The sequence below is a fragment of the Ideonella sp. genome, assembly GCF_041914305.1.
GTDB lineage: Bacteria > Pseudomonadota > Gammaproteobacteria > Burkholderiales > Burkholderiaceae_C > Ideonella.
Genome location: NZ_JAYSDQ010000010.1, coordinates 111,738 through 209,982, shown reverse-complemented (window position 1 = coordinate 209,982; position 98,245 = coordinate 111,738). Strand labels below are relative to the sequence as shown.

The 98,245-nt window shown below is 70.7% G+C and carries 89 protein-coding genes and 1 tRNA gene; 47 read left to right on the top strand and 43 right to left on the bottom strand.

What is annotated here, in order from left to right; genetic code table 11:
- Positions 1-1,258 (bottom strand): ATP-dependent helicase (locus ACE3SG_RS15360; protein WP_374566343.1); only part of this gene is annotated, 1,258 nt, incomplete at its 3' end.
- A gap of 214 nt (positions 1,259-1,472) precedes the next feature.
- Positions 1,473-1,895: an Lrp/AsnC family transcriptional regulator gene (locus ACE3SG_RS15355; RefSeq protein ID WP_329723934.1), complete on the bottom strand. Its 423-nt coding sequence runs from the start codon at positions 1,893-1,895 to the stop codon at positions 1,473-1,475.
- 214 nt (positions 1,896-2,109) lie between these two features.
- Here ACE3SG_RS15355 and ACE3SG_RS15350 point away from each other — a divergent pair, with 214 nt between their 5' ends.
- The 5 genes from ACE3SG_RS15350 (at position 2,110) to ACE3SG_RS15330 (ending at position 7,308) form a co-directional block, all read left to right on the top strand.
- Positions 2,110-3,180 (top strand): ornithine cyclodeaminase, encoded by a 1,071-nt coding sequence (locus tag ACE3SG_RS15350; protein ID WP_374566341.1) that lies wholly within the window; start codon positions 2,110-2,112, stop codon positions 3,178-3,180.
- 234 nt (positions 3,181-3,414) lie between these two features.
- On the top strand, positions 3,415-3,999 hold the full coding sequence (locus tag ACE3SG_RS15345; protein ID WP_374566340.1) for a hypothetical protein: 585 nt from the start codon (positions 3,415-3,417) through the stop codon (positions 3,997-3,999).
- A 64-nt stretch (positions 4,000-4,063) separates the two neighbouring features.
- Complete coding sequence (locus ACE3SG_RS15340; protein WP_374566338.1) at positions 4,064-4,675, top strand: hypothetical protein; 612 nt, start codon at positions 4,064-4,066, stop codon at positions 4,673-4,675.
- The gene (locus ACE3SG_RS15335) at positions 4,656-6,188 is read left to right on the top strand and encodes an alkaline phosphatase (protein ID WP_374566337.1); all 1,533 of its coding nucleotides are present in this window, start codon (positions 4,656-4,658) and stop codon (positions 6,186-6,188) included. The genes ACE3SG_RS15340 and ACE3SG_RS15335 overlap by 20 nt, the downstream gene beginning before the upstream one ends.
- A 121-nt stretch (positions 6,189-6,309) precedes the next feature.
- The gene (locus ACE3SG_RS15330; RefSeq protein WP_374566335.1) at positions 6,310-7,308 is read left to right on the top strand and encodes an AEC family transporter; all 999 of its coding nucleotides are present in this window, start codon (positions 6,310-6,312) and stop codon (positions 7,306-7,308) included.
- On the opposite strand, the gene ACE3SG_RS15325 is transcribed toward ACE3SG_RS15330, so the two are convergent.
- Both ACE3SG_RS15325 and ACE3SG_RS15320 read right to left on the bottom strand, forming a co-directional pair.
- Positions 7,292-7,885, bottom strand: a complete 594-nt coding sequence (locus ACE3SG_RS15325; RefSeq protein WP_374566334.1) for a GNAT family N-acetyltransferase — start codon at positions 7,883-7,885, stop codon at positions 7,292-7,294. The genes ACE3SG_RS15330 and ACE3SG_RS15325 overlap by 17 nt on opposite strands.
- Positions 7,886-7,897: 12 nt before the next feature.
- Positions 7,898-8,938, bottom strand: coding sequence for a S66 peptidase family protein (locus ACE3SG_RS15320; RefSeq protein WP_374566332.1), 1,041 nt, complete (start codon positions 8,936-8,938; stop codon positions 7,898-7,900).
- An 89-nt stretch (positions 8,939-9,027) separates the two neighbouring features.
- Between ACE3SG_RS15320 and ACE3SG_RS15315 the strand changes: the two genes are divergently transcribed.
- From ACE3SG_RS15315 to ACE3SG_RS15305, 3 genes are read left to right on the top strand one after another with little or no spacing between them, the layout of a single operon-like run.
- Complete coding sequence (locus ACE3SG_RS15315; protein WP_374566330.1) at positions 9,028-9,372, top strand: antibiotic biosynthesis monooxygenase; 345 nt, start codon at positions 9,028-9,030, stop codon at positions 9,370-9,372.
- A 40-nt stretch (positions 9,373-9,412) separates the two neighbouring features.
- Positions 9,413-10,351, top strand: coding sequence for a peptidylprolyl isomerase (locus ACE3SG_RS15310; RefSeq protein WP_374566329.1), 939 nt, complete (start codon positions 9,413-9,415; stop codon positions 10,349-10,351).
- A gap of 12 nt (positions 10,352-10,363) precedes the next feature.
- Positions 10,364-11,806 carry a diguanylate cyclase domain-containing protein gene (locus ACE3SG_RS15305; protein WP_374566327.1) on the top strand — a complete coding sequence of 481 codons (1,443 nt, stop codon included), beginning with the start codon at positions 10,364-10,366 and terminating at the stop codon, positions 11,804-11,806.
- A gap of 27 nt (positions 11,807-11,833) precedes the next feature.
- Here ACE3SG_RS15305 and ACE3SG_RS15300 read toward each other — a convergent pair whose 3' ends face one another.
- The 3 genes from ACE3SG_RS15300 to ACE3SG_RS15290 all read right to left on the bottom strand — a co-directional run bounded on the left by ACE3SG_RS15300 (position 11,834) and on the right by ACE3SG_RS15290 (position 13,446).
- The gene (locus ACE3SG_RS15300) at positions 11,834-12,514 is read right to left on the bottom strand and encodes a helix-turn-helix transcriptional regulator (protein ID WP_374566326.1); all 681 of its coding nucleotides are present in this window, start codon (positions 12,512-12,514) and stop codon (positions 11,834-11,836) included.
- Positions 12,515-12,526: 12 nt separating this feature from the next.
- Positions 12,527-12,916: a VOC family protein gene (locus ACE3SG_RS15295; protein ID WP_374566325.1), complete on the bottom strand. Its 390-nt coding sequence runs from the start codon at positions 12,914-12,916 to the stop codon at positions 12,527-12,529.
- Positions 12,917-13,050: 134 nt separating this feature from the next.
- Complete coding sequence (locus tag ACE3SG_RS15290; RefSeq protein ID WP_374566323.1) at positions 13,051-13,446, bottom strand: VOC family protein; 396 nt, start codon at positions 13,444-13,446, stop codon at positions 13,051-13,053.
- A gap of 147 nt (positions 13,447-13,593) precedes the next feature.
- On the opposite strand from ACE3SG_RS15290, the gene ACE3SG_RS15285 reads away from it, so the two are divergent.
- The 4 genes from ACE3SG_RS15285 (at position 13,594) to ACE3SG_RS15270 (ending at position 18,821) form a co-directional block, all read left to right on the top strand.
- Positions 13,594-14,157, top strand: coding sequence for an ECF-type sigma factor (locus tag ACE3SG_RS15285; protein ID WP_374566321.1), 564 nt, complete (start codon positions 13,594-13,596; stop codon positions 14,155-14,157).
- Between the two features lie 36 nt (positions 14,158-14,193).
- Positions 14,194-17,205, top strand: coding sequence for a protein kinase (locus tag ACE3SG_RS15280; protein ID WP_374566319.1), 3,012 nt, complete (start codon positions 14,194-14,196; stop codon positions 17,203-17,205).
- Positions 17,206-17,291: 86 nt separating this feature from the next.
- A complete protein-coding gene (locus ACE3SG_RS15275) occupies positions 17,292-17,969 on the top strand; it encodes a hypothetical protein (RefSeq protein WP_374566318.1) in 678 nt (225 codons plus the stop codon).
- Between the two features lie 237 nt (positions 17,970-18,206).
- Positions 18,207-18,821, top strand: a complete 615-nt coding sequence (locus ACE3SG_RS15270; RefSeq protein WP_374566315.1) for a DUF2087 domain-containing protein — start codon at positions 18,207-18,209, stop codon at positions 18,819-18,821.
- Here ACE3SG_RS15270 and ACE3SG_RS15265 read toward each other — a convergent pair whose 3' ends face one another.
- Positions 18,822-19,115 (bottom strand): hypothetical protein, encoded by a 294-nt coding sequence (locus tag ACE3SG_RS15265; protein ID WP_374566313.1) that lies wholly within the window; start codon positions 19,113-19,115, stop codon positions 18,822-18,824.
- A gap of 77 nt (positions 19,116-19,192) precedes the next feature.
- Positions 19,193-19,654, bottom strand: coding sequence for an Lrp/AsnC family transcriptional regulator (locus ACE3SG_RS15260; protein WP_374566311.1), 462 nt, complete (start codon positions 19,652-19,654; stop codon positions 19,193-19,195).
- A 122-nt stretch (positions 19,655-19,776) separates the two neighbouring features.
- On the opposite strand from ACE3SG_RS15260, the gene ctlX reads away from it, so the two are divergent.
- From ctlX to ACE3SG_RS15220, 8 genes are all read left to right on the top strand, one after another.
- Entirely contained in the window at positions 19,777-20,706 is a 930-nt protein-coding gene (gene ctlX / locus ACE3SG_RS15255; RefSeq protein WP_374566309.1) for a citrulline utilization hydrolase CtlX, read from the top strand.
- A 122-nt stretch (positions 20,707-20,828) separates the two neighbouring features.
- Entirely contained in the window at positions 20,829-22,472 is a 1,644-nt protein-coding gene (locus ACE3SG_RS15250) for an FAD-binding oxidoreductase (protein WP_374566307.1), read from the top strand.
- Positions 22,447-24,087 carry a glycerol-3-phosphate dehydrogenase/oxidase gene (locus tag ACE3SG_RS15245; RefSeq protein WP_374566305.1) on the top strand — a complete coding sequence of 547 codons (1,641 nt, stop codon included), beginning with the start codon at positions 22,447-22,449 and terminating at the stop codon, positions 24,085-24,087. Before ACE3SG_RS15250 ends, ACE3SG_RS15245 begins: the two co-directional genes overlap by 26 nt.
- Positions 24,084-25,646 carry an FGGY-family carbohydrate kinase gene (locus ACE3SG_RS15240; RefSeq protein WP_374566303.1) on the top strand — a complete coding sequence of 521 codons (1,563 nt, stop codon included), beginning with the start codon at positions 24,084-24,086 and terminating at the stop codon, positions 25,644-25,646. The genes ACE3SG_RS15245 and ACE3SG_RS15240 overlap by 4 nt, the downstream gene beginning before the upstream one ends.
- Before the next feature lie 50 nt (positions 25,647-25,696).
- Positions 25,697-26,776, top strand: coding sequence for an AraC family transcriptional regulator (locus tag ACE3SG_RS15235; RefSeq protein WP_374566301.1), 1,080 nt, complete (start codon positions 25,697-25,699; stop codon positions 26,774-26,776).
- A gap of 95 nt (positions 26,777-26,871) precedes the next feature.
- A complete protein-coding gene (locus ACE3SG_RS15230; protein WP_374566299.1) occupies positions 26,872-28,179 on the top strand; it encodes a tryptophan--tRNA ligase in 1,308 nt (435 codons plus the stop codon).
- 288 nt (positions 28,180-28,467) lie between these two features.
- Entirely contained in the window at positions 28,468-29,220 is a 753-nt protein-coding gene (locus ACE3SG_RS15225) for a hypothetical protein (protein ID WP_374566297.1), read from the top strand.
- Between the two features lie 37 nt (positions 29,221-29,257).
- Positions 29,258-30,055, top strand: coding sequence for a lysostaphin resistance A-like protein (locus ACE3SG_RS15220; RefSeq protein WP_374566294.1), 798 nt, complete (start codon positions 29,258-29,260; stop codon positions 30,053-30,055).
- 18 nt (positions 30,056-30,073) lie between these two features.
- Here ACE3SG_RS15220 and ACE3SG_RS15215 read toward each other — a convergent pair whose 3' ends face one another.
- Positions 30,074-30,826 (bottom strand): hypothetical protein, encoded by a 753-nt coding sequence (locus ACE3SG_RS15215; protein WP_374566292.1) that lies wholly within the window; start codon positions 30,824-30,826, stop codon positions 30,074-30,076.
- Between the two features lie 219 nt (positions 30,827-31,045).
- Positions 31,046-32,098, bottom strand: a complete 1,053-nt coding sequence (locus ACE3SG_RS15210) for a Gfo/Idh/MocA family protein (protein ID WP_374566291.1) — start codon at positions 32,096-32,098, stop codon at positions 31,046-31,048.
- Between the two features lie 206 nt (positions 32,099-32,304).
- Between ACE3SG_RS15210 and ACE3SG_RS15205 the strand changes: the two genes are divergently transcribed.
- A complete protein-coding gene (locus tag ACE3SG_RS15205) occupies positions 32,305-32,823 on the top strand; it encodes a hypothetical protein (RefSeq protein WP_374566289.1) in 519 nt (172 codons plus the stop codon).
- A 7-nt stretch (positions 32,824-32,830) separates the two neighbouring features.
- Here the strand turns inward: ACE3SG_RS15205 and ACE3SG_RS15200 are convergent, their stop codons facing one another.
- The 4 genes from ACE3SG_RS15200 to ACE3SG_RS15185 all read right to left on the bottom strand — a co-directional run bounded on the left by ACE3SG_RS15200 (position 32,831) and on the right by ACE3SG_RS15185 (position 36,761).
- Positions 32,831-33,286: a carboxymuconolactone decarboxylase family protein gene (locus ACE3SG_RS15200; protein WP_374566287.1), complete on the bottom strand. Its 456-nt coding sequence runs from the start codon at positions 33,284-33,286 to the stop codon at positions 32,831-32,833.
- Positions 33,287-33,387: 101 nt separating this feature from the next.
- Positions 33,388-34,278, bottom strand: a complete 891-nt coding sequence (locus tag ACE3SG_RS15195) for an RNA polymerase sigma-70 factor (protein WP_374566286.1) — start codon at positions 34,276-34,278, stop codon at positions 33,388-33,390.
- A 115-nt stretch (positions 34,279-34,393) separates the two neighbouring features.
- A complete protein-coding gene (gene glpK, locus ACE3SG_RS15190; RefSeq protein ID WP_374566284.1) occupies positions 34,394-35,887 on the bottom strand; it encodes a glycerol kinase GlpK in 1,494 nt (497 codons plus the stop codon).
- Between the two features lie 106 nt (positions 35,888-35,993).
- The gene (locus tag ACE3SG_RS15185) at positions 35,994-36,761 is read right to left on the bottom strand and encodes a DeoR/GlpR family DNA-binding transcription regulator (RefSeq protein WP_374566282.1); all 768 of its coding nucleotides are present in this window, start codon (positions 36,759-36,761) and stop codon (positions 35,994-35,996) included.
- A gap of 196 nt (positions 36,762-36,957) precedes the next feature.
- Between ACE3SG_RS15185 and glpD the strand changes: the two genes are divergently transcribed.
- From glpD to ACE3SG_RS15120, 13 genes are all read left to right on the top strand, one after another.
- A complete protein-coding gene (gene glpD / locus ACE3SG_RS15180) occupies positions 36,958-38,595 on the top strand; it encodes a glycerol-3-phosphate dehydrogenase (RefSeq protein ID WP_374566280.1) in 1,638 nt (545 codons plus the stop codon).
- The gene (locus ACE3SG_RS15175) at positions 38,586-39,662 is read left to right on the top strand and encodes an ABC transporter ATP-binding protein (protein ID WP_374566278.1); all 1,077 of its coding nucleotides are present in this window, start codon (positions 38,586-38,588) and stop codon (positions 39,660-39,662) included. Before glpD ends, ACE3SG_RS15175 begins: the two co-directional genes overlap by 10 nt.
- Positions 39,662-40,735 (top strand): ABC transporter ATP-binding protein, encoded by a 1,074-nt coding sequence (locus tag ACE3SG_RS15170; protein ID WP_374566277.1) that lies wholly within the window; start codon positions 39,662-39,664, stop codon positions 40,733-40,735. Before ACE3SG_RS15175 ends, ACE3SG_RS15170 begins: the two co-directional genes overlap by 1 nt.
- Positions 40,732-41,628, top strand: coding sequence for a carbohydrate ABC transporter permease (locus tag ACE3SG_RS15165; RefSeq protein ID WP_374566275.1), 897 nt, complete (start codon positions 40,732-40,734; stop codon positions 41,626-41,628). Before ACE3SG_RS15170 ends, ACE3SG_RS15165 begins: the two co-directional genes overlap by 4 nt.
- Positions 41,621-42,433: a carbohydrate ABC transporter permease gene (locus tag ACE3SG_RS15160; protein WP_374566273.1), complete on the top strand. Its 813-nt coding sequence runs from the start codon at positions 41,621-41,623 to the stop codon at positions 42,431-42,433. The genes ACE3SG_RS15165 and ACE3SG_RS15160 overlap by 8 nt, the downstream gene beginning before the upstream one ends.
- Positions 42,434-43,024: 591 nt before the next feature.
- A complete protein-coding gene (locus ACE3SG_RS15155; protein ID WP_374566271.1) occupies positions 43,025-43,333 on the top strand; it encodes a DUF2160 domain-containing protein in 309 nt (102 codons plus the stop codon).
- 95 nt (positions 43,334-43,428) lie between these two features.
- On the top strand, positions 43,429-45,159 hold the full coding sequence (locus ACE3SG_RS15150; RefSeq protein WP_374566269.1) for an ABC transporter substrate-binding protein: 1,731 nt from the start codon (positions 43,429-43,431) through the stop codon (positions 45,157-45,159).
- A gap of 287 nt (positions 45,160-45,446) precedes the next feature.
- Complete coding sequence (locus ACE3SG_RS15145) at positions 45,447-47,330, top strand: TonB-dependent receptor plug domain-containing protein (protein WP_374566267.1); 1,884 nt, start codon at positions 45,447-45,449, stop codon at positions 47,328-47,330.
- Positions 47,331-47,341: 11 nt separating this feature from the next.
- The gene (locus ACE3SG_RS15140; protein ID WP_374566265.1) at positions 47,342-47,923 is read left to right on the top strand and encodes a YfiR family protein; all 582 of its coding nucleotides are present in this window, start codon (positions 47,342-47,344) and stop codon (positions 47,921-47,923) included.
- A 24-nt stretch (positions 47,924-47,947) separates the two neighbouring features.
- Entirely contained in the window at positions 47,948-50,137 is a 2,190-nt protein-coding gene (locus ACE3SG_RS15135; protein WP_374566263.1) for a putative bifunctional diguanylate cyclase/phosphodiesterase, read from the top strand.
- 198 nt (positions 50,138-50,335) lie between these two features.
- Positions 50,336-52,177: a TIR domain-containing protein gene (locus ACE3SG_RS15130; RefSeq protein WP_374566262.1), complete on the top strand. Its 1,842-nt coding sequence runs from the start codon at positions 50,336-50,338 to the stop codon at positions 52,175-52,177.
- A 97-nt stretch (positions 52,178-52,274) separates the two neighbouring features.
- Positions 52,275-53,444, top strand: a complete 1,170-nt coding sequence (locus ACE3SG_RS15125) for a patatin-like phospholipase family protein (RefSeq protein ID WP_374566260.1) — start codon at positions 52,275-52,277, stop codon at positions 53,442-53,444.
- Between the two features lie 25 nt (positions 53,445-53,469).
- Entirely contained in the window at positions 53,470-55,464 is a 1,995-nt protein-coding gene (locus tag ACE3SG_RS15120; protein ID WP_374566259.1) for a tetratricopeptide repeat-containing protein, read from the top strand.
- A 410-nt stretch (positions 55,465-55,874) separates the two neighbouring features.
- Here ACE3SG_RS15120 and ACE3SG_RS15115 read toward each other — a convergent pair whose 3' ends face one another.
- Positions 55,875-56,513, bottom strand: coding sequence for a hypothetical protein (locus ACE3SG_RS15115; RefSeq protein WP_374566257.1), 639 nt, complete (start codon positions 56,511-56,513; stop codon positions 55,875-55,877).
- A 218-nt stretch (positions 56,514-56,731) separates the two neighbouring features.
- Here ACE3SG_RS15115 and ACE3SG_RS15110 point away from each other — a divergent pair, with 218 nt between their 5' ends.
- Entirely contained in the window at positions 56,732-57,295 is a 564-nt protein-coding gene (locus ACE3SG_RS15110; protein WP_374566256.1) for a DUF3617 domain-containing protein, read from the top strand.
- Between the two features lie 21 nt (positions 57,296-57,316).
- On the opposite strand, the gene ACE3SG_RS15105 is transcribed toward ACE3SG_RS15110, so the two are convergent.
- The 5 genes from ACE3SG_RS15105 to moaC form a co-directional block, all read right to left on the bottom strand.
- Positions 57,317-57,988 carry a hemolysin III family protein gene (locus ACE3SG_RS15105; protein ID WP_374566255.1) on the bottom strand — a complete coding sequence of 224 codons (672 nt, stop codon included), beginning with the start codon at positions 57,986-57,988 and terminating at the stop codon, positions 57,317-57,319.
- Between the two features lie 70 nt (positions 57,989-58,058).
- Complete coding sequence (locus tag ACE3SG_RS15100) at positions 58,059-58,808, bottom strand: SDR family oxidoreductase (protein ID WP_374566253.1); 750 nt, start codon at positions 58,806-58,808, stop codon at positions 58,059-58,061.
- Positions 58,809-58,893: 85 nt separating this feature from the next.
- Positions 58,894-59,265 (bottom strand): energy transducer TonB, encoded by a 372-nt coding sequence (locus ACE3SG_RS15095; RefSeq protein WP_374566251.1) that lies wholly within the window; start codon positions 59,263-59,265, stop codon positions 58,894-58,896.
- A 17-nt stretch (positions 59,266-59,282) separates the two neighbouring features.
- Complete coding sequence (locus ACE3SG_RS15090) at positions 59,283-60,839, bottom strand: methyl-accepting chemotaxis protein (RefSeq protein ID WP_374566250.1); 1,557 nt, start codon at positions 60,837-60,839, stop codon at positions 59,283-59,285.
- A 208-nt stretch (positions 60,840-61,047) separates the two neighbouring features.
- Complete coding sequence (moaC, locus tag ACE3SG_RS15085) at positions 61,048-61,530, bottom strand: cyclic pyranopterin monophosphate synthase MoaC (RefSeq protein WP_374566248.1); 483 nt, start codon at positions 61,528-61,530, stop codon at positions 61,048-61,050.
- 131 nt (positions 61,531-61,661) lie between these two features.
- Here moaC and ACE3SG_RS15080 point away from each other — a divergent pair, with 131 nt between their 5' ends.
- The 3 genes from ACE3SG_RS15080 to ACE3SG_RS15070 all read left to right on the top strand — a co-directional run bounded on the left by ACE3SG_RS15080 (position 61,662) and on the right by ACE3SG_RS15070 (position 66,186).
- Positions 61,662-63,302 (top strand): M48 family metalloprotease, encoded by a 1,641-nt coding sequence (locus ACE3SG_RS15080; protein ID WP_374566246.1) that lies wholly within the window; start codon positions 61,662-61,664, stop codon positions 63,300-63,302.
- A 127-nt stretch (positions 63,303-63,429) separates the two neighbouring features.
- Positions 63,430-64,125 (top strand): lysoplasmalogenase, encoded by a 696-nt coding sequence (locus ACE3SG_RS15075; RefSeq protein ID WP_374566244.1) that lies wholly within the window; start codon positions 63,430-63,432, stop codon positions 64,123-64,125.
- Positions 64,126-64,320: 195 nt separating this feature from the next.
- Positions 64,321-66,186: a S8 family peptidase gene (locus ACE3SG_RS15070; protein ID WP_374566243.1), complete on the top strand. Its 1,866-nt coding sequence runs from the start codon at positions 64,321-64,323 to the stop codon at positions 66,184-66,186.
- 99 nt (positions 66,187-66,285) lie between these two features.
- Here the strand turns inward: ACE3SG_RS15070 and ACE3SG_RS15065 are convergent, their stop codons facing one another.
- The 5 genes from ACE3SG_RS15065 to ACE3SG_RS15045 form a co-directional block, all read right to left on the bottom strand.
- Entirely contained in the window at positions 66,286-67,131 is an 846-nt protein-coding gene (locus ACE3SG_RS15065; RefSeq protein WP_374566241.1) for a LytR/AlgR family response regulator transcription factor, read from the bottom strand.
- 52 nt (positions 67,132-67,183) lie between these two features.
- Positions 67,184-67,660, bottom strand: coding sequence for a hypothetical protein (locus tag ACE3SG_RS15060; protein ID WP_374566239.1), 477 nt, complete (start codon positions 67,658-67,660; stop codon positions 67,184-67,186).
- A 20-nt stretch (positions 67,661-67,680) separates the two neighbouring features.
- Entirely contained in the window at positions 67,681-69,210 is a 1,530-nt protein-coding gene (locus tag ACE3SG_RS15055) for a histidine kinase (protein ID WP_374566237.1), read from the bottom strand.
- 166 nt (positions 69,211-69,376) lie between these two features.
- Positions 69,377-70,450: a septal ring lytic transglycosylase RlpA family protein gene (locus ACE3SG_RS15050; RefSeq protein WP_374566236.1), complete on the bottom strand. Its 1,074-nt coding sequence runs from the start codon at positions 70,448-70,450 to the stop codon at positions 69,377-69,379.
- Between the two features lie 46 nt (positions 70,451-70,496).
- Positions 70,497-70,572: transfer RNA gene (locus ACE3SG_RS15045), tRNA-Arg, on the bottom strand.
- Between the two features lie 173 nt (positions 70,573-70,745).
- On the opposite strand from ACE3SG_RS15045, the gene ACE3SG_RS15040 reads away from it, so the two are divergent.
- Positions 70,746-71,297, top strand: a complete 552-nt coding sequence (locus tag ACE3SG_RS15040; protein ID WP_374566234.1) for a cytochrome c5 family protein — start codon at positions 70,746-70,748, stop codon at positions 71,295-71,297.
- Between the two features lie 71 nt (positions 71,298-71,368).
- Here ACE3SG_RS15040 and ACE3SG_RS15035 read toward each other — a convergent pair whose 3' ends face one another.
- Genes ACE3SG_RS15035 through purU form a run of 4 tightly spaced genes read right to left on the bottom strand, consistent with a single transcriptional unit; the run spans position 71,369 to position 74,265 of the window.
- A complete protein-coding gene (locus ACE3SG_RS15035; RefSeq protein ID WP_374566232.1) occupies positions 71,369-71,911 on the bottom strand; it encodes a DUF2946 family protein in 543 nt (180 codons plus the stop codon).
- A 9-nt stretch (positions 71,912-71,920) separates the two neighbouring features.
- A complete protein-coding gene (locus ACE3SG_RS15030; RefSeq protein WP_374566230.1) occupies positions 71,921-72,889 on the bottom strand; it encodes a YheT family hydrolase in 969 nt (322 codons plus the stop codon).
- 20 nt (positions 72,890-72,909) lie between these two features.
- Positions 72,910-73,356 carry a nuclear transport factor 2 family protein gene (locus ACE3SG_RS15025; protein WP_374566228.1) on the bottom strand — a complete coding sequence of 149 codons (447 nt, stop codon included), beginning with the start codon at positions 73,354-73,356 and terminating at the stop codon, positions 72,910-72,912.
- 24 nt (positions 73,357-73,380) lie between these two features.
- Positions 73,381-74,265 (bottom strand): formyltetrahydrofolate deformylase, encoded by an 885-nt coding sequence (gene purU, locus ACE3SG_RS15020; protein ID WP_374566226.1) that lies wholly within the window; start codon positions 74,263-74,265, stop codon positions 73,381-73,383.
- A gap of 134 nt (positions 74,266-74,399) precedes the next feature.
- Here purU and ACE3SG_RS15015 point away from each other — a divergent pair, with 134 nt between their 5' ends.
- The 6 genes from ACE3SG_RS15015 to ACE3SG_RS14990 all read left to right on the top strand — a co-directional run bounded on the left by ACE3SG_RS15015 (position 74,400) and on the right by ACE3SG_RS14990 (position 79,817).
- Complete coding sequence (locus ACE3SG_RS15015) at positions 74,400-75,026, top strand: sigma-70 family RNA polymerase sigma factor (protein ID WP_374566225.1); 627 nt, start codon at positions 74,400-74,402, stop codon at positions 75,024-75,026.
- On the top strand, positions 75,026-75,739 hold the full coding sequence (locus ACE3SG_RS15010; protein ID WP_374566223.1) for an anti-sigma factor domain-containing protein: 714 nt from the start codon (positions 75,026-75,028) through the stop codon (positions 75,737-75,739). Before ACE3SG_RS15015 ends, ACE3SG_RS15010 begins: the two co-directional genes overlap by 1 nt.
- Positions 75,740-75,885: 146 nt before the next feature.
- Positions 75,886-76,515 (top strand): ANTAR domain-containing response regulator, encoded by a 630-nt coding sequence (locus ACE3SG_RS15005; protein WP_374566221.1) that lies wholly within the window; start codon positions 75,886-75,888, stop codon positions 76,513-76,515.
- A gap of 276 nt (positions 76,516-76,791) precedes the next feature.
- A complete protein-coding gene (locus ACE3SG_RS15000; protein WP_374566220.1) occupies positions 76,792-78,057 on the top strand; it encodes a CmpA/NrtA family ABC transporter substrate-binding protein in 1,266 nt (421 codons plus the stop codon).
- 28 nt (positions 78,058-78,085) lie between these two features.
- Complete coding sequence (ntrB, locus tag ACE3SG_RS14995) at positions 78,086-79,000, top strand: nitrate ABC transporter permease (protein WP_374566218.1); 915 nt, start codon at positions 78,086-78,088, stop codon at positions 78,998-79,000.
- 16 nt (positions 79,001-79,016) lie between these two features.
- On the top strand, positions 79,017-79,817 hold the full coding sequence (locus tag ACE3SG_RS14990; protein ID WP_374566216.1) for an ABC transporter ATP-binding protein: 801 nt from the start codon (positions 79,017-79,019) through the stop codon (positions 79,815-79,817).
- On the opposite strand, the gene ACE3SG_RS14985 is transcribed toward ACE3SG_RS14990, so the two are convergent.
- The 3 genes from ACE3SG_RS14985 to ACE3SG_RS14975 all read right to left on the bottom strand — a co-directional run bounded on the left by ACE3SG_RS14985 (position 79,818) and on the right by ACE3SG_RS14975 (position 84,261).
- Positions 79,818-82,247 carry a Lon protease family protein gene (locus ACE3SG_RS14985; RefSeq protein ID WP_374566214.1) on the bottom strand — a complete coding sequence of 810 codons (2,430 nt, stop codon included), beginning with the start codon at positions 82,245-82,247 and terminating at the stop codon, positions 79,818-79,820. It abuts the gene before it with no gap.
- 130 nt (positions 82,248-82,377) lie between these two features.
- Complete coding sequence (locus ACE3SG_RS14980) at positions 82,378-83,460, bottom strand: hypothetical protein (protein WP_374566212.1); 1,083 nt, start codon at positions 83,458-83,460, stop codon at positions 82,378-82,380.
- Between the two features lie 192 nt (positions 83,461-83,652).
- Entirely contained in the window at positions 83,653-84,261 is a 609-nt protein-coding gene (locus tag ACE3SG_RS14975; RefSeq protein ID WP_374566210.1) for a nitroreductase family protein, read from the bottom strand.
- 86 nt (positions 84,262-84,347) lie between these two features.
- On the opposite strand from ACE3SG_RS14975, the gene ACE3SG_RS14970 reads away from it, so the two are divergent.
- Positions 84,348-85,085 carry a hypothetical protein gene (locus ACE3SG_RS14970; protein ID WP_374566208.1) on the top strand — a complete coding sequence of 246 codons (738 nt, stop codon included), beginning with the start codon at positions 84,348-84,350 and terminating at the stop codon, positions 85,083-85,085.
- 47 nt (positions 85,086-85,132) lie between these two features.
- Here the strand turns inward: ACE3SG_RS14970 and ACE3SG_RS14965 are convergent, their stop codons facing one another.
- From ACE3SG_RS14965 to ACE3SG_RS14930, 8 genes are all read right to left on the bottom strand, one after another.
- Positions 85,133-86,419: a dihydrolipoamide acetyltransferase family protein gene (locus tag ACE3SG_RS14965; protein WP_374566349.1), complete on the bottom strand. Its 1,287-nt coding sequence runs from the start codon at positions 86,417-86,419 to the stop codon at positions 85,133-85,135.
- A gap of 62 nt (positions 86,420-86,481) precedes the next feature.
- The gene (locus tag ACE3SG_RS14960) at positions 86,482-87,495 is read right to left on the bottom strand and encodes an alpha-ketoacid dehydrogenase subunit beta (RefSeq protein ID WP_374566206.1); all 1,014 of its coding nucleotides are present in this window, start codon (positions 87,493-87,495) and stop codon (positions 86,482-86,484) included.
- Positions 87,496-87,497: 2 nt separating this feature from the next.
- Positions 87,498-88,721 (bottom strand): 3-methyl-2-oxobutanoate dehydrogenase (2-methylpropanoyl-transferring) subunit alpha, encoded by a 1,224-nt coding sequence (locus tag ACE3SG_RS14955; RefSeq protein ID WP_374566347.1) that lies wholly within the window; start codon positions 88,719-88,721, stop codon positions 87,498-87,500.
- Positions 88,722-89,054: 333 nt separating this feature from the next.
- Positions 89,055-89,660 carry a YceI family protein gene (locus ACE3SG_RS14950; protein WP_374566204.1) on the bottom strand — a complete coding sequence of 202 codons (606 nt, stop codon included), beginning with the start codon at positions 89,658-89,660 and terminating at the stop codon, positions 89,055-89,057.
- 33 nt (positions 89,661-89,693) lie between these two features.
- A complete protein-coding gene (locus ACE3SG_RS14945; RefSeq protein ID WP_374566202.1) occupies positions 89,694-90,389 on the bottom strand; it encodes a DNA alkylation repair protein in 696 nt (231 codons plus the stop codon).
- A gap of 43 nt (positions 90,390-90,432) precedes the next feature.
- Positions 90,433-91,398: an ornithine cyclodeaminase family protein gene (locus tag ACE3SG_RS14940; protein ID WP_374566200.1), complete on the bottom strand. Its 966-nt coding sequence runs from the start codon at positions 91,396-91,398 to the stop codon at positions 90,433-90,435.
- A gap of 7 nt (positions 91,399-91,405) precedes the next feature.
- Complete coding sequence (locus ACE3SG_RS14935) at positions 91,406-94,543, bottom strand: ATP-binding protein (RefSeq protein WP_374566345.1); 3,138 nt, start codon at positions 94,541-94,543, stop codon at positions 91,406-91,408.
- 185 nt (positions 94,544-94,728) lie between these two features.
- A complete protein-coding gene (locus ACE3SG_RS14930) occupies positions 94,729-95,388 on the bottom strand; it encodes a glutathione S-transferase family protein (RefSeq protein ID WP_374566198.1) in 660 nt (219 codons plus the stop codon).
- Between the two features lie 313 nt (positions 95,389-95,701).
- On the opposite strand from ACE3SG_RS14930, the gene ACE3SG_RS14925 reads away from it, so the two are divergent.
- A complete protein-coding gene (locus ACE3SG_RS14925) occupies positions 95,702-96,859 on the top strand; it encodes an ABC transporter substrate-binding protein (protein ID WP_374566196.1) in 1,158 nt (385 codons plus the stop codon).
- Positions 96,860-96,957: 98 nt separating this feature from the next.
- On the opposite strand, the gene ACE3SG_RS14920 is transcribed toward ACE3SG_RS14925, so the two are convergent.
- Both ACE3SG_RS14920 and ACE3SG_RS14915 read right to left on the bottom strand, forming a co-directional pair.
- Positions 96,958-97,665, bottom strand: a complete 708-nt coding sequence (locus tag ACE3SG_RS14920; RefSeq protein WP_374566195.1) for a PEP-CTERM sorting domain-containing protein — start codon at positions 97,663-97,665, stop codon at positions 96,958-96,960.
- Between the two features lie 126 nt (positions 97,666-97,791).
- Entirely contained in the window at positions 97,792-98,181 is a 390-nt protein-coding gene (locus tag ACE3SG_RS14915; protein ID WP_374566193.1) for a T6SS amidase immunity protein Tai4 family protein, read from the bottom strand.
- Positions 98,182-98,245: the final 64 nt, after the last annotated feature.

The window sequence follows — 98,245 nt, the reverse complement described above, 5'->3', positions numbered from 1 at the left end:
TGCCGATCGTGGTGTGGCCGATGCCGCGCTTGGGCGTGGTCACCGCGCGCAGGAACGCCGGGTCGTCGTCCTGGTTGACCAGCAGCCGCAGCCAGGCGCACAGGTCCTTGATCTCGGCCTTGTCGAAGAAGCTCTGGCCACCCGACACCTTGTACGGGATCTGCGCCGCGCGCAGCTTCTGCTCGAACGCGCGGGCCAGGTGGTTGGCGCGGTACAGGATCGCGAAGTCGGCGAACTTGATCCGGGCATCGTTGCCGCGCAGCGCCTGGATGCGCGCCACGGCGCGCTCGGCTTCGTGCTCCTCGCCGTCGCACTCGGCCACCCGCACCGGCTCGCCCTCGCCGTGCTCGCTCCACAGCTTCTTCGGAAAGATCTTCGGGTTGCCGGCGATCACCTCGTTGGCCGCGCGCAGGATCGCGCTGGTCGAGCGGTAGTTCTGCTCCAGCGGGATCACCTTCAGTGTCGGAAACTCCTCGGGCAGCTTCTTCAGGTTCTCGATCGTTGCGCCGCGCCAGCCATAGATGCTCTGGTCATCGTCGCCGACCGCGGTGAACATGCCGCGCTTGAACTCGTCGGGGTGGTTGACCAGGCCCTTGAGCAGGTCGTACTGCACCGCGTTGGTGTCCTGGTACTCGTCGACCAGCACATGGCCGAACTGGTTCAGCCACTTGGTCTTCGCCTCGGGGCAGGTGGTGACCAGCTTCAGCGGCAGGCTGATCAGGTCGTCGAAATCGACCGCCTGGTAGGCCGCCAGCCGCTCTTCGTACAGCGCCATCACCTTGGCCGCGACACGCTCGTCGTCGTCCTGTGCCGCGGCGGCCGCACCGGCGCTGTTCAGGCCCTGGTTCTTCCACAGGCTGATCGTCCACTGCCAGCGCCGCGCCATCGCGTTGTCGGTGCAGGCCCCGGCGTCGCGGATCACGCCCAGCACATCGTCGGCATCGAGGATGGAGAAGTTCGGCTTCAGCCCGAGTTGCTCGCCGTCCTCGCGCAGCATGCGCACGCCCAGGCTGTGGAAGGTGCTGATCGCCAGGTCCTTGGCCGCCTTGGCCCCGACCAGCGCCTTGGCCCGCTCGCGCATCTCAAGCGCGGCCTTGTTCGTGAAGGTGATCGCGGCGATCTGCTTCGGCGCCATGCCGGTCTGCAGCAGGCGGGCGATCTTGTGCGTGATGACCCGCGTCTTGCCGGAGCCGGCACCGGCCAGCACCAGGCAAGGCCCTCGCAGGTAGTGGACGGCCTCCATCTGGGCCGGGTTCATGGAAGCGGGAGCGGTCATGGAGCCCCCACGCTCCCTTCCGGTCGCTGCCCTGCAGGCCGCCCCGGGCAAGAGGCCCGGCCCCTTGCCAGGCACAAACGGTCCCCAGGACCGTTTGTGTCCGGGCAAGGCCCCCCGAGGGGACTTTTGCAGCGGACCGGCAGAGCCGGATCCGCGCAAATCCCTTGGAGGAAGTGCGGCAGCGTCGAGGCGTGGGTCATAGCTTGTGGGTTGATAGGAGGAGACTGGTTTCGGTATGGGCGATGCCCTCGATCAAGCGGATGCGGCTGAGCACGCGGTCGAAGGCTTCGAGGCTGTCGGCGCGCAGTTCGGCCACGATGTCCCAGCGGCCGTTGGTGGTGTGCAGCGTCTGCACCGCCGGGTCGCCGCGCAGCGCGCGGATCACCGCGTCGGCCGCGTTGCCCTCGACCGCGATCGTCATCAGCGCGGCGATGCGGTTGGCTTCGGTCTGCGGTTTCAGCCGCACCGTGTAGCCCACGATGGTGCCATTGGCCTCAAGCCGGGCGATGCGGTTTTGCACCGTGCCGCGCGCCACCCGCAGGGTCTTGGCCAGCGAGGCGACCGAAGCGCGGGCGTCGGCACGCAAAAGGCTGAGCAACTGTTGGTCGACGTCGTCCATGGAGATTTGATCAAAACGCCAGCCAATTCTAGCGTTTTGCGCAATTGGCCTTACAGATTGCGCAGTTTGCTGTCTTCTTGTTGGCTGCACTCCTGCCGAAAATTCAGGCAAGGCATTGCACGGGGGCCGCGTGCAGCGCTGTTGGTACTCACTGACATCGGTGAATTGCCCATTCGAGACACCCCGGCCCACCTAACCGCAAGACGAGAGTCCCATGGTCGACTACATCGGCATCGCCGACATCCAACGCCTGGTCCAGCATATCGGGGCCGGCGCCTTCATCGAACGCCTGGCCGGCGAAATCGAGGCCGATTACCGGCGCTGGGCGACCTTCGAGAAATCCGCCCGCCTGGCCAGCCACTCCGACGTCGGCGTGATCGAGCTGATGCCCACCAGCGACGGCGCGCTGTACTCCTTCAAATACGTCAACGGCCACCCGAAGAACACCTCGGAAGGCCTGCTCACCGTCACCGCCTTCGGCGTGCTGGCCGATGTGCAGACCGGCTACCCGGTGCTGCTGTCCGAACTGACGGTCACCACCGCGCTGCGCACCGCCGCGATGTCGGCGCTGGCCGCCAAGTGGATGGCCCGCCCCGACAGTCGCGTGATGGCGCTGATCGGCAACGGCGCGCAAAGCGACTTCCAGGCGATCGCCTTCCACCGCATGCTCGGCATCCGCGAGCTGCGCCTGTTCGACGTCGACGGCCAGGCCAGCGCCAAGCTGGAGCGCAACCTGCGTGCGCAGCCCGAGCTGTCCGACCTGACGATCGTGCGTTGCGAGTCGACCGCCGAAGCCACCGAAGGCGCCGACATCATCACCACCGTCACCGCCGACAAGCGTAACGCGGTGATCCTCGAGCCGTCGATGATCCGCCCGGGCGTGCACATCAACGGCGTCGGCGGCGACTGCCCCGGCAAGACCGAGCTGCACCGCGACATCCTGCTGCGTGCCGACGCTCGCGTGATCGTCGAGTACGAGCCGCAGTCGCGGGTCGAAGGCGAGATCCAGCAGCTGCCGGCCGATTTCCCGGTGACCGAGTTCGCCGACATCGTCGCCTCGGGCCACAGCGCCCGCCAGAGCGGCGACCAGGTCACGATCTTCGACTCGGTCGGCTTCGCGCTCGAAGACTTTTCGGCCCTGCGTTTCCTGCACCTGCTGCTGGGCGAGCAGAAAGAGGCGTCGCGCCAGATCGACCTGGTGCCGCGCCTGGACGACCCGAAAGACCTGTTCGGCGGCGTGCTGGGTGGCACACCCGCTCGCGCCAAGCTGCGCCGCGTGGCCTGAGCCTGCGCGCTTCGGCGCTGCCTCGATCGAAAGCCCGGGTCCGCCCGGGCTTTGTCGTTTCTGCGGGGGTCATGCTTATGCGTCCCTGATGCCCGGTCGACGAAGCTGGCGGCATCAGGGCGACGGCCAGGCTGACCCCGCCGCCTTCCCGCTTGCCGCAGCCGCTGCGGCATCCGGGCTTGTTAGGCCAGCCATGTCTGTGGCGGGGTTCGCCCGCCGACGAAAGGCGCCGCCATGCCCTCGCTTGCCGAGTTCCAACTTCTCCCGCTGGTCCAGGTGTCCGGCCAGCCCCATCTGCCGCAGGCCAGCCAGACGGCCACCCTGACCGACTCGGCGATCAGCCAAATGACCGACCTGCGCCTGGCGCCGTGCGTCAAGGTCGACCACCGCGACGGCATCGCGCCGACGCTGCACGTGATGCACCGCGCCGGCGTGCGCATGGCCTTCGTCACCGGCATCACCGGCGAGCTGATCGGCCTGGTGACCGCCGACGACCTGCAGGGCGAGCGGCCGATGCTGCGCGCGATGGCCGACCATGTCTGCGTCGAAGAACTGTCGCTCGACCAGCTGATGGCCCCGCGCGCCGAATGGCAAGTGGTCGACGCCTGGCAGGTCGAGCACTGCCGGCTCGGCAACGTGGCCGCGACGATGCGCGAGCACGGCCTGCGCTACCTGCTGGTGGTCGAGCGCAGCGCCGCCGGCACCCAGATCCGCGGCTTGTTCTCGGCCCGCCGGCTTGAGCTGGTGCTGGGCGTCGAGCTCGCCTCGGGGCCGCTGTCGCGCAGCTTCGCCGAGCTCGAGGCGGCGCTGGTGCGCTGACGCCGGCGGGCACGGCGGGGTAAGCTCGCGCGCCGGTCTTTCGCTGCGCGCAGCGCCCGCCCCCTTGTCGACGACGCCCCCGCCACCACCACCCCAGCGCATCCAGATCATCGGCGCGTCCTGCGCCGGCAAGACGACGCTCGGCCGCACGCTGGGCGCGCGCCTGGGCCTGCCGTTCACCGACCTGGACGACCTGTGGTGGTCGCCCGGCTGGATCGAGGCCGGCCACAGCAGCCTGCGCCGCCGGCTCGAGCCACTGGCCGCCTCGCCCGCCTGGGTCGTCAGCGGCAACTACTTCGCCAGCAGCGAACCGGTGCTGTGGCCGCGGCTGCAGTGGCTGATCGTGCTGGACTTCCCGCTCGGCCTGCTGACACGCCGGGCACTGTGGCGCACCGCGCGCCGCGCGGCCACCGGCGAGAACTGCTGCAACGGCAACCGCGAGCAGTGGCTGCGGCTGCTGCACCGCGACGGCGTCGTTCGCTACACCTGGCGCACCTGGGCTGCCCGCCATGCGCGCTACCAGGCCCTGGCCGACGAGCCGGCGCTGGCCACGGTACGGGTCACGCGCCTGGGCCGCCCGGCCGACGTCCAGGCCCTGCTCGGCAGCCTGCCGCCCTCGTCGTCAACAGCCCCCGCGCCGCAGCTGGGCCCCGCCGATGCACCCGACCCTGCTTGACAGGCAACGGCGCGCACTGCTCGCGGCCACGCTGGCTGCCGGCGCGGCGCCGGCCTTCGTTCGCCGGGCGCTGGCGGCCGATGTGCCGCGCTTCGAGCTCGGTGTGGCCAGCGGCTTTCCGCAGCCCGGCGGCATGGTGCTGTGGACGATGCTGACCGGCGCCAACCTGCCCGAGCGCGCCGAGGTGCGCTGGGAACTGGCGCGCGACGAAGGCTTTCGCGACATCGTCGCGCGCGGCACCGAGACCGCCGACGCGGCCTGGGGCCACAGCGTGCACGCCGAGCCGGGCGGGCTGGCGCCCGGGCGCTGGTACTGGTACCGCTTCGAGGCCTTGGGCGCCCGCAGCCCGGCCGGCCGCACCCGCACCGCGCCGGCGCCCGACGAGGCCGCGCCGCTGGCCTTCGCGATCGCCAGCTGCCAGCGCTACGACGCGGGCCGCTACGCCGCCTGGCGCCAGCTGGCGAGCGAGCCGCTGGACCTGGTGCTGTTTCTTGGCGACTACATCTACGAGTACCCGTCACTGCCGACCGCCGTGCGCCAGCACGAGGCCGGCTACACCCGCACGCTTGACCAGTACCGCGCCCGCTACGCCACCTACCAACGCGACCCGCTGCTGCAGGCCGCCCACGCCGCTTGCCCGTGGCTGCTGGTGTGGGACGACCACGAGGTCGAGAACGACTACGCCGGCCTGCAGGGCAACCAGCTGCAGGCGGACTTCCCGGCCCAGCGCGCCGCCGCCTACCAGGCCTACTGGGAGCACCTGCCGTTCCCGAAGGTGCTGCGGCCCGCCGGCGGTGCCGAGATGCGCATCTACGGCGCCCACGACTGGGGCCGATTGGCGCGCATCCTGGCGCTCGACGACCGCCAGTACCGCGACCCGCAGGCCTGCCAGAAGCCCGGCCGCGGCGGCTCGGGCACGGTGTCGCTGAAAGACTGCCCGGCCTTGCGCGACCCGCGCCGCACGCTGCTGGGCCCGGCCCAGGAGCAGTGGCTGGCCCAGGCCTGGGCCACCGACCGGCCATGGAACCTGCTGGCCCAGCAGACGCTGATGGCGCGCTTTGCGTGGAGCGACCCGGCCGGCGCCGACGGCGGCCTGTACTGGACCGACGGCTGGGACGGCTACGCGCCGGCGCGCCAGCGCCTGCTCGACGGCATCGCACAGCGCAAGCTCGGCGGCGCCGTGGTGCTGGGCGGCGACGTGCATGCGCACTACGTGGCCGACCTGAAGGCCGATTTCGCCGACCCGCGCTCGGCCACGCTGGCGACCGAGTTCTGCGGCAGCTCGATCACCAGCCTCGGCCTGGACCAGGCCAGGATCGACGCCGCGCGCGCGCTGAACCCGCATGTCCGATGGGGCCGGGCCGACCAGCGCGGCTACATCAGCTTCAGCCTCGACGCGAAGCAGGTCGAGGCGCGATTGATGGTGGTCACCGATGCAAAGGATGCGAGCAGCCCGGTCAACCTCGCCGCCCGCTTCGTCGTCGAAGCCGGCCGCCCCGGCGCACAGACATGAGCCCCCACGCCCCCTTCCGGGGGCTGCCCCCCGAGGGGGCTCGCGCAGCGGACCAGCAAAGCCGGATCCGCGCACGCCACTTGATGACGAGCGGCGCTTCGCGCGCTCGGCAATCCATGCGATGAGCGCCATCTTCGCCGTCACGCTGCCGTTCTTCGCGCTGGTGCTGTGCGGCTACCTCGCCGCGCAGCGCCACGTGTTGCCGGCCAGTGCGATCCCGGGCTTGAACGCGTTCGTGTTGTTCTTCGCGCTGCCCTGCCTGCTGTTCCGCTTTGGCCAGAGCACGCCGCTGCTGCAGTTGCTGAACCCGGCGGTGCTCGGGGTCTATGTGCTGGCCGCGCTGGTCATCGTGTTCTTCACGATCGCGATCACGCTGAGCACGCAGCTCGGCATGAAAGACGCCGCGTTCGGCGCGCTGGTGGCGGCCTTCCCCAACTCGGGCTTCATGGGTGTGCCGCTGCTGGTGGCGCTGCTCGGTCAGGCCGCCGCCGGGCCGGTGATCTGCACCGTGCTGGCCGACATGCTGGTCACCAGCTCGTTGTGCCTGGGGCTGGCGCAAGCTGGTGGCGCCGGCGGCGGCCGCGCGGCCGGCGTGCGCGCGCTGCGGGGCGCCTTGTCCAACCCGCTGCCGTGGGCCATCGTGCTGGGCGCGGCGGCCGGGGTCACGCAGCTGCAGTTTCCGGCGCCTGTGCAGACCATCGTCAAGATGCTGGCCGATGCGGCGAGCCCGGTCGCGCTGTTCACGATCGGCGCGGTGCTGTGGCGCTCGCGCGACCCGGCGCACCGCAGCACCGATGTGGACGACGGCTCCCCGCCGCCGGTGGCCACGCCGCTGCGCCAGGTGGCCCCGGTGGCCGCGATCAAGCTGCTGCTGCACCCGCTGCTGGTGCTGCTGCTGGGCGCCGGGGCGCGCAAGGTCGGCGTGCCGCTGGGCAGCTTCGAGCTGATGGCGCTGACGCTGACCGCCGCCCTGCCCAGCGCCAGCAACGTGTCACTGCTGGCCGAGCGTTATGGCGCCGACAACGGCCGCGTGGCGCGCATCATCATGGCGTCGACCGCGCTGGCCTTCGTCAGCTTCAGCGCCGCGGCCTGGCTGTTCGGCGTCAAGCCGCAGGGCTGACGCGGCGCAGCCAGTCCGGCCGCAGCAGGCCGTACAGGCCCGAGTCGGACACCTCGCCCGCCACCCACCAGCGCTCGCGCAGCGTGCCTTCGAGCCGGAAGCCCAGCCGCTCCAGGCTGGCGGCCGAGGCGGCGTTGCGCGGGTCGATGTCGGCCTCGATGCGGTGCAACAGCAGGTCGTCGAACGCAGCGCCCGGCCGGTGGTCGAAGGCCGAGCCGACCAGCGCCGACAGCGCCTCGTGCATCAGGCCGCTGCCTTGCTGGTCGTGGGCCAATGCGTAGCCGATCTCGGCGCGGCGGTTGTTGGCGTCGATCTTGAACAAGCTGGCGGTGCCGACCACCCGGCCGAGATCGCGCCGCACCAGGCCGAGCCGCAGGTCGCGCCGGCCGGCCGCGGCCTCGCGGTCCGACGCGACCATCTGCAGGGCCTGCGACGGGTCGGTCCAGGCGGTGGACGACCAGTAGCGCATCACGCGCGGGTCGCCGAAGATTGTGAACAGGTCGGCGGCATCGGCCTCGGTCAAGAGGCGCAGCGTCAGGCGCGGTGTGGTGATCGACAGGTCGGCAAATGGGGTCATGGGGTGTCGGGGTCAGTGGTTCCAGGTCTGGCTCAGCCAGCCGCTGCCATCTTCAAAACGGCAGGTGGCAAGCGCGCCGTTGACCAGCGTCAGCTGTGGCTGGCGGTGGCCGATGTCCAGGTCGACCAGCACCGGGCACGGCAGGTCGCCGAGCGCGTCCGCGGTGGCCTGGGCATGGCCGAGGCGGTGCGGGTCGGTGACCTCGGGCGCCGCCGAGCGGCCGAGCAGCACGCCGGCCAGGTGGTCGAACCAGCCATGCAGGCGCAGGCTGTTGAACGTGCGCAGCATCTCGCACGGGCTCTGCTCGCAGTTCTCGAGGTAGAGCAACACGCCCTCGCTGCCGCAGCGGCGCACGAAGCCGGGCACGTCGCCAAAGCGTGTGCCGGCCAGGCGGCTCACCGTGTCGAGGCAGCCGCCGATCAGCCGGCCTTGCACGGTGAGCGGTTCGTCGCGGCCATCGAGCCGGCGCCAGCGTGTCGGCTCGGTCTGGTTCAGCGCTGCATGGGCGTCGGTCTCGAACGGGATCCACTGCACCTGGTGGCGGCTGGACGCGCGCTGCCCGATCGGCGCGCGGCCGTCGTGTGCCAGCACGTCGAACACGCCGTTGACCAGCGGGTCGGTCTGGCTCGGCGCCAGGTCCATCAGGTGGCTGCCATGCGCGCTGGCCCAGCCGGCGCACAGCGCCAGCGGCAGCTGCAAGGTGCTGATGTCGGAAAAGCCGAGCAGCCATTTGGGCGGCAGGGCACGCAAGGCATCGAAGTCCAGCAAGGGCAGCAGCTCGATCGCCCGCTCGCCACCCCACGGCGGCAGCACCGCGGCGATGCCAGGGTCGGTCAGAAAGCGCATCAACTCGGCCGCGCGCTGCGCCGCAGGTGCGCTGGCGTCGTGGTGCTGATGGCGCAGGCAATCGCCTTCGACCACGTGGAAGCCCCGCGCGCGCCAATGCGCCAGCACCAGGTCCAGCCGCGGCAGCGCGCCCGGCGCCACGCCCGACGATGGCGCGGTGATGGCGACCGTGTCGCCAGGTCGCAAAGGGTGGGGAAAGCGGAGCATCGCGCAAGCCATGGTTTACCAGGGCCGCACAGGCTACCTCAGCGCGAGAGACTGGGGGCACGCCACACCCCCGCATGGAGGATCAGCCGATGACACCGACGACGACCGCCCGCCTGGTGATCGTGGCCTACCGCCCCCGCCCCGGGCAGGCCGCGGCCTTGGCCGACGTGGTGCGCCGCCACGGCCCGGTGCTGCGCGCCGAGGGCCTGGTGACCGCGCGGCCGTTCACCACCTGCGAGGCCGCCGACGGCACGCTGGTCGAGATCTTCGAGTGGCGCTCGGCCGAGGCGATGGCCGCCGCGCACAACAATCCGCAGGTCCAGGCCTTGTGGGCCGAGTTCTTCGCCGCCTGCGAGTACCTGCCGGTGGGGCTGGTGGCCGAGGCGGCCCAGCTGTTCAGCGAGTTCACGCCGCGCGACGACCTGGTTGGTTAAGCTGCGCGGCTTCCCAGAACACCAACCCGGAGCTTTGTCGATGAGTTGTCTGTTTCGCGCCGCGGCCGTCATGGCTGCGTTGGTTGCGCCGGCCACGATGGCCGCCCCCGCAGCCGCAACGCCCGGCTTGACCGTGGCCCAGGTGCTGGAGCGCTCCCCCGCCAAGGACTGGCGCCCGCTCGACCCGCAGAACACGCTGCTGATGGACCTGGCCGCGGACAACTCGCGCCAGGTGATCATCGAGCTGGCACCGCGTTTCGCGCCGCGCCATGCGGCCAACATCCGCACCCTGGCGCACGAGGGCTACTGGGACGGCCTGGCCATCATGCGGGTGCAGGACAACTACGTGACCCAGTGGGGCGACCCGAACGGCGAAGTGCCCGAGAAGACCAAGCCGCTCGGCAGCGCGTCGCCCCACCTGCCGGCCGAGTTCTCGGTGCCATTGAAGGGCCTGCCGCTGGTGCGCCTGCCCGACGCCGACGGCTGGGCGCCGGTCACTGGCTTCGTCGACGGCATGCCGGTGGCGGCCGACCCGAAGACCGGCCAGGCTTGGCTCGCCCACTGCTACGGCGTGGTCGGCGCCGGCCGCGACATGGCCAAGGACAGCAGCAACGGCACCGAGCTGTACACCGTGATCGGCCAGTCGCCGCGTGGGCTGGACCTGAACATCACCGTCGTCGGCCGCGTGCTGCAGGGCATGCAGCACCTGGCCGCGTTGCCGCGCGGCACGGCCGAGATGGGCTTCTACGGCCCGGGCGAGCAGCGCACGCCGATCCAGCGGGTGCGGCTGCTGGCCGACGTGCCCGAGGCCGAGCGGCCGGCGCTCGAGGTGCTGCGCACCGACAGCGCCACCTGGCCGGCGCTGCTGCAGGCGCGGCGGGTGCGCCGGGAAGAGTGGTTCGTCCACAGCCCGCACCACATCGGGCTGTGCAACGCAACCGTGCCGCTGCGGCCGCGGGTGGCCCCCAAACAAGGCTGAGCCTCACGCGCCATGGTCGACCTGTATGCCGACATGTTCGAGCTGGCGCCGGTGTCCTTGTGGATCGAGGACTACAGCGCGCTGAAGCAGCTGTTCGAGCGCTGGCGCGCGCAGGGCGTGGTCGACCTGCGCGCCCACCTGCGCGCGCGGCCCGACCTGCTGGCCGAATGCGCGCGCCGGCTGCGGCTGCTGCGCGTCAACCGGCGCACGCTCGACCTGTTCGGCGCACGCGACCTGCAGCACCTGATCGACAACCTGCACCTCGTGCTGCGCGACGACATGTTCGGCGCCTTCGTCGAAGAGCTGGGCCAGCTCTGGGATGGCCGCCTGCGCCTGTCGACACAGACCGTCAACTACACGCTGAGCGGCGAGCGGCTGAACCTGCTGCTGAAGGCCAGCGTGATGCCCGGCCACGAAACCGATTGGGAGCGGGTGCTGATCGCGCTGGAGGACGTGACCGAACGCCACCGCGCCGAGGAATACGCCCGCAGCCTGTTCGAGCATTCGCCGGTCTCGCTGTGGTGCATGGACTTCAGCGCGGTGCGCGCGCTGCTGGACGGCGCCCGCCAGGCGCATGGCGACGACGGCCCCGCGCTGCGCGACACGTGGACCTCGCCGGCCTTCGTGGCGCGCTGCCTGCAGGCTGTGCAGGTGCTGGACGCGAACCAGCACACGCTGTCGATGTTCTGCGCCGCCGACAAGGCCACCCTGCGGGCCAACCTGGCCCACCTGCTGCGCGACGACATGGGCACCGCCTTCGGCGAGCTGCTGCTCGGGCTGGGCGAAGGCCGGCTGCAACACCAGCAAGAGGCGATGGCGCAGCGGCTGGACGGGCGGCCGGTGTTCGTCTACCTGCAGTTCTCGGTGCTGCCCGGCCACGAGGCCCGCTGGGACCGGGCGCTGATGTCGCTGACCGACATCACCGCCCGCAAACGCGCCGAGGCCGACCTGGCCTACGTCAGCAGCCACGACGCGCTGACCGGCCTGCGCAACCGCGGCTTCTTCAACACCGAGCTGGCGCGGCTGGACCGGCTGACCACCACCCCGGCCACCCTGCTGGTGATCGACCTGGACGGGTTGAAGGCCACCAACGACCAACTCGGCCATGCCGCCGGAGACGAGCTGCTGCGCCGCGCCGGCCGCGTGATCGGCGCGCTCACCCCGGCCGCAGGCACCGCGGCGCGCATCGGTGGCGACGAGTTCGCGCTGCTGCTGGCCGGCGGCAGCGAAGACGATGCCCTGCGCATCGCACAGGCCTTGCGCGACGCACTGGTCCAGGAAAACCTGGTGGACCCGGCGGCGCCAGCGGCGCCGAGCCTGTCGTTCTCGATCGGCATGGCCACCCGGCTGGCGGGCGAGCCCCTGGGCGCCACCTTGCACCGCGCCGACGCACAGATGTACGAAAACAAGCGCCGGCACTACGCAGCGCGCGGCGCCGATCGGCGCACCAGCTGACGGCCACGCCTCCGCGCCGCGCGGCGTTCAATCGCGCTCGACCGAGCGCAGCAGGTCGGACAGCGTCTTGCTCGCCTCGTCGCGAAACGGCACGTCGAGCATCGTGACTTCGGTGATGCGGTCGACCCGGAAATTGCGAAAGTCGTTGCGCTGCTCGCACCAGGCGCCCAGCGTCCACACCGCGCCCCAGTAGAAACAGCCGAGCGGGCGGATCGTGCGCGTGCTGTCTCGGCCGGCTTCGTCGCGGTAGACCAGCGCCAGCTTGCGGCGCAGCTCGATCGCGCCACGCAGGCGCTCGAGCCGGGTGCGCACCGGGTCGGTGTCGCCGTAGCTGGGGGCGTAGATCGCCAGGCTCTCGGCCGCCGCGCGGGCCGCCGTCGGCAGCACCGCCAGGATCTTCGACAGCGCCGCCTCGGCCGCGCGCGCCAGCTCGCCGTCGAGCCGCGGCTGGGCCAGCCGCACCGACGCGACCAGGGCCTTGGCTTCGTCGGTCGAGAACATCAGCGGCGGCAGGTCGTAGCCGGCCCCGAGCCGGTAGCCGACCCCCGCCTCGCCCTCGATCGGCACGCCCTGCGCCTGCAGGTCGGCCACGTCGCGGTAGACGGTGCGCAGCGACACCTCCAGCCGCTCGGCGAGGAACGCAGCGGTCGACAGGCGCCGGCCACGGATCAGCTGGACCAGCTCGAACAGTCGGTCGGCTCGGCGCATCGTGTGTCGTGCTCAGCTCATCGCGGTGCAGATCTCGACCAGCACGCCGTCGGGGCAACGCACGTAGGCCACCGTCTGGCCCCAGGGCTTGACGGTCGGCGGGGTCAGCAGCGTCGCGCCATGGGACACCGCCCGCTCGCAGGCCCCGGCCACATCGGTGGCCACCAGGCCGATCTCGACCCCCAGCGGCTTGTCCGACCGGTCGGCGGCCACGTAGTCGTGCCCCAGGCTGCCACGCGCCGTGTCGTGCTGCGCAAACGCCAGCGCCGTGGTGCCCGTCTCCAGCTCACCGTACCCGCCACCCGGCGCCACGAAGCGCCGCTTCAGGCCGAAGGCCCGCTCGAAAAACGCCAACGAAGCTTCGACGTCGGCGACGTACGCAATCGTGTAGGCAAAGTGCATATCGGTCTCCTGAATGTTCGCCCCCACGCCCCCTTCCGGGGGCTGCCCCCCAAGGGGGCTCGCGCAGCGGACCGGCCAAGCCGGATCCGCGCACGCCACTTGAATGGGCGACGCTACGCGCGCCAAAGTTTCGCTCAATGTGCGGCGTGAAGGCCGACGCGGTTGCCTTCGCTGTCCTCGATGTGCACGAAGGCACCCATGTCGCCCGGCAGGTCCACGCGCGGCAGCAACAGCTTGCCACCGGCTTCGCCCAGGCGGGCGACGACCACGTTCAGCGAGGGCTCGGCGTTCAGGTAGACCACCGTGCCGTTGGTGCTCGGCGCCGGCGCGTTGGTGCCGGCATACAGGCAGCCGCCCACGCCACTGCCTTCGGCATAGGGGAATACCGCCAGTGTCGTGTCAGGGCCCATCGCCTCGCGCCGCAGCGGGCGGGCGAAGAGGGTTTCGTAGAAACGCTGGGCACGGTCCAGGTCGCGCACCGGGATCTCGAACCAGTTCAGGGCCTGGGCGGGGGTCTTTTGTTCGCTCATCGTCTTCTCCTGTAGGGGGTGTGGTTGGTGTCCTGTCCCGGCAGCGGCATCGGCGCTCGGCACAGGTGTCATGCTGCGTCACCCCTGCTGACAACGTCGTGGCAGCAGGGGATTGCGCGGCGCAAGCTGGGGGGCTCCAATCGCCGCATGTCGTTCCCCGAGCCCACCGACCCCGGGCTGCCCGCAGGCCTGCCGGCCCACGGCCAGCTCGACGCGCTGTACGCCGACGCCTACCGCGAGCTGCGCCGGCTCGCGCGCGCGCGGCTGCACGGCGGTGGCCGCAACACGGTGCTCGACACGACCGCGCTGGTGCACGAGAGCTACCTGCGCCTGGCCCGGCACAGCGAGATCGCCTTCGAAGACAAGCTGCGCTTCATGGTCTACGCCGGCCGCGTGATGCGCTCGGTCATCATCGACCTGGTGCGCGAGCGCCAGGCCGAGCGCCGTGGCGGCGACGTGGCCCACGTGACGCTGACCACCCAGCTGGGCGAGCACCTGCCCGGCGATGCCGGCGAGGCCGAGATCCTGCGTGTGCACGACGCGCTCGAAGAGCTGGCCAAGCTCGACCCGCGCATGGCCCAGGTGGTCGAGCTGCGTTACTTCGCCGGCATGACCGAGCCCGAGATCGCGCAGGCCCTGGGCATCACCGATCGCACCGTCCGGCGCGATTGGCAGCAAGCCCGCCTGTTCCTGGCCGAAGCCTTGCGCTGACCGGCGCGACGCTTGGATTCACGGACCGCTCCTGCCGTGAGCTCTGCACCCTTGTTCGACATCGCCCCGGCCGAGTGGGCGCTGCTGCGCCGGCTGCTCGATGAGGCGATGGAGCTGCCTGCGGCAGATCGGCCGGGCTGGCTGGCCGCGCTGCCGCCCGAGCACGCCGCGCTGCGGCCGCGGCTGGAGAACCTGCTGTCGCACGCCGACGACGAGACCGACGGCACCGCGAGCGGTGGCAACACCACCCGCACCAGCCAGCGTTTCGGCAGCATGCCGCGGCTGGCGCCGATCGACAACCAGCCGCCCCCGCTGCCGCCCGACGCCGGCCCGTACCGCGCGATCCGCCTGCTCGGCGAAGGTGGCATGGGCCGGGTCTGGCTGGCCGAGCGCACCGACGGGCTGCTGCAGGGCCGCCCGGTTGCGCTGAAGCTGCCGATCGCGTCGTGGCACCACCCGCAGCTGGCCGAGCGCATGGCGCAGGAGCGCGAGATCCTCGCGGTGCTCGACCACCCGCACATCGCGCGCATCCACGACGCCGGCGTCACCACCGAGGGCCAACCCTTTCTCGCGCTCGAATACGTCGAGGGCGAACGCATCGATGCCTATGTGCACCGGCTCGGGCTGGACACGCGCCAGCGCATCGCGCTGTTCCTGCAGGTCACCAGCGCGGTGGCCCATGCCCATGCGCGGCTGGTGGTGCACCGCGACCTGAAGCCCGGCAACATCCTGGTCACCGCGCAGGGCCAGGTGCGGCTGCTCGACTTCGGCATCGCCAAGCTGCTGGCCGCCGACCCCGCCCAGGCCGAGCTGACCGCGCCGGCCCAGCGCGCGATGACGCCGCAGTACGCCGCGCCCGAGCAGATCCTGGGCCGGCCGATCGGCACCGCGGCCGACATCTACTCGCTCGGCGTCGTGCTGTACGAGCTGTTGACGGGTGTGTTGCCCTACCAGCCCAAGCGCGCATCGGCCGCGTCGCTCGAAGACACCATCCTCAGCACCGTGCCTGCCCGCCCGAGCCAGAAGGCCGCCGACGCCTCGACGCGCCGCCTGCTGCAAGGCGACCTCGACACCGTGCTGCTGAAGGCGCTGAAGAAAGACCCGGCCGAACGCTACGCCACGGTGCAGGCCCTGGCCGACGACCTGCAGCGCTGGCTCGACAACCGCCCCGTGGCCGCCCAGGCCGACAGTGCCTGGTACCACGCGCGCAAGTTCGTGCAGCGCAACCGGCTCGCGGTCGGGCTGGCGGGCGGCTTCGTGCTCTCGCTCGGCGCGGCACTCGGCGTGGCGCTGTGGCAGGCCAACGAGGCGCGCCAGCAAGCCGCCAAGGCCACCGCGATCACCGGCTTCCTGGTCGGGCTGTTCAAGGCCAACGACATCGAGCAGGCCGGCGGGCTGGCCAAGCGTGAGCAGAGCGTGCAGCAGTTGTTGGAGCACAGCGCCGACTCACTCGCCACCACCGGCCTGTCCGACCAACCCGAGGTGCGCGGCGAACTACAACGGGTCGTCGGCGGCCTGCTGCACGACCTCGAGATTCTCGAGACCGCCATTCGCGTCCGGCAAGCCCGCGTGACCAGCCTGAAGGAGCGACAGGCCCCACGTGCCCAGCAAGTGCTGGCCCTGCGCGAGCTGGGCGACAGCCTGCGCGAGAACAGCGACTGGGTCGCCGCGCGAGCGGCGTTGGATGAAGCGCATGCCCTGTGCGACGACTCAGCCTTGCGCGACAGTGCCGCCTGCCTCGGCGTGACGTTGGGCCTCGGCCGCGTCGACTACGCTGAGCGCAAAGTCGACGCGGCGCTGGCTCGCGTCGAGCCGCTGGTCGGCGCTTTGCAACGCCATCCGCAGGCCGGCGACGACCTGGCCGAGAGCTATGAGCTGCTGGCGCTGTTGCGCATGCTGCGCAACCAGCCCGACGCCTCACACGAGGCGTTCAAGCGTGCGTTGCAGCTGCGCCAGGCCGAATGGGGCGACGGTTCCGTGCGGCTGGCCGACATGCGCTATCGCTTTGGTCGCCACCTGTGGACCATGCGCCGCCTGGCGCAGGCCGAGGCAGCGCTGCGCGCCTCGTGGCAGACCACCAGCGCCGCACTGGGACCCGAGCACGTCGCCAGCGCACGCAGCGAGCTGTGGCTGGGCCGCCTGCAGACGACGGTCGGCTTGTCGGACGAAGGCATGGTGCATCTGCGCCATGCACGACAGGCGATGCAGGCACAAGCCGATCGGCTGGACCCTTCCGAGCTCTATCAAACCGAGGCCGCGTGGGCCGGTGCGCTGCTTTTCGATGGCCGACTGTCCGAGTCGAAAGTGGCGATCGATGAAGCCACCGCTCAACGGCAGCGCTTGGGCTCACGCGCCGGATCAGACCCGACGCTCGACCTGACCCAGGCCCGCTGGCTGCTCGACACCGGCCACTTTGCCGATAGCCGCGCGCTGCTGCTGAAGCTGCGCGACACCACGGTGACCCAGCTCGGGGCGCAGCACCCTTATGTGGCGGACCGCTTGTTGCGTCTGGCCCAGGTCGATCTGGCTGCCGGCGACCTGGGGGCGGCCGGGGCCGGCCTGACGGCGGCACTGGCCACCGAGGACAGCTTCGAGACCGTGTTCGGCACGCCCAAGCACCGGGCCCAGCTGCTGCAGGTGCAGCTGTGGCTGGAACAAGGCCACACCACCGAGGCCGCAGCACTGGCCGACAAGCTGCGCCAGCTCGCGGCGGCCACGCCCCGCGCCGAGCAGTACCGCGAATCGTTCCTGCTGCTGAACGAGACGGTGGGTCGGGCGCTCGCCGCCGCCGGCCGCGCCGCTGAAGCCTCCCCGTACTTCGAACAGTTCATCACCACACTCGAACCGGCCAACGCCCAGCACCCATGGCTGGCCATGGTGCGGGCCCATCACGCCGCCAGCCTGCTGAGCCAAGGCCTGGTGGCCGAAGCCCGGCGCCAGGCCGAGTTGGCCCACCGCGCCTTGTTGGCCCAGCCCTTGGCGGGGCCTCAGTTCTGGCGGCCACTGAAGGCCGTCGAAGCGCAGCTGGCGAAGGCCGGTCTGTCGTGATGGGGCCGCCTGTCCGGATCGGGCGGCCAAATGCGTTATTTGCTTTGAAGGCCCACTGTTGGGGTCGATTGACTGTAGGAGGACATATGGACACGTCAACTTCGCTGCGCACCAAGGTCTGGGCCGTGGCTCTGCCGTGGGTGCTCGCCGCCGGCTCGGGCTGGGCGGACGAAAACGGGCCGTTGCAGACTCAAAAGTGCAACGACCCGCCGCCTGCTTTCGATGCCAGCGTGATGCCGAACGGCGACATCGATCCGCTGATCACCGGCAAGTGGCTCAAGCCCGGCACGACCCGCACGACCGACGGCACCAACTCGCGTGAATCGCCTGAGCTGGGCGGGCCGAAGATCTTCAACACCAGCCAGACCTTCGAGTTCAAGGACCCGAAGGGCCTGATCAGCGGCAAGTACACCGAGATGATCGTCCAGGGCACCGACAAGAAGTGCAAGTGCCACCTGCGCATCCAGGTGCAACAGGGCTGCATCTCGCGCCTGCTGATCAACAAGTACGTGCACCCGCTGAAGCTGGTGGCCGACTACCGCGACGACCTGGGCGGCCGGATCGCGTCGAAGACAGCGTCTCGCTCGACCGACGGCACCACGATCAGCTTCGACCTGCGCACCCCTGTGTGCGCCGGCCAGGACACCCGCTGGCTGCTGCTGAACACCAGCATCGACGAGGTCGCGCCGCTGAACGTGCTGCAGTTCGTCTCGCCCGAGGGCCAGCTGTCGCAACCGCTGCCGTTCCACGTGCCGCTGTTTTGAGCGCCTGCCGACCGGCGCTATGATGCGCGCCGGTCGGCAGTTCACCCAGGCGTCGCCGCGTGGCCCCGTTCGAGATCGTTCTCGACGGCCCGAGCTAAACCTGCCCTGATCCTTTTTCTTGCCTTGGTCTGTTGAGCCCTGCGTTGAACGCGGCGCCTGAACCTTGGCTGCAAGTCGGCGACCCCAGCCCCCGGCCACACCACCGGGCCCGGTTCATGCGCGCGAGAAAGACGCACCATGACGACCATCGCCACGACCCCATCCTCTATTGCCGACCGCGGCCGCGACCGTGTGCCGCTGCATTGCGACGACCTGTCGCAGTTCGCCAAGACGCTGCGCCAGCAACTCGGTGAACACCTCGACAAATCGCCCGGCTCGGCGCCCAGCCATGTGCAGCTGCTGAACATGCTGGCCCGCGCGGCCGGCCACCGCAGCGTGCAGGCCCTGCGCGCCCAGGCCACGCTGACGCGGGCGCCCGCGCCGGCCGCCCCGGCGGCGAGCGCGGCCCACGCTGCCCCCGCCACCACGTTGGGCGCGCACGCGACCAAGGCCCTGACCCAGTTCGACGAGCACGGCCGCCTGGCCCGCTGGCCCTACAAGTTCGCGGTGCAGCGGCTGGCGATGTGGGGGCTGTGGCTGCGCTTCGATTCGGGCCGCATCTACACCGAGCGCGAGGTCAACGAGATCCTGAAGGCCTGGACGACCTATGGCGACCACGTGACGCCGCGGCGCGAGCTGGTCGAGATGAAGCTGCTCGGCCGCAAGCCCGACTGCTCGGCCTACTGGAAAGAGCCGCAGCGCCCGGCCGACGAGGTGCGGGCCATGCTGCAGGCGCTGCGCGCGCGGCGCTGATCAGTGCTCGCGCGGCCGCAGCGTCGCGGCGTGGCCCGCATCCGCTGCTGGCCACGCCAGCAGCCAGCCGAGCAGCGCCACCGCGCCCAGCACCTGCGCGGCCACGATGGCCGGCAGCAGCGCCACCGTGTCGATGACCCTGGCCGACAGCGGCAACGCACAGCACAGCAGGCAGGCCACCGCCAGGCCATAGAGCGCGGCGAACACGCGCCGTGCGCGGCGTGAGCGGGTGTGGCGCTCGGCGTCGAGCGGGTCGTGGCTGGTAGTCTGGCCGGTGGTTTGACTGGTCGTCATCGTGTTGCTCCCGTGATGACGACATTGGGCCCGGCCACAAGCTCAAGGGCTGAGCCCCGCGGCAGCGGTGGCCGCCGTCAGAACCGTTCGGATGCCAGCAGCAGGCTGGTCTCGGACTGCAGGATGCCGTCGATCAGCCGGATGCTGCCGAGCGCGGTGTTGAACGCGTCGAGCGATTCGGCCTGCAGCTCGGCGACGATGCCCCAGCGGCCGTTGGTCTTGTGCAGCGCGCGCACGCTGGGCTGGCCGCGCAGGGCGCGCAGCACCTCGTGCGCGCGGTTGCCGTCGACCGCGATCGTCATCAGCGCCCGCACCGGCGGTGCCGCCCCCGCCCCGGCCCCCAACCCGCCCAGCACCAGCGTGTAGCCGGCGATCACGCCGTCGCGCTCCAGCCGCGCCAGGCGGTTGTGCACCGTGCTGCGCGAGACGCCGGTCTTGCTGGCCAGCGCCGCCGTGCTCAGCCGCGCGTTGTCGCGCAGCAGGCCGATCAGGGCATGGTCGATGTCGTCGAGGGCCGCAGCGGCCTGGGCAGTGGGCATTTCGCGAACAAGGCTTGGCGATTTGCTCAGCATAGCCAGCAAACTGGTCGGTTCGCCGGCTTTTGTTTGGGCGGCACCCTGGCGAGACTGCGGCCGCCGAGCCACTTCGATCCGCTTCCCCCATGACCAGCACCGCCAGCCTTCAAGCCCCCCGCGCCGTCGTGATGATCCGCCCGCACGCTTTTCGCGTGAACCCGCAGACAGCCGCCGACAACGCCTTCCAGAGCCTGGTGGCCGCCACCGAATCGGGCCTGGCCGCGGCCGCATTCGAAGAGGTCAGCGCCGCCGCCGACCGGCTGCAGGCCGAAGGCGTGCGGGTGCACCTGTTCGACGACGACGGCCGCCACGACACGCCCGACTCGGTGTTTCCGAACAACTGGTTCTCGACCCACGCCGGTGGCCAGATCGCGGTCTACCCGATGGCGATGCCCAGCCGCCGCCGCGAGCGCCGCCCCGACGTGATCGAGCTGCTGAAGACCGAGTACCGGGTGCAGGACGTGATCGACTACTCGGGCCTGGCGCACGACGGCGTGTACCTCGAAGGCACCGGCGCGATGGTGCTCGACCACATCGGCCGCATCGCCTACACCGCGCGCTCGAACCGCGCCGACCCGGTCGCGCTGGAGCGCTTCTGCACCCACTTCAACTTCGAGCCGATGGTGTTCGACAGCGCCGACCGCCACGGCCGGCCGGTCTACCACACCAACGTGCTGATGTGCCTGGCCACCCGCTTCGCACTCGTCGGGCTGGACCTGATGACCGACCCGCGGCGCCGGGCCGAGGTCTGCCAGCGGCTCGAAGACAGCGGGCGCGAGGTGATCGCGCTGAGCCCGGCGCAGATCGCCGAGTTCGCCGCCAACGCGATCGAGCTGAGCAGCCCGGCTGGCCGGTTGCTGGCGTTGTCGACCCGCGCCGCCGCGGCGTTGACCGACAAGCAGCGCGCCACCATCGAGCGCAGCACCCGCCTCGTCGCGCTGCCGGTGCCAACGATCGAGCAGGCCGGCGGCTCGGTGCGCTGCATGATCGCCGGCATCCACCTGACGCGGCGTTGATCCCGTTGCGCGGCACGCCGCGTGGCCGCACGATGGCGCGTTGGCGCAAGCGCTTGGCGCGGCCCGGCAAGCCCTGGGCACCACCACTGCCTATGCTCGCCGGGACACCGAAGGAGCATGCATTGAGACGCTGGAACGGCTGGGGCGACACGACCGTCGGCCTCGAACTGAACGAGGCCGCCTTGGGCTTTCTGGCCGAGCGCATCGGCGCGGGCCAGGCGCCGGCCGATGCGGCGCTGAGCGCAGCGCTGGCACAGGTCGCCGACCAGCCATCGCGCCTGCCGCCGCACCCGCTGGTCAGCACCGACCCCGAGCAGCGGCTGCGCGCCAGCTTCGGCCAGAGCCTGGGCGACTGGCTGCGGCTGCGCTTCGGCCGGCTCGGCCGCATCACCGACGGTGTCGCCTGGCCGGAAAGCAACGACGAACTGCGCCAGGTGCTGGCCTGGGCCGGCACGGTGGGCGCGGTGGTGATCCCCTGCGGCGGCGCCACCAGCGTCGTCGGCCACCTGACGCCCCCCGAAGGCCAGCGGCCGGTGTTGACGCTGATGCTCGGCCGCCTGCGCCGCCTGCTGCAGCTGGATCCGCTGGCGCAACTGGCGACCTTCCAGGCCGGTGTCGCCGGCCCCGATCTCGAAGCCCAGCTGCGCGCGCAGGGCTGGACGCTCGGCCACTACCCGCAAAGCTTCGAGTACGCCACGCTGGGCGGCTGGGTCGTGACCCGTTCGTCGGGCCAGCAGTCGGCGCGTTATGGCCGCATCGAGGCGATGTTCGCCGGCGGCACGCTCGAAACGCCGACCGGGCCGCTGGTGATCCCGCCGTTCCCGGCCTCGGCCGCCGGGCCGGACCTGCGCGAATGGGTGCTCGGCTCCGAGGGCCGGCTGGGCGTGCTGACCGAGGCCATCGTGCGCGTGCAGCGCCTGCCCGAGCGCGAGGCGTTCGTCGGTGTCTTCCTGCCCAGTTGGGCGGCGGGCGAGGCCGCAGCGCGCGAGCTGGCGCAGGCGCGCCTGGGCCTGTCGATGCTGCGACTCGCGAACCCGACCGAGACCGTCACCACGTTGGCGCTGGCCGGCCACGCCAACGCCATCGCCTGGCTCGAACGCCTGCTGCGCTGGCGCGGTTGCGGCGAAGGCAAGGTGCTGCTGATGCTGGGGCTGACCGGCGGCGCGGCGCAGGTCAGCGCGATGCGCTCGCAGGCCCAGGCCATCCTGCGGCGCCACGGCGGTGTGTCGACCGGCACGCTGCTGGGCCGCAAGTGGCAGGCCAACCGCTTTCGCGGCGTCTACCTTCGCAACGCGCTGTGGGCGCGTGGCTACGCGGTCGACACGATGGAAACCGCGGTCGACTGGCCGCGCGTCGGCGCCACGATGGCGGCGATGGAGCAGGCTGGCAGCACCGCACTCGCGGCCTTCGGCGAGCGCTGCCACGCCTACACCCACCTGTCGCATGTCTACGCCCAGGGCTCGAGCGTCTACAGCACCTTCGTTTTTCGCATCGGCGACGATTTCGACAGCGCCTGGGCGCGCTGGACGGCGCTCAAGCGCGCGGTCAGCGAGGCGGTGGTGCGCTCGGGCGGCACGATCAGCCACCAGCACGGTATCGGCAAGGACCATGCGCCCTATCTGGCGGCCGAGAAAGGCGCGCGTGGCCTGCAGGCCTTGCAGGCGCTGGTCGCGCACTTCGACCCGCAAGGGCTGATGGCCAGCGGCAACCTGCTGCCCCCCCGCACCGATGACCGCACCGATGACCGCACCGATGAACCGCGCTGAAGACCTCGCCGCGCTGCGCAGCGGCGGCCAGTGGGACGTGCTGGTCGTCGGCGGTGGCATCGCTGGCGCCGGTGTCGCGCTCGAAGCGGCCCGCGCCGGCGCCAAGGTCGCGCTGGTCGAGGCGCGTGACTTCGCCGGCGGCACCTCGTCGCGCTCGTCGAAGCTGGTGCACGGTGGGCTGCGTTACCTCGGCCAGGGCCGCATCGGCCTGACGCGCGAATCGCTGCACGAGCGCGACGCGCTGCTGGCCCAGGCCGGCGGCCTGGTGCGCCCGCTGCGTTTCGTGTTGCCGCTGCGCCAGGGCGCCAAGCCGGGGCGGCGCACGCTGGGGCTCGGCCTGGGCCTGTACGACGCGCTGGCCGGCCGCCGCACCCGCGGCTGGCACAGCGCTGCCGAGGTGCTGGGCCAAGCCCCCGGGCTCGATGGCCACGGGCTGATCGGTGGCTGGTCGTACCTCGACGCGCAGGCCGACGATGCGCGGCTGGTGCTGCGCGTGCTGGCCGAGGCGCGCTCGCTCGGCGCCCGGGCGGTGAACCATGTGCGGGTCGACGCGCTGCTGCGCGCCGACAGCCCGACACCCAGCGGCGCGATCGTGCAAGGCGCACGCCTGGTCGACACGGTGACCGGCGAGGCTCTCGACCTGCGCGCGCGCTGCGTCGTCAACGCCACCGGCGTCTGGGCCGACGTGTTGCGCACCTCGCTCGGCCACGCCCCGCTGCTGCGGCCCTTGCGCGGCAGCCACCTGCTGCTGCCCGACTGGCGGCTGCCGCTGGCGCAGGCGGTGGCGCTGTTCCACCCGCTCGACCAGCGGCCGGTGTTCGCGCTGCCGTGGGAGGGCGCCACGCTGGTCGGCACCACCGACCTCGACCACCGCGACGACCTGGCGCACGAGCCCGGCATCACCCGCGCCGAGCTCGACTACCTGTTGCAGGCGCTGCAGCACGCCTTCCCGGCGCTGGCGCTGGGCGAAGCCGACGTGCGCTCGACCTGGGCCGGCGTGCGGCCGGTGGTCAGCTCGGGCCGCAACGTCGACCCATCGAGCGAACCACGCGAGCACCTGGTGATCGACGAGCAAGGCCTCGTCACCGTCACCGGCGGCAAGCTGACGACCTTTCGCTCGACCGCGCGGCAGGCCTTGCGCTGCGCCGCCCGCCATGTGCCGGCGCTGGCCGGCGCGGGGTCCGACGGGGCCATCTTCGCGCCGCGCACGGCCGCGTCGGCGGCGCTCGACACGTTGCCCCCCGCGCTGCGCGAGCGCTGGGCCGCCCGCTTCGGCGACGACGCGCCAGGGCTGCTGCAGGCCGCGCAGCCAGGTGATCTGCAGACCATCGCCAACACCGGCATCGCCTGGGCCGAGCTGCGCTGGGCCTGCCACCACGAAGCCGTGGTGCACCTGGACGACCTGCTGCTGCGCCGCACCCGGCTCGGCCTGCTGCTGCGCAACGGCGGCGCCGAACTCGCGCCGCGCCTGCAGCCACTGGTGCAGCAGGCGCTGCATTGGAGCGACGACGAATGGCAGCGCGAGTGGGCGCGCTACCGAGCCCTGGTCGCACGCTGCTACGCGTTGCCGCCAAAGATTGCCGACGTCATCTCCGACCCTGGAAAACAGGTATGAACGACCCCCTGCTGCTGTCGCTGGACTGCGGCACCCAAAGCGTGCGCGCGCTGCTGATCGACCTGCACGGCAACATCCGCGGCAAGGCCCAGCAAGGCTTCGACGACTACGTGTCGCTGCACGAGGGCTGGCACGAGCACGACGCCGAGACCTTCTGGCAGGCCGCGGCCAGCGTCTGCCGGCGCGTGCTGCAGGCCCATGCGCACGAGCATGCGGCCGAGCGCGTGAAGGGCCTGGCGGTCACCACCCAGCGCGGCACGCTGCTGCCGGTGGACGCCGCGGGCCGCCCGCTGCGCCGCTTCATCACCTGGCTCGACCAGCGCCGCGCGAGCCGGCTGCCGCCGATCAGCCCGTGGTGGCGGCTGGCGTTCAAGGCCGTCGGCATCGCACCGACGATCGACTACTTCCAGCGCGAAGCCGAGGCCAACTGGATCGCCGAACACGAGCCCGAGGTGCTGGCCCGCACCCACAAGCTGCTGCTGGTGTCGGGCTGGTTGAACTACCGGCTGACCGGCCGCTTTGCCGACTCGGTCGCGTCGCAGGTCGGCTACCTGCCGTTCGACTTCAAGCGCCAGCAATGGGCCGGCCCGCGCGACTGGAAGTGGCAGGCGCTGCCGCTGCGGCCCGAGCACCTGCCCGAGCTGGTGCCGGCCGGCGACACGCTCGGCGGCCTGACGCGCGAGGCGGCGGCCGCCACCGGGCTGCCCGAGGGGCTGCCGGTGATCGCCGCCGCGGCCGACAAGGCCTGCGAGATCGTCGGCGCCGGCGCGGTGGCGCCGCACATCGGCGCCGTGTCGTACGGCACCACCGCGACGATCGACGTCACGACGCCGCGTTATGTCGAGGCGCTGTCGTTCATCCCGCCGTACCCGGCCCTGCTGCCGGGTCAGTTCAACACTGAGGTGCAGATCTTTCGCGGCTACTGGCTGGTGCGCTGGTTCAAGGACCAGTTCGGCCACCCGGAGGTGGCCGAAGCGCTGGCCGCCGGTGTCAGCCCCGAGGCGCTGTTCGACCGCCTGGTGGCCCAGGTGCCGCCCGGCTCGCAGGGGCTGATGCTGCAGCCTTACTGGACACCCGGCATCCGCCACCCGGGGCCGGACGCGCGCGGCGCGATCATCGGCTTCTCTGACGTGCACACCCGCGCCCACCTGTACCGCGCGATCCTCGAAGGGCTGGCCTATGCGCTGCGCGACGGCAAGGAGCGGATCGAAAAGCGCAGCGGCACGCCGATCACCGAGCTGCGCGTGTCGGGCGGCGGCGCGCAGTCGGACGCGGCGATGCAGCTGACCGCCGACATCTTCGGCCTGCCGGCCACGCGGCCGCACACCTTCGAGACCTCGGGCCTGGGCGCGGCGATCGCCGCCGCGGTGGGCCTGGGCCTGCACCGCGACTTCGCAAGCGCGGTCGCGGCGATGACGCGGCTGGGCCAACGCTTCGAGCCCCACCCGCAGCACCACGCGCTGTACGACGCGCTCTACCACGGGGCCTACCAGCGCATGTACGGCCGCCTGGCGCCGTTGTACGCGCAGCTGCAGCGGGTGCTGCGCACGGCGCGCTGACCGGCAGGCGCCGCCCGGCGGCCCGGGCGTGATGCGTCACACTGCGGGCCATGCCGCCCGTTGCCGCCCCCCACCCGCCACGCCTGCCGCCGCTGGAGCGCGCCCGGGTCGTCGGCGCCTATGCCAACACCGCGGTCGAGACCGCCCGCGACCAAGGCGCCGACCTGGCGCGCCTGGCCCAGGCCTGCGGGCTGGCCACGCTGACGCCGGCACCGGACCTGTCCGTGCGCCAGTACATGCGCCTGCTCGACACCGCCGCGGCGCAGCTGGGCAACCCGGCGTTCGGCCTGCAGGTCGGCCAGCGCATGCGCCTGGCCACCTTCGCCGGCTACGGCCTGGTGCTATGCACCTGCGCCGACTTTCGCGCCGCCGCGGCGCAGACCTGCCGCTTCGAGGGCCTGGCGCACGACCTGGGCCGCTCGGAGATCGTCGAGGGCGACGGTGTCGCGCACTACTACTGGCACTCTCCCTGGCTCGACCAGCCCGGCGCGCGCCAGCTGAGCGAAAGCGTGGTCGCCGGCATCCGCGCCTTTGCGCACTGGCTGGCCGGCGGTGCGCTGCCGGCCAGCGAGGTGCGCTTCACCCACGCGCGGCCGGCGGAGATGTCGGCCGAGCTCTACGAGCAGGCGCTGGGCGTGCCGGTGTCGTTCGGCGCGCCGGTCACCGAGCTGCGTTTTCCGTCGGCGGTGCTCGATGCGCAGATCCCGCACGCCGACACCAGCCTGTTCCCCGAGCTGGAGCGCCTGGCCGGCGAGCGGCTGCAGGCGCGCGACCGCGCCTCGCAAGAGCCGCCGCTGCTGCGCCAGGTACGCGAGCAGGTGCAGGCCCGGCTGATGCACGACCGCGCGACGCTCGGCGAGGTGGCGGCCGCGCTGGCCTTGTCGGGCCGCTCGCTGCAGCGCCGGCTGGCCGAGGCCGGCATGCCGTTCACGACGCTGGTCGACGAGACCCGGCGCGAGCTGGCCCAGCGCTACCTGCGCGACGCCAGCCTGAGCCTGACCGAGGTCGCGTTCCTGCTTGGCTACGGCCAGCAAAGCAGCTTCAACCACGCGTTCCGGGCCTGGTTCGACTGCACGCCAGCGGCGTGGCGGGCCCAGGCCCTGCAGGCCGCCGCGGCGCCGGTGGCCTGAGCGGCCGCACGCGCCCGGCACCATCGGCGCAAAGCCGGCCACAATCGCGCGATCCGGCCACCCCGGCCACCGTGACTTTTCCCATCCCTGCAGCCATGGCCCAACGCGTTCTCACCGGCATCACCACCACCGGCACCCTGCACCTCGGCAATTACGTCGGCGCGATCCGCCCGGCCATCGCGGCCAGCCGCGAGGCGGGTGTCGAGAGCTTCTATTTCATGGCCGACTACCACGCGCTGATCAAGTGCGACGACCCGGCCCGCATCGAGGCCTCGCGCCTGCAGATCGCCGCCACCTGGCTGGCCGCCGGGCTGGACCCGGCCAAGGTCACCTTCTACCGCCAGAGCGACATCCCCGAGATCCCCGAGCTGACCTGGCTGCTGACCTGCGTCACCTCCAAGGGCCAGATGAACCGCGCCCACGCCTACAAGGCCTCGGTCGACGCGAACCTGGCCGCCGGCGAGGACGCCGACGCCAACATCTCGATGGGGCTGTACAGCTACCCGATCCTGATGGCGGCCGACATCCTGATGTTCAACGCGCACCGCGTGCCGGTGGGCAAGGACCAGGTGCAGCACATCGAGATGGCGCGCGACGTGGCGCAGCGCTTCAACCACCTTTTCGGGCAGGGCCAGGAGTTCTTCGTGCTGCCCGAAGCGCAGACCGACGCCGAGATGGAGCTCTTGCCCGGCCTCGATGGCCGCAAGATGAGCAAGAGCTACGACAACGCGATCCCGTTGTTCGAGGGCGGTGCCAAGGCGCTGCGCGAGGCGATCGCGCGCATCGTGACGGACTCGAAGCTGCCGGGCGAGCCGAAGGAGCCCGAGGGCACCGCGCTGATGACGATCTACGACGCCTTCGCAACGCCGGCGCAGCGCGCAGCCTTCCGCGCCGAGCTGCGCGGCGGCCTGGCCTGGGGCGAAGCAAAACAGCGCCTGTACGACCTGATCGACGCCGAGATCGGCCCGATGCGCGACAAGTACGACGCGCTGATGGCGCACCCTGAACGCATCGAAGCCGCGCTGCAAGAAGGTGCCGCCAAGGCGCGCGCGATCGCCGCGCCGTTGCTGGCGCGCCTGCGCGAGGCGGTCGGCCTGCGCCGCTTCCAGCCGCTGAAGGCCGCGGTGGCCGAAGCGCCGAAGGCCAAGGCCGCGTTGCCGGTGTTCAAGCAGTATCGCGAGGCCGATGGCCGCTTCTACTTCAAGCTCAGCGCACACGACGGCCGGGTGCTGCTGCAAAGCGAAGGTTTTGCCGGCGGCCGCGATGCCGGCGAGTGGGTCAAGAAGCTGAAGACCGAAGGCGCCGCGGCGCTCGCCGGGGCGCCGGTGGCGCGCGGCGACGGGGTGGCCGACAGCGAGGTGGCCGAGGCCCTGGCGGCCCTGGTGGCCGCGGCCGCCGAGTAGGGCCTGTTGACACTACGGAGACCCGATGCGTTGCCACCAGAACAAGTCGAGCGCAAGGCGCAAAACGAAGCCGGGGTGCAGCCCCGGCGAGGCTTTGCAACGCCGCGGTCGGCTGTTCTGGTGGCAACCCTTCGGGAACGGGCCGTGCAGGGCGCATGGCGTCGTTGCCCACCTTGCCCAGGCACCAGCCTGGGTGGCGGCGGGCGCCTTGCCCTGCATCCCTGCACGACCCGTTCGCACGGGCCTCCGTAGCGTTAACAGGCCCCAGTCGACCGCAGCGAGGTGGTGATGCTCGACAGCCTGCTGGCCGGCATCCACAAGTTCAGCCCGTTCCTGCTGTTGTTGCTGGCGGTGACGTTCGCCTGGTGGTGGCGGCGCGACCAGGCGTTGCGGCGCGAGGCCTACATCCGCGAGGCCCAGCTGCCGCGCGGCCTGTACGACGCGCTGCGCAAGCGCCGGCCCGAGCTGAGCCTGAAGGACTGCCAGCTGGTCAACACCGCGCTGCGCCAGTTCTTTCTCGCGCACCTGAAGAGCGGCCGGCGCTACGTGTCGATGCCGTCGCAGGTGGTCGACGACCTGTGGCACGAGTTCATCCTGCACACCCGCAACTACGACGAGTTCTGCCGCCGCGCGTTCGGCCGCTTTCTGCACCACACGCCGGCGGCCGTGCTGGGCAGCGGCGGCGGCAAGACCAACGCCGGGCTGCGCCGCTGCTGGTGGCACGTGTGCAAGCTCGAGAACATCAACCCGCGCCAGGCCACAAGGCTGCCGCTGCTGTTCGCGCTCGACCACAAGCTCGGCGTCGCCGGCGGCTTCGTCTATGCGCTCGACTGCAGCAACACCTTGCGCCGCGCCGATGATGGCAGCGTCGTCTACTGCGGCGCCGACCTCGGCACCTACGGCGAAGGCAACTTCGGCGACGGTGGCGGCAGCGCCAGCGGCTGGAGCTTCAGCGGCTTCAGCTTCGGCAGCGATGGCGGTGGAGACGGCGGCGGCGACGGGGGCGGGAGCTGCGGTGGTGGTGGATGCGGCGGCGATTGACACAAGGGCGCGCCACAGCGGCAGCCCCTGACCCCCGATGAACGAACCCCACGCGCCATTCCCGAACGCGTTCCAGGCGTTCTTGCTGGTCGTCGCGCTGTTCCTCGCCGAGGTGCTGTTCGGCGCCTTGCTCAGAGACTTCAACGGCGTGCTCGGGCTGGGCGAATGGTCGCTCGATGCGCTCGACGTGGTGCTGGCCAACGGGCTGGTGCTGAGCATCGTGCTGCACCGCATGGGCCTGAGCCACCGGGTGCTGATCCACCCGTCCAGCGCGTCGCCCCACGCGACCTTCTGGCTGCTGCTCGGGCCGATCCTGGCGGTCACGCCGGTGATGGTGCTGGTGCTGGGCGTGCTCAACGACTGGCTGACGCAGCTGCTGCCGCTGTCGGCCTGGGAGCAGGCCGCGTTCGAGCACATGGCCGAGGGCGGCTTCGTCGCGGTGACCACGGTCTGCCTGCTCGGGCCGGTGCTCGAAGAGCTGCTGTTTCGCGGCGTGGTGCTGCGCGGCTTCTTGCAGCTGTACCCGCGCGGCGCGGCGATCACCGGCTCGGCGCTGCTGTTCGGGTTTGCGCACCTGAACATCCACCAGTTCCTGGTCGCGATGGTGATCGGCACGCTGGCGGGCTGGCTCTACGACCGCACCCGCTCGCTGCTGCCCTGCATCACCTTGCACGTGGCGTTCAACACCAGCATCACGCTGCTGGGCCAATGGGCCGATGACCTGCCCGACGACACCGAGGTGCCGCTGCTGGCCTGGCTGCTCGCCGCCGGCCTGGGCGCCGTGGGGGCCGCCCTGCTGCGCCGGCTGCTGGTGCGCCCGGCGCCGCGCGGGTAGGGTGCGCCGATACGGCGGTCAGAAGCGGTACTGCATGCGCAGCGTGAACATGCCGCCGTGCTTGCTGTAGACCGTGCCGAGCAGGTAGGCCGCCTGGTAGAGCAAGGCCTTGTCCGGGCCGCTGCCCTGGCCCAGGTCGACATGGCCGAAGAAGGCCGGGCCGGCGCGGTGCGACTGGCGGCTGTTCTCGTTCCAGTGGCTCCAATGGCCGAGTTCGCCGAAGCCCTGCAGGCCAAAATCCATCAGCGGGTGCCAGCGGTGGCGCAGCTGCCACTGGTACTTCATCTGGATCGGCTTGCCGTCCTCAGGCTCGAAGCTGCGCTCGAAGAAGATGTTGGCGTTCAGCTGGGTGCGGCCAAGGTCGGTCTGCAGCACCGGGCCGTATTCGAGCGCATAGGTCTGGCCGCCGTAGCCGGCCTGGCGGATCAGGCTGGCGTGCAACGCCAGGTCGATCGGCCATTCGCCCTGCGTCAGCAAGACATCGTTCTGCCAGGTCAGCGAGCTGGGCACCACGTCCCAGTTCGACGGGCCGATCGTGCTGTACAGCAGCTCGGTGGTCCAGCGGGTGTTGACGCCGTAACCCAGGCCCAGCTCGGGCCAGATGGTTTCGGGCCGGCCGCCGAACTTGACCGTCCAATAGCGGAAATCGACCGTGCGCAGGCCGGCGTTGTCGTACGCGGTGACGACGTAGTAGCCGGGGTCGGCGTAGGCGGGCGCGGTGGGCAGCAGCCCCACCAGCGCGGCGACCAGCCAAAGAAGGATTCGATGCACGGGCAGGCTCCGGCGGCCGCAGGCAGCCACTCTTGCTCGCAGTCTGCGGCCCCGCGCCCGGCCACGAAGGCCGAAAAAGCGCCGCCTTGGTCGGCCGTCTGCTCACCAGGCGCGCGCAGCGCCGCCGCCCATCAAGTGGCGTGCGCGGATCCGGCTTGGCCGGTCCGCTGCGCGAGCCCCCTGGGGGGCAGGCCCCGGAAGGGGCCGTGGGGGCCCGGTTCACTCCCACGGGTAACGCACCCCCATCTGGGCACGAATGCGGTCCATCCAGCCCAGCGTGGCCAGCGTGTCGGCGTGCGACATCACCGCGCTCTCGACGCGGCCGGCGCGTGCGCAGCGCACCGCCTCGTCGATCTCGCCTTCGAAGCCGTTGATCGCCAAAGGCGCCTGCACCAGCACCGGCGCCTGGCCGTCGACATGCAGCTGGGCTTCGGTGGCCTCCCAGAAGGTTCGGGGCACGACGATGTGGCCGTGCTGGCCGAAGATGCGCAGCCCGTTGTCGGCCGCGCCGTCGAAGCCGCAGGTGAACTGCGAGGCAAGCCCGCGGCCAAAGTCCAGCGTGGCCCAGACGCGTTGATCGACCCCGGTCGGCGCCAGCTGGCCGCTGGCCTGCAACGCCTCCGGCTCGGGGCAGTCGCCCAGCGCCTGCTGCAGCACCCAGCGCGTCATCGTCAGGTTGTAGACGCCCAGGTCGAGCAGCGCCCCGCCGGCCAGCGCCGGGTCGTACAGGCGGCTCGCCGGCTCGTACGGTGCGTCGAAGCAGAAGCTCGACTGCAGGCCACGCAGCGGGCCGATCGCGCCGTCGGTCAGCCAGGCCTTGATCGTCGCGTAGACGGGCAAAAAGCGCGTCCACACCGCCTCCATCAAGAACACGCCGCGCTCACGCGCCAGCCCGACCAGCGGCAGCGCCTCGGCTCGGCTGGCGACCAGCGGCTTCTCGCACAGCACCGCCTTGCCGGCCAGCAGCGCCTGGCGGACCGCGCCGCCGTGAAAGGCGTGCGGTGTGGCGATGTAGACACCGTGCACGTCGGGCCGCGCCAGCGCGGCGGCCAGGTCGGCAATGGCGGGGATGGCAGGGATGGGGGGCGCCCCCTCGCGGGTCCAGTGGTCGGCAAAGGCCTGGGCGCGGCCCAGGTCGCGCCCTTGCACCACCGCCAGGTGCATGCCGGGCAGCCGGTGCACCGCCTCAGCGAAGCGGTGGGCGATGCGACCGGGGCCGACCAGGGCCCAGCCGAACGAGGGCGAGACGGGCGTCGAAGGCAGGGTGCTCATCGGCCGATTATCCGAAGCCTGGCACGGCTTGCGGGCGCGTGCGCGAACGCGCGGTGAGTGCCCGCGCCGGCGCTAAAGGTTGAACCGCCGCGCCCCCTAGAAGCCGGCTATCGCGGCACCGAGGCGGGTGCTAGTTTTCGCCCGCGTCGGCCGGGCTTGGCGGGCGCTGATTTCCCCAAAACACAGGAGATGACAGCATGCGAACGATGGCTTTGATTCTGGCGGCCTCGCTGTTCAGCGCGGGCGCCTTGGCCGCCGGCTATTCGGAGAAAAAATCAGGCGACCTGGCCGACAGCGGGCTGACGCCGACGGCGGTCAAGCTCAAGCTCGGCGACAACGTGGTCTCGGGCAACTACGGCACCAAGAACGGCGTGACCGACCGCGACTACTTCACCATCAAGATCGCCGCCGGCCAGCAGCTGGACGCGATCATCCTCGAGCCCGAGACGCTGGTCGGCCTGAACGTGTCGTTCATCGGCGTGCAAAAGGGCAAGCAAGTCACCGTGCCGCCGGTCGGTGGCTCGCCCGAAGACCTGCTGGGCTGGACCCACTACGGCACCGACGACGAAGGCACCGACATCCTGCCGGCGATGGGCACCGGCACCGGCGCCAAGGGCTTCGTGCCGCCGCTCGGCCCGGGCACCTACAGCTTCTGGGTCCAGGAGCTGGCGAGCTGCGCCTGCAAGTTCCGCTTCACGTTCCGCGTCGGCACGAGCGCTGAATAGGGGCCCTTCAAACCTTCTCGGGCACCGGGTTGCGAAAGCCCACGTTGAGCAGGTTCCACGCATTGATCGTGGCGATCGTGAAGCCGAGCTCGGCGATCTCGGTGTCCGAGAAGTGCTCGCGCAGGCGGGCGAACTCTTCGTCGCTGGCGTCGCTGTTCGGCGTCGCGGTGATCAGCTCGGCCCAGCGCAGCGCGGCGCGTTCACGCTCGCTGAAGAACGGGGCCTCGCGCCAGCCGGCCAGTGCATTCAGGTGGCGCGCATCGACGTCGTGCTTGATCAGGTCGCGCCAGTGCATGTCGATGCAGTAGGCGCAGCCGTTGATCTGCGACACGCGCAGCAAGACCAGGTCGACCAGCTTCACGCCGAGCGAGCTGGCGTGCACGGTGGCCGACAGCGCCAGCAGCGCCTGGAACGACTTCGGGGCCAGTTGGTAGTACGGGACGCGGGGAGCGTGGGTCGTCATGGCAAGACACTTTCGATTCGGGTTGGAGGGAAATCGGCAACCGTCTTTGTCGGTTCCTGCTTGTTAGACGCGGGGCGCGTGGCCGTTGTGACAGCGGCCGATCAGATTTCTTGCGGTATGCCGGCCAGCTTGTCCGGGTTGCGCACCGCATAGATCGCGACGATGCGTTCGCCGTCGGTGACCACCGCCTGGGCCGATTCGAGCTGGCCGTCGATGTAGCGCAGCAGCCCCGGCTCGCCATTGATCTGCGCGATGCGGTAGGCGACCTTGTCCTTCAGGCGCAGCGCCATCGCCCAATACAGGTTGGTGATGCGCTCGGCACCGCGCAGGATGTGCAGGAACGCCGGCACCTTGCCGCCGCCGTCGCCCACCACCTGCACGTCGTCGGCCAACAGCGCCTTCATCGCGTCGCGGTCACTGTGGCGCGCCGCGTGGACGAACTTCTCCAGCAGCCGGTATTGCGCGCCCTGGCTGACGTCGAAGCGTGGCCGGTCTTGCTGCACACGCTCGGTGGCGCGGTGCACCAGCTGGCGGCAGGCCGCTTCGCTCTTGCCCAGCAGCGCGGCGATGTCCGCATAGTCCTGGTCGAAGGCCTGGCGCATCAGGAAGGCCGCGCGCTCCTCGGGCGACAGCCGCTCCAGCACCCACAGCAGCGCGACCGAGAGTTCACCGGCCAGCTCGGCCACCGCCTCGGGCGTGCGCTCGTCGATCGCCTCGACCAGCGGCTCGGGCAGCCACCAGCCGACATAGGCCTCCCGCTCGGTCTTGGCCACCCGCAAGCGGTCGATCGCCAGCCGCGTCACCACGGTCACCAGCCAGGCCTCGGCCGACTGCAGCGTGCTGCGGTCGACCTGGTGCCAACGCAGCCAGGCATCCTGCAGCACGTCTTCCGCATCGGTGCGGGTGCCGAGCATGCGGTAGGCGATCGAGAACAGCTTGGGGCGCGCGGCGGCGAAGGCGTCGAGCGCGTCGTCGGGGAAGGAAGGGGCCATGGCGCGGTTCGCAGGTGGAGATGACCACCAGACGTGGCCGCCCGCCCGTTTGTGACAGGCCTGCCGACTTTTTACCTCGCCGCCGACCTCGCCGCCGACCTCGCCCCCACGGGCCTCAGGCCGCCACGGCCTGCCGCACCGCCCGTTCCCAGCGCTGCATCAGCTCTGCGGCGCGCTCGCGCGGCAGTGTGGGTTCGAAGCGTCGCTCGACCTGCCACTGCGCCGCGAGCTCGTCCAGGCTCTTCCAGACGCCGGTGGCCAGGCCGGCCAGGTACGCCGCGCCGAGCGCGGTGGTCTCGATCACGCGCGGCCGCACCACCGGGATGCCCAGCAGGTCGGCCTGGAACTGCATCAGCAGGTTGTTGACGCAGGCGCCACCATCGACGCGCAGCTCGGTCACGGCGTGGCCGCCCGCGGCCACCGCGTCGCGGCTCATCGCCTGCAACAGCGCAGCGCTCTGGAACGCGATGCTCTCCAGCGCCGCACGCGCGATGTGCGCCGCGTTGCTGCCACGCGTCAGGCCGACGATGGTGCCGCGCGCATCGGGCTGCCAGTACGGTGCCCCGAGGCCGGTGAAGGCCGGCACGAACATCACGCCGCCCGAGTCGGGCACGCTTTCGGCCAGCGCCTGCACCTCGGAGCTGGACTTGATCGCGTTGAGCCCGTCGCGCAGCCACTGCACCACCGCACCGGCGATGAAGACGCTGCCTTCGAGCGCGAACTCGGGCGTCGTGGTGGGCTGGGCCGCGCTGGTGGTGATCAGGCCGTTGGCGCTGGTCTGGAACGCGCTGCCCGTGTGCATCAGCATGAAGCAGCCGGTGCCGTAGGTGTTCTTCGCCAGCCCGGCCTTGAAGCAGGCCTGGCCGAACAGCGCACTCTGCTGGTCACCGGCGATGCCGGCGATCGGGATCGCCGCGCCGAGCAGTGCGGCCTCGCACTCGCCGTAGACATGGCTGCTCGGGTGCACCTGCGGCAGCAGGCTGTCAGGCACGTGCAGCGCGCCGAGCAGGCCCGGGTCCCAGCGGTTGTGGCGCACGTCGAACAGCATCGTGCGCGAGGCATTGCTGACGTCGGTGGCGTGGACACGGCCGCCGGTCAGCTTCCACAGCAGCCAGCTGTCGACGGTGCCGAAGGCCAGGTCGCCTTGCGCGGCGGCGATGTGCGCGCCCGGTGCATGGTCGAGGATCCAGCGGATCTTGGTGCCGGAGAAGTACGCGTCGATCACCAGCCCGGTGGTCTCGCGCACCTTGGGCTCCAGCCCATGCTCACGCAGCTGCGCGCACAGCGGCTCGGCGCGCCGGTCCTGCCAGACGATCGCGTTGTGCACCGGCTGGCCGGTGCGGCGGTTCCACACCACGGTGGTTTCGCGCTGGTTGGTGATGCCGATGGCCCGGATGTCGGCGGCCGTGAGGCCGGCCTTCTGCAAGGCCTCGCGCGCGGTGGCGAGCTGGCTGTCCCAGATCTCGTTCGGGTCGTGCTCGACCCAGCCCGGCTGCGGGTAGATCTGGCGGAACTCGCGCTGCGCCATCGCGACGATGCGGCCACGCTCATCGAACACGATCGAGCGTGAACTGGAGGTGCCTTGGTCGAGGGCGAGGATGTACGTCATGGTCTGCCCCTCGTCCGATGGGTACATCGGCCGGTCCCCCGAGGAGACGCGGACCGGCTAGGGAGCGGCCCGTCGCTCGGTCCGCCGGAAGTTTGAGCAAGCTGAATCATGATTGGACGCACTCCAATTGCACCCCCGCCTCGGCCAGCAGCGCGGGAAACGGCGCCGGCGGCGGCCGGTCGGTGAACAGCAGGTCGATCTGGTCGACACGGGCCAGCTCGACCATCGCCGGGCGGTTGAACTTGCTGTGGTCGGCGGCGAGCCAGATCTCGCGCGACTGCTCGATGATCGCGCGCGAGACCTTGACCTCGCGGTAGTCGAAATCGCGCAGCGACCCGTCGGCCTCGATGCCCGAGATGCCGATCAGCCCGATGTCGACACGGAACTGGCGGATGAAGTCGACCGCCGCTTCGCCGACGATGCCGCGGTCGCGGTTGCGCACCACGCCGCCGGCCACGATGACCTCGCAGTCGACGTTGTCGGCCAGGATCGCCGCGACGTTGAGGTTGTTGGTGATCACGCGCAGGCCCTTGTGGCGCAGCAGCGCGCGGGCGACCGCCTCGGTCGTCGTGCCCAGGTTGATCAGGATCGAGCAGCCGTTGGGCACGCGCGCGGCCACCGCCTTGGCGATGCGCGTTTTCGCATCGGCGTTTAGCGACTCGCGCTGTCGGTGGGCGATGTTCTCGGTGGTCGAGCTGGGCAGCCGCACGCCGCCATGAAACCGCGCCAGCAACCCAGCCTCGGCCAGCAGCTTCACGTCGCGCCGCACCGTCTGCAGCGTGACGCCGAAGCGGTCGGCCAAGGCTTCGACGGTGGCCACGCCATGCGTGCGCACGGCGTCGAGCAACTCGGACTGACGCGGGTTGGGGGTCATGGCCCGCATTGTCGTGAGTGGCCGCAGGTCGGGCGAATCAGTGCAAACCCGAAAGCAAAACGACTAAAACGAACTTGCAAACGAACATTGCATGGGGTAAAACGAAAAAAGAAGAACACGGACGGCCTCGCCTGCCGTTGTTCTCGCCCCCCGACGACTCCAGGAGACAACCCTGTTCAACGACGCGCCCCAAGGCGTGCCTGCGCACGCTGCCGATGCCACCGGCCCGGGGCCGCTGGCGTGCGACGTGCTGGTCGTCGGCGGTGGCATCAACGGCGCCGGCATCGCGCGTGACCTGGCCGGCCGAGGTTGGCGCGTGCTGCTGGCCGAGGCCGACGATTTCGCCGCGCACACCTCGTCGTCGTCGACCAAGCTGATCCACGGTGGCCTGCGCTACCTCGAGTACTACGAGTTCTCGCTGGTGCGCAAGGCCCTGCAGGAGCGCGAGGTGCTGCTGAAGAGCGCGCCGCACATCATGTGGCCGCTGCGCTTCGTGATGCCGCACGACCCGTCGATGCGGCCGGCGTGGCTGATCCGCCTGGGCATCTTCCTGTACGACCACCTGGCCAAGCGCGAGGTGCTGCCCGGCTCGCGCGGCGTGGACCTCACCACCCACGCCACCGGCGCGCCGCTGAAGCCCGAGTTCACCCGCGGCTTCGTCTATTCCGACGGCTGGGTCGACGACGCACGGCTGGTGGTGCTGAACGCGATCGACGCCCGCGCCAAGGGCGCGACGCTGCTGACCCGCACCCGCGTGACCCGCGCCGAGCGGCGCGAGCGCACCTGGCACGCCACGCTGCAGGCCGAAGACGGCGGCGAGCGGCAGGTCACCGCCCGCGCGCTGGTCAACGCCGCCGGCCCGTGGGCCGAGGCCTTCTTGCGCGGCGTGGCGCTGCCGGCCCGCGGCGAGGCGCTGGCGACCAAGAGCCTGCGCCTGGTCAAGGGCTCGCACATCGTCGTGCCGCGCTGCTTCGCGCACGACCACGCCTACATCTTCCAGAACCCCGACAAGCGCATCATCTTCGCGATCCCGTACGAGCGCGATTTCACGCTGATCGGCACCACCGATGTCGAGCTGCATGGCGACCCGCGCGGCGCGCGCATCAGCGAGAGCGAAACCGCCTACCTGTGCGAGCAGGCCAGCCGCTATTTCCGCCGCCCGGTGCGCACCGCCGACGTGGTGTGGAGTTATGCCGGCGTGCGCCCGCTGCTCGAAGACGACGCCGGCGACCCGTCGGCCGTGACGCGCGACTACCTGCTCGAGACCAACACCGCCGGCGGCCAGGGTGCGCCGCTGCTGAGCGTGTGGGGCGGCAAGATCACCACCTTCCGCAAGCTGGCCGAAGACGCCGCCGACGACATCGGCCGCATGCTCGGCGAGCACCGCCCGGCGTGGACGCACGGCGCCTTCCTGCCCGGCGGCGAGCTGTCGGGCTGGATCGGCACGGCGCAGAAGCCCGACACCGATTTCGAACGCCTGGTGCACGCCGTGGGCGCGCGCCACCCGTGGCTGCCGACGGTGCTGGTGCGCCGCCTGTCGCGGGCCTACGGCGCCCGCATCGGCGAGCTGATCGGCACCGCGCAGAGCCTGGCCGACCTGGGCGCCGAGATCGCGCCGGGCCTGTACGAGGCCGAGCTGAACTTCTTGCGCCAGACCGAATGGGCCTGCACCGGCGACGACGTGCTGTGGCGGCGCAGCAAGCTGGGCCTGCACTACACGCCAGCCGAGCGCGCCCGCGTCGGCGCGTGGATGGACCGCGCCGCGACCGAACACCCCGTGACACCAACGTTTGTGGATCAGACGACCGAGATGAAGGACACCCCATGCAGCTGACGCTGGAGGGCATCAGCAAGAACGTCGGGGCCGAAACCTGGCTGCACGACATGAGCCTCGCGCCGCACCCCGGCGCCGTCACCGTCTTGCTCGGTGCCACGCAGGCCGGCAAGACCAGCCTGATGCGCATCATGGCCGGGCTGGACACGCCGACGGCCGGGCGCGTCAGCGTCGACGGCAAGGACGTGACCGGCGTGCCGGTGCGCGAGCGCAATGTCGCGATGGTCTACCAGCAGTTCATCAACTACCCGTCGATGAGCGTGGCCGACAACATCGCGTCGCCGCTGAAGCTGCGCGGCGAGAAGGGTGTGGCCGAGCGGGTGCGTGAGCTGGCCAGCAAGCTGCACATCGAGATGTTCCTCGACCGCTTGCCGGCGGCCCTGTCGGGCGGCCAGCAGCAGCGCGTGGCACTGGCGCGCGCCTTGGCCAAGAACGCGCCCTTGATGCTGCTCGACGAGCCGCTGGTCAACCTGGACTACAAGCTGCGCGAGGAGCTGCGTGAAGAGCTGACCCAGCTGTTCGCCAGCGGCGACTCGACCGTCGTCTACGCCACCACCGAGCCGGCCGAGGCGCTGCTGCTGGGTGGCTACACCGCGGTGCTCGACGCGGGTGAGCTGCTGCAGTACGGGCCGACGGCCGAGGTCTTCCATGCGCCGGCGTCGATCCGCGTCGCGCGGGCTTTCAGCGACCCACCGATGAACCTGATCGGCGGCGAGGCGGTGAGCGTCGGCGTGCAAATGAACGCTGGGCCGGCGCTGCAGATTCCGTTGCCGGCGGCGTCGTCGCGCGCCTTGACGCTGGGCGTGCGCGCCAGCGCGCTGCGCGTGCAGGCGCGGCCGGGTGACGTGGCGCTGCCGGGCAAGGTCGAGCTGGCCGAGATCTCGGGCTCCGACACCTACGTCCACGTTGCAACGGCGGTTGGCGAACTCGTCGCGCAGCTGACCGGCGTGCACGACTTCGACCTCGGCGCCGCGATCACGCTGCACCTGAACCCGACGCAGGTCTATGTCTTCGACCAGGGCGGCCGCTTGCTCGTCGCCCCCACGCGCACCGGAGGACCACGCTGATGGCCCGCATCGACCTCGACCTCGCGCACTCGTACAAGCCGAACCCGAAAGAAGACGGCGACTACGCGCTGCTGCCGCTGAAGATGAGTTTTGTCGACGGCGGCGCCTACGCGCTGCTGGGCCCGTCGGGCTGCGGCAAGACCACGATGCTCAACATCATGTCGGGCCTGCTGGTGCCGTCGCACGGCACGGTGAAGTTCGACGGCCAGGACGTGACCCGCGCGACGCCGCAGGCCCGCAACATCGCGCAGGTGTTCCAGTTCCCGGTCATCTACGACACGATGACGGTGGCCGAGAACCTGGCCTTCCCGCTGAAGAACCGCAAGGTGCCCGAAGCGCAGATCAAGCAGCGCGTGGGCCAGATCGCCGAGATGCTGGAGATGAGCCACCAGCTGAATCTGCGCGCGGCCGGCCTGGCCGCCGACCAGAAGCAGAAGATCTCGCTCGGCCGCGGCCTGGTGCGGCCGGATGTGTCGGCGGTGCTGTTCGACGAACCGCTGACCGTGATCGACCCGCACCTGAAGTGGCAGCTGCGGCGCAAGCTCAAGCAGATTCACCACGAGCTGAAGCTGACGCTGATCTATGTCACGCACGACCAGGTCGAGGCGCTGACCTTCGCCGAGCAGGTGGTGGTGATGACCCGCGGCAAGGCGGTGCAGGTCGGCCCGGCCGAGGCCTTGTTCGAGCGGCCGGCGCACACCTTCGTCGGCCACTTCATCGGCTCGCCGGGCATGAACTTCTTGCCGGTCGAGGCCAGGGATGGCCAGCTGAGCGTGAACGGCCAAGTGCTCGGCGAATCCGGCCGCACATTGCCCGACGGCGCACTGAAGCTGGGCATCCGTCCCGAGTACCTGGCGATCGCTGCGGCCGACGCACCACGCGGGCTGCCGGCCACCGTGACGCAGGTGCAGGACATCGGCACCTACGTGCTGGTGACCTGCCGTGCGGGCGAACAGACGCTGAAGGCGCGGCTCGCGCCCGACGCCGTGATTCCTTCGGCCGGCGACGCGATCCGGCTGCAGGTGCTGGGCAACCACACCTGCTTTTATTCGAATGAGGAGCTGGTGGCATGACGGCCCCGACCAAGCCCGTGAACCAGAAGGCCTGGTTCCTGATCCTGCCGGTCTTCATCTGCGTCGCGTTCTCGGCCATCGTGCCGCTGATGACGGTGGTGAACTACTCGGTGCAGGACATCATCTCGCCCGAGCGGCGCGTGTTCGTCGGCACCGAATGGTTCGCCTCGGTGATGCGCGACGAAGACCTGCACGCGGCGCTGTGGAACCAGCTGCGCTTCTCGCTGTCGGTGCTGGCGGTCGAGATCCCGCTGGGCATCGGGCTCGCGCTGGCGATGCCGGCGCAAGGCTGGAAGGCCTCGGCGACGCTGGTGATCGTGGCGCTGTCGCTGCTGATCCCGTGGAACGTGGTCGGCACGATCTGGCAGATCTACGGCCGCGCCGACATCGGCCTGATGGGCGCGACGCTGGAAAAGCTCGGCATCGACTACAGCTACACCGGCAACGCCACGCAGGCCTGGCTGACGGTGCTGCTGATGGACGTCTGGCACTGGACACCGCTGGTGGCGCTGCTGTGCTACGCCGGCCTTCGCTCCATCCCCGACGCCTACTACCAGGCGGCGCGCATCGACGGTGCCTCGAAGTTCGCTGTCTTCCGCTACATCCAGCTGCCCAAGATGCGCGGGGTTCTGATGATTGCGGTCTTGCTGCGGTTCATGGACAGTTTCATGATCTACACCGAACCTTTCGTGCTGACCGGTGGTGGCCCCGGCAATGCCACCACCTTCCTTAGCCAGTACCTGACGCAGAAGGCGGTCGGCCAGTTCGACCTCGGCCCCGCCGCGGCGTTCTCGTTGATCTACTTCCTGATCATCTTGCTGTTCTGCTTCGTGCTCTACAACTGGATGCAACGCGTGGGCACGGCCGACAAGGAAGGAGCGGGCCATGAATGACCAGCGGTTCCAGAAGCGCAGCATCCTGCTGCTGCTGTACATCGCGTTCGCGCTGTTGCCCATCTACTGGATGGTCAACATGAGCTTCAAGACCAACGAGGAGATCCTGTCGAGCTTCTCGCTGTTCCCGCAGCACTTCACCTGGGCCAACTACCAGACCATCTTCACCGACGAGAGCTGGTACTCGGGCTACATCAACAGCCTGATCTACGTGGCGATCAACACGGTGATCTCGATCACCGTCGCGCTGCCGGCCGCCTACGCCTTCAGCCGCTACTCGTTCCTCGGCGACAAGCATGTGTTCTTCTGGCTGCTGACCAACCGGATGACGCCGCCGGCGGTGTTTCTGCTGCCGTTCTTCCAGCTCTACACCACCGTCGGGCTGATGGACACGCACATCGCCGTCGCGCTGGCGCACCTGCTGTTCAACGTGCCGCTGGCAGTGTGGATCCTCGAAGGCTTCATGAGCGGCATCCCGCGCGAGATCGACGAGACGGCCTACATCGACGGCTACTCGTTCCCGCGCTTCTTCCTCACCATCTTCCTGCCGCTGATCAAGGCGGGGGTTGGCGTGGCGGCTTTCTTCTGCTTCATGTTCAGCTGGGTCGAGCTGCTGCTGGCGCGCACGCTGACCAGCGTCAACGCCAAGCCCATCGTGGCCACGATGACCCGCACCGTCAGCGCCTCGGGCATGGACTGGGCAGTGCTGGCCGCGGCCGGCACGCTGACCATCGTGCCCGGCGCGATCGTGATCTGGTTCGTGCGCCACTACATCGCGAAGGGTTTCGCGATGGGGCGGGTGTGAGTATGGCCGCCCTTCACCTGCAGGGCTTGTCGCGGACTGAGAGCCGGTACCCGCCCGGGCTCATCAACCAGCGCCCTCGCCTTCGGCTCGGGTGCCCTGCGATGCTCGGCCTTGTAGCCACTGTCGAACTCGCTTCGTTCGCTTCCCTCACTGCGCTCAAACAATCGCCAGTGAGTCAGTCTACGAAGCGCGCTGACGCGCGCCGCTACAAGGCCTGCGCTTCTCGGCGCTTCCAAATCGCCCAAGCGGGTACCGGCTCCCAGCCTGTCACGGTCGGCGGCACCGCACCGGTACGGAATCCCCTTGCCCTACCACCCACGATGGACTCGGCCGGGGGCCGGCAGGCGGTGGGGCGATTTCGAGGCGCCGAAGCGCGCAGTGTTCGTGGCAGCGAGCGCAGCGAGCCTCGTCATCTGACTCGCTGGCGACTGTTTGAGCGTTGTGAGCGAAGCGAGTTCGACAGCGGCCACGAACGCGAGCACTGCAGGGAACCCTCGCCGCAGGCGAGGGCGCCGGTCAATGAGCCCCGCCGCCTGCCGGCCCTCGGCCGCGCCGCCGCCCACCGAGCACAACAAACCAGGAGCTCGAACCATGTTTGATTGGATGGTCTGGACCACCCCGGTGGCGGTCTTCTTCACCTGCATCGTGCTGATGCTGGCCGGCATGACGGTGTGGGAGATCAAGTCGCCCACGACGATGCGCAAGGGCTGGCTGCCGATCGCCACCACGCGCGGCGACCGCCTGTTCATCGGCCTGCTCAGCGCCGCCTACGTCAACCTCGCGTTCGTCGGCCTGGCCGGCAAGTTCGCCGAATGGTTCTCGCTGGAGGCCGAGCCGAGCATCTGGATCAGTTTCGTCCTCTCGATGGGTGTGCTGGCGCTGATCATGCGCAAGGGCTGACACCCCAAGGTCCTCGGGATCCGGCCCGGTGCTTCCCCGGGGCCGTGGTAACCCAACCGCACACGGGGAAGCAGCAGTGAATGAGGAGACAGCAAATGAAGGTGCGCCATACCGCACTCGCCCTGGCAGCGACTTGCGCGCTCGGTGGGCAGGCCTGGGCAGACGAAGCCGCAGCCAAGAAGTGGATCGACAGCGAGTTCCAGCCTTCGACGCTGAGCAAGGACCAGCAGCTGGCCGAAATGAAATGGTTCATCGACGCGGCCGAGAAGCTGAAGGCCAAGGGTGTCAAGGAGATCTCGGTCGTCTCCGAAACCATCACCACCCATGAGTACGAATCGAAGACGCTGGCCAAGGCGTTCTCCGAGATCACCGGCATCAAGGTCAAGCACGACATCATCCAGGAAGGCGATGTGGTCGAGAAGCTGCAGACCTCGATGCAGTCGGGCAAGTCGATCTACGACGGCTGGATCAGCGACTCCGACCTGATCGGCACGCACTGGCGCTACGGCAAGATCATGAACCTGACCGACTACATGGCCGGGCCGGGCAAAGAGTTCACCAACCCCGGGCTGGACCTGAAGGACTTCATCGGCACCAGCTTCACCACCGCGCCGGACGGCAAGCTCTACCAGCTGCCCGACCAGCAGTTCGCCAACCTGTACTGGTTCCGCGCCGACCTGTTCGCGCGCAAGGACCTGCAGCGCAAGTTCCAGGCGAAGTACGGCTACGCCCTGGGCGTGCCGCTGAACTGGAGCGCCTACGAGGACATCGCCGAGTTCTTCACCAACGACGTGAAGACGATCGACGGCAAGCCGATCTACGGCCACATGGACTACGGCAAGAAGGATCCGTCGCTCGGCTGGCGCTTCACCGACGCCTGGCTGTCGATGGCCGGCACCGCCGACAAGGGCATCCCGAACGGCGTGCCGGTCGACGAGTGGGGCATCCGCGTGGACGACAAGAAGTGCGCGCCGGTCGGCGCCTCGGTCGAGCGTGGCGGCGCCACCAACTCGCCGGCGGCCGTCTACGCGCTGACCAAGTACGTCGACTGGATGAAGAAGTACGCGCCCAAGGAAGCCACCGGCATGACCTTCGGCGAAGCCGGCCCGGTGCCGGCGCAGGGCCAGATCGCGCAGCAGATCTTCTGGTACACCGCCTTCACCGCCGACATGACCAAGCCGGGCCTGCCGGTGGTCAATGCCGACGGCACGCCGAAGTGGCGCATGGCGCCCGGCCCGAACGGCCCGTACTGGAAGCAGGGCATGCAGAACGGCTACCAGGACGTGGGCTCCTGGACCTTCTTCAAGGACGGTGACCCCAACCGCACCGCCGCCGCCTGGCTGTATGCGCAGTTCATCACCGCCAAGACCACGTCGCTGAAGAAGTCGATCGTCGGCCTGACCTTCATCCGCGACTCCGACATCCGCAGCGACTACTTCACCGAGAACGCGGCCAAGTACGGCGGCCTGATCGAGTTCTACCGCAGCCCGGCCCGCGTCGCCTGGACGCCGACCGGCACCAACGTGCCCGACTACCCGAAGCTGGCCCAGCTGTGGTGGAAGAACGTGGCCCAGGCGGTGACCGGCGAGAAGACCCCGCAGGGCGCGATGGACAACCTGGCCAAGGAGATGGACGACGTGATGGCGCGCCTCGAACGCGCCGGCATGGCCACCTGCGCGCCGAAGCTGAACCCGAAGAGCTCGCCCGACAAGTGGCTGTCGGACAAGGGCGCCCCGTGGGCCAAGCTGGCCAACGAGAAGCCCAAGGGCGAGACGATCGACTACGTGCGCCTGCTGCAGGCCTGGAAGGAAGGCCGGGTGCGCTGACCGCGTCACACGCCTGTCCAACCTGCCCACCCGCCCCCACCGGCGGGTGGTGCACCCGGCCGCGCCGGGGCGGCCCCGGGTCGCCCCGGCGCGGCTTTTTTCGCTGGGCGCTCTCTCAGAGTCGTCCGGGCTGGATATCCCTACAGGGTGGGTGTGATGGTCGTCACAGCAGCGGCGATCAAGCGGTAAGCCTGCCCTCAGTTCCGGCGACCGCGGCCGATAAGGCTGGCGACAATCCGTCGAACTGCGCGGGCCCGGCTCGTGCGCGCTCGCTTTTTGGCTGTTCCATGCCCCTCCAAGCCACTGCCGCCATCGTCCGCCGCCCCTTCGCCCTGGCCCTGGCACTCACCTGCTGGCTCGGCGCCGCGCCCCCCGCGCGGGCCGAAGAGCTGACCGAGCTGCCGCTCGAAAGCCTGCTCGAGACAGAGGTGGTGAGCGCCGCGCGCTTCGCCCGCCAGATCACCGACTCCGCGTCGGCGGTCTCGGTCTTGACAGCGGAAGAGATCCGCATCTACGGCCTGCGCACCTTTGGCGAGGTGCTCGACCAGATGCGCGGCATGCACATCACCCATTCACTGGACTATGTATTCCTCGGCGCCCGCGGCATCGGCGGCCCGATGAGCTTCGCCGGCAAGGTGCTGCTGCTGATCGACGGCATTCCGGCGGTCGACAACCTGTACGACCAGCCCTACCTCGGCCACGATGCGCTGATCGACACGGCGCTGATCGAGCGCATCGAATACGCCCCCGGCGGCGGCTCGGCGATCTACGGCAACAACGCGTTCCTGGGCGTCATCAACGTCGTCACCAAGCGCGGCCGCGACATCGCCGGCCTGCAGGTCAGCGCGTCGCTGGGCGACTGGAACGAGCGCACCGTCCGCCTCAGCGGCGGCCAGCGCCTGGCCAACGGCGCCGAGTGGCTGCTGTCGGCCACCGTGCACCAGAACAGCGGCCTGCCATCGGCCGAGATCGGTGACCTGTTCGACATCAGCACCGCGCACGACCACCGGCTGTTCTTCAAGGGCACCTACGAAGGCTTCAGTGTCGAGGCGATGGGCGGGCAGCGGCGCGTGTTCACCGACAACCGGCCGGCCTGGTACTACAGCTACCTCGACCGCAACGAGCTGGTCTCGCTGGGCTACGACTTCGAACCGGCCGCGCACTGGCGCACCTCGCTGCGCCTGAACGGCGGGCGCTACGCCTACCGCACCAGCGACCAGGACACCCAGTACGGCTACGCGCGCGACGCGAACAGCGGCACCTGGTGGTCGATGGACGGCCAGTTCAGCTTCGACGGCCTCGAAGGCCACCGCATCGTGCTGGGCGCCCGCGTGCGGCGTGACCCGCTGCTGCGCTACGACTACCTGGACTACGACGGCCAGCGCTACGTCTACGACGACCGCCGCCGCAGCGTCGGCTTCTCGGGCGAAGACGAGGTCACGCTGAGCCCCGAGTGGCGCGTCACGGGTGGCCTGCGCGTCGACAAGCGCACCTACTCCGACGTCGCCTGGAGCCCGCGCGCCGCGCTGGTCTGGCAGCCGGCGCCAGAGTGGCAGCTGAAGCTCTCGCAGGGCCGGGCAACCCGTTTCGCGTCGACCTCGGAGCGCGGCTTCGGCACCAACAACGACGTGTCCGACGAGCGCGTGACGACCAACGAGCTGGTCACCGAATACCGGCGCGACAGCCTGCGCCTGCTCGGCAGCGTTTACCGCTACCGCGTCACCCACCTGTACCAGCCGGACGAGGGCGTGACCCACGTCGACGGCCGCGGCGTCGAGCTCGAAGCCGAATGGCAGTGGCGCGGCTTCCGCCTGCGCGGCAGCCAGGCCTGGCAGCATGCCGAGGCCAGCGCCGGCCCGCAGCTCGGCTACTCGCCACGCACGGTCAGCAAGCTGCAGGCGTCGGCGCCGCTGATCGGCGAGACGCTGCGCCTGAGCCTGGCCTATCGCCGCACCGGCGGCTTCGACGACGCCACCGGCGCCGCGCGCCCGCCGCACGAGCTGGTCGACCTGACGCTGGTGTCGCAGAAATTCGTCGACAAGCTCGACCTGCGCATCGGCTGGCGCAACCTGACCAACCAGCGCGAGGAAGCGCTGGACCAGTACTACAACGCCCCCCCCACCGACCGGCGCCGCCGCTCGGCGTGGATCGAACTGACGGGCAGCTTCTGATGGGCCGCCGCATGACCCATTCACCGCTGCGCGCGATCCCCCGCCTGTTCGGCCGCCTGCAAGCCAGCTGCCGCTGGGCCGCGCTGCCGCTGCTGGCCACGCTGCTGGCCGGCCACACGGCACCGGCCATCGCCCAGGTCGACGAGCGCGTGCTGAAGGCCGCGTACCTGTTCAACTTCATCCAGTTCACCCAGTGGCCGGTGCCGCCGGACGAGCCGTTTCGCCTGTGCGTGCTCGGCACCACCCCGATCGACGAACAACTGGCCAAGCTCGAGGGCAAGCCGGTGTTGAGCGGCCTGCACATCAAGGTGCGCCACGTCGCGCCGCGCGAGTCGTTGACCGGCTGCCATGCGCTGTATGTCGACGACAGCCAGCGCTCGCAGGTCGACGAGGTGCTGGGCCGCCTGGCCGGTGCGCCGGTGCTGACCATCACCGACGGCGACGGCCTGGCCGACAAAGGTGTGATGATCGAGATCCACAAGCGCGAAGCGCGGCTGGGCTTCGAAGTGAACCTGAAGGTGGCGCGCCGCGCCAACCTGAACTTCAGCTCTCGCATGCTGAAGCTGGCCAGCTACGTCGCCGGGGCGTTCTAGCGCCCCGCCGTGTAAACGTTACCCATGCGCAGGCCCCGCTTCACCCAGCTTCGCAGACGATCGATCCAGCGCCAGATCACGACGCTGGGCTTGGCCTTGACTGCGCTGGTGCTGGCGGGCTTTGCGGTCGGCATGGTGTTGCACGAGGCGGCCAACCGGCGCCAGTCGCTCGAAGCCAGCATGACCACCGAGGCCGAGATCATCGGCCGCAACAGCTCGGCCGCGGTCACCTTCGCCAATGACGAAGAGGCCAACGAGATCCTGGCATCGCTGGCCGCATCGCCCGACGTGCAGCAGGCCCGCATCTTCCTGCCCGATGGCCGCACGCTGGGCAGCTACACCGCCGAGCAGGCCACCGCCGAATGCCACGTGCTGCGGCCCGAAGGTGGCCGGGCGTGGGATCTGCGCTGGTGCGGCGCCGCGCTGTACCGGCCGATCCTGCTGCACGGCGCGGTCGTCGGCACGGTGGCGATGGAGGTCGGCCTGCGCTCGACCTACCGCGCGCTGGCCGGCACGATCGTCGTCAGCCTGGCGCTGGCCGCCCTGGCCTTCATCCTGTCGGTGCCGCTGTGGCGCCGCGTCGCGGCCCGCGTGGCCGAGCCGCTGACCCGGCTGGTCGAGTTGACCGAACGCGTCAGCCACGAGCAGGACTTTCGCCTGCGCGCCACTGCCAGCGGCAGCCGCGAGGTCGATGCGCTGGCCAGCGGCTTCAACCAGATGATGAGCCAGCTGCAGCAGCGCGACGAGCGGCTCAACCACGAGCTGCACCAGCGCCGCCAGGCCGAGGTGCGGCTGAACGACCTGGCCTACTTCGACCCGGTGACCGGGCTGCACAACCGCCACTACTTCCTCGAGCGCATCGATGCGGCGGTCGATCGCGCGGCGCGCGAGCAAGGCCGCTGCGCGCTGATCTACATCGACCTGGACGGCTTCAAGCAGGTCAACGACACCCTCGGCCACGACCGCGGCGACGAGCTGCTGAAAGAGGTCGGCCGGCGCCTGACCGACACGCTGCGGCGCAGCGACGGTGTCTGCCGCCTGGGCGGCGACGAGTTCGCGATCGTCATCGACGACGACAGCCACATCGAGCAGGTCGAGACGGTGACGGCCAAGCTGGTCGAGGTGCTGGCCGCGCCCTACCGCCTGGCCGACCAGCGTGGCGCCCAGGTCTCGGCCAGCATCGGTGCCTGCCTGTACCCCGACCATGCCGACGACCGCGACAGCCTGATGCGGCACGCCGACACGGCGATGTACCAGGCCAAGGAGCGCGGCAAGAACCGCTACTGGCTCTACCACGCCGGCGGCACCGAGCCGGCGAGCCGGCGCCAGCAGCTCGAGCAGGCGCTCGATGGCGCGCACGAGCGCGGCGAGCTGCACCTGGTCTACCAGCCGCAGGTGCTGATGTCGCCGGGCCACGGAGCCGGCGGCAATGCGCCGGTGGTCTTCGGCTTCGAGGCGCTGCTGCGCTGGCGCCACCCGGTGCTGGGCCTGATCAGCCCGGTCGAGTTCATCCCGCTGGCCGAGGCGAGCGGGACGATCGAGCCGATCGGCGAATGGGTGCTGCGCGAGGCGTGCGCCTGCCTGGTCCAGTGGCGCCAGATCCACCCGCAGCTGCAGATGAGCGTCAACCTGTCGGCACGCCAGCTCGCCAGCGACGAGGCGATCGACCGCCTGATCGGGGTGCTGCAGGCCAGCCAGCTGCCGGCCAGCGCGGTCGAGCTGGAGCTGACCGAATCGCTGCTGGTCGACCGCACCGAGCTGATGCTGGGCCGCCTGGGTCGCCTGCGCGACGCCGGCTTCGGCCTGGCGATCGACGACTTCGGCACCGGCTACTCGTCGCTCGCCTACCTGGACAGCTTCCCGATCACGACGCTGAAGATCGACCGCGCCTTCGTGCGCAATCTCGGCGCCCCGAGGGCTGGTCTGGCGTCCAACCCGCCCCCCGAGGGGGTCAAGGGACTTGGGGGCGGCCCTTCGTCCCTGGAGACCGGCGCGGCGCGCGGCGACGCGATCGCCCGAGCGATCGTCGCGATCGGTGCCGCGATCGGCGCCGACGTCATCGCCGAAGGCATCGAGACCCCGGCGCAAGCCCAGGCCCTGCACAAGCTCGGCTGCCGCCGCGGCCAGGGCTACCTCTACGCCGCGCCGCTGGGCGAAAGCGGCGCGTCGGACCTGCTGCGCACGTTGCCGGTCGACGCCGAGGCGGCCGCATAACATCGCAGTGCCCCCAGGTCCGGGCGGCGCCCGGCCCGCCCCCCGAGGGGGATCAAGAAACTCGGGAGCGGCCCTTCGTTTCTTGAGGCCGCCCCACTCCCTGGGGATGCCGATCCCCCTTGCTCTGGGGTCGACTCTGCCTTGCGGCCGCGCCGCTTTGCGGCGATGCTGGCGCCGGTTCGACGACACCGCGCCGCGATGCCCGACCTCTTCATCAGTTATGCCCGCGAAGACCGCGACACCGCTTTGGCGCTGGCCCAGGCGCTGCAGCGCCGCGGCATCGACGTCTGGTGGGACCGTGAGCTGACCGGCGGCGGAGACTTCGCGGCCGAGATCGAGCACAACCTGCGCGCCGCGCCGGTGGCGATCGTGCTGTGGTCGGCCGCCTCGGTCGCGTCGGACTTCGTGCGCGACGAGTCGGGCCGCGCGCGCGACATGGGCAAGCTGGTGCCGGTGCGCATCAGCCCGGTCGAGCTGCCGCTGGGCTTCGGCACGCTGCACACGCTGGACCTGCTCGACTGGGACGGCGCCCCGAACGCCGAGGCCTGCGTGGCGCTGGTCAACCAGGTTCGCCAGCGGCTGGACAAAGCCGGCCCGCGCGACACCCAGGCCAACGAAGCGGCCCGCCAGGCCAGGCTGGCGCAGCTGGCCAGCGAAGACACGCTGGGCCACCGTCGGCGCAAGCGCCGCCTGGTGCTGGGCCTGGGCGTGGCGGGGGCCGTCGGTGCGGTCGGCCTGGGCCTGGTGGGCTGGCGGCGCTTCAACCGCGCCGAGGCGCTGGCCCACCTCGGCCAGGCGCTGGCAGACCACTTCGCCAACCCACCGCGGCTGGAGAGCGCCCAAAGCGAATACGCCAGCGCGATCGAGCTCGATGGTGGCCTGGCCACCGCGCACTACTTTCTCGCCCACCTGTACGCCCAGCTGATGCTGCGCGGCAGCCCACCGCCCAGCGGCGAGCTGCTCGAAGCGCTGCGGGCCGATGCGCGCCTGCACTTCCAGCGCGCGCTGGACACGCCGGACCGGCTCGACGGCGCACAGCGCGTGATCGCCCGCGGACAACTGGCGCTGCTGAGCCAGGTCGACGCGGCCGCGGCGGTGAGCCGGCCGGTGCAGTTGGACGATGAGGCCGAGGCCGGCGGCACCGGCGAAGGCGCCCACCCCGCCCCCGCGCCGGTGCGCATCGACGACACCGCGCCCGTGCCGCCGCCGGCCAGCGTGGGCAGCACCGCGCCGGGCCGCACCGGCAGCGGCGCCGGCGTGCCGGACCGGCCGGTCGAGGTGGCGCGGCCACCGGTACCGCCTGTGCCGCCCACCGCCGCCAGCGCCGTGCCGCGCCAGCGTGTGCCGGCGGCGGCCGAGATCGCGCAGGCCGCCCGCAGCCGCAGCGAAGCGCTGTTCAGCGCCGACCGCGACAGCCGCCTGGCGGCCAGCACCTCGTTGACGCTGGACCCGGCCGGCGCCGCCGAGGCGCTGCCGTCGGCGATCACGCAGGCCCGCCGCGCGCTGAGCAGCGCGCCGCAGGCCGAGGCCACCCGCCAGGGCCTGGACGCGACGCTGGCGCTGCTCGAACGCGCCAGCCCGTCGTCGCTGCGCGAGGTGCGGGCGCCGCTGCAGGCACTGCTGGGCGAACTGGCCGCGTCGCCGCTGGCACCAAGCACCGCCGGCGCGGCCTCGCGCCTGACCAGCGCCATCGAACGCAGCGCCCAGCGGCGCCCGGTCGCCTACCTGCAGATCGCGCGCGAAAGCCAGCGCCCGATCGCGCAGGCGCTGGCGCAACGCCTGGCCGCCGCCGGCTACGTGACGCCGGCGATCGAGCTCACCGGCGAGGCGCGCGCCCCCGCCAAGCCGAGCCTGCGGGTGCAAGGCGCGAGCGACCCCGACCTCGCGCGCTGGTGCCAGAAGGCACTCGAAGACGCCGCCGGCGCCCCGGTCGAGCTGGCCTTTCTGCGCCGCGCGCAACCGGCCACCGACACGTACGAGATCTGGTTCGACAAGGCGCTGTGTGCCCCCGGCGGGCGCAGCCTGCCGGCATGTGCATGAGGTGGGCGCAGCCTGCCCGCATGTGCTGCATGACACAGGCACAGCCTGACCCGCGATGCGGCCGCGCGAACCGCCGCCCCACCCCAAGGAGACCCCGATGAGCACCGCCCTGCTGCAACGCCTGGACGCCCCCGGCCCGAAGAAGATCCTGGCCTGCGATGGCGGTGGCATCCTCGGCCTGGTCAGCGTCGAGATCCTGGCCGTGATCGAGGCCGAGCTGCGTGCCCAGACCGGCCAGCCGCACCTGGTGCTGGCCGATTGGTTCGACTTCTGCTGCGGCACCTCGACCGGCGCGATCATCGCCGCCTGCATCTCGGCCGGCATGAGCGTCGCGCAGATCCGCCGCTTCTATGTCGACAGCGGGCAGGACATGTTCCACAAGGCCAGCATCCTGAACCGGCTGAAGTACAGCTACGAAGACGAGCCGCTGGCCGCCAAGCTGAAGACCGAGCTGAACCGCGCGCTCGGCCACCCCGCCGACGCCCGCCCCGCCACGCTCGGCGACCCCGGCCTGCGCACGCTGCTGATGATGGTGCTGCGCAACCACTCGACCGATTCGCCGTGGCCGGTCAGCAACCACCCGCGCGCCAAGTACAACCAGCTGGCGCGGCCCGACTGCAACCTGCACCTGCCGCTGTGGCAGCTGGTGCGCGCCAGCACCGCGGCGCCCACCTTCTTCCCGCCCGAGGTCGTCACGCTCGGCCAGGGCAGCGAGAAAGAGCACCAGTTCGTCTTCGTCGACGGTGGCGTCACCACCTACAACAACCCGGCGTTCCTCGCCTTCCAGATGGTCACCGCGCGCCCCTACCAGGTGAACTGGCAGACCGGGCCCGACGAGCTGCTGATCGTCTCGGTCGGCACCGGCGGCGCGGCCAAGGCGCGGCCCGACCTGCAGGCCGACGACCTGTGGCTGCTCGACCATGCGAAGAACATCCCCGGCGCGCTGATGAACGCCGCCAGCGCCGGCTGGGACATGGCCTGCCGCGTGGTCGGCGACTGCCGCTACGGCTCCGAGCTGGACCACGAGGTCGGTGACCTCGTCGGCCTGGCCGGCGCGGCGACCTCGACCTGCCAGAAGCAGTTCAGCTACGTGCGCTACGACCCCGAGGTCAGCCGCGCTGGGCTCGACGCGCTGGGCCTGAACGACCTCGACCCGCGGGCGGTGCAGGTGATGGACTCGGTCGACCACATCCCGCGCATCCAGCAGCTCGGGGCCACCTACGCCGCGCAGGTCGTGCGGCCCGATCACTGGCGCGGCTTTGTCTGACCCCCGGCCCCAGCGCCGCAGTGCCATGAAACCCCACGCCTTCATCGCGATGCCCTTCGGCCCCAAGCCCGGCCCCGGCGGCCAGGCGATCGACTTCAACCGCGTGCTCGACGAGCTGATCCGCCCGGCGCTCGAAGCCGCGGGCTGCGAGGTGTTTCGGGCCGATGAAGAGATGCGCGCCGGCGACATCCGCGTCGACATGTTCCAGGAGCTGCTGGTGGCCGACCTGGTGGTGGCCGACCTGACGCTGGCCAACGCCAACGTCTGGTACGAGCTCGGCGTGCGCCATGCGCTGCGCGCGCGCGGCGTGGTGCTGGTGTACGGCGCCGACGCCAGCTGGGGCGTCGATGCCGACAGCGCCAAGGCCTTCGACACCTACACCGAGCGCAAGCTGCGCTACCACCTGGCCCTGGGCGCGCCCGATGCGGCGACGCTGCCGGCCGACATCGAGCGCCTGGCAACGATGGCGCGCGAGACGCTGGCCACCTCGACGCGGCGCAAGGTCAGCCCGGTCTACGCGCTGCTGCCGCACCTGCAGCAGCCGCAGTGGCACAAGCTGCTGCTGGCCGATGCCAATGAGTTCAGCGACAGCTACAACGACTGGGCGCGGCGGATGGAGGTGGCGCGCCAGCGCAACCGGCCGGGCGACATCATGACGCTGGCCAACGAGACACCGACCCGCGCGCTGGCGCTCGAAGCCAAGCGCGAGGCCGGCAACTCGCTGCTGAAGCTGCAGCAGCCCGGCCTGGCGCTGGAGCAGTTCGACGCCGCACTGGCGATCGACCCCGAAGACATCCAGGCGCGGCAGAAGAAGGCCATCTGCCTCGGCCGCCTCGGCCGCTTCGAAGAGGCCCGCGAGTGGACGCAGGCGCTGACCCACGACCACCCGACCGACGCCGAATGCTGGGCCCTCGCTGGCCGGGTCGAAAAAGACGGCTGGGTCGGCCGCTGGCACCCGGCGCCGGGTGCGGCCGTGGCGCTCGAGCCCGGCGCGCTGAAGGACGCCGCGGCGCTCGAAGACGCGAGCCTGGGCGAGGCGATCGCACCGTACCGCAGTGCGTTCATGGCCGACCCGTCGCACCACTACTCGGGCATCAACGCGCTGATGCTGACGGTGCTGCGCGCGCACCTGGGCGGCGACACCAGCCCGGCCGAGACCGAGGCCCTGCTCGGCGGCGTGCGCTGGGCCGTGGCCAGCGCACTGGCCCATGCCCCGCGCGACTACTGGGCCCGCGCGTCGCAGGCGATGCTGAGCCTGCTGTGTTTCGACGCCAGCGCCGTGCAGCGCGACCACCGCGCCGCGGCCGCCGCCGCCGACCGCGACTGGTTCGCGCTCGACTCGTCGCTGCAATCGCTGGGGCTGTTGCGCGACGTGGGCTTCCGCCCCGCCGAGACGGCGCTGGCGATCGACCTCGTCGAGCGTGAAATCAAGCGCCTGGCGCCACCTTTCGTGCCGCGCCAGGTGCTGCTGTTCTCGGGCCACATGGTCGACGCACCGGGCCGCGAGACGCCGCGCTTTCCGGCCGCGCTCGAAGGCGCTGCCGCACGCGAGATCGGTGCCGCCATCGACAGCCTGGGCGCCGGCGTGGGCGACCTGGCGCTGTGCCAGTGCGCGGCGGGTGGCGACATCCTGTTCCTCGAAGCGGCGCAGGCGCGCGGCATCCGCTGCCAGATCATGTTGCCGACCGACGAGCCCGAGTACATCCAGCGCTCGATCCTGCCCAGCACCGACGGCGCCGCCTGGCGCGAGCGCTGGTTCGCGGTGCGCGCCAAACTGCCCGACCCACCGCGCCTGATGCCCGAAGACCTCGGCCCCGCCCCGCGCGGCGTCAGCGCCTACGAGCGCTGCAACGACTGGCTGATGAACACCGCACTCGCCTGGGGCCCCGACAAGACGCGCTTTCTGTGCCTGTGGAACGGCGCCGGCGGCGATGGGCCGGGGGGCACGCAGCACATGATGGACGAGGTCAAGCGGCGCACGGGGCGGGTGAAGTGGATCGATACCAGGACCTTGGCTTGAGCTTTTGCGTGCGAGGGTCGGCGCGTGGGCCGGCCGCCCGGGGCATCTTCCGCGGCTCGCTCGCGGGCCACTGCTTGAGGTGATCAACGGGCGGCCCATCAACACGGTGTGGCGGCGATGGATGCGTGGGGGCGACCGCGAATAAGAGCCGCTGAAGTTGCCCCGGGCACCCGCCCCCTGCACACCGCGTGACAGGGCACGGCGTGCCACGCCAGGGTGGGTGCCTCAGGGTGATGGTGGTGCCCCCGCTCGGCGGCCCTCATTCGCGGTCGCCCCAACCGGCCCCAGGCACCACCGTGTTGATGGGCAGCCCGTGCCTCACCTCAAACAGTGGCCCGCGAGCGGGCCGCAGAGCGGGGGCACCGCCGTCGCCCTGCGCCACGCCCTCTGCAGGCGTGTGTTCAATCAACTCACTTGCAGCGAATATGCGCCTGGAACCAGGCCTCCATGTTCCAGGTGTTCGCCGGGTCGGTGATCCACTCGGCCGCCGCATTGATGCCCGGCATCGGCCCCCACGGCGGCACGCCGTTCAGGCCCAGGCTCAGCGGGGTCAGCATCGGCTGCACATAAGGCGGCAGGTAGGTCGTGAACGGGGTCGGGAAGTTGGCCACCGGCGAGCCGCCCACCGAGATCGGCTGCGCCGCGCTGACATGCCAGTACTTGGCCGCCTGGGTCAGCAGGCTAGTGGTGCCGTTGTCGAACTTGCAGCCCTTCTGGCCGGTGAGCTTGAACTCGCCCAGCAGGTCCGGCCCGCCACCGCCCACGTCCTGCACCCAGATGTTGAGCCAGTAGTCCTTGAAGTGCGTGCCGGCCGAGGTGGGTGGCAACCACAGCGTGGCGGTGTAGGTGATCGGCCAGCCCCAGCCGCTGGCGTACTGGTAGCCGTCGGTGGTGACCTGGGTCGTGAGGTAGATCTTCCACTGGTCGTCGCCATTGAGCTTGGCGGTCAGCAGCGTGTACTGGGCCGAGGCGGTGAGCGGTGCGGCCAGCAGGGTCAGCGCGCAAGCCAGGGCGGCTGCGCCGGGGTTCAGGCGGGGTGACGTCGTCATGGTGGTCTCCTTGTTTCGACAGTCGGATAAGGCCTGTTCACGCGGAGGCGGGCAGCCTGCCGATGGGTGGTCGCCCGGCGCCGCGCGGCCGTCACTCTATGCCGCTTGACCCGCCAGCGCACGCCCACGCCGCCGTGTTTGTGGGGCTTGCGCAGACGCCGGTGGCGCCGCAAACTCACCCGCCGCGGCGCCCCGCCCGTGCCCTGAAGACGACCCCCATGAACCAGCCTCTTTGCGCCTCGTCGCTGATCGTGATGGCAGCCCTGCTGGCCGGCCCCGCCGCCGCCCAGAGTGCCTTCAAGCTGCAACCCGGCCTGTGGGAGCAGTCGATGACGATGAAGACGGCCAACGGCGAGATGGAAGCCAAGATGGCCCAGATGCAGCAGCAGATGGCCAGCATGCCGCCCGAGCAGCGCAAGATGATCGAAGACATGATGGCCAAGCAGGGCGTGGGCATGGGCGGGCGCAACAACGCCATCCGGATGTGCATCAGCGCCGAGCAGGCCGAGCGTGGTGACATGCCCCAGCACGAAGGCAACTGCAAGCAAGAGATGCTCGAACGCACCGGCACCACCATCCGCTACCGCTTCAGCTGCACCGGCGAACGCCCCACCAGCGGCGAAGGCGAGTACACGATGACCAGCCCGACCGCCTACAACGGCCGCGCCAGCGTGGTGACCCAGGTCAAGGGCAAGCCCGAGAAGATCGACATGACGCAGAGCGGCCACTGGGTCAGCGCCGACTGCGGCGCCATCAAGCCGCTGAAGCTGAACAAGCCCTGAGCGCAGCCCCGGGGGCGCGCTTCACACCGCGTACCAGAGCGCGGCGAAGAAGTGGCAGACGCTGCCGCCGATCACGAACAGGTGCCAGACGAAGTGCGCGTAGCGCACGCGGTGGTCGAGCAGAAAGACCACCGCCCCCAGCGTGTAGCTCAGGCCGCCGGCCACCAGCCACACGATCCCGGTCACCGGCATGCGGTCGATCAGCGGACCGGCCGCGATGACCGCCACCCAGCCCATCGCCACATACAGCGCGGTCGACCACAGCGGGTGCTTCAGCCGGTCCAGCAGCTTGATCGTGACACCCAGGGCCGCGGCCGCCCAGACGATGACGAACAGCGCCCAGCCCCAGCCGCCGCGCAGCACGCCGAGCGTGAACGGCGTGTAGCTGCCGGCGATGAAGAGGTAGATGGCGGCGTGGTCCAGCCGGCCCAGCCACACCTTGGCCGTGCCGCTGGGGATCGCGTGGTACAGCGTCGAGATCAGGTACAGCAAGATGGCCGTGCCGGCGAACACGCTGGCACCGACGACGTTGACCGCCGTGCCACGCTGCGCCGCGTAGAACACCAGGATCGGCAACGACGCGATCGCCAGCACACAGCCCAGGCCGTGGCTGATCGCGTTGGCAATCTCTTCGCCCAGCGTCTGCGGGCGATCGGCGGTGACGATGCGCGCGGTGTTCATGGTGACGTTCATGGTACTCAGGCCCGACGGCCCGACGATCCCTCAAGCAGGTGAAGCCTTCATGACACCTTAGGGGGCAATTTCAGCGCCCACCGGTCACATCGAGCAGCGCGCCGGTCACATAGGCCGCGTCGTCCGACAGCAGCCAGACGATCGCCTGCGCCACCTCGTCGGCCGTGCCCAGCCGTGCCAGCGGGATCAGCGGCGCCGCGGCCGCCAGGCGCTCGGCATGGCCGCTGGCGGCGTGGATCTCCGTGTCGATGATGCCGGGCCGCACCGCGTTGACGCGGATGCCGTCGGCCGCCACCTCGCGCGCCAGGCCGGTGGTGAAGTGGTCGATCGCCGCCTTGCTCATCGAGTAGTCGAGGTACAGCCCCGGTGAGCCGACGCGGGCCGCAGCCGACGACAGGTTGACGATCACGCCGCCCTGGCCACCGTGGCCCCTGCCCATGCGGCGGATCGCCTCGCGCGCGCACAGCACCGCGCCGCTCAGGTTGATCGCCCACATGCGGGCCAGCCGCTCGGCGCTCATCTGGTCAACCCGCGCGGCCACGTCGACCACGCCGGCGTTGTTGACCAGGCCGTGCAGCGGGCCCAATTGCTCGTCGACGGCGGCGAACATCGCCATCAGCTGCGCCTCGTCGGCCACATCGGCCGGCACGACCAGCGCCCGCCGGCCCTCTGCCCGCACCGCAGCCGCCACCTCTTCGGCCGCGCCGCGCTCATGTCGGCAATTGACGGCCACGTTCCAGCCAGCCTTCGCGGCCAACACCGCGGTGGCGGCACCGATGCCGCGGCTGGCGCCGGTGATCAGCAGGTTGCGTTCGGTCATGCGTCTGTCCCCCCATGGCAAAGGCCCCGCCGGTTGGGGCGAGGCCTTTGGATTGTGGGGCTGCGGGCGGCGCGCCGCCGCGCGCTCACTCTTGCGTGAAGACCAGCTTCAGCTCGAAGGTCTGCGGCTTGCCGCTGGCTTCGAACTTCCACTGGTTCAGCGCGGTGGTCGCGGCGTCGTTGAAGATCTTGGCCTTGGCCGGCGTGGCTTCGACGATGGCGACCTCGGTCACCGCGCCGTTGCCGTCGATCGTCAGCTTGGCTTTCAGCACGCCATCGGTGACGCCCTTGCGGGTGGCTTCGCCGGGGAACTCCGGCGGCACCTTCTTGACGATCTTCGGCGGGCCATCGGCATGCGCCAGGTGGGGGGTGAAGGCCAGCGCAGCGGCCAGTACCAGGCCGCAGGCGGCCGTCAGCGGGGCCCACGGGGCGGCGGGCAGGGAAGCGATCTTCTTCATGGCGATGTGCTTTCAGCTCAGGCGGCGGTGGGGATGCGGAAGAACTCGACGCTGGACACCAGGCGCGAGGCGTTGGACTTCAACGATTCGGTCGTCGCAGCCAGTTGTTCGACCAATGCGGCGTTTTGTTGAGTCGCCTGGTCCAGGTCGGCCACGCTGGTGTTGACCGAGCCGATGCCGCTCTCCTGCTGCTGGCTGGCGATGCTGACCTCTTCGATCAGCTGGCGCACGCCGACGACCTCGTCGACGATGCCCTTGATGCGGCTGCCGACATCGGCCACCGTCTGCGTACCGACGGCCACCTTCTCAGCCGAGTCGTCGATCAGCACCTTGATCTCCTTGGCGGCCGAGGCGGCGCGCGCGGCCAGCGAGCGCACCTCGCCCGCCACCACCGCGAAGCCACGGCCCTGCTCGCCGGCGCGGGCAGCTTCGACCGCCGCGTTCAGCGCCAGGATGTTGGTTTGGAACGCGATGCCGTCGATCACCGAGATGATGTCTTTGATGCGGGTGCTCGACTCGGCGATGCGGGTCATCGTGCCGACCAGGCTGTCGACCGATTCGCCGCCGTCGATCACGGCGCTGCGGGCGCGCGCGGCCACGTCAGAGGCCTCGCGCGACTTGGCGCTCGAGCCGGCCACGGTGGCCGAGATCTCTTCCATCGCCGACGCGGTCTGCTGTAGGTTGGTCGAGGCGCGCTCGGTGCGGGCCGACAGGTCGGCGTTGCCGTGGGCGATCTCGTCGGAGCTGTTGGCCACGTCGCGCGCGGCGCGGGTCACGTCTTCGATCACGTGGGTCAGGTGACCTTGCATGTCGTCCATCGTGGTGAGCAGCAGCGCGATCTCGTCGCGGCCCTCGGCCTGGATGCGCCCGCGCAGGTCACCGGCCTTGATGGCCTGGGCGGCGGCGACGGCCTGGCCCAGCGGCTGCGTGATCGAGCGCGAGATCGTGAAGCCGGCGGCCACCGCGAGCAGCACGCCGACCGCCCCCAGCGCCATCGCCCCCAGGCTCGTGGCATGCGCGGTCTTGTGGCCATTGGCGGCGCGGTCTTCGGCCTGGTTCGAGATCACCGCGGCGAGCGAGTCCACGGCCTTCTCGTAAGCGGCCTGCACCGGGCGCAGCTCGATCAGCAGCGCGGTGCGGGCGTCGTCGGGGTTGCCGGCGTCCAGCGTTTCGAGGAACTTGCCGACCGTCTTGGTGTACTGGTCCTTGCTTTCGCGCACCGCGGTGATCGCCGCGTCGCTGTCGCCGCCGGAGCCCAGGCCGATCAGCTTGGTGAAGGTCTCGTCGGCATCGGCCAGGTTCTTCTTGATCAGCTCGCGCTGCTTCTTGATCTGGCCCGCCCCATCGACCAGCAGCAGCTCGCGGCTGGCGCGGGCGATCAGGCCCGCTTGCTGTTCCAGCTGGTAGGCCATCTGGACACGGGTCAGATCGATGGTGGCGGTGGCCTCCAGGTCGTCGGCCAGCCGGCTGCTGCTCACCGCGCTGTAGCCGCACACGGCCAGCAGCAACACGATCAGCGCACCGAAGGCCAGCGCCAAGCGCGCGCCGATCTTCATATTCCTGAGAAACGTCACAACAAGAACCCTCCTGGGGTACGACAAAGACGATCGGCCAGCCTTGTCAGGCGTCAAGCCGTCGTTGCAGTATCGGCAGGGGTGTGTGCGACTGAAGCCCTCAAGTTGAGGGTGAATACGGGCTTATTACCGTGCCATGACGGCCGAGGTGTGACCGGCGGCACGGTCGGGCACCGGTCGGGTGACGGTCGCGCGACTGTCGGCAGCGTCAGGCGCCGGCGACCCAGTGGCCCGACTTGCCGCCCACCTTCTCCAGCAGGCGCACGTCGGTCATCACCATGCCGCGGTCGGCGGCCTTGCACATGTCGTAGATGGTGAGCAGGCCGACCTGCACAGCGGTGAGCGCTTCCATCTCGACGCCGGTGCGGCCGAAGGTCTCGGCCTGCACGGTGCAGTGCACGGCCGAAGCGGGCTCGTCGAGCGTGAACTCGGCGCTGACCCGCGTCAGCGGCAGCGGGTGGCACAGCGGGATCAGCTCGGCGGTGCGCTTGGCGGCCTGGATCGCCGCGATGCGGGCGATGCCGATCACGTCGCCCTTGCCGGCTTGGCCGCCGGCGATCAGCGCCAGGGTGGCCGGCTGCATGCGGATCGTGCCGGTGGCGCGGGCCACGCGGTGCGTCTCGGCCTTGGCCGCCACGTCGACCATGTGGGCCTGGCCGTGGGAATCGAAGTGGGTCAGCGGATCGGACATGGCGTGTTGTAAAGGGGCGCGACACATGGCACCCGATGGGCGATGTCATGATAGCGACCGCCCGGCCGGAACCTTCATGGGCCGGCCCGGTCCATCGGCATTCGCTCACCCGCCAACGACTGCACGCCGCCTTGTCCCACCTCACCCCCCGCCTGCGCCGCGCGCGCCCCTGGCCGGCCGCCGGCCGTTGGATGCCCCTGGCGCTGGCCGCCGCGCTGATCGGCACCTGGCCCGCGAGCCAACCCGCCGCCCAGGTGCGCCTGCCGGCGCTGGGCGACTCGGTGTCCGAGGATTTCGACATCCTGGCCGAGCGGCGCCTGGGCGACCGCATCATGCGCGAGGTCCGGCGCGACCCGGCCTACCTGGACGACCCGGCGCTGCTCGAATACCTGTTGTCGCTGTTCGACCCGCTGCTGGCCGCCGCCCGCTCACGCGGCGAAATCGGCGTCGACCTCGACAAGGCCTTTGCCTGGGAGCCGTTCCTGGTCGGCGAGCGGCCGGTCAACGCGTTTGCGCTGCCGGGCGGCTATGTCGGCGTCTACCTCGGGCTGATCGCCTTGACGGGCAGCAGCGACGAGCTGGCCTCGGTGCTGGCGCACGAGCTGTCGCACGTGACGCAGCGCCACATCGCCCGCAGCGCGATCAGCCAGCAGCGCCAGGGCCTGGCGACGATGGCCGGCATGATCCTGGGCGTGCTGGCGGCCAGCCGCGCCCAGAGCACCGATGCCGCGCAGGCCGTGATCATGGGCACCCAGGCCGCCGCGGTGCAGGGGCAGCTGAACTTCTCGCGCGAGATGGAGCGTGAGGCCGACCGCATCGGCATCGAGGTGCTGGGCAGCGCCGGTTTCTCGCCCGCCGGCATGGTCGGCATGTTCGAGAAGCTCGACGGGGCGATGCGCCTGAACGACAGCAACCAGTACCCCTACCTGCGCAGCCACCCGTTGACGATCGAGCGCATCAGCGACGCCCGCCTGCGGGTGCGCGAGGCCGGCCTGCCGGCGCCGGTGAAATCGGCCGTGCCGCATGCGCTGATGCAGGCCCGCGCAAAGGCGCTGATGGACCGCACCGACCAGGCCTTGTTGCGCCTGCAGGGGCTGGCGGCGCCCGGCTCGCCGGCCCACGACCTGGCGCGCCTGGCCACGCTGTACGCCGGGGCGCAGGCCTCGATCCTGCTGCGCGATTTCGACCACGCCGCACAGGCCATCGGCGCCGGCGAGGCGCTGGCCCGCGGCCCGTTCGCCAACGAGCCCGAGGCGCTGCGCCAGTTCGCGCTGCTGCGGGTGTCGATGCTGGCCGAGCGCGGTGGCCCGGCGGCCCAGCTGGCGCCGGCCCTGAGCACCGCGCTGGCGCCACTGGCCAGCGACCGCACCCGCCCGGCGATGATGGTGCGGGCCCAGGCCGCGCTGGCCCGCCAGCGCAGCGGCGACCCCGGCGCCACCGACGCGCTGCGCCAGGCCACCGAGGCGCTGCAGACCTGGGTCGCCGAGCACAAGCGCGACGCGCTGGCCTGGCAGACGCTGGCCCAATGCGCCGAGCCGCTGGGCCTGCGGCTGCGCTCGCTGCGCGCCGGTGCCGAAGCCGCGTTTGCCAATGGCGACGTGCTCGGCGCGGTCGACCGGCTGCGCGCGGCGCGCCAGGTGGCGCTGGACACGCGCTCCGACGACTATGTCGAGGTGTCGGTGATCCAGTCGCGGCTGCGCGAGCTCGAAGGCGACCGGCGCCGCCTGTTGGCCGAGATGCGCGGCGAGCGCCACCCGGAAGACGTGCAGTAACGCCACCACCAGCCGAGGGGCGAATGCGACGGCCGGTGCTTTCCCCGATGGCCGGCAGCGGCCGGGCTGGCCACAGTGCGCCGCGCGGGCGCCGTTGCCCGCGCCCCTGCGACCCGCCGCGCCCCGCATGCCCCCCACCCTGCACCGATGGCTGCTGCCCGCCGCCGCCCTGACCGCTGCCCTGGCCATCGCCGCCGAGCCGCTGGGCCAGGCCTGGCTGAACTTCGTCTTCAAGCCGCTGACGACGCTGCTGCTGATCGCCTGGGCCTGGCCGCGCGGCGCAGAAGACGGCCCCCGCCGCACCTGGCTGCGCGCAGGGCTGTGGCTGTCGCTGGTGGGCGACGTGGCGCTGATGTGGCCGCAGCAGGGCTTTCTGCCCGGGCTGGTCGCGTTCCTGCTGGCCCACCTGGCCTACATCGTCGCTTTCACGCGCGGCCTGCGGCTGGCGGCCCGGCCGCTGCCGTTCGTGGCCTACGCCGCGCTGGCGGCGCTGATCCTGTCGCAGCTGTGGCCGGGTGTGCCGGCCCCGCTGCGTGCGCCGGTGCTGGCGTATGTCGGCGCGCTGGCCTGCATGGCGGCGCAAGCCGCGGCCTTCTGGCTGGCCGCCCGCGGCAGCGATGCCGAGCCCTGGGCCCGACGGGCGGCGATCGGCGGCGCCTTGTTCATGGCGTCGGACGCGACGCTGGCGGTCAACAAGTTCGCCACCGCGTTGCCGGCGGCGAGTTTCTGGATCCTGGCGACCTATTGGCTGGCCCAGGCCTGCATCGCCGGCTCGTTGCGGCCCCCTCTGGCCCGGCCTGCAGACAAGATGTCGCACGAATGACGGGCGATTCGGCGCCTGCCCGCCGAGGCTGAGCCGGTCGCCGGGGCACCGGCGGCGATCATCGCCGCCCGCTGAACGCCAAAAACCGCACGGGTGAAAGCCCGAAATAGGCTTATTTCACCGGCCAATTGGCCGAAACGTAGAAGGCCCGTAGCCCCCGCTGCGGGCCTTTTGCCTTCCTGTCCGGAGCCGCCGATGCGTTCGAGCCCTGTTGCCCGCCCCCAGACCCGCGCCTTGGCGCGCCACCCTGCCTGGCCGCTGGCCGCCGGGGCCGCGTTGCTGGCCGGCGCCGGCCTGCTGGCACCCCGCGCCGAAGCAGCCTCCGTGGGCGGCCTGCAGCGCATCGTCGACGAAGCGGCCGAAGGCAACCGCCTGCCGGCCTCGCTGGCCCGCCCGCAGGCCGACGAAGACCGCACCGACCGCCTGATCGTGCACTACCGCGGCAGCAGCAGCGGCCGTCGCAGCGCGCTGCAAGCCACGCCCCAGGCCACCACGCAAGCCCTGCAGCGCCTGCAAATGGCCGGGCTGCAGGCGGTGCGGGTGCACCGCAACGGCCTCGGCGCCCAGGTGCTGCACCTGAACCGCTCGGTGCCCGTCTCCGAGCTCGACGCGGTCGCACGCCAGCTGATGGCCGACGACGCGAACGTGCTCTACGCCGAGCCCGACCGCAAGCTGCATGCGCTGGCCACCGCCACCGACCCGCTGTACACCAGCCAGTGGCATTACTTCGAGCCGACCGGCGGCCTGAACCTGCCGTCGGCGTGGGACCTGTCGACCGGCTCCGGCGTGGTCGTCGCGGTCATCGACACCGGCGTGCGGCCGCATGTGGACCTGGCCGCCAACCTGCTGTCGGGCTACGACTTCATCAGCAGCGGCACCGCCTCGAACGACGGCGACGGCCGCGACAGCGATGCCAACGACCCGGGCGATGGCTGCAACGGCGGCCACTCCAGCTGGCACGGCACCCACGTGGCCGGCACCATCGCCGCGGTCACCAACAACGGTGAAGGCGGCGCGGGCGTGGCCTACGGCGCGAAGATCCTGCCGGTGCGGGTGCTGGGTTGCGGCGGCGGCTATTTCTCCGACATCGCCGACGGGGTGCTGTGGGCCTCGGGCAGCGCGGTGGGCGGCGTCTCGGCGCCGAGCCAGCCGGCCAAGGTGCTGAACCTGTCGCTGGGCGGCAAGTCGAGCTGCCCGACGACGATGCAGAGCGCGATCAACCAGGCCCGTGCGAACGGCGCGGTGGTCATCGTGGCCGCCGGCAATTCGAACGAAGACGCGTCCAAGCACACACCCGCGAACTGCGCCAACGTGGTGACGGTGGCGGCCACCGGGCGCACCGGCGGCCGGGCCTCGTACTCGAACTACGGCGCCAAGATCGACGTGGCCGCGCCCGGCGGCGACCAGAGCACGGGCGCTGCCAACGGCGTGCTGTCGACCCTGAACGACGGCTACAGCAGCGCCGGCAACGACAGCTACAACTACTACCAGGGCACCTCGATGGCCGCACCGCACGTGGCCGGCGTGGCCGCGCTGATGCTGGCCCGCAACCCGAGCCTGAGCCCCGACGAGATCGAGGTGCTGCTGAAGAGCACCACCCGCCCGTTGCCGAAGGCCTGCGCGGTCGGCTGCGGCAAGGGCATCGTCAACGCCACCGCGGCGGTCACCGCGGTGTTCGCCGGGGCCAGCATCGCCAGCAATGCCGCCGAGACCGAGCCGAACAACACGCGGCTGGCGCCGCAGACCCTGTCGTCGTTCCCGGTCAAGGTGGCGGGCACCATCGGCAGCGGCACCGATGTGGACTTCTACAAGGTCAGCGTCGGCGTGGGCAAGACGCTCAGCGCCCGCCTGATCGGCAATGTGGCGTCGGACTACAACATCGACATGCTCAACGGCACCGGCACCGTGATCAAGACCAGCGCACGCGGCGTCGGCATGACCGACACGGTCAGCTGGACCAACCCCAACGGGACGGCCGCCGACCGCTATCTGCGCGTCAAGCGCGTCTCCGGCACCACCGGCGTCACCGGCACCTACACGCTCGAAGTGACGCGGCCCTGACCCCCAGGGCCCGGGCGGCGCCCAGCCCGTCGCCCCGAGGGCGGTCGACACCCTCGGGCACGGCCCTTCGCTTCGGGCGCCACCGCGCGGCGCCGCCGCTCACATGCCCTTGAACAGGTGGGTGTAGCTGCGGCTGACTTCGAGCTTCTGCGGGTTGCCCTTGACCGACACGATCTGCCGGCCGCGGAAATCGCGCGTGACCGCGGCGATCGCATTCACCGCGACCAGCGTCGAGCGGTGGATCTGCCAGAAGCGCTCGGGGTCGAGTTCGTCGACCAGCTCCTTGATCGGCTTGCGGATCAGCGCCTCGACCTGCGGCGTCTGGACCCGCGTGTACTTCTCGTCGCTGATGAAGAACAGCACGTCTTCGACTGGGATCATCTGGATCGCCTGGCCGACCGTCGCCTGGATCCACTTCAGGTAGGCCGGCCGGGCACCGCCGCTGGCCGCGAGCTTGTGCAGCAGCTGCTGGATCGGCTCGCCGCCCGGTGCAGCCGGCGCATCGGCATCGCCGTCGCCGGCACCCCGCTTGGCCGCCAGGCGCTTGCCGATGCGCTCGACCGTCAGCTTCAGCCGGTCACGCTCGGCCGGCTTCAGGATGTAGTCGGTCGCGCCCTGCTCGAACGCCTCGACCGCGTACTGGTCGTAGGCGGTGATGAAGACGATCTCGGGCAGCACGCCATCGTCGCCGACGTCCATCTGCGCGATCTGCTTGGCCGCGTCGACCCCGGTCATGCCGGGCATGCGGATGTCGAGGAACACCACGTCGGGCCGGTGCTGCTCGACCAGCTCGACAGCCTCGGCGCCGTTCTTCGCCTCGGCCACGATCTGCAGCTCGGGCCAGGCCTCGGCCAGGCGGGCACGCAACTGGTCGCGCATCAGCCGCTCATCGTCGGCCAGCACCGCGCGTGGCGCGCCGGTGGGGGTGTCGGTGGTGTTGGTCATGGCGCGATCGTAGCGAAGCCGGCGTTGGCTGCGCAGAGGGCCTGGCCCGGCGTCAGGCGAAGGGGGTGGTGTTGTCGGTGTGTTGGCCGATCACCGGCACCGGCGGCGGGGCCGACGGCGCCGGCGGCGCGGCCGGGGTCTTCTTCGGCCGCACCGCCCACCACACCAGCAGCGCCAGCAGGATCACCGGCGAGCCGACCACGGCAATCGCCACCGCCGCGCAGGCCAGCGCAGCGACCACGCCCAGCACGGCCAGCAGCAGCGGCACGCCGACCCCGAACAACAGCGCCAGCGGCACGACGATCACCACGATCACCAACGCCAGCACCACCGCGCCGAAGACCAGCCAGGCATGGCCGGCGTGCAGCCCCTGCAGGTCGATCTGCTCGCCGTCGACCGTGACGATCAGGTCGGGTGGGATGTGGTTGAACATCGTCGCCAGCGAGATGGCGGTGGTCAGCGCCACCACCAGGATGCCGGCCATCAGCAGCCAGCCGATCCAGCGCCAGGGGGAAGGTCTCGAATGCATCGTTCGTCTCCTCGGGAAAATCAGGCGTTGCCGTTGCCGTTGCCGTTGCCGTTGCCGTTGCCCTGCCCCGGCGCGTTGACGGTGCGGTAGGGCACGGTGATCGTCACGACGGTGCCGCTGGGCTGGTTGGCCGACACGGTCAGCAGCGCCTTGTCGCCATACAGCAGCTGCAGCCGCTCGCGGATGTTGGCCAGGCCGACGCCGGTGCCGCTGGTGCCGCCGTTGCCGAAGCCCACGCCGGTGTCGGCCACCGTGACCTGCAGCTTGCCGTGCACGATCTCGGCCTTCACGTTCAGCGTGCCGCCTTCGGGCTTGGGCTCCAGGCCGTGGCGAATCGCGTTCTCGACCAGGGTCTGGATCATCATCGCCGGGAACTCGGCCGACACCAGGCCCTCGGGCACGTCGATGTGGGCGATCAGGCGCTCTTCCATCCGCACCTTCAGGATCTCGACATAGGGCCGCACGACGGCCAGCTCGCGGCCGAGGTCGCGCGGGCCGCCGTCGGCGGTGTCGCGCATCGTCGGCATGCTGGCACGCAGCAGCGCGATCAGGTTCTTCTGCATCTGGCTGGCACGCACCGGATCGGTCTCGATCAGGTGATCGATCGACGCCAGCGTGTTGAACAGGAAGTGCGGCTCGACCTGGGCCTGCATCGCGGCCATGCGGGCCTCGATCACCTGGCGGCGCAGCGACTCGGCCTCGGCCGTCTCGGTGGCCACCGCGGCCTTGCGCTCGGCCTGGATGCGCGCCTTGTAGGTCGCCTTCACGATCGCCGACAGCAAGATCCACAGGAACGCCAGCTGCGGCAGGCTCTCGCCGTACTGCACGGTGCGGTGCGACACACGCGGGCCGATGTTCAGCGCCTCTTCGATGTCGTCGCGGGCCTGGGCGGCGTCCTCGCGCGCCTGCTTGGCGTCGGCGATCGCTTCGATCACCGCCGCGCGGGCCTCCTCGACGGCCTGCCGCACCTCGTCGGAGTCGGCCCCGGGCGGCACCGCGATGCGCACGTCCTGGTCGTCGGCGTTGATCTCGACCACCGGCTCGCCGTTGATCTTGACGCTGAAGCCGGAGCCGGCCGACGCGGCCGATGCCGCAGCGCTGGCCGCGGCCGGTGCGGCCGTTCGCGGGCTGATGCGCACACCGCGGTGGTCGATCGAGATGTCCACGCCGTCGCGCGAGCCGGTCGAGCCCGACGCGGGCTTTTCGATGTGGATGCCCGGCACCTGGACGCTGTGCGGCTTCTTGGGCGCTTGCGGTGCCTCAGGTGCCTCAGGTGCCTCAGGTGCCTCAGGTGCCTCGGGCTTGCGCGGCGGCGTCACCGACCCGCTCGGGTGGTCGACCACGGTTTCGGTGTAGGTCCAGGTGAACGGCGGCAGGTTCTGCAGGATGCCGGCCGCGATCAGCAACAAGCCGGACAGCAGGCCGAAGCGCCACCAGCTGATGCTCGCCAGCCAGGCACCGTAGACGTGGAACGCGCGGACGGCGCCACTGCTGAAACGCTGCCAGCGGTCGGCCCAGGGGCTGGTGGGGGTGGTGGTGAGACTGCTCATGGGCGGGCGCCGGGTGGGGTGGGTCAGGTGTCGCGGGATTCGTCGATGGAACGCACTCTACGCAGCCGGCGGCCAGGCGCCAGCCCGGCGCGACACACGCCAGCGCCGCGGGGACAGGCTGCACGGGGTGGCGACAGGCGGCGCGCCCGGCGGGCGCGCGGGCCGGTCAGCGCCGCTCGACGATCATCGGCACCAGCGCCAGCGCCGCGCGGATCTTCTCCGCCGCCTCGCGGGCCTGGTCGCGCGAGGCGTAGGGGCCGGCCTGCAGGCGGAACAGCCCGCCCTCGGCGAACACCGTCAGCAGCGGGCTCAGCCAGTCCAGCTCTTGCGTCAGACGCTGCTGGAAGCTGTAGGCCCCGCTGCCCTGGCCAAAGGCACCGAGCTGCAACCAGAAGCCGCTGGCCGCGGCGGTGTGGGCCCGCGAGGGCGTGGTGGCTTCGGGCACCGGCTGGGCCTGGGCGCTGGCCGGGCCGGCCGCGGCGAGCGCGACTTGCGCCGGCGGCAGGCTCGGCGCCACACCCGTATCGGGCTCGGGGCTCGGTGCGGCGGCGAGTGCCGCCGGCAGCGGCGCCACGGCCGGCTCGGCGGCGGGCAGCGTCGGTGTCGCGGTGGGCGCAGGCGCAGGCTCGGGGGCGGGCGCCGGGGCCGGTGCAGGCGCCCGCGCCTGCGTGGCGCTCTTGCCCGCCAGCCCGGCGCGGATGTCTTCGTAGGTGATGCGCTCGACCTCGACCGGCGCGACACCGTTCTGCACCCCCAGTCGCACCGCAGCGGCGTACGACAGGTCGATCACCCGGCCGCGCGAGAACGGCCCGCGGTCGTTGACCCGCACGATCACCTCGCGGCCGTTGGCCGGGTTGCGCACCCGCGCGTAGCTTGGGATCGGCATCGTCTTGTGCGCCGCCGTCATCGCGTACATGTTGTAGGTCTCGCCGCTGGCAGTGCGCCGGCCGTGGAAGCGGCGGCCGTACCACGAGGCCAGCCCCTTCTCGACCAGCGGCTCGTCGCCGGTCATCGGCGTGTAGCTCTGGCCCAGCACCTCGTAGGGCTTGTTCGGCCCGCCCGAGCGGATCGGCTCGACCTTGGGCTCGGCGTCGGGCACGTCGCGCACATCGGGCGCATCGGCCGGCGGCGGGCCATCAGCGCCGGCGGGCAGGCGCCCGCGGGAGCCGGTCGGCGTGGTGGTGCAGCCTGCGAGCACCAGGCTGGCGAGCACGACGGCAGCGCCGGCACAACGCGTCAAGCGATGCGGCCAGGGTGCGGTGGTGGGGGAAAGAGAGAAGAGGCGATGGCGCGCCCGGCTGGGATCGAACCAGCGGCCCCTGGCTTCGGAGGCCAGTACTCTATCCACTGAGCTACGGGCGCCATGCATGGAAGAGTCGGGATTCTAGCAGTCGCCTGCGGGGGCCCTGGCCGGGTGCCGGCCGGCGTGGGGGCGCTGGCTATAATTCGGCGGTTGTGCCGAGCGGTGCCCCGCCGCGCATCGAACAACGATTTCGCCCCTGCCCGCCGAATCCGGCCCAGCGACCGAGGATTTCATGAGCGACGCTCACAGCCACGCAGAAGAACATGCCCACGACGGCCCGCACGAAGGTCCGATCAAGACGCCCAAGCAACTGGTCTGGGCGGTGGTGGCTTCGTTTGTCGTGCCGATCATCGTGATCATCATGCTGACGCAGTTCGTTGCCACCGGCGAGAAGCAAGCCGCCGGCACCGATGCGCTGGAAGCCGAAGCCGTGGCTCAGCGCATCCACCCGGTCAGCTCGGTCGAGGTGAAAGACGCGAGCGACGTGGCCACGCTGAAGACCGGCGAGCAGGTCTTCCAGGCCCAGTGCTCGGCCTGCCACGCCACCGGCGCCGCCGGTGCACCGAAGTTCGGCGACGAAGCCGCTTGGGGCCCGCGCATCAAGACCGGTTTCGAGGCGCTGCTGAACTCGGCACTGAAGGGCAAGGGCAACATGGGCCCGCAAGGCGGCGGCGACTTCTCCGACCTGGAAATCGGCCGCGCCGTGGTCTACATGGCCAACAAGGGCGGTGCCAAGTTCGACGAGCCCAAGGCCCCGGCCGCCGCGGCCAGCGCAGCGCAGTAAGCCCTTCGCCGACCTCGCATCACAACAAGCCGCCTTCGGGCGGCTTGTTCGTTTCTGGCGCCCGCGCGCGCTCAGCCCTTGTGCTGGCCGATCGCCGGGCTCAGCGTGTAGCCGAAGCGCGCCGGCATCTGCATGAACGGCAGTTCGTCATAGCGCCACAGGCCGGCCTCGATCGCGTCGGCAGCCAACGCCGCGTCCAGCGTGTGCACCAGGCCGAAGCCGATGTCGCTGTCGGCGAACAGGCGGCCACCATCGTCGAGCCACGCGCTGCGAAAGACAGCGCTGCGACCGGTGTGGGTGCTGAGCGCCGGCGCCGCGCCGGGCACCGCGGTCAACCGCCAGACCCAAGGCGCGGCCTCGAGCTCGACATAGACCCGCTGCGGCCCGTTCTGGAAGAACCAGCAGCCGGCCTCGTCGGCCTCGTAGTTGCGGCCGATGAATTCCTGCAGCTTGTCGTGCAGGATGCGGCTGCCCTTGGGCGTGGGGAACGGCCCCGCCGCCTGGATGCGGTCGTCGCGCATGTACCAGTCGCCACGCGCGTCGAGCGCGAGCCAGTTGTAGCAATGCGGCACGTGCGGCCACTTGGCCAAGGCAGCTTTGACGATCTCGTCCATGGATCGACCTTAGCGCGCCCTCAACCAATCCACCACAGCCTGGGGCATCGCCCGCACGTGGCCAGGGGGCAAGTGGCCGGCCGGGAAGCCGACGTGGCCGCCATGCGGCGGCTGCCACAGCGTCACGCAGGGGCCGACCTCGCGCACACCAGGCAGGCTGGCCGCCGGCACGAACGGATCGTTGCGCGCATTCAGCACCAGCGCCGGCACGCGGATGTGCTGCAGCCAGGGCTTGGCCGAGGCGCGGGTCCAGTAGTCGTCGGTGTTGCGAAAGCCGTGCAGCGGCGCGGTGAACAGGTTGTCGAACTCGTACAGGTCGCGCACCGCGGCCATGCGCTCGCGGTCGAACAAGCCGGGGTGCTGCTTCCATTTCGCCAGCGCCTTGGGCTTCATCGAGCGCAGAAACATGCGCGTGTAGACCTGCCGGTTGAAGCCGCGGCCGATCGCGTGGCCGCCGGCCGCCAGGTCGATCGGTGAGCAGACCGCCGCGACCGCACGCACCGTGGCCGACGCCGTCTCGCCGGCCTCTTCGGCCCAGCGCAGCAGCGCATTGCCGCCCAGCGACACGCCGACGACATGCAGCGGTTGGCCCGAGCGCTCGCGCAAGCGCGTGAGGATCCAGCCAATCTCTTCGAAATCGCCCGAGTGGTAGGCCCGCGGCGCCAGGTTCAGCTCGCCCGAGCAGCCGCGAAAGTGCGGCACCGCGTAGTTCCAGCCCAGCGCATGCGCGACATCGGCAAACGCCTCGGCGTAGTGGCTGCGCGACGAGCCTTCGAGGCCGTGGAAGAGCACCAGCCACGGCGCCTCGCGGTGGCGCGAGAAACGGAAGTCGACGTCGATGAAATCCTGGTCGGGCGTGGTCCAGCGCTCGCGCTGGTAGACCGGGTGCGGGCCGTGCACACGCTTGCCGTACAGCGCCGGCCAGATCGTCTGCAGATGCCCGCCGGGCAACCAGCGCGGCGCTCGGAAATGGCGCATCGCGGCCTCGCCGTCCCCGCTCAATGCAATGTCGTCGGCGCCTCGACCAGCTCCGGCGGCTCTTGCGCGGTGCCGGGGCTGGCGTGGTGGGTCACCATGCGCCAGCCTTGCGCCGTCTTCAGGTAGACGTTGGTCGCCATCACCCAGCCGGTGCGGGCGCCGTCGGGCGTGTTCAGCGCCACGCGCTCGACCACGCTGTGCATCGCCGCGCTCAGCGCATGCACGCGGCGCACCTTGTCGGGCTGCACATGGACCGGGCCGTTGGCGAACACCGCCTCGAACGCCGCGCGCACCGCGGCCGGGCCGACCAGGCGCGGGCCACCCGGGTGGATGCAGACGACTTCTTCGTCGTCGGCCCAGACGGCCATCAGCTTGTCGATGTCCGCTTCGCGCAGCGCTTCGTAGAACTGGGCCTCGACGTCGTCGGGCGACGCGAGCAGGGCGGCCTTGGGCGGGGATTGCGGCATGGGCGAGCCTTCAGCGTGATCGCGTCAGCGAAAGACCACGGTCTTGTGCCCGTTCATCAGCACCCGGCGCTCGACGTGCCAGCGCACCGCGCGCGCCAGCACCACGCACTCGACATCGCGGCCGACGGCGGTCAGGTCGTCGGCCGACAGCGAGTGGTCGACCCGGGCGACGTCCTGCTCGATGATCGGGCCTTCGTCGAGGTCGGCGGTCACGTAGTGGGCCGTCGCGCCGATCAGCTTCACGCCGCGGGCATGGGCCTGGTAATACGGCTTGGCGCCTTTGAAGCTGGGCAGGAAGCTGTGGTGGATGTTGATCGCGCGCCCCGCCAGCCGCTGGCAGAACTCGGGGCTCAGGATCTGCATGTAGCGCGCCAGCACCACCAGGTCGATCTGCTCGGTCTCCATCAGCGCTTCGATCTGCTGCTCTTGCGCGCGCTTGGCCGCAGCGTCGGCGCCGGCCGCCAGGGGCAGGTGGTGGAACGGCAGGCCGTAGCTTTCGACCAGCTGCTGGTGGGTGCGGTGGTTCGACACCACAGCCGGGATGTCCAGCGCCAGCTGGCCGCTCCTCCAGCGGAACAGCAGGTCGTTCAGGCAGTGGCCGTGCTGGCTGACCATCAGCAGCACGCGCGGCCGCTGGTCCACCGCATGGAAGGTGGCCTGCATGCCGAACTGCTGGCGCACATGGCCGAACAGCTTGTCCAGCGTGGCCACCTCGGCCAATTGCTCGGGCGCCTCGAAATGCACCCGCATGAAGAAGAAGCCGGTCGCGTCCTCGCCTTGCAGGTCACCAAATTGCTGCGAATCGATGATGTTGCAGCCGGCCTGGTACAGCAGGCCCGAGACGTTGTGCACGATGCCCTTGGTGTCGCGGCAGGCCAGCGTGAGGACGAATTCTTGCGGTCGGGGCATGGTGGGCCACGATTGTACGGACGGGGGGTGTTTCCCCCCACGCTCGACAGGCCTCGGGTTGGCATCCAAGCGGCGTCGGCTGGCGTATGCCTGGGTCGAACCTTCTTCAGTGCACTCCTAGAATTTCACCGCCGATGGCCACCTCTGCCTCTTCTTCTGCCCGTGCCGATGCCCTGGGCGCGCTGCTCGCGCGTGTCTCGTTGGGCGACCGTGCGGCGTTTGCCACGCTTTACCAACAGACGGCAGCGCATCTGCTGGGGGTCATTCTCCGTATCAACAGTGACCGGGGCCAAGCCGAGGACCTGTTGCAGGAGATATTCGTGAAGATCTGGGGAGCCGCGGGCAGCTTCGACGCCCAGCGGGCACAACCGATGACCTGGCTGACCTCGATTGCGCGCCATCGCGCAATCGACAGCCTGCGCCGGCGCCAGACCGAGCCGCAGTGGGTGACCGCCCGCATGTCGGTCGACGACGGCGAGGACGACGATGTGCTCGACCAGCTGCCCAGCGAGGCCGCCGGCCCGCTGGAGCTGCTGGGCCAGGCGGTGCAAGCGCGCGCGGTCGGCGTCTGCATGAAGGGTTTGTCCGGCGAGCAGCAGCAGACGCTGGCGCTGGCCTTCTACCAGGGCCTGTCGCACTCCGAGGTCGCCGAGCAACTGCGCCAGCCGCTGGGCACCGTCAAGAGCTGGGTCCGACGCGGCCTGTTGTCGCTGCGCGCCTGCCTCGAGCGGGCCGGCGCCATTGACGCCGTGGGGGCCTGATGGATTACTCCCGCGCCCCCCTCGCCGACCGCCTGGCCGCCGAATACGTGCTCGGCACGCTGCGCGGCCCGGCCCGCCGGCGTTTCGACAACCTGCTGCCGGCCCACCCGGCCCTGCGCGCCGCGGTCGCCCGCTGGCAGGACGCGCTGGTGCCGCTGGCGGCCAGCGTGAAGCCGGTCGCCCCGTCGCCGCGGGTCTGGAAAGGCATCGAAGAGCGCCTGTTCGCCGAGCGCCGCGCCGCCAACGACACGCCGCCCGCGCCGCAGCGCTGGTGGCAAACCGTGCTGCCCTGGCGCGCCGCCACCGGCTTCGCCACCGCCGCCGCGCTGGCGCTGGGCGTGGCGCTGACGATCCCGAAGCCGGCCCAGCCACCGGTGCTGGTGGTGCTCGCCCCGTCCGACGCCGCCGCCGGCGCGGCGCTGCAGAACGCCAAGTTCGTCGCCAGCGTCAGCGCCGACGGGCGCGGCCTGGTGCTGCGGCCGGTCGATGCGCTGGCGATGGACCCGCAGCGCGCGCTCGAACTCTGGGCCGTGCCGGGCCAGGGCGCGCCGCGCTCGCTGGGCCTGGTCGCCGCCGACGGTGCGACCAAGGTCATCCGCACCGAGCTGCTGCGCAACACCGCCGCCTTCGCGGTCAGCCTGGAGCCCGCAGGCGGTTCGCCGACCGGCGCCCCCACGGGTCCCATCATCTCAGTGGGCAAACTGGACACTTAGAGGCGCGCGCAGCGCCGCCGCTCATCAAGTGGCGTGCGCGGATCCGGCTCTGCCGGTCCGCTGCGCGAGCCCCCTCCGGGGGGCAGCCCGCCGGAGCGGGCGTGGGGGCCCTAGGTTTCAGGTGCGCAACTTGCATCAGCCGGTGCGTGAGCGCCGCTGACCTCCGCCTCGCCGTCATCACGCTGTCGGCCCATGTGCCCGACCTGGCCGACCAGGACGGCTGGGACGAGGCGCTGCGCCTGCGCGACCTGGTGCACGGGCTGCGCGTGGGCGGCTACCAGATCGCCGGCGTGCTGGGCGCCGACGCGCAGCTGCCCGACAAGCTGGCCGCGCTGGCGCCCGACGTGCTGATCGTCGACGCCGAGAGTGGCGCGCGCGACGCGATCGAGCATGTGGTCTGGGCCACGCGCGACGCGCCGCGGCCGATCGTGCTGTTCACCGAAGAGCACGACCCGGCCCACATGCGCGAGGCGGTGGCCGCCGGGGTGGTGGCCTATGTGGTGGCCGGCCTCGCGCCCGAGCGGGTGCGGCCGGTGATCGACGTGGCGATCGCCCGCTTCGAGCACGAGCAACAGCTGCGCGGCGAGCTGGCCCGCGCCAAAGGCCAGCTCGCCGAGCGCGTGGTCGTCGACCGCGCGAAAGCCCTGCTGATGCAGCGCCACGGCCTGCCCGAGCCCCAGGCCTATGCGCGCCTGCGCAAGACGGCGATGAACCAGGGCCTGACGATCCACGAGGTCGCGCGGCGCCTGCTCGAGCTGGCCGACCTGTTCGCCTGAGCGCCGCCGCATCGAGGCGCCCGCGTTTGGTGCGGCGCACCAGCGCGGGCCCCGGCGCTGGTGCAAACCCGGCGGCCCAGCCCACGCCCACCGGGCCAGGCCGGCTGGCACAGCGATTGCGTAGTAACGCCCGTGGCCCAACGAAGGGTCACGCGATCTGGTTGCACTGACTTCCTAGGTATTTTTTGGACAAAGGCGTCCGCCGGCTGGCCCTCGTGGCCCCAGCCGTCGGGCGCCTGTTTTTTTTGTCGTTTCGCTTTTTGACGAGGACCGCCGATGCACGCCCCTGCCCGCCCGACCTTCAGTGCCACCACCGACATGAGTCGACGCCAGATCTTGCAGGCCGCGTCCGCCGTGGCGGTGGGCGCCGCCGCCGGCCTGCCGTCGACCCGCGCCTGGGGCCAGGGCTCGGACAAGCCCGAGAAAGAAGAGGTGCGGATCGGCTTCATCCCGCTGACCGACTGCGCCTCGGTCGTGATGGCCTCGGTGCTGGGCTTCGACAAGAAGTACGGCATCAAGATCATCCCGACCAAAGAGGCCTCGTGGGCCGGCGTGCGCGACAAGCTGGTCAACGGCGAGCTCGACATGGCGCATGTGCTGTACGGCCTGGTCTACGGCGTGCACCTGGGTGTCAGCGGGCCGAAGAAGGACATGGCGGTGCTGATGACCCTGAACAACAACGGCCAGGGCCTGACGCTGTCGAAGGCGCTGGCGGACAAGGGGGGCACGAGTCTGGAAGGGCTCGTGGCGCTGATGAAGAAGGAGCCGCGCGACTACACCTTCGCACAGACCTTCCCGACCGGCACCCACGCGATGTGGCTGTACTACTGGCTGGCCTCGGCCAACGTCAACCCATTGAAGGACGTGAAGTGCATCGTGGTGCCGCCGCCGCAGATGGTCGCCAACATGCGCGTGGGCAACATGGACGGCTTCAGCGTCGGCGAGCCCTGGAACCATCGCGCCATCATGGACGGCATCGGCATCTCGGCCGCCACCAGCCAGGACGTGTGGAAGGACCACCCCGAGAAGGTGCTGGGCACCACGGCCGAGTTCGTCAAGAAATACCCGAACACAGCCCGGGCAGTCACCATGGCCGTGCTCGAAGCCAGCCAGTGGATCGACGCCAGCTTGTCGAACAAGATGAAGATGGCCGAGACGGTGGCACAGAAGTCCTACATCAACACCAGCGTCGACGCGATCAACCAGCGCATCCTCGGCCGCTACCAGAACGGCCTGGGCAAGACCTGGGACGACCCGAACCACATGAAGTTCTTCAACGACGGTGCGGTCAACTTCCCGTACCTGTCGGACGGCATGTGGTTCCTGACCCAGCACAAACGCTGGGGCCTGCTGAAAGAGCACCCCGACTACCTCGGCGTGGCCAAGCAGATCAACCAGATCGATCTCTACAAGCAGGCGGCATCGGCGCTGAAGATCAGCGTGCCGAAAGACGCGATGCGCAGCTCGAAGCTGATCGACGGCGTGGTCTGGGACGGCAAGGAGCCGGCCAAGTACGCCGATGGTTTCAAGGTCCGCGCCTGAGGCGCCCGCACTGCAAAGGAGATCACCCATGGTCAGTGCCGTGTTCCATTCCCCGCTGGGCGTTGCCGCCGAGCCGGCCGCCTCGCCCGCCCCCGCCCGCCCCGCAGCGCCGATGCCGACGCCCGCCGCCACTGCGGTGCCGCCCGTGCCTCGCGCCAAGCGCCCGCCGTATGACTGGCGCGGCCTGTGGATGAAGGTCTTGCCACCGGTGCTGGGCCTGGCGCTGCTGGTCGGCCTGTGGGCGCTGCTGACGCAAAAGGGCGGCCCCTTTCCCACACCGCGTGCCACCTTCGATGCCGCCGTCACGCTGTTCGCCGACCCGTTCTACCGCAACGGCCCCAACGACCAAGGCATAGGCTGGAACATCCTGTTCTCGCTCGAACGTGTCGCGCTGGGCTTCAGCCTCGCGGCGCTGGTCGGCATCCCGCTCGGCTTCATCATCGGCCGCTTCGAGTTCGCCAGCCGCATGGTCGGCCCGCTGATCAGCCTGCTCAAGCCGGTGTCGCCGCTGGCCTGGTTGCCGATCGGCCTGCTGGTGTTCAAGAGCGCCAACCCGGCGGCAATCTGGACCATCTTCATCTGCTCGATCTGGCCGATGGTGGTCAACACGGCGGTCGGCGTGCAGCGTGTGCCGGTCGACTACCTCAACGTCGCCAAGGTGCTGAACCTGTCGGAGTGGAAGGTCATCACGAAGATCCTGCTGCCGGCCGTGCTGCCCTACATGCTGACCGGCGTGCGCCTGTCGGTCGGCACCGCCTGGCTGGTGATCGTCGCAGCCGAGATGCTGACCGGCGGCGTCGGCATCGGCTTCTGGGTCTGGGACGAGTGGAACAACCTGAACGTGCAGCACATCATCATCGCGATCTTCGTGATCGGCATCGTCGGGCTGCTGCTCGAACAGGCGCTGATGGCGGTGGCCAAGCGCTTCTCGTTCGACGATTGAAGAAGGGGGACACACCATGACTGCATTCATCGACGTTCACGCCGCCGAGGTCACCTTCCAGACCGCCAAGGGCCCGTTCCAGGCGCTGCGCGACATCCACCTGAAGGTCGAGCGCGGCGAGTTCATCACGCTGATCGGCCACTCGGGCTGCGGCAAGTCGACGCTGCTGAACCTGATCGCCGGGCTGCAAAAGCCCACCGGCGGCGCGTTGCTGTGCGACAACCGCGAGATCACCGCGCCCGGCCCCGAGCGCGCGGTCGTGTTCCAGAACCACTCGCTGCTGCCGTGGCTCTCGTGCTTCGACAACGTTCACCTCGCGGTCGAGCGTGTCTTCGGCGGCGGTGAACCCAAGGCCAGGCTGAAGCTGCGCACGCAGGCCGCGCTCGAGCTGGTCGGCATGGGCCACGCCGCGCACAAGCGGCCGCACGAGATCTCGGGCGGCATGAAGCAGCGTGTGGGCATCGCCCGCGCGCTGGCGATGGAGCCCAAGGTGCTGCTGATGGACGAGCCCTTCGGCGCGCTCGACGCCTTGACCCGCGCCAAGCTGCAGGACGAGCTGATGAAGATCGTCGAGCGCACCTGCAGCACCGTGGTGATGGTCACGCATGATGTCGACGAAGCGGTGCTGCTGAGCGACCGGATCGTGATGATGACCAATGGCCCGTCGGCGACGATCGGCGAGGTTCTGGCGGTGGACCTGCCGCGACCGCGCGACCGCGTGGCGCTGGCCGAGGACACCCGCTACGTGCACGCACGCAAGGCGGTGATCGACTTTCTCTACACGCGCCACGCCCACACCGAGCCGCTGGCGGCCTGATCACTCGCGCCGGCGGTCGCGGCGCGGGCGCCGGTGGTGCAGCGTGCCGTCGATGAAGGCCTGGCGCATCTGCGACATCTGCGCAAGCTTGGTGGCCACGCGGTGGTTGACGGTGCCGTCGGGCCACCCGCCGTGCGGGTCGGGGGCACCGGCGTCGGCGCCCGTCAGCAGCGTGATCGCCTGGTCGATGTCGTCGACCGGGTGGATGTGGAAGCAGCCCCGCTCGGCCGCCTCGACCACGTCGTCGCGCAGCATCAGGTGCTTGACGTTCGAGCCCGGGATCAGCACCCCCTGGGCGCCGTCCAGGCCCCGCGCGCGGCACAGGTCGAAGAAGCCTTCGATCTTCTCGTTGACCGCGCCCACCGCCTGCACCCGGCCGTGCTGGTTGACCGAGCCGGTCACCGCCAGCCCCTGGTGGATTGGCACGCCGGCCAGCGCCGACATCAGCGCGCACAGCTCGGCCAGCGACGCGCTGTCGCCCTCGATCGGGCCGTACGACTGCTCGAACACCAGGCTGGCCGACAGCGACAGCGGCAGCCCCTGCGCGAAACGCGCTCCGAGGAACGACGCCAGGATCATCACGCCCTTGGAGTGCACCGGCCCGCCCAGCGCCGCCTCGCGTTCGATGTCGACCAGATCCCCCTCGCCCAGCCGCGCCGTGGCGGTGATGCGCACCGGCTGGCCGAAGCTGAAGTTGCCCAGGTCGATCACGCTCAGGCCGTTGACCTGGCCGACGTGGTGGCCCTCGGTGGCGATCAACACGGTGCCGCGCAGCACCTCGTTGCGGTGGGCGTCGCGCAGCCGGTCGGCGCGGCGGGTGCGCAAGGCGATGGCGCGCGCCACGTCGTCGCGGCCGACGACATCGCGGCCCGCGCTGCGCGCGGCATGGTCGGCCTCGTGCAGCAGGTCGTTCAGGGCCCGGGTGTGCATCGACAGCCGGCCCGCGTCGCCGGCCAGGCGCGCGGCGTGCTCGACCGCGTGTGCCACGGCGTCGCGGTCCAGCGGCCGCAGCTGCTGGCTGCGCGCCATCGCACCGATCAGGCGGGCCAGGTGCTGGGTGGCCGTTGTGTCGCGCTCGATGTCGTCCTCGAAGTCGGCGGCGACCTTGAACAGCTCGTCGAACTCGGGGTCGATCGCCTGCAGCAGGTAGTAGTCGTCGCGCTCGCCGAACAACACGATCTTCAGCGCCAGCGGCACCGGCTGCGGCTCCAGCGGCAGCGCCCCGGCCCAGCCCAGCGCCTGCGCCAGCGACTCGATGCGAACCTCGCCCGAGCGCAGCGCGCGCTTCAGGCCGTCCCAGGCGCCGTCTTGCGCCAGCAGCCGGCCGGCGTCCAGCATCAGGTAGCCGCCGTTGGCGCGGTGCAGCGCGCCGGGCCGGATCTGCGTGAAGTCGGTCAGCAGCGTGCCCAGGTGGGCCTGGTGGTCGACGCGGCCGATCAGGTTGGCGTAGGTCGGGTTGTCCAGCCACTCGACCGGCGCATGCGCGGTGCTGGCGTGGCCGACCAGCAGGTTGACGCGGTAGCGGTGCAGCGACAAGGTGCCGCTCAGGCCATCGGGCTCGTCTTCGTCGTCTTCGTTCGGCTGCTCCTTGAGCTGCTCGCCGGCCTCGACCACGTCTTTCAGGATCTCGTCGAAGAAGGCCAGCACCTGGGCATGGGCGGCGAAGCCCTGCTTCAGTTCGGCGATCAGCTGGCCGGCGGCCAGGCCCATCGCGTCGCGCGTGGCCGCCCGCAGGCGCGACTGCATCTCGCGCCGCATCTGCGGCTTTTCCTGCGTCACCTGCTCGAGCTGCTCGCCCAACGCGGCAATCACGTTGGCGATGCGCTCGCGCTCGGCATCGGGCAACTGGGTGAACTGCTCGGGCGCCAGCGGCTGGCCGTCGCGCGCCGGGGCCAGCGCATAGCCCTCGGGGGTGCGCAGCAACGCCACCCCCTGGCGGATGGCGCTGTCGTTGAGCGACTTGAGCGCCTGCTCCTCGCGCTGCTTGGCGTCTTTCTGGATCGCCTCGACACGCATCTGGTAGTCGTCGCTCTCCAGCGCCGCCTCGATCGCGGTGCCCAGCTCGGTGACGAAGGCCTGCATCGCGCTGCGCAGGCGCGCGCCCTCGCCCGGTGGCAGGCTCAGCGCGCGCGGCCGGTTCGCGTCGGCGAAGTTGTGGATGTAGCACCACTCGGGCGGCGCCGGCCGCGTGGCCGCGTAGCGCTCGAGCAGCCCGCGCACCAGGCGGTGGCGGCCGCTGCCCGGGCGGCCGAGCGCGAACAGGTTGTAGCCCTGGCCGGCGATCTCGAGCCCGAGCCGCAGCGCCTCGACCGCGCGGGCGTGGCCGAAGCCCTCGTCGGGCTCGGCCAGCTCGGCGGTGGTGGCGAAATCGAACTGTGACGGGTCGCAGCGCAGGCGCAGTTGCGACGGGCTCAGCGCCGGTGCGCCCACTCAGGGCCTCTTGTCGACAAACGGCGCGCGGTCCTGGCCACCGGGTTCCATGGGCGTCTCCAGCAACAGTCGATGGCCCCGAGGGTACGCCACCGGCGGCAGCCCGTGTGCGCCCAGTGGCGCCGGCGCGTCACTGGCAGGTGCTGGTCAGCTTGCCGTACAGCGTGTTCAGGTCGAGCTGCGACGGGAACCCGGCCGGCGCGTGGCCCGAGTAGAAGCCGGCGTCGCGCAGCTTGGTCAGGTAGGGGTGGTACAGGTACTGCTGGCTGAAGGCGCCGGTGTTGCCGAAGTAGTAGGCGAACAGGTGCGCCGGGTCGAGCGCGAACTCGCCGCGGTAGCTGGCGCCGTCGTTGCCATCGTCCCAGCCCCAGGGCGCGTTGGCCGAGTTGGTGCCGCAGCTCTTCAGGCCCGAGCCGCAACCACCGCTGGTGTCGCCGCGAAACGTGCCCCAGCTCGCGTAGGTGATGGCCTGCGCCGGCGGCTGCAGCGCGTCGTTGATCGCCAGGTCGAACAGGCCGCCCGCCTGCTGGATGTCGACCAGGCGGTAGTACACGTGGCGGTCGTTGCCCGAGCTCGGGGTGGTCGGCGTGCCCAGCGTCGGGTAGTAGACGATGCCGTCCTGGTTGGGCGCGCCATTGAAGTCCGACGCGTAGGGCCAGGCCTTCAGCCCGTGGCCCTTGGCCTCTTGCACCGTCTTCATCCGGCTGATGCCGTTGTCGACCTCGAACGAGAGCTTGCCGTCGATCGTCTCGTGGCCCTTGGTGTAGGGGCTGCCGGCGGGCGTGAACGAGAAGAAGTCGGTGTGGAAGACGGTGATCATGCCCTCGACGGTGCCGTAGGCCGAGCCGTCCTTGCGCACCGAGACGATCGCGCCTTCGAGGTCGTTCTCGTGCTCCTGGTCGAAGATGATGTCGGCCCAGTCGCGAGGGTGGTAGAAGGCGTAGGTGATGAAGTAGTGGCTGCAGCTTTCGACCACCGCGTAATACACGGTCGCCGGCCACAGGCCATTGCCGCGGTTGTCCCAGTTGTTGGTCGTGATGGGGTCGTGGTCGTAGTCGAACGCGGTGATGTAGTCCGACGGGTAGTCGCTCGAATCGGTGTCCTGGTAGTGCACCGGCGCATGGTGAAAGGCCAGTTCGGCTGGCGTCAGCGCCCAGGCCGACGCACCGAACACCAACCCGCCGCAGCACCCCGCGATCACTTTCTTCCACATGGTTCATCTCCTCGTTGAAGCCGTTGGAACAAGGGCCGGGAGGCTAGGCACGCGGGGTGTCGACGCGATGACAGAGGACGAGAGAAGGCGGCACACCGACGACGCAGCCAGCACGACCGGCGGCGATGTTAGGGCGCGCTGCGCGCAACCCGGCGATGCAGGGGCCGCGCGTGGGGTCAAGCCCCGGCGCGCTCAGATCCAGCGTACAAACTCGTCCGGCGCCGGCCGGGGCCGCGGTGGTTTGTCGCGCAGCGCGGTGCCCAGGCTGATGAAGCAGATCGCGTGTTCGCCGTCGGCCAGCTCGAACGCCGTGCGCAGCGCGTGGCTGCCCATCGCGCGGCCGCTGGACAGGCCACTGGCGTAGCCGCGCGCGGCGGCGGCCAGCATCAGGTTCTGGACCGCGGCGCCGAGCGACACCAGGCGCTCGAACGGCGGCACGTCGGGGTCGTCGGCGCGCAGGTCGGCGATCGCCAGAATCAGCACCGGCCCGCGGAACGCCTTGTCGTGGGCCTCGGCGGCCTGCTCTGGCGTTGCGCCCGGGTCGCGCTCGCGCAGCGCGTCGGCAAAGGCCCGGCCCAGGCGCTCGCGCGCCGCCGGGCCCAACACCAGAAACCGCCACGGCCGCAACCGGCCATGGTCGGGCGCGGCCGCGGCCGCGGCGAACAGCGCGCGCAGCGTTGCCTCGTCGGGCGCCGGCTCGCCCAGGTGCTTGGGGCCCACGTGCTGGCGGGCATGCAGGACACGGTCGAAGCGCCCGGTGAAATCATCGTCAAGCGGCGCGTCGCCAATCGAATCGGGCATGAGGCTGTGTCCTGCGTTGCAAGGCCCGCGTGGCGGGCCGGTGGTCAGTTATTCTGACGCGCACAAGCACCAAAGAGGGAACCCGCATGCCGCCGACCCGCCCAGCGCCCGCACACCGCCTGGTGGCCGGGCGACGCCGCCTGGGCGCCGGCGCCGTGGTGGTCACCGCCTCACTGTGGCTGGCCGGTTGTGGCCAGACCGTGGGCAGCAGCAAACCGCCGGCGAGTCTGGGCGCCCTCGGCAAGCCGTTGATCGGCTGCCCCGAGATCGCCGGTGTCTACGCCTGGCCGCCGGCCGAGGGCCGCGGCTACGCCGAAGACCGCCGCCCCCACGGCTTCGCCTCGCGCAAGGTCGCCGGCGTCAACGTCTACCCGTATGGCCGCTTCGGCATCCGCATGGCGGGGCGCGGCAGCCCGCTGCTGGTGTTGTTCAAGGAGCGATCGCCCGATTCCGACGCGCCGGAGCCACGCCTGAACGGCCCCGGCTGGGGCTACCACGAGTGGGGCGCCCCCGAGTGGCACTGCAGCTTCGGCTACCTGGAGACCGACGAGGTCGAGTTCGAGGCGCCCACACCCTTGCCGGGGTCGGGCCGCTCGCCCGACGGGGCCGAGGCCGCACACGGCCGCAAGACCAGCGTGCTGTGGCGCATGACGCGCCTGGCCGACGGCTCACTCGCGCTGGGCCTGCGCGAGCACATCACCGGCGGCAAGCAGTCGCTCTTTTCGTGGGGCGACCAGAGCGCCGGCTCGGTGACAGAACCCGACCACGACGAGTGGCACTGGTCCCGGCTCGAGCCGGTGCCCGGCGACACGCCGGCGAAATAGGCGCGGCCCTCGCGGCGGGGCGTGGCTGCCCCGCCGGTGCGGCCTGCTCAATCGACGAACAGCGTCGCCGGGTGCTCCAGCAGCTCGCGCAGCGCCTGCACGAACTCAGCCGCCTGCATGCCGTCGACCACCCGGTGGTCGAACGACGACGACAGGTTCATCATCAGGCGCGGCACGATCGCACCGTTGCGGATCATCGGCCGCTCGACGATGCGGTTGACGCCGACGATCGCGACCTCGGGCATGTTGATCACCGGCGTGGTGACGATGCCGCCGATCTTGCCCAGGCTGGTGATGGTGATCGTCGAGCCGGTCAGCTCGTCGCGCACCACCTTGCCGCTGCGCGCCGCGTCGGCCAGCCGGCCGACCTCGGCCGCGAACGTCCACAGGTCGTGTGCCTGCGCGTCGCGCAGCACCGGCACCATCAGGCCGGCGTCGGTCTGCGTGGCGATGCCGATGTGCACGGCCGAGTGCCGCGTCAGCGTGCCGGTCTCGTCGTCGAAGCGGGCGTTCAGGTCGGGAAAGTCGCGCAGCGCCTGGACCATCGCGCGGGCCAGGAACGGCAGCACCGTCAGCCGGCCGCGCGCCTTGCCATGGCGGGCGTTCAGGCGCTCGCGCAGCGCCTCGAGCTCGGTCATGTCCAGCTCTTCGACATAGCTGAAGTGCGGCACGCGGCGCTTGGCCTCTTGCATGCGTTGCGCGATCTTGCGGCGCAGGCCGACGAACTTGACCTGCTCGATCACGTCCGCCCCAGCGGCCACCGGTGGCCGCACCGGCGCCGGTGGGGCCGGCGGTGGCGGCGCCTGCTTGACCGGGCCCGGCGCACCGTGACGCGCCACATGCTCGTCGAGGTCACGCTGCATCACCCGGCCGCCGGGGCCGGTGGCCTGCACCTTGGCCAGGTCCACGCCGAGCGACCAGGCGCGCTCGCGCAGGGCGGGCGACGCGATGACGCGGCCACCTTGCTGGCGTGCCACCACCGGCGGGGCCGGCGCAGGTGGCGGCGGCGCGCTGCGCACCGGTGCAACCGGTGCAGACGGCGGCGGCGCGGGCGGCGGCGGTGCCACCACTGCCGCGGCGGCGATGGCCGCCGACGCCTGTGCCGCCGCGGTTGCCGCGGCCGGCGGCGGGGCCACCGCAGCCGGCGCGCCACCTTCACGCTCGATGCGGATCAGGTCCGCACCGACCGCCAGCGACTGGCCCACTTCGCCGCCCAGCGAGACCACGCGGCCGGCCACCGACGACGGGATCTCGACCGTCGCCTTGTCGGTCATCACGTCGGCCAGCACCTGGTCTTCGGCCACGGTGTCACCCGGTTTTACATGCCAGGCCACCAGCTCGCACTCGGCAATGCCTTCGCCCAGATCGGGCATCTTGATCACATGGATTGACACCCTCATGCCTCCATCGCGCGCCGGAAGGCGGCGGCAACACGCGCCGGCCCGGCGAAGTAGGCCCATTCCTGGGCGTGGGGGTACGGCGTGTCCCAGCCGGCCACGCGTTCGATCGGAGTTTCGAGGTGGTAGAAGCAATGCTCCTGCACCAGCGCCGCGAGCTCGGCCCCGAAGCCGCTGGTGCGCGTGGCCTCATGCACCACCACGCAACGCCCGGTCTTCTTGACCGAGGCGATCACCGCCGGCAGGTCCAGCGGCCACAGCGTGCGCAGGTCGATGATCTCAGCATCGACGCCGCTTTCCTTGGCCGCCGCCTCGCTCACGAAGACCATCGTGCCGTAGGTCAGCACGGTCAGGTCCTTGCCCTCGCGCACCACCGCGGCCTTGTCCAGCGGCACGGTGTAGTGCCCTTCCGGCACCTCGCTGGCCGGGTGGGCCGACCACGGCACCACCGGCCGGTCGGGGTAACCGTCGAACGGGCCGTTGTACAGGCGCTTGGGCTCGAGAAAGATCACCGGGTCGTTGTTCTCGATCGAGGCGATCAGCAGGCCCTTCGCGTCGTACGGCGTGCTCGGCATCACGGTGCGGATGCCGCAGACGTGCGTGAACAGCGCCTCGGGGCTCTGGCTGTGCGTCTGGCCGCCGTAGATGCCACCGCCGCAGGGCATGCGGATCGTGATCGGCGCGGTGAAGTCGCCGGCCGAGCGGTAGCGCAGGCGCGCCGCCTCGGACACGATCTGGTCGTAGGCGGGGTAGACGTAGTCGGCGAACTGCACCTCGACCACCGGCCGCAGGCCGTAGGCCGCCATGCCGATCGCCGAGCCGACGATGCCGCCTTCGTTGATCGGCGCGTCGAACACGCGCGTGCGGCCGTGCTTGGCCTGCAGCCCCTCGGTGCAGCGGAACACACCGCCGAAGTAACCCACGTCCTGGCCGTAGATCACCACGTCGTCGTCACGGCCCAACATCACGTCCATCGCGGAACGCAGGGCCTGGATCATGGTCATGGATGCCATGCTCAGTCTCCTCTTTCCGCCTGGCGCAACTGGTCTTGCAGGTGCGGCGGCATTTCTTCGTAGACGTCTTCGAACATGCTGCGCAGCGGCGGGATGTGGCCGTCGTGCAGCGTGCCGAAGCGCTCGGCTTCCTTCAGGGCGGCGAGCACCTGGGCGTCGAGCTCTTTCTGCGTCGCCTCGTGCTCCTGCTCGGACCAGGCGCCCAGCGTCATCAGGTGCTTCTTCAACCGCTCGATCGGGTCGCCGAGCGGGAAGCACTGCCAGTCGCCGGCCGGGCGATAACGCGTCGGGTCGTCGGACGTCGAATGCGCGCCAGCCCGGTAGGTGATCCACTCGATCATCGTCGGCCCCAGGTTGTTGCGCGCCCGCTCGGCCGCCCAGCGCGACGCCGCCAGCACCGCGAGGAAGTCGTTGCCGTCGACCCGCAGCGACGCGATGCCGCAGCCCACGCCGCGCGCGGCGAAGGTGCTGGCCTCGCCCCCGGCGATGGCCTGGAAGGTCGAGATCGCCCACTGGTTGTTGACCACGTTCAGGATCACCGGGGCGCGGTACACGTGGGCAAAGGTCAGCGCGGTGTGGAAGTCGCTCTCGGCCGTCGAGCCGTCGCCGATCCAGCCCGAGGCGATCTTGGTGTCGCCCTTGATCGCCGAGGCCATCGCCCAGCCCACCGCCTGGATGAACTGGGTGGCCAGGTTGCCCGAGATCGTGAAGAAGCCGGCCCGCTTGTACGAATACATCACCGGCAGCTGGCGGCCCTTGACCGGGTCTTTCTGGTTCGACATCAGCTGGCACATCAGCTCGACCATGTCGATGTCGTCGCGCGACAGCAGCAGGCCTTGTTGCCGATAGGTCGGGAAGCACATGTCGCCTTCACGCAGCGCCAGCGCGTGGGCGATCGCGATCGCCTCTTCGCCCAGGCACTGCATGTAGAACGAGATCTTCTTCTGCCGCTGCGCGATCAGCATGCGCGCATCGAAGGCGCGCGTCTTCATCATCGAGCGCAGGCCGCGGCGCAGCGTCTCGGCCTCGACCTCGGGGGCCCAGGGGCCGACGGCATGGCCGTCATCGTCGAGCACGCGCACCAGCGCGCCAGCCATGTCGGCGGTGTCGCCGGGCGACACGTCCAGCGGCGGGCGCCGCACCTCGCCCGGGGCCGAGATGCGCAGGTAGGAGAAGTCGGTTTGCTGACCCGGCCGGCCGGTGGGCTCGGGCACATACAGGCGCAAGGGCCCGGGGTCGTATTTGGGGGCGCTGGCGGCAGCGCTGGGGGGGCGGGCCGCGGTCAGCGCCGCAGACTTGGCGGCAACGGCCGCGGGTTCGGCGGCTCGCTTAGACACGGGGCGTCCTTGCAAGAAAGGGTCTGCAGCGCACGGCACGCTGCCCCACGCGGCCGTTCAGGCGCGAAGGAATCGACATGGCATCTCCTGGGTGAGGAAGATTGATGTGGCAGGCACACCCAGCGGGGTAACGCCGGGCTGCCGGTGCCCACAGTGTGCCGTCGACCAATAACCCTTGTCATTGCGAAAGACCCTGAGGTCATCCGCAATTCGCGTAGCGATTTATTCGGTCGCTAGCGCCTCGACCTGGATACGCAAGGTCACATCCATGCGAAAGCCGTAGGCCTTGCCGCTGTCGAGCCCGAACGCGTCGCGCTGGAAGACCGCGTGCGCATCGGCGCCGCACAGTTCACGCTTGAACAGCGGGTGCGGCATGCACTTGAACTGGCGGATCTCCAGCGTCAGCGGCTTGGTCACGCCGTGCAGCGTGAGCTCGCCGACCACCTTGCCCGGCGCGCCGTTGGTGAACTCTTCGAGCTGGCCGCGAAAGCGCGCATGCGGAAAGTGCTCGACATCGAACAGGTCCTGCCCCTTGGCCACCGCGTTCATCTGCGGCAGGCCGAAGTCGACGCTGTCCATCTCGACGAAGAGGTCGACCGCGCCGTTGCCGGCCGCCTTGTCCATCACGATCTTGCCGGCGGTCTTGTTGAACTTGCCGCGCCAGACCGACAGGCCGCCCAGGTGGTCGGCCTCGAAGCTGGGGTAGGTGTGGGTCGGGTCGATCTCGTAGCTCACCGGCGCGGCGCCGGCGCCGCCCGCGAACACGCCCAGCAGCCCGCTCGCGGCGGCTGCACGAAGCAGGTCGGCCAAGGGGGGTGGCAAGGTCACGGGGGTCCTCCTGTCATGGAATGGATATCGGGGTCAATCGGGCGACGCGGGTGGCGCCCGCAGCTCGCGCAGCGCGTCCGCCGCGATCCAGCGGGCGGCGCGCGAGGGCTGCGCGGCGATGCGCTCGGCACAGGCGATGGCCCGTGGCCGCAACGCAGCGTTGCGCTTGCCGATCTGGCGCAGCGCCCAGTTGACCGCCTTCTTGACGAAGTTGCGCGGGTCGCCGGCATGCTGCTCGATCAGCGGCAGTGTCTCGATGAAACGCTCGTCGGCGGCGGCCTTGTCGTGCACCGCCAGCGCGGCCAGCAACGCGAACGCCGCGCGGCGCTCGAACTCGGCCTCGTGCGCGGCCCACACCGGCACCCGGCCCCAGGCCAGCGGCGACGGCGCGAACGCGTTGGTGCAGGCCTGGTCGCAGGTGTCCCACGCGTTCAGCGTCGCGGCCCAGCGGTTCATCTGCGCGACCGTGAACCGCGCCGGCTCGGCCACGTAGGCAGCCAGGATCTGCGCGTCCGGAATGCCGCTGTCGGCCAGGGCCAGCGCCAGGTCGTGGTGGCGGCCGATCTGCCGGCCCAGCAGCCGCAGCGCCGGCACCGACAGGCCCAGCCGCCCTTCGGTGTTCATGCCGAAGCCGGCCATGCTGGCCAGCACCTCGGGCCGGGCCTGGGCGCGCAGCAGCGCGAGCGCCTGGTCCAGGGTGATCGGCGCGGGCGCAGCGGGCGTGGGCATGCGGGCGATTCTGCCGCCGCAGCGGGCCAGGGTCGATGCCGCATCAACCCGGGTTGGCCACCACCTCCTCGTAGGCCAGCACCGCGGCGGCCAGGTCTTCGAGCGCCGTGCCGACCGACTTGAACACCGTGCGCTCGGCGGCCCCGGGGCGGCCGGCACAGCGCCCGCGGGCCAAGTCGGCCAGCGTGCCGCGCACATCGGCGGCGGTGAACACCCCACGCGCCAGCGGCCCGAGCAAGTCGCCGCTCTTTCGCAGCGCCTCGTCGGTGTCGACATACAGCATGGCGCCGGCAAAGCAGGCGTCATCGGCTTCGCACATCGCCGGCGTGAAGCTGCCGATCAGGTCCAGGTGGCTGCCCGGTGCGAGCCAGCGGCCCTGGATCAGCGGCGTGGTGGCCAGCGTCGCGCAGCTGACGATGTCGGCCTGCGCCGCGGCGGCGGCCAGGTCGGTGATCGCCACTGCCTCCAGCCCTTGCGCGCGCCAGCCGGCGGCCATGCGCTCGGCCTGCCGGTGATCGCGGGCCCAGACGCTGACCCGCTCGATGCCGCGCACCGCGCCGTAGGCCTGCGGCAGCAGGGCCGCCACCCGGCCCGCGCCGACGACCAGCAGGTGGCGTGCATCGCGCCGCGCCAGGAACGACGCCGCCAGCGCCGACGCTGCGACAGTGCGACGCGTGGTGATCTCGTCGCCATCGATCAGCGCCAGCGGCACGCCGGTGGCCGCGTCGTGCAGCAGGTAGCTGGCGTGCAGCCCGGGCAGCCCCCGCGCCGCATTGCCCGGCGCGATGTTGACCACCTTGACGCCGTAGTACGACGCGCGCCCCGCGCCGGGCTGCCACGCCGGCATGATCAGTGACGTGAGCGCCGCATCGCCCGCTGCCGACGAAATCTCGTGCACGTGCCGCGGCGGCACCACGCAGCGATCGTCGGCGAACTGCGCACGCAGCGCATCGACCAGCGGGCCGAAGGGCAGGGCCTGCCGCGTCGCGGTGGCGTCGATCACGATCATCGGGCGCTCAATGCAGGTCACCCAGGTCGGTGTCCAGGCTGCTCAGCATCTCGTCCAGCAGCGCCAGCAGCCGCTTGGCCTCGACCGGCTTGGGCAGGAAGGCCTGGGCCCCTTGGCGCAGCGCCTGCGCGACCTGGTCGTGGTCGGCCGATGCCGACAAGATGACCACCGGCAGGTCGCTCGTCACCGGGCTCGCGCGCAGGGCCTGCAGCACGGCCATGCCGCTGATGTCCGGCAGGCGCAGGTCCAGCAGCACCAGGTCCGGCGGGCGGGCCGTGGCCGCGGCGAGGCCGCTGCGCCCGTCGCGGCTGACATGCAGCGCAATCTGCGGCCGCAGCGCCAGCATCGCGCCGATCACGTCGATGTTGTCGCTGTTGTCTTCGATCAGCAGCACCTGCCGCGCGTTGTAGGGCCGCACCGGCGCGGCGTTGTCGGCCACCGCCTCGGCCGAGGGGGCGGCCAGATCCGCCATCGGCAGCGTGATCGCAAACGTGGTGCCGCGGCCCTCTTCGCTGCGCACCTGCACCTCGCCCCGCATGCGCTCGACCAGCAGCTTCGTGATGTACAGCCCGATGCCGGCGCCGGCCACGTTCGAGCTCTCCCGCCCCAGCCGGTCGAACGGCCTGAACAAGCGCTGCAGCTGCGCCGGCGACATGCCGAGCCCACTGTCGCTGACCACGATCGTCACCCGCCCCGGCCGCTCGACCCGCGTCTCGACCGAGACGCTGCCGCCGGGCCGGTTGTACTTGATCGCGTTGGACAACACGTTGATCAGCACCTGGCGCAGCCGCGTGACGTCGGCCTGCACGAACAGCCGGTCGTTGCAGCTGGGCTGCGGGTGCACCTGCACCTGGCGCTTGCGGGCCTCGCTCTCGGTCATCGCCACCGCGCTGCCCAGCAACGACGCCAGGTCGACCGGCGTGCTGGTCAGCGCCACGGCGCCGGCCTCGACCCGCGACAGGTCGAGCACATCGTCGATCAGCTGCAGCAGGTGCCAGCCGGCGTCCTGCATCTGCTTCAACCAGCCCTGGTGCTTCTCGGTGTAGGGCAGGCTGCGGTCCAGGCTCAGCAGCTGCGCGAAGCCGAGCACCGCGTTCAGCGGCGTGCGCAGCTCGTGGCTCATGCGCGAGAGGAACTCGGTCTTGGCCCGGTTGGCGGCCTCGGCCACCGCCCGCGCCCGTTGGGCTTCTTCCAGCCGCAGATGCTCGCTCATGTCTTCGACCAGCGAGACGGTGATGTCGGGCTGCCCTTGCTGGTCGAGCAGCACGGTGGCCGAGACACGCGCCTGCACCATCTGGCCATCGGCCCTGACATAACGCTTGACGTAGCGCAGTTGGCCCCCGCTGTTGACCAGCGCGGCGCGGCGCGCCCGGTCTGCGCCGGCGTCTTCGGCGGGCGTGATGTCGAGAATGCTCTTGCCGCGCAGTTGCTGCTCGGTGTAGCCCAGCAGCTCGCAGTAGCAGGCGTTGGGCTGCAGGATGATGCCGTCCTTGGTGGCGAAGACCACACCCACCGGCACCTTGTCGAACAAGACCTTGAAGCGCTCCTCGGTCGACCGCAGCGCCGATTCGGACTGCTGGTTTTCGCTGCGCAGCTGCAGCACCTGCCGGGTGCGCTGGCGCACCGTCAGCTCGATCTCTCGCGCGCGGCCCGTCAACAGCAGCAGCAAGGCGCCCAGCATGCCGCAGGCGACCATGCCGGACGCGGCAAAGATCGACGCCGCGCCACGGTCGGCCCCCAGCCCCTTGCCGTAGACCGGCGCGTCGGGCACCGCCACGATGCGCAGCGCCCACTGGCGCGAGGCGAATTCGATCGTCGTCGAGAACTCACGCCGCGCCTTCGGTGCCGGCGTGGCGCAGGCCGGGCTGCCGGCCAGCAGCTCGAACTCGCGGCCCTGGTCGAGCAGGCAATACGCCAGCGACTTGGGCAGCTTCGAGGTCAGCTCGTCCAGCGCATCGCCCATCCGCAGCGTCGCGAACGCCACGCCCTGTTGTTGCCCCTCGAGGCCCCGCACCTTCTGGTAGACCACCACCCCGGTCTGCACGCCCGATTCCTGCGTCAGCCGGAACGGCCCGGTGGCGACCGCCGCGCCCGACTGCAGCGTGCGCAGCAAGGCCTTGCGCGGCTCGCTGATCGACAGCGAGTTGACGCCGAGCGCCCGGGCGTTGCGGCTCATCGGCTCGATGAAGCGCACCGACAGCACGAAGGTGTCGCCGGTCGCGATCTCGGGCTCGCGAAAGAACACGCGGAAGTCGCGCCCGTCCTGCGCCGCGATCGCCGCCTCGCGCGGCTTCAGGCTCTCGCGGTCGATCTGCTCCAGGAAGCCCAGCGCCTGCAGCGACGGCATGCCGCGCAGCCAGGGCTCGGCGGCCCGCTCGAACAGCCCGCGGGACACCGGGCGCTCGCCCTCGAACACGCCGTGTATCGCCGTCAAGGCGTCCAGGTGCCGTTGCAGGTGGGCCTCGATCGAGCCGGCGGCGTTGGTCACGTCGCGCTCGAACGCGGCGTTCGCACGCTGGTCTTCCCATTCATTGACCCGCGCCGTGGCCCAGCCCAGCAGCAGCGTGGCGGCCACCAGCGGCGCCGCCACCGTGGCCCGGCGTGAGCGCCAGATGTGCCGCGGCGCCCCGATCAGCGTCAGCACGATCGGGGCGCCGACCAGCGCACCGAAGGCATCGCCGCTGTACCAGGTCCACCAGGTGCTGGCCAGGCCTTCGAGCGTCACCGCGTCGCCGCTGGCGCGCCAGAAGGCGATCGCGGCGGTGGCGACCGTGGCGCTGACCAGGCAGCCGAGCGCGCAGCCGACCAGGCTGAAGCGGGCGATCTCGCGCGGCCGGGTCAGGCTCGGGTGCGTGCCCATCAACCGCCGAACCAGCATCGCCCCGGCCAACGACTGCAGGCCGGCCCCGAGTGCGAACGCGACGGGCAACACCGTCATCGGGCGGCCGGCCAGCCAGGCCAGGCCGATGTTGGCGGCCAGGGCGCCGAGAAAAACGCCGACCGACGCCCCCAGGCCGAAGCGCAGCACGCACGCCAGCGCGAGGCCGGCGGCCGGGTAGACCGGCGACGCAAACGCCCCGGTCTTGACCAGCAGCAGCGCTGGCGCCGCCACGCAGAAATAGGCGACAGCGGTGCCTGCCGCGATCTGCGCACTGTTCAGAACAACGCTGTCCCGGCGAGAGTCGATGCTTCACTCCTGCGCTGGCGGCCCCGCCACGCCGGGCCCCACCTCGGCGGCTTGCCCGTCGGACGGTAGTCTGCGTCCGCCGCGGCGTCAATGCCAGACCCCGTCGCCGCCGGTGTCTGCGCCGTGCCACGCCCCACGCGGCGTCAGTCGCGGTCGGGCGCGCCGAGCGGAAAGTAGGAGCGGTACGGCCGGGCCTCGTCCACCGCGCGGGCGAATGACGGCCGGGCGAGCAGGCGGCGGCGGTAGGCGTGCACGTGCGGGTAGGCGTCGCCGATCGCGTGGGTCCAGTCGGCATAGAAGAGGAACGGCGCGGCGCCGCAGTCGGCCAGGCTGAACTGGTCACCCACCGCCCACTCGCGGCCGGCCATGCGCTCGTTGAGCCAGGCGTAGGCCGTGTCGAGCATGCTGCGCGCCTCTTGCACGCCATAGGCATCGCGCGACTCGGCCGGCCGCAGCGCGTTGAAGACGATCTTCTGCTGCGGCGTCGAGATGTAGTTGTCGAAGAAGCGGTCGAGCATGCGCACCTCCAGCGCGGCATCGGGCTCGGCCGGGATCAGCCGCACCGGGCCGGGGTGGTGCAGGCCCAGGTACTCGATGATGCAGCTGGCTTCGAGAATCGTCCGCCCCGCCTCCACCAGCACCGGAAACCGCTTGATCGGCCACAGCCGGGCCAGTTGCTGCGACGCCGGGCTGTCGGGGCCGTCCAGCAGTTGCGGCTCGAACGGGATCGCGTTCTCGTACAGCGCCACCAGCACCTTCTGGCAGTACGACGAGAACGGGTGGAAATAGAGCTGCAAGGCCACAGGCACTCCTTCGTTGACGACGGGCCGCCGACATGGCCGCCCCTGCTTCGACGACGAACGGCCGCCGCCGAAATCGACCAGGCCCCCGACACACCACAGGCCCGGCCGGCGATTGTGGGGGCGCGATGCCTAACGACGAGTTTGCGTAGCCCACCGACCCGCACGCCATCGATTGGCAACATCGGAAACATCACGTTGCGTGCCGACGATGACACTTGATGAAGGGTTGGCCATGCCGGGCTGTAACGTGCGCGACAGCCCCGAGCGGGGCTCTCGAAGATGATGCCGGCCAACTAGGAGTGGACTGACTCAGATGAACCGTCGTGATGTACTAGAACGGGCGATTCGCAGCGCCTGCGTGGTGGCCCTGCCCGGGGCGGCAAGCGTGGCCTGGGCCGAGCCTGGCGTGACCGCCACCCAGGTGCTGATCGGCAGCAGCCTGGCCTTGACCGGCCCGCTGGCCGGCGCGGGCATCGCCCACACGGCCGGCCTGAACGCAGCGTTCAAGGCCGCCAACAGCAGCGGCGGCATCGGTGGCCGCACGCTCAAGCTCATCAGCCTGGACGACGCCTACGTGCCGGCGAAGACCGTGGAGAACACGCGCCGCCTGATCGAAGACCAGCAGGTGTTCGCGCTGGTGTCGTCGATGGGCACTGGCAACACCGCCGCCATCCTGCCAGCGGTCGAGAAGGCCGAAGTGCCGCTGGTCGGGCCGGTGACCGGCGCCGCCTCGCTGCGCAAGCCGGGGCTGAAGAATGTCTTCCACGTGCGGGCCAGCTACCGCGACGAGACCGACCGGCTGATGCAGCAGCTGCTGTCGTGGGGCTTGAAGAGCCTGGCTTTCGTCTACCTCGACAACCCGTTCGGCAAAGAGGTGCTGGCCGATGCCGAAGTCTCGGTGGTGGCCAAGGGCGCCGAGTTGGCCGGCAAGTTCGCGCTCGCCGTCGACGGCGCCAACGCCGAAGACCTGGCCAAGCAGGTGTATGCACTCAAGCCCAGCGCGGTGATCCTGGGCACCACCGGCACCGCCAACACCGCGTTCTTGCAGAACTACCGCCGCCTGTCGCCGGCCACGCCGGTGGCGGGCCTGTCGGTGTCGGTGCTGGCCTCTGAATTCACCAAGCTCGGCCCGGCCCTCAACGGCCTCGCGCTGACGCAGGTGCTGCCCGACGCCATCAGCACGCGGCTCGCGGTGGTGCGCAACTACCAGGCGGCGATGCGCAGCGCGGGCGAAGACGCCCACATCGGCGGCAGCAGCTTCGAAGGCTGGATCAACGGCCAGGTGCTGATCGAGGGGCTGCGCCGCACCGGCGGTGACCTTCGGCGCGAGAAGCTGCGCACCGCGCTGGCCGGCATGCGCCGGCTCGACCTGGGCGAGTTCGTGCTCGGCTACGGCGGGCAGGCGCCCTACGTGGCCTCGCAGTTCATCGACCTGGCGATCATGGGCAACAACGGCAAGCGCTCAGGCTGACAGCCCTCGTTGGGTGGCCGCACGAGCCTGCGCAGCCACCCGGCGCCCGCCCCACCCGGTGACCGGGCCCCTGTCGATCAGGCGAGGCACGGCCAGGCTCAGGGCGCGACGACCCCGACCTCGATGTTGTCGTACAGCACGTCGAAGTCGTGGTCGCTGCCGTACATGTAGCCCGGCTGGTAGGTGGTGATCGCGATCTCGTCAACACCGGCGAGCACGTCGGCAAACGTGCGGTCGGCCGGCAGGAACGGGCGGCCCTTCTTGTCTTCGGCCCCGTAGCCGCCCCAGCCCTCGGGCAGCGTGGCCGAGGTCGGGTCGGCGATCGTGACCGACCAGGTGTGCCAGCCCGGCAGGTTCTGCGCATCGAGGTAGCCGACGATGGTCCACACCGACGCGTAGGGGTGGTCCTTCGGCGGGTTGTCGTAGTCGCGCAGTTCGACCACCAGCTCACGCCGCGTCGGCGCGCCCAGGAAGTTCACCAGCCGGGCCTTGGTATCCAGCTGGATGCGCACCGGCAGCCCCGCCTTCAGCGGCTGCAGCCAGCTGGCCCGGCGCTGGAACATCATCGAGCCGGTGGCGCCACCCTGCACATGGTGGATCGCCGGCGCCGTGTGGCCCAGGTGCTTGTCGACCCACATGATGCCGGGCACGTTGCGCTGGTACAGCCAACCGGCGCTCAGGCCGTTGTCGAATCCGGTGCGCTGGTGCATCGGGTCGGCCTCGCTGGCGGCAGCGCTGGTGGAGACGATCGCCAGCGCGGCCACGACGGCCATGGCGGCGTGGGCGGGGTTCAAGAATCGGTGCATGAGGCGTGCCCTTTGTCGTGCGGTGAAGGATGACAGCGCCGGTCCCTCCAAGGGCCCGGCAGCAGCACCCGATGCTAGGCAGCCTCGGCGTTCAAAGCTTGATCAAAACCAGACCGCGCGCCCCTGTCAGGGCCGCTTCGCAGCGCCCCGCTCGAGCCTGACCACGAACCGGTCAAGTTCGATGCTGTGCAGCAGGTCGATGCACTTCATGGTGTTGTACTCGGCCCCGCTGGACCCGGCGTAGCGACGGGCCACGTAGCTGTCGACCAGCGCGTGCAGCGCCTGGTAGGCCTCGATGCCTTGTTGGCCGAATTCGAGGTAGGCGCCGGCGGTGGCGTTGGCATCGGCCTTGGTCGCCGCGTCTTTTGAGACCTCTGCCAGGCACACGCTGAAGGCCCAGTTCTTCATCAGGTCACGCTGCGAGTAGGTGCCGGTCATCGGCTGCCCGGCCGGCGGCGAGGCCGCCATCGCCAAGGCAGGCAGGGCCGACAAAAGGGTGATCGCGATGCGCTTCACGCGGGGCTCCCGGTGGTGGCCGTTGCCGGCACGACCAGGCGATTGTGCGGCGAGCGGCGCCGAC

Excerpts from the sequence above, each read along its gene's own strand:
- ACE3SG_RS15065 (WP_374566241.1), bottom strand. The coding sequence starts at position 67,131 with ATGACCAACACCACCGACACCCCCACCGGCGCGCCACGCGCGGTGCTG.
- ACE3SG_RS15140 (WP_374566265.1), top strand. The coding sequence starts at position 47,342 with ATGACCCATTCACCGCTGCGCGCGATCCCCCGCCTGTTCGGCCGCCTG.
- ACE3SG_RS15210 (WP_374566291.1), bottom strand. The coding sequence starts at position 32,098 with ATGAGCACCCTGCCTTCGACGCCCGTCTCGCCCTCGTTCGGCTGGGCC.
- ACE3SG_RS15110 (WP_374566256.1), top strand. The coding sequence starts at position 56,732 with ATGAACCAGCCTCTTTGCGCCTCGTCGCTGATCGTGATGGCAGCCCTG.
- ACE3SG_RS15300 (WP_374566326.1), bottom strand. The coding sequence starts at position 12,514 with ATGCGCCGAGCCGACCGACTGTTCGAGCTGGTCCAGCTGATCCGTGGC.
- ACE3SG_RS14975 (WP_374566210.1), bottom strand. The coding sequence starts at position 84,261 with ATGCCCGATTCGATTGGCGACGCGCCGCTTGACGATGATTTCACCGGG.
- ACE3SG_RS15285 (WP_374566321.1), top strand. The coding sequence starts at position 13,594 with ATGTCGTTCCCCGAGCCCACCGACCCCGGGCTGCCCGCAGGCCTGCCG.
- ACE3SG_RS15335 (WP_374566337.1), top strand. The coding sequence starts at position 4,656 with ATGCACCCGACCCTGCTTGACAGGCAACGGCGCGCACTGCTCGCGGCC.
- ACE3SG_RS15075 (WP_374566244.1), top strand. The coding sequence starts at position 63,430 with ATGCCCCCCACCCTGCACCGATGGCTGCTGCCCGCCGCCGCCCTGACC.
- ACE3SG_RS15115 (WP_374566257.1), bottom strand. The coding sequence starts at position 56,513 with ATGACGACGTCACCCCGCCTGAACCCCGGCGCAGCCGCCCTGGCTTGC.
- ACE3SG_RS15240 (WP_374566303.1), top strand. The coding sequence starts at position 24,084 with ATGAACGACCCCCTGCTGCTGTCGCTGGACTGCGGCACCCAAAGCGTG.
- ACE3SG_RS15120 (WP_374566259.1), top strand. The coding sequence starts at position 53,470 with ATGAAACCCCACGCCTTCATCGCGATGCCCTTCGGCCCCAAGCCCGGC.
- ACE3SG_RS15145 (WP_374566267.1), top strand. The coding sequence starts at position 45,447 with ATGCCCCTCCAAGCCACTGCCGCCATCGTCCGCCGCCCCTTCGCCCTG.
- ACE3SG_RS14945 (WP_374566202.1), bottom strand. The coding sequence starts at position 90,389 with ATGCCCACGCCCGCTGCGCCCGCGCCGATCACCCTGGACCAGGCGCTC.
- ACE3SG_RS15170 (WP_374566277.1), top strand. The coding sequence starts at position 39,662 with ATGGCCCGCATCGACCTCGACCTCGCGCACTCGTACAAGCCGAACCCG.
- ACE3SG_RS15355 (WP_329723934.1), bottom strand. The coding sequence starts at position 1,895 with ATGGACGACGTCGACCAACAGTTGCTCAGCCTTTTGCGTGCCGACGCC.
- glpK (WP_374566284.1), bottom strand. The coding sequence starts at position 35,887 with ATGACGTACATCCTCGCCCTCGACCAAGGCACCTCCAGTTCACGCTCG.
- ACE3SG_RS14970 (WP_374566208.1), top strand. The coding sequence starts at position 84,348 with ATGCCGCCGACCCGCCCAGCGCCCGCACACCGCCTGGTGGCCGGGCGA.
- ACE3SG_RS15000 (WP_374566220.1), top strand. The coding sequence starts at position 76,792 with ATGCACGCCCCTGCCCGCCCGACCTTCAGTGCCACCACCGACATGAGT.
- ACE3SG_RS15125 (WP_374566260.1), top strand. The coding sequence starts at position 52,275 with ATGAGCACCGCCCTGCTGCAACGCCTGGACGCCCCCGGCCCGAAGAAG.
- ACE3SG_RS15315 (WP_374566330.1), top strand. The coding sequence starts at position 9,028 with ATGACACCGACGACGACCGCCCGCCTGGTGATCGTGGCCTACCGCCCC.
- ACE3SG_RS15155 (WP_374566271.1), top strand. The coding sequence starts at position 43,025 with ATGTTTGATTGGATGGTCTGGACCACCCCGGTGGCGGTCTTCTTCACC.
- ACE3SG_RS15270 (WP_374566315.1), top strand. The coding sequence starts at position 18,207 with ATGACGACCATCGCCACGACCCCATCCTCTATTGCCGACCGCGGCCGC.
- ACE3SG_RS14925 (WP_374566196.1), top strand. The coding sequence starts at position 95,702 with ATGAACCGTCGTGATGTACTAGAACGGGCGATTCGCAGCGCCTGCGTG.
- ACE3SG_RS15230 (WP_374566299.1), top strand. The coding sequence starts at position 26,872 with ATGGCCCAACGCGTTCTCACCGGCATCACCACCACCGGCACCCTGCAC.
- ACE3SG_RS15330 (WP_374566335.1), top strand. The coding sequence starts at position 6,310 with ATGAGCGCCATCTTCGCCGTCACGCTGCCGTTCTTCGCGCTGGTGCTG.
- ACE3SG_RS14940 (WP_374566200.1), bottom strand. The coding sequence starts at position 91,398 with ATGATCGTGATCGACGCCACCGCGACGCGGCAGGCCCTGCCCTTCGGC.
- ACE3SG_RS15195 (WP_374566286.1), bottom strand. The coding sequence starts at position 34,278 with ATGGCCCCTTCCTTCCCCGACGACGCGCTCGACGCCTTCGCCGCCGCG.
- ACE3SG_RS15095 (WP_374566251.1), bottom strand. The coding sequence starts at position 59,265 with ATGAAGAAGATCGCTTCCCTGCCCGCCGCCCCGTGGGCCCCGCTGACG.
- ACE3SG_RS15185 (WP_374566282.1), bottom strand. The coding sequence starts at position 36,761 with ATGACCCCCAACCCGCGTCAGTCCGAGTTGCTCGACGCCGTGCGCACG.
- ACE3SG_RS15100 (WP_374566253.1), bottom strand. The coding sequence starts at position 58,808 with ATGACCGAACGCAACCTGCTGATCACCGGCGCCAGCCGCGGCATCGGT.
- ACE3SG_RS15105 (WP_374566255.1), bottom strand. The coding sequence starts at position 57,988 with ATGAACGTCACCATGAACACCGCGCGCATCGTCACCGCCGATCGCCCG.
- ACE3SG_RS15040 (WP_374566234.1), top strand. The coding sequence starts at position 70,746 with ATGAGCGACGCTCACAGCCACGCAGAAGAACATGCCCACGACGGCCCG.
- ACE3SG_RS15260 (WP_374566311.1), bottom strand. The coding sequence starts at position 19,654 with ATGCCCACTGCCCAGGCCGCTGCGGCCCTCGACGACATCGACCATGCC.
- ACE3SG_RS15310 (WP_374566329.1), top strand. The coding sequence starts at position 9,413 with ATGAGTTGTCTGTTTCGCGCCGCGGCCGTCATGGCTGCGTTGGTTGCG.
- ACE3SG_RS15175 (WP_374566278.1), top strand. The coding sequence starts at position 38,586 with ATGCAGCTGACGCTGGAGGGCATCAGCAAGAACGTCGGGGCCGAAACC.
- ACE3SG_RS15035 (WP_374566232.1), bottom strand. The coding sequence starts at position 71,911 with ATGGACGAGATCGTCAAAGCTGCCTTGGCCAAGTGGCCGCACGTGCCG.
- ACE3SG_RS15265 (WP_374566313.1), bottom strand. The coding sequence starts at position 19,115 with ATGACGACCAGTCAAACCACCGGCCAGACTACCAGCCACGACCCGCTC.
- ACE3SG_RS15295 (WP_374566325.1), bottom strand. The coding sequence starts at position 12,916 with ATGCACTTTGCCTACACGATTGCGTACGTCGCCGACGTCGAAGCTTCG.
- ACE3SG_RS15225 (WP_374566297.1), top strand. The coding sequence starts at position 28,468 with ATGCTCGACAGCCTGCTGGCCGGCATCCACAAGTTCAGCCCGTTCCTG.
- ACE3SG_RS15150 (WP_374566269.1), top strand. The coding sequence starts at position 43,429 with ATGAAGGTGCGCCATACCGCACTCGCCCTGGCAGCGACTTGCGCGCTC.
- ACE3SG_RS15160 (WP_374566273.1), top strand. The coding sequence starts at position 41,621 with ATGAATGACCAGCGGTTCCAGAAGCGCAGCATCCTGCTGCTGCTGTAC.
- ACE3SG_RS14980 (WP_374566212.1), bottom strand. The coding sequence starts at position 83,460 with ATGTGGAAGAAAGTGATCGCGGGGTGCTGCGGCGGGTTGGTGTTCGGT.
- ACE3SG_RS15130 (WP_374566262.1), top strand. The coding sequence starts at position 50,336 with ATGCCCGACCTCTTCATCAGTTATGCCCGCGAAGACCGCGACACCGCT.
- ACE3SG_RS15165 (WP_374566275.1), top strand. The coding sequence starts at position 40,732 with ATGACGGCCCCGACCAAGCCCGTGAACCAGAAGGCCTGGTTCCTGATC.
- ACE3SG_RS14960 (WP_374566206.1), bottom strand. The coding sequence starts at position 87,495 with ATGGCATCCATGACCATGATCCAGGCCCTGCGTTCCGCGATGGACGTG.
- ACE3SG_RS15305 (WP_374566327.1), top strand. The coding sequence starts at position 10,364 with ATGGTCGACCTGTATGCCGACATGTTCGAGCTGGCGCCGGTGTCCTTG.
- ACE3SG_RS15030 (WP_374566230.1), bottom strand. The coding sequence starts at position 72,889 with ATGCGCCATTTCCGAGCGCCGCGCTGGTTGCCCGGCGGGCATCTGCAG.
- ntrB (WP_374566218.1), top strand. The coding sequence starts at position 78,086 with ATGGTCAGTGCCGTGTTCCATTCCCCGCTGGGCGTTGCCGCCGAGCCG.
- ACE3SG_RS15290 (WP_374566323.1), bottom strand. The coding sequence starts at position 13,446 with ATGAGCGAACAAAAGACCCCCGCCCAGGCCCTGAACTGGTTCGAGATC.
- ACE3SG_RS15135 (WP_374566263.1), top strand. The coding sequence starts at position 47,948 with ATGCGCAGGCCCCGCTTCACCCAGCTTCGCAGACGATCGATCCAGCGC.
- ACE3SG_RS14990 (WP_374566216.1), top strand. The coding sequence starts at position 79,017 with ATGACTGCATTCATCGACGTTCACGCCGCCGAGGTCACCTTCCAGACC.
- ACE3SG_RS15345 (WP_374566340.1), top strand. The coding sequence starts at position 3,415 with ATGCCCTCGCTTGCCGAGTTCCAACTTCTCCCGCTGGTCCAGGTGTCC.
- ACE3SG_RS15010 (WP_374566223.1), top strand. The coding sequence starts at position 75,026 with ATGGATTACTCCCGCGCCCCCCTCGCCGACCGCCTGGCCGCCGAATAC.
- ACE3SG_RS15025 (WP_374566228.1), bottom strand. The coding sequence starts at position 73,356 with ATGCCGCAATCCCCGCCCAAGGCCGCCCTGCTCGCGTCGCCCGACGAC.
- ACE3SG_RS15235 (WP_374566301.1), top strand. The coding sequence starts at position 25,697 with ATGCCGCCCGTTGCCGCCCCCCACCCGCCACGCCTGCCGCCGCTGGAG.
- ACE3SG_RS15060 (WP_374566239.1), bottom strand. The coding sequence starts at position 67,660 with ATGCATTCGAGACCTTCCCCCTGGCGCTGGATCGGCTGGCTGCTGATG.
- ACE3SG_RS15325 (WP_374566334.1), bottom strand. The coding sequence starts at position 7,885 with ATGACCCCATTTGCCGACCTGTCGATCACCACACCGCGCCTGACGCTG.
- ACE3SG_RS15275 (WP_374566318.1), top strand. The coding sequence starts at position 17,292 with ATGGACACGTCAACTTCGCTGCGCACCAAGGTCTGGGCCGTGGCTCTG.
- moaC (WP_374566248.1), bottom strand. The coding sequence starts at position 61,530 with ATGTCCGATCCGCTGACCCACTTCGATTCCCACGGCCAGGCCCACATG.
- ACE3SG_RS15015 (WP_374566225.1), top strand. The coding sequence starts at position 74,400 with ATGGCCACCTCTGCCTCTTCTTCTGCCCGTGCCGATGCCCTGGGCGCG.
- purU (WP_374566226.1), bottom strand. The coding sequence starts at position 74,265 with ATGCCCCGACCGCAAGAATTCGTCCTCACGCTGGCCTGCCGCGACACC.
- ACE3SG_RS15220 (WP_374566294.1), top strand. The coding sequence starts at position 29,258 with ATGAACGAACCCCACGCGCCATTCCCGAACGCGTTCCAGGCGTTCTTG.
- ACE3SG_RS15205 (WP_374566289.1), top strand. The coding sequence starts at position 32,305 with ATGGCTTTGATTCTGGCGGCCTCGCTGTTCAGCGCGGGCGCCTTGGCC.
- ctlX (WP_374566309.1), top strand. The coding sequence starts at position 19,777 with ATGACCAGCACCGCCAGCCTTCAAGCCCCCCGCGCCGTCGTGATGATC.
- ACE3SG_RS15350 (WP_374566341.1), top strand. The coding sequence starts at position 2,110 with ATGGTCGACTACATCGGCATCGCCGACATCCAACGCCTGGTCCAGCAT.
- ACE3SG_RS14920 (WP_374566195.1), bottom strand. The coding sequence starts at position 97,665 with ATGCACCGATTCTTGAACCCCGCCCACGCCGCCATGGCCGTCGTGGCC.
- ACE3SG_RS15200 (WP_374566287.1), bottom strand. The coding sequence starts at position 33,286 with ATGACGACCCACGCTCCCCGCGTCCCGTACTACCAACTGGCCCCGAAG.
- ACE3SG_RS15070 (WP_374566243.1), top strand. The coding sequence starts at position 64,321 with ATGCGTTCGAGCCCTGTTGCCCGCCCCCAGACCCGCGCCTTGGCGCGC.
- ACE3SG_RS15055 (WP_374566237.1), bottom strand. The coding sequence starts at position 69,210 with ATGAGCAGTCTCACCACCACCCCCACCAGCCCCTGGGCCGACCGCTGG.
- ACE3SG_RS15245 (WP_374566305.1), top strand. The coding sequence starts at position 22,447 with ATGACCGCACCGATGAACCGCGCTGAAGACCTCGCCGCGCTGCGCAGC.
- ACE3SG_RS15320 (WP_374566332.1), bottom strand. The coding sequence starts at position 8,938 with ATGCTCCGCTTTCCCCACCCTTTGCGACCTGGCGACACGGTCGCCATC.